Raw genomic sequence first — 115,343 nt, 5'->3', positions numbered from 1 at the left:
GACCTCTTCCTTCTCCTCTTGCGCGGGGACAGGCTGAGATTGCTGCGCTCTTCTCAAGATGGCTTTTACCCGAGCACCCACTTCTCTAGGACTGAATGGCTTTGTCATGTAATCATCGGCTCCAAGTTCAAGACCGAGCACCTTATCAAATTCATCGTCCTTTGCTGTCAGCATTAAAATAGGGAACATCATTTTTTGAATTCTCAGTTGTTTGCACACTTCAATGCCGTCCATTTTCGGAAGCATTAAATCTAATACAATGAGATCAGGCTGTTCACTTGCTGCTTTTTCAAGCGCTTCTTCCCCATCTCTTGCTGTGACGACATCATAGCCCGCCCTTTCAAGGTTATAGCTTAGAAGTGTTACAATCGATTCTTCATCATCCACAACTAATATTTTTTTATTCATGTTGTGCCTCCAATTAGTGATTTCCCCTGCATCCGTTTTTTTGTATCTTATGTGAAAAGCGAGAAGTCATGCTTTCTCTTTCATTTTAACGAAAGCTTAACAAGAGGACAATTTAAAATTTCGACAAGATTGGTTTTGTAAACAAAAAGAAGGCCCCTCATAAGAGAAGCCTTCTTTTTTTCATATTAAGACAATACTTTCATGACGTTCTTAACAGATTCAACAGAACGGTCAAGCTGACTTCTTTCTTCTTCTGTCAGCTCAAGCTCAATGATCTGCTCAAGGCCGTTTCCACCTACGATTGTTGGTACACCAAGGTAAATGCCTTCGTAGCCATATTCACCTTCAAGGTATGCAATCGTTGGGATCACGCGGCGCTGATCTTTTAGAATCGCCTCAACCATTTCTACGAGTGAAGCAGCAGGTGCATAATAGGCACTACCGTTACCTAATAGGTTTACGATTTCGCCGCCACCTTTTCTTGTTCTTTCAACAATCGCATCAATACGATCTTTTGGAATCAATGTTTCAAGCGGGATACCGCCTGCATAGGAGTAACGAACAAGCGGAACCATGTCATCGCCATGTCCACCAAGCACAAATCCCGTCACATCTTTGACAGATAGGTTTAATTCTTGAGCAACAAACGTACGGAAGCGTGCTGTATCAAGAATACCCGATTGTCCAATGACTTTTTCTTTTGGTAATCCTGATTCTTTATAAACGGCATATGTCATTGCATCAACAGGGTTTGTTAACACAACAATAATGGCTTCTGGAGAATATTTAACGATTTCGCGTGTCACGCTACGCATGATTTTTTCATTTGTTGACACGAGATCGTCACGGCTCATTCCCGGCTTTCTTGCAATTCCTGCCGTAATGACCACGACATCAGAACCGGCTGTATCTTCGTAGTTAGAAGTGCCTGTAATGTTCGCATCGAAGCCTTGAACAGGGCTTGCTTCCAGCATATCAAGAGCTTTCCCTTTTGTTGGGTTCTCAAGCTGCGGGATATCAACTAATACGACATCCGCTAATTCTTTTTGAGCCGTTAGAAATGCTGTAGTTGCTCCTGTAAAACCTGCTCCGATGACAGATACTTTTTTACGCTTGTTTGCCATTTCCTTTTTCCCCTTTAACTTTAAAGTTTAAGAATCAAGACAAGTTTTTGATGAGCTCGTCAGCAAACTCAGAACATTTCACTTCTGTTGCGCCATCCATTAATCTAGCAAAATCGTATGTGACGACTTTAGATGCAATTGTTTTTTCAACAGATTGAATCACTAGATCAGCTGCTTCCTGCCAGCCAAGGTGCTCAAGTAAAAGCACGCCTGATAGAAGAACAGAAGATGGATTCACTTTATCAAGACCAGCATATTTTGGTGCTGTTCCGTGAGTCGCTTCAAAAATAGCGTGTCCTGTTTCGTAGTTGATGTTCGCACCAGGTGCGATACCAATTCCACCAACTTGTGCTGCAAGTGCATCAGAGATGTAATCTCCATTTAAGTTCATTGTAGCCACAACATCGAACTCAGCTGGACGAGTTAGGATTTGTTGAAGGAAAATATCTGCAATGCTGTCTTTGACAATGATTTTGCCAGCAGCTTCTGCTTCACTTTGCGCTTTGTTTGCCGCATCTTTTCCATCTTGTTCTACAATACGATCATATTGTGCCCATGTAAAGACTTTGTCACCAAACTCTTTTTCAGCCACTTCGTAGCCCCAGTTTTTGAAGGCACCTTCTGTAAATTTCATGATGTTTCCTTTGTGAACAAGCGTCACAGATTTACGGCCTTGGTCAATTGCATATTGGATAGCCGCTCTGACAAGACGGGATGTTCCCTCTTCAGAAACTGGCTTGATTCCGATACCTGACGTTTCTGGGAAACGGATTTTATTTACACCTAATTCGTTTTTCAAGAAGTCAATTAATTTCTTCACTTCGTCTGAACCTTTTGCATACTCGATACCTGCATAGATATCTTCTGTGTTCTCACGGAAGATCACCATATCTGTGTCTTCTGGACGTTTCACAGGAGAAGGTACGCCTTTGAACCAGCGAACAGGACGTAAGCATGTGAATAAATCAAGCTCTTGTCTAAGTGCCACGTTTAATGAACGGATTCCTCCGCCAATTGGTGTTGTTAGTGGTCCTTTAATCGCAATTAAGTATTCACGAATGTCTTCAAGCGTTTGCTCAGGAAGCCACTCTCCAGTTTTATTGTAAGCTTTCTCACCTGCATATACTTCTTTCCAAGTGATTTGCTTTTCACCTTTATATGCTTTTTCTACAGCTGCTTCAAGTACTCTTGATGCTGCTTTCCAAATGTCAGGACCGATTCCGTCCCCTTCGATAAACGGGATAATTGGATTATTTGGTACATTCAATACGCCGCCAGTAACTGTAATTTTTTCGCCTTGTGACAATGATATTACCTCCCAGGTTATGTAGTGAATATTTGAAACTTCTTGGCTTGATGTCTGCAAACAAAGAAGTTTTTCACGTGATTCGTTTTTTGTTGATATGGAGGCTGATTGGCCTTTTGAAATCAGCCCCCGCTTATTCTATAAACATTAGTCTCTTTCACTGATCGGAACAAAGGTTTGAAGATCAGGTCCAATGTAGTCAGCTCTTGGACGGATAAGACGGTTGTTGTCATATTGCTCTAGAATGTGAGCAATCCATCCAGAGAATCGGCTGATCACGAAAATTGGTGTAAACAAGTCATGATCAATCCCAAGACTGTGATATACAGATGCAGAATAAAAATCAACATTTGGTGGAAGATTTTTCTCTGATGTCACGATTTCCTCTGCGCGAACAGACATTTCATACCATTTCGGCTCGCCAGTGAGGTTTGTTAAACGCTGGCTCATTTCTTTTAGATGCTTTGCACGCGGGTCACCTTGACGGTATACGCGGTGGCCAAAGCCCATAATTTTTTCTTTCTTCTCTAGCTTACCATGAATATAGGAATCTACGTTTTCAACTTCGCCAATTTCTGAAAGCATCTTCATCACGCCTTCATTAGCGCCGCCATGAAGCGGTCCCTTCAGCGCACCGATAGCCGCTGTTACACCAGAGTAGATATCTGATAGTGTAGCAACACATACACGTGCTGTAAATGTCGATGCGTTTAATTCATGATCCGCATGTAGAATAAGTGCCTTATCAATGGCTTCAATTTCTACTGGTGACGGCTCTTCGCCATTTAGCATATACAAGAAGTTTGCAGCATAGCTGTATTCTTCTTTTGGCTGTACAGGCTCAAGTCCTTTGCGAATGCGTGAAAACGCAGCGACTAGTCCAGAAATTTTCGCCTGTAAGCGAATCGCCTTTCTGTAATTCGCTTCTTTGTCCATAATCTCTGATTCGTCATCGAGTAAACCTAGTAAAGATACTGCTGTACGAATCGCAGACATTGGATGAACCCCATCGAGCGAATAAGATTTAAAATGCTCAATGATTTCTTGCGGAATCTGAGCATTTTCGTTGAGCTGCTGTTTTAATTCACTCAGCTCCTGCTCATTCGGCAGCTTTAAGTGCCATAACAGGTAGACAATTTCTTCGAATGTAGCTTTTTCAGTTAAATCATCGATATTGTACCCTACATAAGTAAGAGTATCATCAATAATTGAGCTTACGGATGAAGTTGTTGCCACGATACCTTCAAGACCTCTTGTTGCTGTCATGTTCAATCTCCCCTTTTTAAAAAGATTCCCCTTCGTTGCAGAATTCTCACTTTTTGAAAGCGCTATCCAATCCGAATAAGATAGCAGGCTCAGAAAAGAAAATGCTTACATTTACCTATACGGTTAGAGCGCTTTTAGCCTCATATCTCTTGTGTGATCAATGAGTTCAAAATTAAGCCTATTCCCATTATAAACAATAATCAGACATTTGTTAAATGTTTAACTATAATTTTTTTTGATATTTTTTTTTCCAGTCTCCCATATCAGGCATGGAATAAAGGGATTTTGCTTCTTTTAATATATTTAATTATGTTTTTTTGCAAAAGCTCACGCAAGAAAAAATTTAAAAAAGAAAGTGGCAGGAACCACTCTCTTTTCACCCGCTGAAAAATTTCACAGCCTGCATCGCCAAATAAGCAATTCCTGCCCCGATAAGCGGCCCAACAGCCACTCCTTTAAATAAGCTGACTGCCAAAATGGTACCGAACACAAGCGCTGCCGTAATATGCGGATCATTTTCGAGTAGCACAATCCCGTTTTTTGCAATTAATGCTACTAATATACCCGCTCCAAGAGCTATCCAAGCATAGGAAGATTTCATCGCTTCTCCAAGCTGCTTAAATCCAATGTCACCTGTTGCAATCGGGACCAGCACTGCAATGGTAATAACGGTGACTCCCCAATTAATGCCTTTAGATTGGAGAACCGGGAAAATTTTTTGATCCAGGCCAATCAGCTTAATCGCGATCAGCACAGAGACTGCTACAATTAACGAATTGTTTTTTGCAATAAGTGCAATAACGAGTAAAAGTACCAAAAATAAATTTGCTTGAGTAAACATACGCCGCTCCTTTCTTTCTTTTTATTGCGACCTTTTCATATTACTAATCTTTTTGAATAAAATGAAGTATCGGACATGCTTGTTTTTTGGAGGGGATTGTGTGAATCACGCCTATGTGGCCATTTTTTTGCGAAGTTTGATGATGATCAGCATTGCTGTTTTTGCTGTTGTCTTTTTATATCAGTCTTTTCCGTTTTTATATCCTTTTTGGATCGCCCTTATTGTGTCTTGTTTGATTCATCCTGCCGTATGCAAAATCGAAGAGATCACTGGAATGCCGAGAGGATTTGTTGTGGTCATTGTGCTCTTGCTCTTTTTAGTCGCAGCTGCCGGCTTAATGACGCTTTTAGTAGCAGAAATCATTTCAGGAAGTGCTTATTTGGCAAAGGTGCTGCCCCGCCATCTTGATCAAATGATTGGTATTGTGGAGCAATTTTTCACAGACAAGATTCTGCCTTTATATCATGATGTGACGGCCCAATTTAATACGCTTCAAGCAGGTCAAAAGGAATCAATTTTGGGACAAATTCAAGCACTCGGTGATGAAGCGGCCGCAAAAATCGGGACTTTTCTTTCTAAAACACTCGAGCTTATTCCGGCTTTTTTGGGTCTTTTGCCTGATGCAGCAGCCACTCTGTTATTTTCTGCTCTGGCAACTTTTTTTATCACGAAAGATTGGTTTACGTTAAAAACATATGGCTCACGTATCTTTCCCGCAAAATGGATGCAGCATACACGTGCCATTTTATCTGAAATCAAAAAAGCCATTACCGGCTTTATGAAAGCCCAGCTCCTGCTTGTGGCCATGACGATTGGTATTGTATTGATTGGACTCATCATTTTAAAAGTTGAGCATGCCCTTGTGATTGCTTTATGTATCGGGCTCGTCGATTTACTTCCATATATCGGGAGCGGCACTGTTTTTCTACCGTGGATCATTTATTCTGCTATGACAGGAAATCTTTCCCTCGCCATTGGACTGGGCATTTTGTATATTGTCGTCCTCATTCAAAGACAAATATCAGAGCCAAAAGTCTTAAGCAAATCCATCGGACTTAATCCTTTAGCAACGCTTGTTGCGCTATTTGTCGGGTTAAAATGGTTTGGTTTTCTTGGACTTGTGATTGGCCCTGCTTCCCTTGTCGTGTGGCAGGCGTTCCGTAATGCAGGAGTTTTCAGAGATATTTATGAGTACATTCGGTATGGCATGCAAAAATAAAAGAGACCTTCAGCCTGAAGGTCTCTTTAACGAATGATCGTGTAGCGGTTACGATTAGACATGTTTCTAAGCCAGCGTTCAAAGAGCGGCTTGATTCCCTTTCTCGTCACCGGAATGAGCAGCAAAGCCCCAATGAGATCCGATAAGAAGCCTGGAATGAGCAGCAGCAGACCGCCGATTAGAATGCAAAAACCATCGACAATCGCTCCCCCTGGCATCTTGCCATATTGTAAATCTCGCTGCACTTTTTGGAAGGCTTCTATACCTTGTTTTCTTGCAAAATAAGCACCTAAGGCACTTGTCAGCACGATGAGCAGCATGGTTGGCAAAATGCCAATGATTTTACTTGAGATTAAAAATAAACTAATTTCCACCGCAGGGAACAGAATTAATAATAGTAGAAAATATTTCTTCAACCATATCACCTCATGGGGTATCTTTCATCGAAAGCTGTTTACTTTTTTTAGTGTAACATAAAAAAAGAGAGGAGTCAGACAACTCCCCTCTTGGATGATTTAAAGGACACTCGCACGGCCTTTGTAGATCGCTCCGCGTGCTGGATCTACTGTAATCTCTTCGCCTTCTTTTAAAAGTGTCGTGGCGCTGTCAAGACCAACAATCACTGGAATGCCAAGGCTTAGTCCAACAACTGCTGCATGGCTTGTTAAACCGCCTTCTTCTGTGATAAGGGCAGATGCTTTTTCTAAAGCTCCCATCATATCACGATCTGTGCAGTTTGCGACTAGGATCGCACCATCGTACATTTTTTCTTCTGCTTCTTTTCCGCTTTGTGCAATGACAACCGGTCCAAATGCAGATTTACGGCCAATACCTTGACCTTTCGCAATGATGTCACCGACAACATATACTTTCATTAAGTTCGTCGTACCTGTTTCACCAACTGGCACACCTGCTGTAATCACGATTAAATCGCCGTGTCTTACATAGCCTGTTTCAATTGACTTTTCTACTGCATTCTCAAGCATTTCATCTGTAGACGTCGTTTTTGATCCGCTCTTTGCAAATACACCGAATACGAGTGAAAGCTTTCTTGCCACTGATTCGTTTGCAGTAACTGCTACGATTGGTGCTTTTGGTCTATATTTTGAAATCATTCTTGCTGTATGTCCGCTTTCCGTCGGTGTCACAATAGCTGCTACATCAAGCTTCATTGCCGTATGTGCAACAGATTGACCGATCGCGTCTGTAATGCTGACTTCTACTTCTTCACTTCTGCGAGAAAGAATTGCTTTATAATTTAGTGCTTCTTCTGAACGTGATGCAATGTTATGCATTGTTTGTACAGCTTCTACTGGATATGTTCCTGCTGCTGTTTCACCAGAAAGCATAATCGCATCTGTGCCGTCAAAAATAGCATTTGCCACGTCACTTGCTTCCGCACGGGTAGGACGTGGGTTACGCTGCATGCTGTCCAGCATTTGTGTCGCTGTGATGACAGGCTTGCCTAAACGATTGCATTTTTTAATCAGCATTTTTTGAACAAGCGGTACTTCTTCTGCCGGGATCTCTACACCAAGATCTCCACGCGCAACCATTAAACCGTCAGATACCTCAAGGATCTCGTCGATGTTATCAACACCCTCTTGGTTTTCAATCTTAGGGATGATTTGAATATCAGTCGCATTGTTCTTTTCAAGAAGCTCACGAATTTCAAGAACATCAGAAGCTCGTCTCACAAAAGAAGCTGCGATGAAATCGACACCTTGTTCAATTCCAAACAGAATATCATTGGCATCCTTTTCTGTAATACCTGGCAGGTTCACACTGACGCCAGGTATGTTGACGCCTTTTTTGTTTTTGAGCGTGCCTGTATTCATGACTTTAGTGACGATTTCTTTGCGGTCCTTGTTAATTTCTTTTACTTCTAAACCAATCAGACCATCATCTAATAGAATCGTTGAACCTACTTCTACATCATGAATTAAATCTTCGTATGTCACACTAATTTTTTCCGTATTTCCAACAATGTCTTCCATACTCACGATAAGATCAGCACCAGCGACTAGCTCAATTGAGCCGTTTTCAACTGTACGTGTACGGATCTCTGGACCTTTTGTATCTAGAAGGATCGCAATGTCCTTGCCTAATGTTTTACCTGCTTTACGTATGTTTTCAATGCGTGCACCATGCTCTTCAAAATCTCCATGGGAGAAGTTTAGTCTGGCTACATTCATTCCTGCTTCAATCAATTCAGTCAGCTTTTCAATGCTTTCACTTGCTGGACCGATTGTACAAACGATTTTTGTCTTTCTCATTACTGTTCCTCCTAAGGTCTTCTCGTTTTATATAGAGAGCTCTTGTGAAAGTCGGTACATATTTTTATCGACTGTATGTTTTTTATCTAAGATTTCTAAAATATCGTGATGAACGAGTTCATTACTTTGAATGCCTACACAGCGTCCGCCTTGTCCTTCGAGAAGAAGTTCGACTGCATATGCTCCTAAACGGCTTGCCAGCACTCGGTCAAACGCGCTCGGAGAACCTCCGCGCTGAATATGTCCTAAGACGGATACACGTGTTTCAAGGCTTGTCTCCTCTTCAATCCGCTTACCAAATTCAACACCGCTGCCTACGCCTTCTGCAACGATGATGATACTATGCTTCTTGCCGCGTTCGTGACCTCTTCTTAACCTAGCAATAATTTCGTCCATGTCATAGTCTGCTTCAGGAATCAAAATAGATTCGGCTCCACCCGCAAGACCTGACCAAAGAGCAATATCACCAGCATGTCTTCCCATTACTTCCACTACGTATGTACGTTCATGAGATGTGGCTGTATCACGAATTTTATCAATGGCATCAATGACAGTATTCAGTGCTGTATCAAAGCCAATAGTGAAATCAGTACCTGGAATATCGTTGTCAATCGTGCCAGGGACACCTACACATGGAAAACCGAGCTCTGTTAATTTCTTCGCTCCCATAAATGACCCGTCTCCACCAATGACTACAAGTCCTTCAATACCGAATTTTTTTAAGTTTTCAATTCCCTTTTCACGACCTTCAACTGTCTTGAATTCAGGACATCTTGCCGTGTAAAGTTTTGTTCCTCCACGATGAATGATATCGCCTACTGAACCTATTTCGAGTTTCTCAATTTTACCGTTAATTAGACCTGAGTATCCATTATAAATACCGTAAACTTCAACATTATGGTAAATTGCTTTCCTTACAACTGCGCGCACAGCTGCATTCATTCCTGGGGAATCCCCACCGCTTGTTAAAACTCCTATACGCTTCATCTTTTTCACCTCAGAGACCATATATGAATTAAACATACCATTTCCACTGCTTGAAAACAATCATGAGCAAATTTGGATGTTTTCAATACGAATTTCTAAAACCGTACTTATTATACAATTAAATAAACCGTTTTTAAACAAAAGTTAAGAACGTCATGAAAGCAAATCTCTCTGAAATCTGTAAAGGCAAGTGCTATAAACCTTGTCATATCAAGGTTTTCAGACGTTTCAAATTTTATGAAAACAAAAGAAAATTATTTTCAAATAGCGCTTACATGAAGATGGTTTTCATGAAAAAAGATGAAAAAAATAAACGCCAGCCAAAAAGGCTGTACGTTTATTTAGTTTACCCCAATATATTGATTTTCAATCGAGACTTTCCCGATTGCTTTGTATTTTTCATATCTTTGTTCGACTAGTTCTTCAGGCGTTAGTTTGAGCAAAGATGTAAGTGACTGTTTTAATGTTTTTTCCATGTAAGCTGCTTGTTGTTTCACGTCTCGATGTGCTCCACCTTGCACTTCTTTAATAACATCATCTATAATATCTAATTCTTTTAGGTCTGGAGCGGTAATTTTCATTGATTCTGCAGCTTTTTTCGCAAGTGATGAGTCCTTCCAGAGCAGTGCTGCTGCACCTTCAGGTGAAATCACTGAATACGTTGAGTTTTCTAGCATGAATAGGTGGTTTCCTACGCCTAAGCCTAGTGCGCCGCCGCTTCCGCCTTCTCCAATGACAATACAGACAACTGGTACACGAAGTCCTGCCATTTCGAATAGGTTTTTCGCAATTGCTTCACTTTGTCCGCGCTCTTCAGCCGCTTTACCAGGATAAGCTCCTTTTGTATCAATAAAGCAAATGATTGGACGATTAAATTTATCTGCTTGTTTCATCAAGCGCAGCGCTTTACGGTAGCCTTCTGGATGAGGCATTCCGAAATTACGGCGCAAGTTTTCTTTTGTATCTTTACCGCGCTGATGGCCAATAACCGTGACAGGAAGCCCTTTAAACGTGGCAATTCCTCCAACGATCGCTTCATCATCACCATAAAAACGGTCACCGTGACATTCGAAAAAGTTGTCAAACAGCTCTTGAATGTAATCGAGAGTTGTTGGGCGCATCGCATGCCGAGCAATCTGCACTCTGTCCCACGGCTTTAAATTTGTATAAATGTCTGCTTCAAGCTTGCTCAGACGTGTTTCAAGGCGCTCAATTTCTGCACTTAAATCCATTTCTGAGTTTTGTGTGAACTTTTTCAGTTCATCAATTTTCGCTCGAAGTTCAATGACAGGTTTTTCAAATTCTAGTTCTCCAGCCACTCTCGTTCACCTCCTGTGCTGTGTAGCGCTAAGATTCGGCCTAGTGTTTCTTTCATTTCTGCACGATGGATCACAGCATCAAGCTGTCCATGCTTCATTAAAAATTCAGCCGTCTGGAAGTCCTCCGGCAGGTCTTCACGAATCGTTTGTTCAATGATTCTGCGGCCTGCAAAACCAATTAAAGCACCAGGTTCTGCAAAATTGTAATCACCGAGAGACGCAAAACTAGCTGATACACCGCCAGTTGTTGGGTTCGTCATCACAGAGATAATCAAACCTTGATCCTCGCTGAACAGTTTTAATGCTGAACTTGTTTTTGCCATCTGCATGAGACTGAGAATTCCCTCTTGCATTCTCGCTCCGCCAGAAGCAGTAAAGATAATAAATGGCACCTTGTCCGCTTTTGCTTTCTCGATCGCCAGCGTGATCTTTTCACCAACAACCGATCCCATGCTGCCCATACGGAACGTGGCATCCATGACAGCAATCACAGCACTTTGGCCTTCAATTTCACCTTTACCTGTAACAATGGCTTCATTCAAAGATGTTTTTTCTCTGTCTTTCTCAAGCTTTTCTTCGTAGCCTGGGAAACCGAGCGGGTTTGATGAAATGAGGTGCCCGTTAAATTCTTCAAATGTGCCTTCATCTACAAGGCTTTCAATACGCTGTTTTGCATTCATTTGCAAATGTCTGCCGCAATTCATACAAACACGTAAATTTTTATCTAGTTCTTTGGTGAGCATTATTTTTTTACATTGCGGACATTTGGTCATGATGCCTTCAGGCACATCTTGACTTGCCTGTTCAGAGGGTACAGATGCATATTTTTTCTTTTTACTGAAAATATTCTTGATTGACAAATGACTACCTCCCTTTTTGAAGGGTTTTTTCTTTACACGCACATCCACTATTATAGGACATGTCATAACTGTACCGAAACTATTGTACTTTTTTTGTCAAACGCTGTCATCCTTCATTCAATTTTTTCAGTGGGGAATTGATGAGAAATGAGTATGTGTTTGGGGCGCTGAGCAGTTGATATGTTTGAATTGTGAACGTCTACAAAAAAATCTCATTCCGGATGAAAAAATTTTCGCGTAAGAGAGGAAATGGTGCACGTTTTTCTCCAGTTTCAGAAAGAACGTGCACACTTTTCCAGTTGATTATTCGCCGATAATCGTTAATTTTCTTGTTTTTTCAGCGACAGCTTCTGGGTCGACCTTGATTCTTGCAACGCCAGTTTCCATTGCTGCTTTTGCCACCGCTTTTGCTACCGCTGGTGCTACGCGTGCATCAAATGGTGCAGGGATGACATATTCAGCTGACAATTCTTCATCTGAAACAAGAGACGCAATGGCTTCAACAGCTGCGATTTTCATTTCTTCGTTAATGTGAGTTGCACGTACATCTAATGCTCCGCGGAAAATTCCTGGGAATGCCAGTACGTTATTCACTTGGTTCGGGAAGTCAGAACGGCCAGTTCCTACAACACTTGCTCCTGCTGCATGTGCATCTTCTGGCATGATCTCTGGATTTGGATTAGCCATAGCAAAGATGACAGGATCTTTTGCCATTTTTCCAACCATTTCTTTTGTTAAAGCGCCTGCTACAGAAACCCCGATAAAGACGTCTGCGCCTTCAATGACCTCTTCTAATGAACCTTCTTTGCGGTCTTGGTTCGTGAATTTAGCTACTTCGTTTTTCACTGCATTCATACCGTTCGGGCGGCCTTCGTAAATAGCACCTTTCGTATCACACATAATGATATCACGTACACCGAAATGATAAAGAAGTTTGATAATCGCAATTCCTGCTGCCCCGGCGCCGTTTGCCACTACTTTGATTGAAGACATGGATTTTCCAGATAGCTTCAATGCATTCACAAGTCCTGCTACTGTCACAATGGCTGTTCCGTGCTGATCATCGTGGAAAACTGGGATGTTTGTCTCTTTTTTCAAGCGCTCTTCGATGATAAAGCAGTTAGGCGCTGCAATATCTTCAAGGTTCACACCGCCAAAAGTCGGCTCAAGAAGCTTCACTGTTTCAACGATTTTGTCTACATCGTTCGTTGCAAGCGCGATTGGGAAGGCATCTACGCCTGCAAAACTTTTGAATAATACAGCTTTCCCTTCCATTACTGGAAGAGATGCTTCTGCACCAATATTTCCAAGTCCTAAAACAGCGCTTCCGTCTGTGACAACAGCGACCATATTGCCTTTCATTGTATAATCATACACTTTGCTTGTGTCGTCATAAATATCCTTACATGGTTCTGCAACACCAGGTGAATAAGCCAAGCTCAAGTCTTTCGCATTTTTCACTTGTACTTTTGATTTTGATTCGAGTTTGCCTTGATTCTCTTTGTGCATATGTAATGCTTCTTCTCTTAATGACATGTGATGAACACTCCTTCAAGTGGAAAATGATTTAATGATTTGCTAAGTTGATAAGCACATACTGGCAGTTTTAAATAAACAGAATCTTTAAAATGATAACACAATAGGTGAATTTGTAAAACATATTCAGGCGATTTGTCATCATTTAATCACAACGTTTTGTTCACCGAGCAGCTCTTTTAACTGGAAAATCACAGCATGATCTGCCTGAACTTTGTATGCATCTGGAAGTCTCATCGTCTTTTTTTGCTTCTCATAATACAAATAGACATCTGCTTCTCCGCTGTGCATTGAGATGACTCGTTTTACTTGCTCTAGCAGCTCCTGCGTATGATTCTCTTCTTTCACACGAATGTAGACAGACTCTTTTCTTTTTTCGTCCATCTCTTCCAGCAAAGCAGCTTCTTGCACGATGATTTGACTGCTGTCATTTCTGACTTCTACTCTGCCTTCAACATAAAGCATGTTGCCCTCCTCAAGTAAGGGGGACAGCTTTCTAAATTGCTCTGGAAAGACGACGCCTTCCATTTCTCCCGTTTCATCCCCAAATGTCACAAATGCCATCGATTGTCCATTTTTTGTCCGAATCGATTTCACTTTTGTCAAAAGACCACCCATTGAGATTTTACGCTTTATATAGGAAGAAAGCCTGATGATTTCCACTGCACCATTCTCTCTTAAGCGGTCTCGGTATGCTTGTACTGGGTGATTTGATAAATATAACCCGAGTGCCTCTTTTTCAAATTGCAGGAGATCAACAAGCGGCATTTCTTCTATCTCCGCATATTTTGGCTTAATGGAGAAGGTTGTATCCCCAAGAAAGTCCAGCTGATCCTCTGGATTTAAAAATGACACGTGATCTAACGCGATATCTATCGATGCTAATAACGAAGCACGATTGGGATAAAACTCATCCATCGCCCCTGAAAAAATGAGCGCTTCAATCGTTTTTCGGTTGACACTCTTTGGTGATACTCTTGCGCAAAAATCAAATAAATCTTCAAACGGCTTTTCCTGTCTTGCTCTGTATATATCCTTTACAGCTGACACTCCGACATTTTTGATCGCTCTTAAGCTGTAGCGGATCTCCCCTTTTTCAACCGTAAATGGAAACTCACTCTTATTAATAGAAGGCTTCAACACAGATATCCCTTTTTCCTTCGCCTCATAGAAATATTGAGCAACTTTGTCTTCATTTCCAATTACACTCGTTAAAAGACCGCACATAAAATATAACGGATAATGCGCTTTTAAATAAGCAAGCTGAAAGCCAATCATGCTATATGCAACAGCATGGCTTCTATTAAAACCATAGTTTGCAAATTTGACGATTAAGTCATAAACGTCATTTGCAATGTTAACAGGATACTCCTTTTTGAGGCATCCTTCAACAAAATGGCTTCGCTCTTCATCCAGGACCTTTTTATCCTTCTTTGAAACAGCTCTTCTTAATAGATCTGCCTCGCCCAGCTGAAAACCAGCCATCTTCGCTGCAATCAGCATGATTTGCTCCTGATAGACGATGACCCCATATGTATCCTTTAATATGTCATACAAATCAGGATGAGGATAGGAGACCTTGACTCTGCCATGCTTTCGGTCGATAAAAAGCGGGATATTTTCCATTGGACCTGGACGATAGAGAGCATTGACCGCCACGATGTCTTCTAAACTAGACGGCTTCAGGCGTCTCAGCACCTGACGCATTCCCTGTGATTCAAGCTGGAATATTCCAGTTGTATCTCCCGCGGATAACAATTCAAACGTTTTCTGATCCTCATATGAAATGTCACTAAAGTTAATGTGGACGTTTTCCTGTCTTTCAATCTGGTTTTTAATGGATTCAATTAATGTTAAGTTTCTGAGCCCTAAGAAATCCATCTTTAAAAGTCCAAGATCTTCTAAATAATTCATGGCGTACTGCGTTAAATACACACCTTCATGGCCGTCTTGAATCGGAACGACCTCTGTCAGCGGCTCTTCGCTCAGCACAACACCAGCTGCATGTGTCGAGGTGTGTCTTGGCAAGCCTTCTACTTTTAAAGCAGTTTGGAAGACCTTTCGAAGCTCTTCGGATTGCTGAAGCATCGTTTTTAATTCAGAAGATGCAGTCACCGCTTCTTTCAGCGTCGTTCCTGGCTTTGATGGAATCAGCTTGGCAAGACGGTCCGCTGCCTTTGAATCAATTCCCATCACACGTCCAACATCCCTTAAAGCAGCTTTTGCTGCAAGTGTTCCAAACGTGACAATTTGCGCCACATGCATGTCTCCGTATTTGTCTTTTACATAAGAAATGATTTCATCTCTTCTCGTGTCGGGGAAATCAATATCAATATCTGGCATGCTGATCCGCTCTGGATTTAAGAAACGCTCAAATAAAAGACCGTGACGGATCGGATCGACATCCGTAATAAACAGAACATACGCAACAAGTGAACCCGCTGCTGATCCCCTTCCAGGGCCTGTGACAATCCCTTTGTCATGCGCATACTTCATAAAATCCCACACAATGAGAAAATAATCACTGAAATTCATTTTTTGGATAATGCTCAGCTCATATTCAAGCCTTTTGACATACATGTCATTTGAAGCAATCTTTCTTTGCTTCATCCCTTCTGCACACACTCTGCGTAAAAACTGATCTGCTGTTGATTGATCAGGAGTCGGATAGGATGGAAGTTTTGTCTGCCCAAGATTTAAATCAACTTCACAGCGGTTTGCAATCTCCACCGTTCTTGTCAGCAGCTCTCGATCATCTCTATACCATTCCAACATTTCTTCAAAGGTTCTGAAATGCTTTTCTCCTCGGTCTTCCTCTATCTCTGAAAGCTGCTTACCTGCTTTAATCGCCTTTAAGCACGTATAAGCCATTTTGTCTTCTCGATTGATATAGTGAACATCACCCGTCGCAACAAGAGGAATGTCTGCACTTTGTGAGACGTCCCGCAGTTTGCCGGCGAGCGATTCGTCCTGCTGAAATGGCTGAAGTGCGATATACACATGTCCCTCGCCGAATATATGCTGCAATTGTTTGGCGGCTTCACGCGCTTCTTCTAACTGATCATGCTGCAAAAGCGTTTCAATATACCCAGATGCGCCTGGTGTGATGGCAATGAGCCCGCGGTGATAGCTTTTGAGCCATTTCTCTTTCAATCCGGCTTTTGATTTTGATTTCAGCACACTGCTGATTTTGATTAGGTTTTGATAGCCTTCATTGTTTTTTGCAAGGAGTACCAGGGGATAAGCCTCTGTCTCTTGTTCATCTATGAAGACAGAAGCTGTTAAACCGATAACCGGCTTGATGCCATGTTTTTTACATTCCTTATAAAATTCAACCGTGCCATACATCACATGGTCATCGGTAAGTGCGAGCGCCTTGCAGCCAAGTTCTTTTGCTTTCAGCACAAGCTCCTTTACTTTAGCTGCACTGCTTAACAAGCTGTATCCACTGTGGACCTGAAGATGAACATAAGACATGCTTAATCCACTCCTTTCGTCTAAAGTCATTCTTTCATTATAAAACGCGATGCGATGAGAAACAAATGTTCTTTCTTTTCTGTCCGTTCATACTTGTCCAGCACACGCCATATATTGAATAGAGTGAGGTGGACAAAATGGATGTGAAGGAAGCTTTTATTCCGAATTTTATCAGCTGTTATTTTATCGCCCTAGGGGTCATCTTGGGTGGTGCTATCATAGGCGGCGTTGGTGCGTATTTATCTGGTCAGCCGCCTTTATCCATTATTACTAGTCTTGCCAACCGTTTAAAGATTTGGGCGCTTGTCGCCGCTATCGGCGGAACATTTGATGCTGTATATAGCTTTGAACGAGGCATTTTTGAAGGAAACACGCGTGATATTTTCAAGCAGATTTTATTAATCATCTCTGCCATGGGCGGTGCACAAACGGGGTATCTCATAATTACGTGGCTCACCCAGGAGCATGTGTCATCATGAGGGTGCCGGAGCTGTATAAACGCCCAGGCTGGCAGCGTTTTTTTGCAGGAATGATGTTTGGTGCGATTGTAAGCTGGCTTATTTTTCTCTTTACTTACGGAACCTTTCAGGAAAAACAAGTGACACTGCTGAGAAGCCAGCAGCATCATATGGACAGTCTGAAAGAACAAATCACACTCTATCGGGAAGATTTGCATAAGTTAAATGAGGATAATAAGAAGCGGCTGCTGATCCAAAGCGTAGATGTTCATCTCGTGAATCGTGAGCAATATAAAATCCCAGAGCCAGATACGCTAAAGTTTGAAGATCAGGTCAAGGAGGATATCTCAGAAGTCATTACAAAAGATATTGAAAGTGTCTATAAAACAAAGGAATTACTAAAACGGACAGTGGAAAATAAAGAATATACCATTCGGGAAAAGGCATACCGCGCGAAAGTGACAGAGCTGACAATTTATACGAAGCTTTCACTTGAAGTACGTATTTCATTTGCTGAATAAAGAGGTTGTGGAATTTTTATGAATTTCTGCCCTCAATGATTTCTTTTCACGCTTCATTTTTATACACTAAAAGTAGAACGAGATCTTAAATAGAAAGAGGTGAGGACAATGGAGGTTTACAGCTATCGTCAAATGGCACGAGACAAAGCAAGCCGGATCAAAGACGGCATGTGTGCTTATGCTGAGACAGAAATGATGGCTCATTTAATTAAAAAAGAATTAAAGCATCAAAATCTCCAAGCCTATGAAGATTCAACAGACATCGGCTGCTGGTTTATCCCTGTATGCAAGTAACCCTTTTCTCCATGACAAAAAAGAGAGAAGGGACTTAAGTATCCCTCCTCTCTTATGATGATGATTTACATACTTCCTCTAAATCACGCAAAATCTCATCTGCTACTGCCCAATCATAAATGGACGCACCGGCTGCAAGCGGGTGGCCGCCGCCATGATATTTTTTCGCAATGGTATTAATGACGACGCCTTTAGAGCGGAATCTCACACGAATCTGATCGTTTTCTTCCACAAAAAAGACCCATGCCTTAATGCCTGCAATATTTCCTAGTGTCCCAACAAGTTGTGAGGCCTGCTGCGCTGTTGTTTGGAACGATTCCAAAATTTCACGCTTAATGAAAACAGATGCAACCCCGTTCTCTGACAAAGAAATATGTTGAAAAATATAGCCATTTAATTTCACGACATTCAAATCTGTCTCATACAATTGATTGAAAAGATCTGAAGATGAAAATGGATATTCGATCAGTTCCCCTGCATATTTGAGTGTCTTTTTCGTTGTGTTTGGGAAAAGGAAGCGGCCTGTGTCTCCTACAATGCCGGCATAGATCAATTCAGCTGCCTTTGTGTTCAGCTGATATCCTTCTTCTTTCCCCTCTAAGTACAATTCATAAATCATCTCGCTCACAGAGCTTGCCTCTGTATCCACCCAAAGCAAATCACCATAAGGATCTTCATTCGGGTGATGGTCGATTTTCATCAGCTTATCGCCCATTAAATAGCGCTGATCATCGATTCTTGCTTGATTGGCCGTATCACAGACAATGACAAGGGCCCCTTTATACACGTCGTCTGGTACCTCATCGAGTTCATATAAAAATGAAAGGGATGGCTCAGGCGTTCCTGTCGCATAAATATTTTTTTCTGGATAGGTGGCACGCAAGATTTCCGTAAGGCCGCACTGCGATCCATACGCATCAGGATCTGGTCTTACATGTCTATGGATGATGATGGTGTCATATAATGATATGGTTCTAATCAGTTCTTTTTTCATAAAAACTCCTTCTCATGCGATACTCTTTTTATTATTAAATCATAATCTATCGTGACGGAAAAGTGAGGAATAGACAATTTATTCTAGTAAGCAAGCCTATTTACGTTTAAAATAGGGTTGTAACCACTTACAATGGAGGCTTGGCACATGCTTGTTTTGATTGTGTTTATTATTTGTTCTGCCATGTTTTATTTATACTACAAAGCAAAAAATGTTCGTACGAACCGGCCAGTCGAGAAAAAATTCTGGTCGGCGAAATCCAGTATGGCACTTGGCTGCTTTGTCCTGCTCTTCGGTGTGAATCAATTATTTTTAAACCGCTCGTCACTTGCATTTGTCATCGGATTTATTTTTGTTGCTGTTGGTATCGGCAGTACATGGGCTGGGTATAAAGCCTACAAGCACTATCTTCCGCTCTTTTTAAAGGAAGGCGAAAAAGATCACGCGTAATAAGGAAAGGGGCGACATGAGTTCGCCCTTTTTATCATTATCCTCTTTCCATCAGCTGCACCATCAGCATCGCTTTTCCTACGATATTCGATTGATGGTACACCTCGACTTCCAGCTTTCCAAATTTGCGTCCTACTTCTAAAATATTCGGCTTAATCTGGATTGTGGATTCCATTTGGACTGGTTTTAAAAAGTAGACAGAAAGACTCTCAACGATCAGTTCGCCTTTTTTATGAGATTTTAAGAAGCGGTTGGCTGATTCGATTAAAATTTGTGTGAACACTCCATATGAAATGTTTCCAAGCTGGTTCGTCATTTGCGGGGTGACCTCGTATTGATAAACCGCATCTGCTTTTGGTTTCTCTGTATCGGCTTCTTTAAATCCTCTTGAGACAACATCATCCAGCTTTTCTCCGACCTGCGGCTGCTTTTGAATCATTTGGAGCGCCTTGAGCACATCCTGACGGCTGATCATACCAATCAGCTTCGCATGATCATCCACAACTGGCAGCACCTCAATGCCTTCCCACACCATCATTTGTGCAGCTGAGGCGACAGATGTTTTGCCAATGACCGTCAGCGGATTTTTCGTCATCACTTTTTCAATCGGTGTGGAGCGGTCATGCCCCGCAATATCCTTTGAGGTGAGGATTCCGTGAATCTTCATTTGATCATCTGCGACCGGGAAACGGCCGTGGCCAGTTTCATAATTCTTTTCATACCATTTTTCAAGCTTATCCTCTGGTGATAAATACACGGTGCGTTCAATCGGCGTTAAAATATCTTCTACAAGCACAATTTCTTTTTTAATTAATTGGTCATAAATGGCTCTGTTAATGAGAGCCGCTACGGTAAATGTATCGTAGCTTGTCGATAAAATCGGCAGCTCCAGCTCATCTGCGAGCTGAATGATTTCATCATCTGTTGAGAATCCGCCTGTGACCAGCACAGCCGCCCCTGCCTCTAATGCCTGTCTGTGGGCATTGATTCGGTTTCCGACGATGAGCAGGTTGCCAGCTGCTGTATAGCGCATCATTGCGTCCAGCTCCATCGCTCCGATAACAAATTTATTTAACGTTTTATGTAAGCCGGCGCGTCCTCCAAGGACCTGTCCATCAATGACATTGACCACTTCTGCATATGTCAGTTTTTCAATATTTTCTTTTTTCTTTTGTTCAATTCGAATGGTGCCGACTCGTTCAATGGTACTGACGAATCCTTTATTTTCAGCATCTTTGATGGCCCGGTAAGCGGTGCCTTCACTCACTTTCATTTCTTTCGCTATGCGCCGGACAGAAATTTTCTCTCCGACATCTAATGAATCAATATACGATAAAATTTGCTCATGCTTTGTCGCCAATCCCGTTCACCCTTTTTGTTTTCAGCGTTTTCATCTATGTTTCATTATAAGGGCAGGAGGCTTTTAATAGCAATTTGTCTTTTCTTTCGGCAGATGAAGGCAAATAAAAAAGCCGGCATTTGTGTGCCAGCTTCTTTCATATGAGGATTAAATCTCGATTGATTCCCCGCTGTTTAACACATGACCGACGCCGCCATGCAGGCTGTCTGCAAAGGCATGCGGATCCTGTTCAATTGGCGGGAATGTGCTGTAGTGAATCGGAACGACCTGCTTTGCACGCAGCCATTCTGCTGCGATTCTTGCATCTTCCGGTCCCATCGTGAAGTTATCCCCGATTGGAAGAAAGGCAAGGTCAATATGATTCAGTTCACCGATCAGCTTCATATCTGAAAAGAGCGCGGTGTCTCCAGCATGATAAATCGTTTTGCCCTCTGCCGTGAATAAAATACCTGATGGCATGCCTGTATACGTAATTGTTTTCGTTTCTTCATCAATGACAGCTGAACCATGAAACGCTTGCGTGAGCTTCACTTTACCAAATTCAAACTCACGTCCGCCGCCGATATGAAGCGGGTGCGTTTTCACCCCTTGCCAGCTTAAATAAACTGCAAGCTCATTTGGCGCAACGACGAGAGCGTCATTATTTTTAGCAATTTCAATCGTGTCACCAAGGTGATCTCCATGTCCATGTGTCAGTAAAATGACATCCGCTTTCACATCTTGCGGATTAATCTCTGTGTGCTTATTTCCATTTAAAAATGGGTCAATCCAAATATGGTATCCGTTTGTTTCAATGTGTACAACTGAATGTCCATGATATGTAGCTTTCATGTAAGTATATCCACCTTTCAAATTTTGATCTCATATCATTTATTCCCTCTATAAAAAGCTGAAAAACTTAATGCCTGTGAATCACGTTAAGACCACCTGTTGCCTCAATGACGGTGCCTGTAATGAGGTCTGAACGGTCATCACATAGAAATGAGATGATACGCCCTATATCCTCTCCAGTGCCAGACCTGCCTATCGGCGTTTCATCGTCTTTGATTTGACGGGCTTTCTCTATTGTCGATTCTTTCATGTCTCCAACGATTTTGCCTGGACAAACCATATTAGCAGTGATGCCATTTTCGGCTTCTTCAATCGCAATGGTTTTCGTCAATGACGCAAGACCCACTTTTGCCGCTCCAAAGGCTGATCTGTGCATCCAGCCTGGCGCATGGTCTGCACCTTGGAAGCCATAAGTGATAATGCGGCCAAAGCCTTGTTTTCTCATCATTGGGATGACCATTCGGAACAAATGGAATACTGCTGATAGGTTGCCTTCCATCATTTGATACCATTCATCTTCAGAGTAATCCGCCAATTTTTTTCGTTCAAAAATATAAGGACCGGCATTGTTAATCAAGGCATCAATCCGCCCAAATCGCTCTGCTGCCAGCTCTACCATGTTTTTTAAATCTTCTTTTTTTGTCACATCACCTTGGACAAATTGAAGCTTATCTTCGTACTGGTGTAATTCTTCTTTCATCTGCCGGACAGCTTCATCATCACTTCGATAATTCACTGTCACAGAATACCCCATATTCAGTAAAGACTCGGTGACTTTCCGGCCAAGTCCTTTAGAACCCGCTGTTATTAATGCGTGTCGCACACAATCTCCTCCTAAAGCAAAGGTTGCAAGTTCACGTGTTTCTTTTGTTATCTTTACTTTACTATAAACCGGCATCTGGCGCACTTATGAACCCTTTATCGATATGAGTCAAACAGTATAGGGTGATTCATCCATTTTTTCAAATCCCATGAGCCATGGATATCGAGCAGAAGAGAAACAAAACGATAGCACTCTCTCACCTCATGAAGATCACGAGGAAGCGGGCAAATCTCTTCATAGCCCAATTGAACATTGCGGGCAGCTTCTTTCGTCAAAAGGTATTCCAACGCAATAAAATCAAACGCAGCTGGTCCATATACGACATATTCTGTATCAACTAAACTCGTCACTTGCTCATCTTTTTCAATATATTGAGACGGATCTAAATCAATTAAAATGAGACTGGCTGAATCAGGAGGCTTTAGCTTTTCAATCTTTTGCAGCGCAATTTCTGCATAACAGTGAAATTCAGGCTGATCAGCGTAATAGCGGCCTATGAGTTTGGATACAGCCTTTTTTAACACAGCATGGAATTCTCGCAAATGCTTCTTTTCAGCTCCGTATACTGCACCAAAAAAGTCAGTACGATATGAATGAAGCTGTGCTAATTTCCTCCCATAATCCTTATAAAAGTCTGATGAACGTCCCTCAAAAGATGTGAAAGGTGTTCCTTCTACTTTTTCCATTACATAAAATTGTCTCCCTGCCTTCTTCACTTTACGAACAACTTCTGGAATATGAAAGGAATGCGTATGAGACAGCTTTTGATTGATTTGATCAATATGCTCTTGTACAGTACGGTCATCTACTCCATAGATCATTTTGATCCCAGACACAAATTCACTTTCTTCTCTTGCAGTTTTAGGAGATTTGACTACATATTCCGTTTTATCTTGTAAGGAGATCAGCCACACATCATTAGCCCGTCCATCATATTGTTCTCCTAACGCTTTCACTGATACGATTGGTTGATGAAACAAAGCCTCAAGCGTTTTCTTCATGATCTGCTGTCACTCCCTCTTCTGCTTGACGCAGGTATGCTTTCATTTCTCCAATGATCATCAATCTCCTTTTTCCATGACAAAAAAACCATCCGTATAAACGAATGGTTTTCATAAGTTACGCCAGGCATGCTTTTGCTTTTTCTAAAGCGAGCTGAATTTGTTTGAATCCAGTTCCGCCTGCACTTGTTCTTTTTTCAACAGCAACATATGGATCAAGAACAGTGTAAATGTCTTGTTCAAAAAGCTCGCTTGCTTCTGTGAATGATTCAAAAGATAGATCACTTAGATAGATGCCTTTTTGAATACATGTATACACAAGCTTGCCAACGATTTCGTGTGCTTCACGGAATGGCATGCCTTTTTTCGCAAGGTAGTCTGCCACTTCTGTCGCATTTGAGAAATCTTCTTTTGTTGCCTTTTTCATGACATCTTCGTTCACTGTCATCGTTTGAATCATACCTGTGAAAATTTGCAGGCTGCCAGCGATGGTTTTCACTGTATCAAACATGCCTTCCTTATCTTCTTGCAGGTCTTTGTTATACGTAAGCGGCAAGCCTTTCATAATCGTGAGAAGCCCCATCAGATTGCCATACACGCGGCCTGTTTTCCCGCGAATTAATTCAGCCATATCTGGGTTTTTCTTCTGCGGCATCATGCTGCTGCCTGTTGCATACGTGTCATCGAGTTCAATGAATTTGAATTCTTGCGAACACCATAAAATGATTTCCTCACAAAAACGTGAGAGGTGCATCATCACAAGACTGCTATTAGATAAAAACTCTAAAATGAAGTCCCGGTCACTCACACCATCGAGGCTATTTTCGTAAATGTGGTCAAAGCCAAGCTGCTCTGCTGTATATTCACGATCAATCGGGAATGTCGTTCCTGCTAACGCACCGCATCCAAGTGGAGACACGTTAATTCGCTTTAATGAATCTTGGAAACGCGCTTTGTCACGCTCAAACATCCAGAAATAGGCGAGCATATGATGGGCAAAGGAAATAGGCTGTGCACGCTGCAGGTGCGTATATCCTGGAAAAATCGTTTCAACGTGCTGTTCTGCCTTTTCTACAAGCACCGTTTGAAAGGAAGAGATCAGTTCAATAATATGCTCGACTTGGTTATTCAAATATAAATGCATATCGGTTGCAACTTGATCATTCCGGCTTCTCGCTGTGTGCAATTTGCCGCCAAGCGGACCAATCTCATCAATGAGCATTTTTTCAAGGTTTAAATGAATGTCCTCATAATCGACTGAGAATTCCAGTTCATTCGCCTCTGCCTTTTTCATGAGCGTATTTAGTCCATCTTTGATGGCAGCGGCCTCCTCATCGCCGAGGATACCGCATTTATTCAGCATACTTGCATGAGCAAGGGAGCCGGTCAGATCTTCTTTGACTAATTGTTTGTCGAAATGAATGGATGCGCCAAACTCATCGACCCATTTTTCTGGTGTTTTTTGAAATCGGCCTCCCCAAAGCTTTTTCATGCTTTAACCTGCTCCTTTTTATTCACGATGCTGTTTACTTTTGTCGGTAAGCCCCAAAGATTAATAAATCCTACAGCTGCATCATGATCGAATTCATCTGCTTTTGTATAAGTTGCTAGATTTTCATCATAAAGTGAATATGGTGATTTACGTCCTTCTACAATGGCATGACCTTTAAATAGTTTCACACGTACAACACCCGTTACGTTCTGTTGTGTTTCTTGTAAGAATGCATCTAGTGCTTCTTTCAGCGGTGAGAACCATAAGCCGTTGTATATTAATTCAGCCATTTTTTGTTCAACGATTGGTTTAAAGTGTGCGACTTCTTTGACAAGCGTTAAGTCTTCAAGCTCTTTATGCGCTTTTAGAAGTGTGACAGCACCTGGGCATTCGTACACTTCACGAGATTTGATGCCGACAAGACGGTTTTCAACGTGATCGATTCTGCCAACACCATGCTGTCCAGCGACTTCATTTAAATGAAGGATGAGATCAGATAATGAATACTGGATACCATCAATGGCTGTCGGTTTTCCTTTTTCAAACGTGATTTCAATGATTTCAGGTGTGTCAGGCGTTTTTTCAAGTGGATTTGTCAGATCATATGCACCCTCTGGCGGCGCAGCCCAAGGATCTTCTAAAATGCCACATTCGTTACTTCTGCCCCAAAGGTTTTGGTCGATTGAATATGGGCTGTCTAAGTTAATCGGAATTGGAATACCGTGTTTTTGTGCATAATCGATTTCTTCATCACGAGACCATTTCCATTCACGCACTGGTGCAAGAACTTCTAGGTCTGGATTCAATGCTTTAATGGATACTTCAAAACGAACTTGGTCGTTCCCTTTTCCAGTACATCCATGAGCAACTGCTACTGCATTTTCTTTTTCTGCCACTTCCACTAATTTTTTTGCAATAAGCGGACGGGATAGTGCAGATACTAGTGGATATTTTCCTTCATACATTGTGTGTGCTTGTAATGCAGTGAGTGCAAACTCTTCAGCAAATTCTTCTTTTGCGTCAATCATGTATGATTGAACAGCTCCGACTTGAAGTGCTTTTTGTTGAACGAATGCTAAATCTTTTCCTTCACCTACGTCTAGGCAGCAAGCAACGACTTCGTATCCTTGCTCTTGTAACCATTTAACTGCAACAGAGGTATCAAGACCTCCGGAATATGCTAATACGACTTTTTTATTTTGTGACATGATTGAAAAGCTCCTCTCGCTTGTTTTGATTCTGTGAATGTTTTTTTGCATAAAAATAAGTTTTAATTTATAAACATGCATTTAGTATGTATACACTGTAACAAGGAAAAATTGTTTTTTCAACCCCTTTATGAAAAAAACTCTGCCAAATTTTCTTGGCAGAGTCATTTTGGGCTATTTTTGATCCTTTTCAAGCTCTCGTAAGACATGAGGAACCTCTGGAATCACAAGTTTGGTCATGGCTAAACGAACGGCTCCGGTAGATCCCGGCGTGGCAAAGACAGCTTTTTGATTGACGACTCCTGCCGTTGCCCGGGACAAAATAGCGGCTGAACCTATGTCTTCTGTATAACTGAGCATGCGGAAGATTTCACCAAAACCAGGCAGTTCCTTGGAAAAAAGAGGGGTGATGGCTTCAATGGTCACATCCCTTGCGGCAATTCCTGTCCCGCCATTTAACAAGACCGCATCTATTTTCGCTTCGCTTGTTCCTTCCAGCACAGCGTCTTGAATGGCTCCAATATTATCTTTTACGATATCGTATGCAAGAACAAGATGTCCTTGTTCTTTGAGCAAATCGATCATCAGACGGCCGCTTTTGTCTGTTTCTTTCGTTCTTGTATCACTGACCGTAATGACTTTCACATAAAGCCTTTCTTTCGCCTCATGTTTATGTTCTGTCACGCTCATCTTTCGCACCGCTCCCTTTTGCTTCATATTGGACAACATTATAGCATGCTGCTTTTAACAGAAAAAAGCTCTTTTCCTTATTGGAAAAGAGCTTCTCAAACTTGATTACGCTAAACGCATAACGTCTCTTGCAATCATGACTTCTTCGTTTGTAGGGATGACGATCACTTTTACAGGAGAGTGCGGGTAGCTGATGAATGCTTCTTCGCCTCTCATGTTGTTTAGGGAAGGATCCCAGTAAACGCCCATGAATTCTAGACCACGAAGTACACGTGCTCTTACTTCTGAACTGTTTTCACCGATTCCAGCTGTGAAGATGATCGCATCTACGCCATTCATTCTTGCTGCATAAGAACCGATATATTTATGAATACGGCTCGCAAAAATATCAAGAGCAACTTCTGCACGGTCGTTTCCTTCTTCTGTTGCTTCTTCGATATCACGAAGATCACTTGACAGACCAGACACACCTAAAAGACCACTCTTCTTATTCAAAGTAGAAAGCACTTCTTCAGCAGTATGTCCTGTTTTTTCCATAATGAATGGAATAAGGGCAGGGTCAATGTTACCTGAACGTGTCCCCATTGCAACACCAGCAAGTGGTGTAAAGCCCATAGATGTATCGATTGATTTTCCGCCTTCAACTGCTGCGATACTCGCACCATTTCCAAGGTGGCAAGAAATCAGACGAAGCTCTTCTAGTGGACGGCCTAATAGCTCTGCTGCACGCTCTGTTACGAACTTGTGGCTTGTCCCGTGGAATCCGTATTTACGAATACCAAAGTTTTTGTAGTAGTCGTACGGAAGGCTGTATAGGTAAGACTGCTCTGGCATAGTTTGGTGGAATGCTGTATCGAACACAGCAACCGCTGGTACGTCAGGCAGAATTTGTTTGAAAGCTTTGATTCCTACAACGTTTGCAGGGTTGTGAAGTGGTGCAAGCTCTGAAAGCTGATCAATGTCATTGATCACTTCATCAGTTAAAAGAACAGAATCGCTGAATTTCTCTCCGCCGTGAACAACGCGGTGACCTACGCCATCAATTTCATTAAAGTCTTTGATGATGTGAAATTCAGTTAGTTTTTCAAGCAGCATTTTGACCGCTACTGCGTGATCTGGAATATCTGTCACTTCTGTTTTCTTTTCTCCATCTACAGAGATCGTGAAGATACTGTTGTCCATTCCGATTCTTTCAACAAGCCCTTTTGTTAAAACGGTTTCTTCTGGCATGTCGAACAATTGGAATTTAAGAGATGAGCTTCCTGCGTTGATTGCAATAATTTTGGACATTACTGTCGCTCCTTTTACTCAGTTGTTATATAAGGTTTCACGTTTTTTCCGGTGCTATATTCAACCTGTTTGACGGGTCTTTTATAGTTTAACGATAAGTCCGAAAAATATCTGACTTTTTCATTTAAACATTGAAAACTTTGCATTTCAAGTGCACCTTCAAACTGTTATCGCTTACATCAATAAGTCGTTATTTTCTGAATAGTAAAATAGCCAGAAATCACTCTGGCTATTCTTTCGTTTCTTTTTCTTCTATAAACCACTGGTCTAATTTTCTCATCACACCGACCATTGCTTCCTTCTGTGAGAAAGATGGAAGATTGGCAAACAGCATTCGTTTTGGTGCTTCCAGCCCTTCTTTTTTCTTTTGCATCACAAATAAGCTTTTGGCGTGTTTTTTATCCTTAAACATGGACACTGGCAGCTGAATTAACGCATTCATATACGCATGATCTTTGATGAAATCCTTTAATTGTACGCTCTCTTTTCCTTCAAACAAATCGTTTGGAATGATGAAGAATAAGAAGCCGCCTTCTTTTGTGTAGCGAAGGCTTTGTTCAATGAATAAATAATGGGCAAAGGCATGTCCTTCTTTTGCCTTTAATTCAAAGTCTTCTGCACGCTCATCATTTGGATAATAGCCGACTGGGAGACTGCATACAGTGACATCTGCTGGTGAGATCAGAAGCGGCTCAAGACTGTCCTGGTGGAAAAGCTCAACTTCTTTCTCCTCTAAATTCGCCTGGGCCCAAGCAATTTTAATGAGCACATCATCAATTTCAGACGCAAAGCCGCGTTTTGTTTCTGCAGTGAGATTATTTAAAACAGCAAGAAGTAAGTTTCCTGTTCCCGCTGCTGGATCAAAGACTACAAGCTCTTTTTGACCGTCTAAAAATTTGTTCACCAAATAACTGACAAACAGTCCAATCGTATCCGGTGTCATCTGGCGATTTGGATGAGAAATATCCTTTTGACCTTTCAATACGGCGAGCTGAAACGCTTTACGAATCTGCTCATGATCATAAGAAGCAAAATCTGCTTTCTCTATTAAATCCTTTAATAAACCGTTTCGATCATTTGCTTGGAAAAAGGCTTCTCCTGCTTCTGCCAATGCTTCAATATAGGAAATGCTCTGTTCCTTTTTTAATCGAATAGAAGCTGTATCGAGCAGTTCAAAAATAGTACTTACTTGATCTTTCTGCAATGCTTTTCTCTCCTCGCTTTGTTAAAAGCTATATGTTCTCATTGAAAAGAGCCCCAGGATGAAGCCGGAGCTCTTGTCGATGCTGCTTTTATAACAGTGATTTTGCAGCTTCAATGGCTTTTTCATAATTTGGGTGATTCGTTGCTTCACTTACGTATTCAGTGTAAACCACTTTTCCGTTAGGGTCTAATACGAAGACTGCGCGCGCCAATAAACGCAATTCTTTCATATACACTCCGAATGCTTCACCAAATGACATATCTCTGTGATCAGATAATGTTTCGACATTTTCAATTCCGTTTGCTCCGCACCAGCGTGCTTGTGCAAATGGAAGGTCTGCACTAATCGTATAAATATTGACCGGACCTAAATCCGATGCCTCTTCATTGAAACGTCTTGTTTGTGCGTCACACACACCTGTATCAATAGAAGGAATCACTGAGATGATCGTCACTTTTCCTGCTAAATCAGAAAGTGAAACTTCTCCAAGTGAGTTCGTTAATACCGTAAAATCAGGAGCCTGCTCGCCTACCTTTACTTCATTTCCTACAAGCGTGACAGGACTTCCTTTAAATGTGATCGATGCCAAAACAATTCCTCCCTTTTCAAATGTATGGTTCTATCATAGTAGAGAAAGCAAAAAACTGCAAAGCCTAATCGTCCATTTTGCAAAAAAAGTTAACTGCAGCGCAGCTAACTTTTTAAAGGTCTATGTCATCTAGTTTTCGTTCTTTGTGACGGTGCTCCCGCTCATCCTTCTTAAACATGTGCTGAAGACGTTCAATTGCTTGAGGAGCAGAATCCAATATTTTATCGAGCAGATGTGTGTGTTCATCCAAATGAAGCATTCGAACTCCGTTTGTTCCTACAATTAAGAAGGCGATTGGTGTAATCGACACCCCGCCGCCGCTTCCGCCGCCAAATGGGAGTCTCGGCTCTTTTCGTTCCTGTTCATCAGAACGCTTTTCTTTCTTTTGGTTCCCGTTAAATTCACTGCCGCCGGCTGCAAATCCAAAACCAACCTTTGACACAGTGAGAATGACACTGCCGTCAGGGGTTTCGACTGGATCGCCGATGATTGTATTCACATCTATCATTTCTTTTAAGTTTTCCATCGCTGTCTTCATGAGACCTTGGATTGGATGATCTGCCATTTTCGGGTTCCTCCTTAAACAGATGATTCATTCTTCGTTGCTTGAAGAGAGGCGCTTTTTCTCGCCTTTCTCCCTTTTAACCAATGGACAAGTAAACGAATGGCTGCAAGCATAGCATGTCCAATACGAAAATAAGCTATACATGTAAACTGAGTCTGTGACACATTGTGCTGAAAGGCCGGGATGACTTCATATAACGGTTTATGCTTAAAGGTGAGATGCTCCTGCATAAAGGCAAGCAGTGCTCCTTTAACTGACCACACACCGCCGGCTGCTACACCTGTTAAAGCGGCGTCTTGAAAGCCGATCCATGTCGACCAGTGAAACGAGACAATCTTTACGTGGATGAAGAACTTGCGCATGATCCGGTTTAAATCGACAATCTCTTTTGTGATGCGCTCCATTTGATGAAGGATCTGCTTCATATCACGTTTTCCTACTTTTTTATGCATCGATTCTTTTTCGTGATCAGGATTTTTAGCGCTCTTCATTTTCTTTTCACGAATATCAATCGTTTGGTCTTCTGGATTGACCCTCACCATCGGAATCTCTTTTTTGAGTCTGACCAATCCATATAAGGTGATGACCTTCAGTGCAATGTGGTCATTGTCGTTTGTATGCGAATAGTCCAGCGAAATGGTTACTTTCATGAAAATCAACAAGATCACAAGAAACAAAAACGCTGCGATCCAAACGTAAAGCACTGTGCTCACTTCCTCCATAACAAATGATGCTTCCCCTACGATTATGGCTCTCATTCTAGATTTTATACCCAATCAATAAAAAAGAGTTTGACCGGTACCCGGCCAAACTCCTCTGATTATACGTTTGATTCTGTTTTTTCATATAAATGTTCATGAACGACCACCGTATCGGCAAAGTAATCATGAACCCCTTGCTTTTTCGGTGAGAACCCAACGATAGCGTAGAGAATAAAGATCGTATTAATGTAGCGTCCCACAATCTCTCTAAAGAAAATAACATCCCATGCCAGCTTCTTCTCAGGCTGAAGTGAGACCACTTTAATCCCAAATACCATCTTGCCAAGTGTTTGTTGAAAGATTTTCGTCATGATGGCGAAATAAAGGAGGAATACAATCGTCGTTGTGACGGAAAACGGAGAAAACCATCCCCCTCCTTTGGACCAGCCAAACAGACTAAAGATTGGAGAAACCGTCAAATGGTTTACACCCCAGACGACGAGCCAATCAAGAATAAATGCCCAAAATCTAATCCAAAAACCTGCAAACGCCTGCGCTTCAATTGAAGCGCGCTTCACAAAGGCCGGCTTCGATTCTTCCTCTTGGCTGCGGCTTTCGCTTACTTCATCGAATGTAGAATCCATCTATGATCCCTCCTTTATTTTGAATAGAGATACATCGGTTTAGACCCATTTGAGCCAGCCAGTGTTTCTTTTAAATTCAGAAAATCAATTTCGCTTTTAAAGAGCTTGCTTGCACTCATGTTGAAAAGAGAGTTCCAGCCAAAGCTTTGAGAATAGCTGACCACTGTTGCTCCTTTTAAGCCTTTTTCATTTTTCTTCATTGCTTTTAATGCATCTTCATAATACCCAAGCTCATCGACTAATCCGTTCGATTTTGCTTGTGTCCCGTCATATACTCGGCCGTCCGCAATTTTCTTGACTTCCTGTTTTGACATGCCGCGTCCTTCAGAGATCACTTTGACAAATCCTTCATAAGAGTTATCGACCATGCTTTGCATGATGTTGCGCTCATCTTTTGTCATATCACGGTTAGGAGACATGATATCTTTGAATTTCCCGCTCTTAATCGTTTCATATTTAATACCCAAATTATCTGCCAGCTTTGAATAATTCAAGCTTTGCATGATGACACCTAACGATCCTGTTAATGTTTCAGGTGAAGCAAAGATTTTCTTCGCTGGAGTTGACACGTAGTAGCCGCCTGAAGCTGCCATTGAACCCATAGATACGTAAATCGGCTTCTTCGCTTTTTTCACTTCTTCTAATTTTTTATGTATTTCAGCACTTTCATAGACACCGCCGCCAGGAGAGTTTACGCGCAGAAGTACACCTTTTACAGAAGCATCCTCTTTCGCTTTATCTAGTTCCTTGAGGAATGCACGATGATCATAACCTTCTCCGCCTAATAGGCTCGATGCGCCGCCATTATCTTGAATGGTTCCATTAATCTCAAGTACAGCAATCTTGCCTGCACCGCTGCCATTCTCTAGTACCTTCTCTTCTATTTCATCCCCGAATTGATAGCTCATTTTATTGTCATTGAAGCTATCGAACAAGGCCATCGTGACACTAATCACAATTGAAAATCCGAAAACACCAAGTGCAATAATTAGTGCTACCCATCTTTTCGCATTCATCTTTTCTCCTCCTTTTTATCTCACTTCATTCATACGAATGCCCACACGAAATGTTTCACAGGAATTGTGGTTTTTTTACATTTCATGTAGGCATATGATAGCACCTCTCTTAAATAACGATCAACTTTACGTCGTCTACTTAGACATGCGCATGACGAAAAATTGGCTTTTTTATCCTCTCCCTGCACCTAATAGGCTAGATCTTCACCGCAACGAAACACCTAAACCATTCTTTCATGAGAAAACGGCTATTCAATTATGCTCAGGATTCAGCCATTTCAAATCACTCACATCGACTCATTTCTCATAAAGCAATCCGATCATCAGATGGTTCTTTCTAAAGTTTTTACTTTCATATGAAAAAAGTGTAAAATGTGAGCAAGGGTTTTCATGTAAGCCCTTTATCATTGAAAATTATTTTTGACAGCAAAGGGGAGAACGTCAATGACAGACAATCGTCGCAATGTATTTTTCTTTTACAAAAAAGATCATGAATTGGATGGACACATTTCTTCTCTCGAGAAGCTCGCTACCGATCAGGGTTTTCACGTCGTCAAGCGTGCAGAGGATGCCCACATTATTGCTTCAATTGGCGGGGATGGCACATTTCTTCAAGCAGTACGTAAAACAAAATTCCGGGATGACTGCTTGTATGTAGGGGTATCAAAATCAGAGAATACGCACCTATACTGCGATTTCTCGTTAGAACATTTTGATAAAATGATTGATGCCATGAATACTGAACAGCTTGAAGTGAGAAAATATCCGATCATCGATGTAAGCGTTGACAGCACAAACCAGTTCCATTGCTTAAATGAACTGTCAATCCGTTCCAGTATTATTAAAACATTTGTGATCGATGTGTATATAGATGATTTCCACTTTGAAACTTTTAGAGGCGACGGCATGATTATTTCCACTCCGACTGGCTCAACGGCCTACAATAAATCCGTGAGCGGCGCCGTGGTTGATCCGATGCTTCCTTGTATGCAAGTCACAGAGCTTGCATCGCTGAATAATAACTCGTACCGTACATTAGGCGCTCCTTTCATCTTGAGCAGTGACCGCAAGCTGACGCTGAAGGTAGTGCAGGATGGAAACGATCATCCAATTATCGGGCTTGATAACGAAGCGCTCGGCACAAAACACGTCAAACAAATTGACATTGGCCTTTCAGGAAAAGTCATTAAAACGGTGAAATTAAAAGACAACTCTTACTGGGAAAAAGTAAAACGCAGATTCCTTTGAGAATTTGTCCGCGTGCTGAAAGCTCCTTTATGGGGCTTTTTTTTATGGCTTTTCATTCACCCTTATGGTTATGGTATGATGTCACAAGTATGAATGTACGAAAAGGAGAACACGATGACATTACAACATTTTGATCAATATCCATTAAGTGATGAATTGAAACAAGCGTTAGAAGCGCTTCACTTCCATACACCTACACCCGTTCAGCACGAGACATTATCCGTTGCTTTTTCAAAGCAGGATTTAATCGTCAAATCTCAGACTGGCAGCGGCAAGACTGCAGCCTATGGTCTGCCGATTTGTGAAATGGTTGATTGGGCTGAAAATAAACCTCAAGCCCTCATCCTCGTTCCAACACGGGAGCTCGCCATGCAGGTCAAACAAGACCTCACAAGCCTTGGGCGATTCAAACGAATCAAAGCCGCAGCCATTTATGGAAAAGCCCCTTTTCAAGCGCAAAAAGTAGAGCTTTCACAGAAAAACCATATTGTGTGCGGGACACCAGGCCGCATTTTGGATCACCTTGAGAAAGGCACCCTTTCTTTAGAAAATCTCAAATTTTTCGTGTTAGATGAAGCGGATGAGATGCTGAACATGGGATTTATCGATCAAGTCTCTTCTATTATTCAGTATCTGCCGCCAAAGCGCATGTCGATGCTGTTTTCAGCGACAATGTCTGATGACATGAAGAAATTGAGCGAACAGTTTTTACAATCACCAAAAGTCATTGAGATTGCACGTGAAGAAACGTCTGTACAGCAAATCACCCACACCGTGATTGAAACGGAAGAAGAATCGAAATTCTCCCTTTTACAGCGTACGATCGTCATTGAAAATCCAGATAGCTGCATTATTTTCTGTAATACACAAGACCGGGTGAATGAACTCACGATGAAGCTGGACGAATGGGATGTGCCCTGTGACAAAATTCATGGCGGCATGAGACAGGAAGACCGCTTTGATGTGATGGATGAATTTAAAAAAGGTGAATTCCGTTATCTGATCGCAACAGATATAGCAGCCCGGGGAATTGATGTCAGTGATATGACACATGTCATTCATTATGATCTTCCTTATGAAAAAGAGCGCTATATTCACCGGACTGGCAGAACAGGTAGAGCGGGGAAAAGCGGGAAAACGATTGCGTTTATGACAAAGAATGCAAAGCCGCTCATTGATGAATTAAAGCAGGATGCCGGCATAGACTTTCAAACTCAGCCTTATCCAACGAAAGAAGAAGCAGAAAAGCATGTAGAAAGCTTTGAAGAAAAGATTGAAACGCCTGTTCAAAAGGAAAATAAACAGGCAGGCGTTGAGAAGGATATTATGAAGCTTTATTTTAACGGTGGGAAGAAAAAGAAGCTGAGGGCTGTTGATTTCGTTGGGACCATTGCCAAAATAGAAGGCGTTGCCTTTGATGACATTGGGATTATTACAATTCAAGATACAAAAACATATGTCGATATTTTAAACGGCAAAGGCCCTCTTGTGCTGAATGCCATGCGCCACACTACCATTAAAGGCAAGCAGTTAAAAGTACATGAAGCTCGTTCATAAAAAGTGAAGGCCCAGCGCCTTTACTTTTTTTTATTTATGATGAAATAAGCTCAAAAACCGTATCCCATCAGCCTTTTTGGTGACAAACATGACAAATGTCATATTGAATACATGATGGGTGCTACTATGAGCATGACACCTTTCCTTCTATACTTTGAAGTAGAAAGAAACGGAAAGGACTTGAACGTTCATGACGACTTCAACAAACACACAGCAGCAAGCCACTTTAAGAAAACAAGTTGGCCAATTCTCTGGTGCTAATTCGAAAAAAAGTATCATTCAACTCTTTAATACATTCATTCCATTTTTGGGGCTTTGGTTTCTTGCCTATTATAGCCTGAACATCTCCTACCTTTTAACCCTCTTCTTTGCGGTTATTGCAGCTGGTTTTTTAGTACGTGTCTTTATTATTTTTCACGACTGCTGCCATCAATCCTTTTTCAAACAGAAGCCGCTGAATCACCTGTTCGGTTTTTTAACGGGCGTACTCACCCTTTTCCCTTATCTTCAATGGCAAAGAGATCATTCAATTCACCATGCCACAAGTAGTAATTTAGACAAACGAGGTACTGGCGACATTTGGCTCCTGACAGTCAAAGAATATCAAGAAGCATCAGCATGGACGAAATTTCGCTACAGATTTTATCGTAACCCTTTTGTGATGTTTATTTTAGGTCCGATCTTTGTCTTTCTCTTAAAAAACCGTTTCAACGTCAAAAATGCTCGTAAAAAAGAGCGCTGGAACACGTATTTCACAAACGTGAGCATCATTGCGCTAGCAGCTGCAACGTGTCTTCTTTTTGGCTGGCAGGAGTTCCTGCTCGTCCAAGGTCCAATCTTCCTGATCTCAGGATCAATTGGTGTATGGCTGTTTTATGTTCAGCATACGTTTGAGGATTCTTACTTTGAAGCAGATGAACATTGGAATTATGTGCAGGCAGCGGTAGAAGGCAGTTCTTTTTACAAATTGCCAAAGCTTCTTCAGTGGTTAACAGGCAATATCGGTTATCACCATGTCCATCATTTAAGTCCGAGGGTACCGAATTATCACTTGGAGCATGCACATGATCATAGTGAGCCGCTTCAAAATGTTCCAACCATCACTTTAAAAACAAGTATTGAATCAATGAAATTTAGACTTTGGGATGAAGAAACGAAAGCATTCGTTACCTTTAAAGAAGCACGGCAATCTAAGAAGATGCCCGCACCTGTCATTAAAGGAGACATTCTAAAGAAAAATGCATAATTGGTGCAAGCTCTTTCTTACACTAGAAGGAGCTTGTTGTCATTTACAGGATGCAACCATAAGTTGAATTTGATAAAGTAAGGAAAAAGAACGAAAACGGAAAAGGTGGCACACGGATGAAAAAACAGTTTAAAATTCAAAAGTTGCATGGGATTTCTCCCTATATATGGGCCATTTTTTTCATCCTGCCCTTCTATTTTATCTTTAAGACACCTTCGACTTTAGGTATTGTGATCGGCATTATTTTGAACGTCGTCTTTTTCGCTGTGTATCGTTTTGCCTTTGTCGCAAAAGGCTGGTCTTTATATGTCTTCGGTCTTTTATTGATCGGTATTTCAACTGGTTATGTGATGCTCTACAGCTATATTTATTTCGCTTTTTGCATCGCCTATTTCAATGGGCATATTAAAAGAAAAGTACCTTTTTATATCTTATACTATATTCATCTAGGGAGCGCTGCTATAGCGGTGAACTTTAGTTTGATCTTAAAAAAGGGCTGGTTTCTCACACAAATTCCTCTTGTCGTGATCACCCTGATTAGTGCCATTCTTCTTCCTCTCAGCATTCGGAGCAGGAAGGAACGTGAACGGCTTGAGGAGAAATTAGAATATGCCAATGAGCGGATTGCTGATCTTGTGAAGCTTGAAGAAAGGCAGCGCATTGCACGCGACCTGCATGACACCCTTGGACAAAAGCTTTCTTTGATCGGGTTAAAAAGTGATCTTGCCCGTAAACTCGTATATAAAGACCCTGAACAGGCTCGTGCCGAACTCAAAAGCGTCCAGCAGACCGCCAGAACGTCTCTCAATGAAGTGCGGAAGATTGTTTCCTCCATGAAGGGCATCCGAATCAAAGAGGAAATGTCGAACATCGAGCAAATTCTCGATGCAGCTGGAATTGAATTGATCTATGATGAAAAGGAAGCACCGAAACACATCTCACTTCTGAACGAAAACATTGTGAGCATGTGCATCAAAGAGGCGGTGACAAATGTCGTCAAACATAGTGATGCAACGGTTTGCAAAATCACCATTCACCAAAAGTCAAAGGAAGCCATCATCACCGTTGAAGATGACGGAACATTTAAAGGTGACAATCCGCCCTCTCAAATGAAGGGTCACGGCCTTTTAGGAATAAGAGAAAGATTGGAATTTGCAAATGGACGCCTGCGTATTGAAACAAAAGACGGGACAAAGCTCATTATGAGCATTCCAAATGATTCAGCAGCAAAAGAAAAGGAGGGGATGAAATGATCAACATCTTTATCGCAGAAGATCAGCAAATGCTGCTTGGTGCACTCGGTTCACTTCTCGATTTAGAAGACGATATGACGGTTGTTGGAAAAGGGACGAATGGCCAAGATGCCATTGATTTTGCCAAAACACACCCTGTTGATATTTGCTTAATGGATATTGAAATGCCGGGAAAATCCGGACTTGATGCAGCGGAAGAGCTCAAAGGATCAGATGTGAAAATCATTATTTTAACGACCTTTGCCCGCTCCGGTTATTTCCAAAGGGCGCTAAAAGCGGGCGTCAGCGGCTACATGCTGAAAGACAGTCCAAGCGAGGAGCTGGCAAGTGCGATTCGCAGTGTGATGAAAGGGAAAAAGGTGTATGCCCCTGAATTGATGGAAGACTTATATAGTGATGAAAATCCTTTAACAGAGCGAGAGAAATCGGTCCTTGAACTCGTCGCAGACGGTAAAAACACAAAAGAAATTGCAAAAGAACTCAGCATTAAAAGCGGCACTGTCCGGAACTACATTTCCATTATTTTAGATAAGCTGGAAGTGAAAAACCGCATCGAGGCCATTACACGCTCAAAAGAAAAAGGCTGGTTTAAATAAGAAAAAAGATCAGGACACATGCTGCCTTGATCTTTTTTTATTGAAAATCCCCCCTTTATTTTTTATTACCAGCTATCAAAATGTCATTGACAACAGCCTACATTCCTATGATATGATATCCAAGTGATAATAATTATCATTATCACTAATACAACCAATATCCGGCTTATGTGCCGATTTCAAAGGAGTCTACATTCATGAAGAAAATATTGTTCCCTCTGATGCTCATCTTTGTACTTGCATTGAGCGCATGTGGCAATAGCAGCAGCTCTTCCTCAAATAAAGGAAATCAATCAGCATCATCAGACAAAATTACATATCAATCTGAAAATGGACCTGTGAAGCTGCCAGCGCATCCAAAACGTGTTGTTGTGCTCGGCTCTTACACAGGGAATGTCATGTCACTTGGTGTGAACCTTGTCGGCGTTGACTCTTGGTCCAAAAAGAATCCGCGTTTCCAAAAGGAATTGAAAAATGTGGAAGAAGTATCGGATACAAATGTAGAGAAAATCATGAAGCTAAAGCCTGATGTCATCATTGGCTTAAGCAATACTAAAAATGTAGAAAAACTCAAAAAAATCGCACCAACCGTTTTGTTTACGTATAACAAAGTTGATTACCTTCAGCAGCACATTGAAATTGGAAAAGTTTTAAACAAAGAAAAAGAAGCAAAAGCTTGGGTAAAAGATTTCAAAAAACGCGCAGCTGAAGCTGGAAAAGAAATCAAAGCAAAAATCGGTAAAGATGCAACAGTTTCTGTCTTTGAAAGTGGCACAAAAGATCTTTACGTTTTTGGAGATGCATGGGGCCGCGGAACAGAAATTCTCTATCAAGCAATGAAACTGAAAATGCCTGAGAAAGTGAAAGAAAAAGCATTAAAAGCCGGCTACTACGCGGTTTCACAGGAGGTCATTCCTGAATTTGCTGGAGACTATATGATCATTAGTAAAAACAGCGAAATGGACAATTCCTATCAAAACAGTGAAATTTACAAGTCCATCCCAGCTGTCAAAAAACATCGTGTGTATGAAGCCAATGCAGAGGAATTCTATTTTAATGACCCACTTACACTTGAATTCCAACTATCATTCTTTAAAAAGCACTTTTTAGGTAAATAAGCTGAAGCAAGGGACCTCTTCCCTTGCTTTTTTCTTGTCTGGTTCTAGCGGCAGGTCCTTTTTTCCGCTACAATGACAACAAGCGAATACAAAAAGTGTGGTGCTGATTTTGTTTAAGATTTTACTAATTGAAGATGATACAACCCTCTTCCAGGAAATCAAAGAACGTCTAGTTAACTGGTCCTATGATGTCTATGGGATTCAAGATTTCCATCAGGTGCTGCAGGAATTCACGTCTGTCCAGCCTGATCTCGTCATTATAGATATACAGCTGCCAAAATACGATGGCTTTCACTGGTGCCGGATGATTCGGCATCATTCAAATGTTCCAATCATCTTCCTCTCCTCAAGAGACCATCCAGCTGATATGGTCATGTCAATGCAGCTCGGTGCCGATGATTTTGTGCAAAAGCCCTTCCATTTTGACGTGCTCATTGCCAAAATAAGTGCTGTTCTTCGCCGCGTGCATGATTATAATGCAGAACCGGCCAGCCTAAAGGTATGGTGCGGCGCTGCGATTGACCTAGAAAAAAATACCGTAACAAATGATCATGGTGAGGTTGAATTAACAAAAAATGAGTTATTTATTCTCAAGGAATTGATTCAGCATAAAAATCATATCGTCAGCCGTGAATCACTCATTCAAGCATTGTGGGAGGATGAACGTTTTGTCAGTGACAACACACTGACTGTAAACGTCAACCGCCTCAGAAAAAAACTAGACGAGATCTCCCTTGGCGCCTTCATTGAGACAAAAGTGGGTCAAGGCTATCTTGCAAAGGAAAAGGATGATCAATGATGCTGCAAGCATTTTTAAAAGAACGAAGAAGCTGGATTCTTTTCTTTCTTAGTTTGCAGCTCCTCATTCTGTTTGTTGCTTATTTGGATACGACCATTCCAATCGCTTCTCTTTTTTATATTGTGCTATTATCTACGTTTCTCATGATTGTCTTTCTCTTTTTCCGATACCGAAAAGAAACGGCTTATTATGAGGGGCTCAAAGAATGGGATGATGACATTGAACATCAAATACGGCTAACCCCCTCTTCCCCATTTGAGCAGCTCATCCATGATGCAACGTCAGAGCAAATCGCACGCTACCGGCAGATGGCAGCAGAGCAGAAAATTGCTCTCGAAGAAGAAAAAGATGAATTGCTCACTTGGATACATGAGGTCAAAACACCGCTTACAGCGATGCGCTTAATGATTGACCGCTTAACAGATCAGCCGCTGAAATCAAATATGACGTATGAGTGGCTCAGAATACATTTATTACTTGATGCCCAGCTGCACCAAAGCAGAGTACGTCATATCGAAAATGATTTATTCATTGAAAAGCTAGACCTGCAAAGCATCATAGCGAAAGAAATCAAAGCGCTCCAATCCTGGTGTATGCAAAAAGGAATCGGCTTTGAGCTGACGCTGGAGGAACGCACCGTATTAAGTGATATAAAATGGTTATCCTTTATGATCAGACAGGTACTCACAAATGCTGTCAAATACAGCCATTCTTCCGATATTGTCATTGAAAGCAAGCAAATAAATGAACAAGTCATGCTGACGATCACAGATCAAGGCAGAGGAATTGATCCAAGAGACATCTCTCGTATTTTTGAAAAAGGCTTTACCTCAACTAGACATCACAATGACACCGCCTCAACAGGAATGGGGCTCTATTTAACGAAAAAAGGAGCAGACGCTCTTCATATGACGATCGAGGTCAACTCCACGATAGATCAAGGTACAACCTTCACCTTCATCTTTCCGAAAAAGAATGATTTTATTCATATTGCGAGCATGTGAAAAGCAATCACAATCTCTTCGCGGCCGTCAAAACTTGCGCGAAGAGATTGAGGTGGCTACTTAGGAAATACTCCCTGCTTCTTGGCGAAAAACATCTCCCATCTGTCTCCGTCTATAAATACTTAAGATCAGCCCAACAGCCATCATTTCTAGAAGAATATGTGAACCTCCATAGCTCATAAAAGGCATAGACACTCCAGGTAAAGGCAGAAAGCCAAAGTTTGTGAAAATGCTTGAGAGACATTTTGCTGCAAACACAGCGGCTAAACCTGTCATGACCATTTTGCCATAAGCCATTTTCACTCGTTTTGCTGTATGAAATACTCTGTGAATAAAGATGACAAACAACAGGAGCGCAATGAGCCCTGCCGACCAGCCAAATGAATAAATGATATATGTAAACATCCAATCCGTGTGTACTTCAGACATGGCATAAGGTGTGATCTGAAGCCCGTTAGAGCTGAATTCATGAATTCTATAAAAGAAAAGGTGCCCATCTGCTTGAAAAAGAGAAAATAATTCAACCATTAGATATAAAATGCCTACTGCTGACAGCATAATGATTTGCCATAGACTTGCGCTAGACACATACATCACGGTTAAGCACATGACCAGACAGATAACGGTCGCAGGAAGAAAACCAATCGTACTGATTAAAATAATCGGTAAAGCCATCATCCCTACTCCAAGCCAAGCTCTGTACGCATTCTCCCAACTCCAATTGTGAAAGATACCTGCTAAAGAAATAGCTAGAAGAAAAGGCATAATCTCAGTCAAATTTATAGATACATCACTTATTCTTAAAAAAAGAATACCGTTCACTCTTGACCCGAACATCATTGAAAAAATAAGCGTTCCGAGTGTCCCAATGTATAAATGCCAAGAGTATTTCAATAAGCGCCGATAATCGAATGAAAACAAACCAAACATAAGCACTAAACCAACTAGATAAAAGGCAAGGCTTTTATAAAAAATGTTCATGTTTTGAAAATTTGTAAAATCTGAATGAAACTGCAAAAAGTACATCACAAGCAGCCCGCAAGAACAAGTGGCTAACACAAGAAGAATCATTTTAAAATCAATTTGGGTTTTATGTGTTTCATGAAGCTGCGTTCCGAGAATTTCCGCATCACCAATTTGGTCCAACGCTTGATCTACCGCCTCTTCTTCAGACTTCCCAGCATTCATCGCTTCCTCTTTTAGTGTGTATAGATGATCCATCAGTTCAAGCTTTACACTCGAATGAACATCTTTATTCTTAATTCGTTTACATACACTTTTGACATAGTTCTCGAACTTTTTATCTAATCCCATGCGATTTTCTCTCCGTTCAAAACGCCATCGACTGCATGTTTGAATACGTTCCATTCTTCTTTCTTTTCCTGTATCAATGCTTTCCCTTGCTCATTGATTTTGTAATACTTTCTTTTCCGGTTGCCACTCCCTTCGCCCCAGTAAGAGATAATGAATTCTTTCGCCTCCAAATTGTGCAAAATAGGATAGATTGTCCCTTCTTTAAAACTGAAAATTCCCTCCGACTTCGCCTCCAATTCTTTAATCATTTCATATCCATACATCGGTCTTTCATTTAATAAGCTTAATATAAGGGTAGCTGTACTTCCCTTTAGAAGCTCTTTACTCACTTTCATTCTTCGTTACCTCCTATGCATAGATTTACTATGCATATATTTAATATGTATATCATACATGAATAAAATGACCATGTAAAGCTTCAAAACACCATCATGACATGAAAAATCAGAGAAGATTGATACATAAGAGTGAAAAACAGATAAAATAAATGGGGAAAGAAAACTCCCACTGATAAGAAACTGGTTTACATACAATTTGTTTAAAAAACAAGCATGTGACAACAATGTCACATGCTCGTCTGTTTTGTTCGCCAAATCGAAGGACGTCTGGCAGGCTTCTTTTTATACTAGAGTTATCAATTAAAAGAAAAAGGGGTTCAGCAAATGAACATTTTAGAAGCTCGTAAAATTTATAAAAGCTACGGAAATAAATTCAACAAACAAGAGGTACTGAGCGGGATTGATTTGACCATTGAAGCCGGGGAATTTGTCAGTATCATGGGGCCATCAGGCTCGGGGAAAACAACCCTTCTAAACGTATTGTCGTCTATCGATCATGTGTCCAGCGGATCCATTCGTATTGCAGATGCTGAGATGACGCAAATGAAGGATCAGCAGCTTGCGGAATTTAGAAAAAAGCAGCTTGGCTTTGTTTTTCAAGATTATAATTTACTTGATACACTCACGGTCAAAGAAAATATTCTTTTGCCTTTATCCATCTCCAAAACACCAAAAAAAGAAGCTTTTGAACGTTTTCAGCAGCTCGCAGAAGATATGGGGATTTATGAACTAAGAGACAAATACCCGAATGAGCTCTCTGGCGGACAAAAGCAGCGGACATCGGCGGTTCGTGCCTTCATTCATGAACCAAGTCTTATTTTCGCTGATGAACCTACTGGGGCACTTGATTCCAAATCGGCATCTGACCTGCTCAACAAGCTGCAAGATTTCAATCGCAAACGAAAAGCGACCATTGTGATGGTGACACATGATCCTGTCGCAGCCAGCTATTCAAGCCGCGTCATTTTTATCAAGGATGGTCAGATTTATACTCAGTTGAATAAAGGCGCTTTAGAAAGAAAAATGTTTTTCGAGGATATTATGAAAACGCAAGGTGTCTTAGGCGGTGTGAAGCATGAACATTAATCAGCTCATCTTCCGTAACTTGAAGAAAAATTTGAAGAATTACTATTTATATGTGTTTGCTCTCGTGTTTAGTGTCGCGCTCTATTTTTCCTTTGTCACCTTGCAGTACTCACCAGCACTTGATGGTGTAAAAGGCTCCATTAAAGGAGGCGCTTCAATTAAAGCCGCTTCGGTTCTGCTCATTGCGATCGTCGGTATTTTCCTGCTATATGCGAATAGCATTTTTATTAAGCGCAGAGGAAAAGAAATAGGTCTCTTACAGCTCATTGGTATGACGAAACAAAAAATTGCCAGACTGCTCAATGCAGAAAACTTTATCCTATACGTGACAGCCATGGTTATCGGCATCATTGCCGGCTTTATCGGTTCAAAGCTGATGCTGATGGTGTTATTTAAAGTGACTGGTGTTAATGCCATCGCCAATCTGCATTTTTCAGGCATGGCCCTTCTGCAAACACTTATTGTCTTTTTCATTATCTATGGATTGATTATGCTGAGAAATAGGCGTTTTATTAAAAAACAGACGATTTTATCTTTGTTTAGAACAACATCTTCGACAGAACAGCGTGTGAAAAAGATCTCTGTGTTTGAAATCATCATTGGGGTTTTCGGTATTGTCTTGATCAGCTCAGGCTATTATATTTCTTCTAAGCTTTTTACCGGCTCGTATACGTCGATGCTTGAGTTACTTTTAGCCATGATTTATATTCTAGCCTCTGTCATCATCGGTACCTTTCTTTTTTACAAAGGCTCTGTTTCTTTCATTGCCAATATCGTACGTAAAAGAAAAAATGGCTATCTCGCCATTCATGAAGTGTTATCTTTGTCATCCATTATGTTCCGGCTAAAATCAAATGCACTGCTTTTAACGATTATTACAACCGTATCTGCACTTGCCATCGGTTTGCTGGCTCTTAGCTACATTTCTTATTACTCAGCAGAAAAAACCGCTGAGCAGCAAATTCCAGCTCATTTCGTCATGGGCTCAGAAAAAGAAGCAGCAACCTTCACTCGTGCACTCTCTAACAAACATATTGCTTATGATCAAAAGCAGGTCAAAGTGATTCAAGCGAAATTTGATGCGAAAAAAATCATGGATTCAGAGTTGAAAAATATGAATAATGATCCAGGCGTATTGACACTGCCTGTGATCAGTGAGAAAAACGCACCAAATATTCATGTGGAGAAAAGCGAAGTGATTTTAAGCGGCTACAGCGATCTCTTAAAGAAATTCATGCCAATTCAAAGCTCAGGCGATGTGAAGCTTCTCATCAAGAAGCCTATTGATTTGAAAGTCATGGATATGAAGAAAGATTATCTCATTTCTTACAACTTCACTTTTGGCGGTCTGCCTGTTGCCGTCGTGAGTCAACATGTTTTTGAGCAGCTCGACAAGCAGAAAGATCCAAAGCTGCAGCTTGAGAATAGCCAATATAACGCAGTCAATATAAAAGATGATAAAAATCTTGAACAAGCAAATCGCGTGTTTACATCTTTAAAACTAAGTGACAACAGCATGTCTCAATTAGCTTCAGCTCAGCAGCAAAAGCAGACAATAGGACTAATGATGTTTGTGGTCGGATTTTTAGGTCTCAGCTTCCTTGTCACATCAGGCTGTATTTTATACTTTAAACAAATGAATGAAAGTGAAGAGGAACAAAGCTCCTACACAATCTTGCGTAAGCTTGGTTTTACTGAGAAGGATCTATTAAAAGGCATCCGGCTTAAACAGCTGTTTAACTTTGGGATTCCGCTCATCATCGGATTGCTGCACAGCTACTTTGCTGTACAATCAGGCTGGTTTTTGTTCGGCGGAGAATTGTGGACTCCAATGCTTATCGTCATGTCGATTTACACTGCCCTCTATTCTGTCTTCGGATTCCTGTCTGTCCAATATTATAAAAAGGTCATCAAAGAATCCTTGTAAACAATTCCCCATAGGCATCGCCTATGGGGTTATTTTATTTACGAAGGTGTCGATTCAAACTTGTGTGATAAAATATGGTCTCTTGCTGCATAAGCTTTTCGTTTGACCTCTTCTAGGTTCACACCGACAAGCTTTCCGTTCTGTTTCACTGCTTTTCCAGCCACATAAACAGAATCAACATTTGAAGGATGTGCCGTTTGGACAACCGCTCCAGCCAGATCTGTCATCGGAAGAAGATTCATGCTTGTCCGATCGATCAAAATGAAATCAGCTTCTTTCCCAGGTGTAAGTGACCCAATTTTATGATCGAGCTGTAATGCACGAGCGCCATTGATCGTCGCAGCTTCAAGCATTTGATAAGCAGACAGCCCAAGTTCAGGCCCCGGCATGATCCCATCCATTAACAACGATTGATTTTGGATCGCGCGCTCTGCCTGAAGTCCGAATTTCATTTGGGCAAATAAATCTCCTCCTGTCGCTGTCACTACGTCAACACCGAGCGTTGGAAGAACACCTTGTTCAATCGCAAGTCCTGTGACAGGATAACCGTGACCCATCATCATTTCAATTTCAGGGGTAATGGATATGGAGCTTCCGCTGTCTGCCAGCATCTTCATTTGATCCGCATCGATTGCATTAATATGCACCATGTTCAAATCCGGCCCAAGTAACCCTGCTTTGTGAAGCCGCTCAATCGATCGATCCTCCGCTCCCCAATTCCCAAAGCCAATGTGCATACTGCATAGAGCATCTAGAGACCGAGCTGTTTCAATTTCAAATACCGACGTCTCCCATGAAGAAAACTCTGGACCACGAATCGCAAGTCCCATTGTTAAAAGCTGATCTGATGATTGAAAATGCGCTTTTTTCACACGTGCTGCGTCCTCCATATTAGTGAGCGTACTCTCTCTATCCCAATATTCAGCATCTCCAGAGGAACCAAAAGCAAAAACAGCTCGAATACCCGCATCTTTTAATCCTTCAATGAGCTCTTCTGTATGATCCATTGAATTGATCATCGTCCAGTCTAAAAATGTGGTCACGCCTGCATCTAAAGCCTCTAATGCCCCTAAATAATTGGCGATTCGATCGTCGGATGGGCGTCTCATCGCTCCATAGTTGCCATAATAGATTTTGCTCAAATATGTCTGCAAAGACCAATCCGTCCCTATGCCCCGGATGACAGACTGCCACACATGCCGATGTGTATCTACAAGACCTGGCATGATGACCATATCAGTTGCATCAACGATGTCTGCATCGCTTACTTCAATTGAAGGTCCAACTTCTAAAATATGTTTCCCTTCAATTAATAAATCTCCCTTTTCAAAAAAACCTAAAGATGGATCCAGTGTTAAGAGAGCTGCATCTTTAAACAATGTTTTCTTCATCCATATCCCCCTTTTCAAATGACGAGGAAGAGTGACCCCGCTTCAATGTTATTTTAAAACATAAAAGGATCAAATTAGAAGAAAAGTGACTTGCTCCAATATGTTAAGAGCTGATGTTTCTGAAATAGTTGTATGTGCGTTTTAATTTGATGTCATGCTTCCCTTTTGGACTTTCCATCATCCCAAACTCAAAGAACTTCACAGGTTTGATTCCGACATATTGTAAGAGAGCTCGTTTGATTAACATCTTGTGCGCATTTTGTAAAAAGAACAAAGGGTAGTTGGTTGGTCCTTGCATTGTTGATACACAAACGGCGCTTTTCCCTTTTAATAATCCTTCTGGTAGCAGACCGCCTGTTTGGCGATAGGCGAAATTCGCAGCAAACATGCGGTCAATAAAGCCAAGGAGCATAGCTGGCGGCCGCCCCCACCAAATGGGATAAACGAACACGATTTTGTCTGCCCACTTGATCTTATCCTGATACACCTGAATATCAGGGTCCTTATGCATATCTCGTCTTTTTTTCTCTTCATTAAAAACAAGCACAGGATCAAATTTTTCTTGATATAAATCGATGATTTTCACTTCTTGAACGATTGGATTTTCTTCACTGCCTCTTACAATTTCTTTTAAAAAAGCACCATTTAAACTATTGTGATGAGGATGAGTATAGATAATGAGTACATTCATATTTTTCTCCTTTAGTTATCATTTGATAACAAAATAATACACCCCACCCAACTAGTTGTCAAATGATAATTGTTTTTCGATAATAAATTTGGTATGTTACGGAGGAGGTGATCATCATGCAACATCCACATTTCTTCAAGGAATTCGTCGCATTTGCTTCTACTTTTTCAGAGTTAAAACATGACTTGATGAGCAAAGTCAAACCACCAGAATTAACACCCTTACAATATTTGATTTTAGAGCAGCTAGCGGTCAGCGAACCGCTTACCCCTAGTGAAATCGCAGACTGCCAGCATATGTCTCTTCCAAATGTCAGCAGAGAACTGAAAAAGCTGCACGAAAAACAATTCATTGTTAGAGAAGAAGACCGTAATGACAAACGAAAGCATGTCATTATGCTTTCTGACAAAGGCCGTGCCTGTATGAACGAAGCCTTCCAGCATATCGAAAGGGTGCTAATAGACAGCCTATCTTCCTCAGATATAGAACAAATGGATGATATCGTACAAGCTCTCCGTCTATTAAATCAAACGATATTCAAAAAATGACCCAATGAAAAAAGCATGAGCGCTACTACGCTCATGCAGGATTGGGCTGCCGACCTTCCAACTTGACAAAAAAAGCGCAGGATCATTACATCCAAACGCTTCTTTGTTCGATTCTCTATGTATCTTACACAATCAATTGATACGCAATGTATAACGCTACCAGCCAGATCATGACCGCCGAAGCCTTATTGATACGGTTCATCCATTTGCCGTTTGTATCTAACTTTCCTAACATCTTCCCTAAAAGGGCGAGCCCCATAAACCATAACCAGGACACGATGATACAGGCAAGTGTAAACGCCAGCTTTTCTGCCCCGCTATATTGCAGCGAATTTGTACCAATGACACCAATTGTATCGAGAATCGCATGGGGATTTAAAAGAGAAACTGAACAGGCAAATACAATTTGTTTTCTTGCAGGCATTAATTTCTGCTTCTCTTGATCACCTGATGATGAGCTTGTGTTCCATACAGACCATCCCATATAAACTAAAAAACAAAAACCAATGATATAAAGACCAATTTGCAGCACTGGAATGGTAAACACCACAACAGAAACACCTATGACAGCTAAAGCAATTAAAAGTGTGTCACAAAGAGCAGCCGTGATGACAACAGGCATAGCCCGATATAATCGAGGCTGCAGCGCTCCTTGTTGAAATACAAATACATTTTGAGCGCCCAAAGGTAAAATAAGACCAAAGGCAAGCACAATTCCATGAATGATCGCAATGGACATCTACTAACATTCTCCTTTTTCAGAAATTCCTACATATTTTAACACAAAGCACCCTGCCTGCTTTCAACAAATTTAATTTTCCGTACAAAAAAAGCGCCGAATGCTTCCATCCGAACGCTTCTCGCTTCTTTATGATTGACCTTTTCGTGCAAGCTCTCTTTCTCTCAGCTCTACACGGCGGATTTTCGCTGACGGTGTTTTTGGCAGTTCGTCAATGAATTCGATTTCTCTTGGGTATTTGTACGGTGCTGTTGTGTTTTTCACATGTGTTTGCAGCTCTTTGATCAGTTCATCACTTTGATCAGTTCCATCACGAAGGACGACGTATGCTTTCACGATTGATCCTCTGATTTCATCTGGGCTCGCCACAACTGCACATTCCTTCACTGCTGGATGCTTGATCAGCGCATCTTCTACTTCAAACGGTCCAATCGTATAGCCTGAGCTGACAATGATGTCATCTCTGCGACTTTCAAACCAGAAGTACCCATCTTCGTCTTTTTTCGCGCGGTCACCCGTAATAAAGTAATTGCCGCGGCGCTGCGCCTTTGTACGCTCTTCGTCTTTGTAGTATTCCTTAAATAAAGCCGGCGTTTCAAGATGGACCGCAATGTCACCAATTTCTCCAGGTGCGCAGACGTTTCCATCCTCATCAATGATGTCTACTTCGTTGCCAGGGGTTGGTTTTCCCATACTGCCTGGCTTGATGTCCATTCCTTTTAGCACCCCTACGAGCAGTGTGCTTTCAGTTTGGCCATAGCCGTCTCGTACTTCTATATCGAAATGCTTTTTGAATGTATCAATGACTTCACGGTTCAGCGGCTCTCCCGCAGAAACAGCACTATGCAGATTTGGCAGCTTGTACTGACTTAAATCATCTACTTTTGCCATAAAGCGGTATTCTGTCGGTGTACAGCATAGGACATTGATTTCATTATTTTGAAGCAGCTCTAAGTATGTATTTGGGTTGAATTTTCCTCCATATACAAAGCCTTCTGCTCCACTTCCTAACACAGATAAGAGAGGGCTCCACACCCATTTTTGCCAGCCTGGTCCTGCTGTTGCCCATACTTTATCTCCTTCATTAATGGAGAGCCATGCTTTTGCAGCTGTGCGTAAATGTGCATACGCCCATCCGTGTGTATGAACAACCCCTTTTGGGTTCCCTGTTGTACCTGATGTATAGGATAAAAACGCCATGTCTGTGCGCTTTGTATCTGCCAACTCAAGCTCGTTTGATTGCTCTTCCTTTTGCGCTAGAATGTTTCTCCAGCCATGATCGTTTTCACCGATTGAGAATGTTTTAAAATCGTTTGGCTGTTTGGTTCCGTCGAACGATTGAATGAATGAAGAGTAAACGATCGCTCCCTTTGCTTCTGCATGTTCAATTCGGTAATCTATATCTTTCGCACGCAGCATTTCAGAACAAGGAATCACAACCATTCCTGTTTTCAAAATTGCTAAATAAATGCTGTATGCCTCGAGCATGCGCGGCACCATCACAATGATTTTATCACCTTTTTTGAAGCCTGCTTTTAATAAAACATGTCCAATTTTATTTGCCTCTTCCACTAATGCTGCATACGTCACATGCGCTTCGTGGCCATTGCCGTCCTGCCAGTGCAGGGCCATTTTCTCCTTGTCATGACTGAACGCTTCAATCTCGCTGACTAAGTTATATTGTTCTGGTGCAATTAAGTCTTCTCTTTTCATGGTACAGCTCCTTTTAGCCTCTTTCTTATGAAACGAAACATGTTTCAATTTACCTATTCTAACACTCATAACTGAAAAATGCTTGAATTAGGACCTACTCCTAGTATTATGCCATAATTTTTTTCATCCGTCTTCTTTTTTTAAAATATTCTAACTATTTATATGTACAAAAAGAAAAGAGCGGGAAGGATCCCGCTCATAAGCCATAGCTTTTAAATTGTGTGTCTTAGAAAGATCCGCCACCCATATGTTGTTGAGCGTAAGATACAAGACGCTTAGTGATTTCTCCACCAACTGATCCGTTAGCGCGAGATGTAGTTTCTGCACCAAGGTTTACACCAAATTCAGAAGCGATTTCGTACTTCATTTGGTCGATAGCTTGTGCAGCGCCTGGTACTAGTAATTGGTTAGAACTGCTTTGTCTGTTTTGTTGAGCCATGTGTTCTCACCTCCTTGTGAATATAGAATGTGTAGAAACACATGACTTCATGCGATTGATTTTATGGTAATTATTATGAAATTTTCGTTTTAGAATAAATCAGCGAATTCGTCTGCCGCTTTCTTTTCATTTGTCACAATAATTGTTTCAATTTGCTCTACTGCCTCGTCCAGCATCGGCTCGAAATCAGCAAAGCTTTCGTAGCGTTCTACCTTCTCAAGCTTTGGTTTTGTTTTAGGAGACGGCGGCGTAAAGATCGTGCAGCAATCCTCGAAAGGCTGAATACTTGTATCGTATGTGCCAATTCGTCTCGCTTCATCAATAATGTCATTTTTATCGACAGCAATAAGCGGGCGGATGATTGGTGTATTGGACACATGGTTAATAGCATACATGCTTTCAAGTGTCTGACTTGCCACTTGACCAAGGCTTTCTCCGGTAATAATCGCAAGGGCATCGCGCTTTTCTCTTATTTTGTCAGCTATTTTCAGCATCATTCTTCTTGTTGATGTCATCGTATAGTTTTCAGGTACTTGTTTATGGATCAGCTCTTGAATTTTTGTAAAAGGTACGATGTGAAGCTTCACTTCGCCTCCATATGCTGCCAGGCATTCTGCAAGATCAATGACCTTTTGTTTGGCACGTTCACTTGTATACGGCGGGCTAAAGAAATGCACAGCTTCAATTTCAATTCCGCGTTTCATTGCTTGATAGCCGGCAACTGGGCTGTCAAAGCCGCCTGAAAGCATGAGCATCGCTCTTCCGCTAGAACCGACCGGCAGTCCGCCTGCACCTTTGACATCTTTAAATGTAATGTACGTGGCTTGCTCTCTGATTTCAATGCGTAAATGCACATCCGGCTGTTTCACATTGACCGTTAAATTTTCCGTATTACTTAGAACATGTCCGCCAATTTCTCGGTTCATTTCATTTGAATCAAGTTCAAATTGTTTATAAGAGCGTTTCGTTGAGACTTTAAATGTATTTCCTTGTTCATACACTTCCTGTACCGCTGTTAGTGCTGCTTCTTTAATCGCATCTAGATTCGTCTCACATTTAACCGCAAGACTAAAGCTCTGAATACCAAATACACTTTTGAGCTGTTCTGAAATCGGTTCAGGGTCTTCTCCGTTTAGCATAATCGTGATGCGGTCTCTATCAGATGCAAACTTTAATGCTTCAAAATCCTTTAAGACGAACCGAATGTGCTTTCTTAGTTTTTCAATAAATTTCTTTCTATTCTTCCCTTTTGTTGAGATTTCACCAAAACGGACTAAAATATGATCATATTTCATGCTGTTATCTCATTCCTTTTAATTTTTTCACACTTTGTGCGATCGATGTGATGATTTGCGTTGCAAGCTCTGGTCCTTGTCCATACGTCAAGCTGATTCTCATACTGCTTTTGGCTACTTCCTCTGGTTTTCCCATTGCCAGCAGTACACGGCTTGGCTCTTTTTTCTTGGCTGAGCAGGCAGAGGTTGTAGAAACATATATACCTTCTTTTTCAAGCATATGGAGGAGGACTTCAATTTGAATACCCGGCACTGAAAAATTCACAATGTGCGGCGCACTTTGTGCCCTCGGTGTATTCATCACAATACCTTCTATCTCTCCAAGCTGTTTTTGCAGCTGCGTTTTTAAGTTCAGCATCTCATCATGATGCTTGTCAAGCTGTTCAAATGATTGTTTCATGGCTTTTGCTAAGCTGACAGCTCCAGCAGGGTTTTCAGTACCTGAACGAAGCCCTAATTCCTGCTCTCCTCCAGTAATGAAAGGGGCGAGAGTGACATCTTTCTTTAAAAAGAGAGCTCCTGTGCCTTTTAATCCATGAATTTTATGGCCTGACATCGTCAAAAGGTCTACATCCAGCTGTTTATTGAGTGCTATCTTGCACATTCCCTGCACCCCGTCGACATGAAAAAGTGCGTTTTCGGCATGTTCTCGAATGATACCAGCAGCCTCTTCAATCGGCTGGATGGCACCGGTTTCGTTATTGACGTGCATCATGCTGACAAGCACTGTATCAGGGCGAAGCACTTCTTTTAAATGAGTCATATCTGCATGGCCATGCTCATTTACTTGAATATAGGAGATGTCAAAGCCAAATAACGCCTTCAGCTGTTCAAACGATTCAATAACAGAAGGATGCTCTATTTCTGTTGTCACAATATGCTTGCCCCGGTTCATTTTGGCAAGTGCTGCCCCTTTAATGGCAATGTTATTCGCTTCTGTTGCACCAGAAGTAAAAATAATCTCATAATGTTTCAAGCCCGTGTAGTGAAGCATTTGTTTTCTCGTTTCATTTAACAGCCGGCTTGCATCTATTCCGAGCTGATGAAGCGAAGATGGATTTCCAAAATAACGCTCACTCACTTGCTGATATACTTGTAAAACCTCAGGGTACGGTTTTGTGGTTGCACTATTATCAAGATAGATCATAAATGTAACTCCTTACAAAAAGCTTAAAAAATAAATGCAATTATATGTTACCATAATGAAGTCAGACAGAGAATTTTCTGAAAATGGCAGTTGACAACTTTTCATTTTCACTATATCATCCATAGTGCAATTGTCACATAAACATTTAAATTGTCAGAATATTTTAATTTGGCACACTACACTGATTGAGATTGAGGAGGGACTATTTTGAAAAATAGTTTAAGTATAAAAGAGACGCTAGCCATTGGTCTAATGCTTTTTGCATTATTCTTTGGCGCTGGAAATATGATTTTCCCACCTGTTCTTGGACAATATGCTGGTGAGAATGTATGGCTCGCCATCGGTGGATTTTTACTCACAGGAGTAGGTCTTCCGCTTCTAGGGGTAATTGCAGTCGCACTGACAGGTACCGGTGCAAAAGGCCTTGCTGATAAAGCTCATCCTAAATTCGGCACCATTTTCACCGTCATTCTGTATTTGTCCATTGGACCATTTTTCGCTATTCCGAGAACAGGTACGGTTTCGTATGAGATAGGATTAGCTCCTTTCTTGTCAAGTGCCCAATCTACTTCATGGGTACCGCTATTCATCTTTACCGTTGTGTTTTTCGCCATTTCATATCTGCTCGCTTTAAATCCTTCAAAGCTGGTTGATCGAATTGGTAAAATTTTAACACCGATCTTATTAACAGTTATTGCTATTATTGTCATTAAAGCCATTGCTACGCCAATGGGAATGATCGGTGCTCCTGATGCAACATATAAAGCAAACCCGCTCTTCACTGGCTTTTTAGAAGGCTATAAAACAATGGATGCTCTTGCTTCTATCGTTTTTGGGATCGTCGTGGTAACAGCTGTTAAAGACAGAGGCATTACGGAGCGTAAATCTCTTGCAGCAGCTTGTATTAAAGCAGGATTCGTGGCTGCTATTGGACTGGCACTCGTGTACATTTCACTTGCTTATGTGGGTGCTTCAAGCCCTGATGCGACGGGCATTGTTGGAGCCAATGAAGGTGGAAAGCTCCTTTCACTCTCTGCCAACTTTTTATTCGGTTCTGCTGGTAACATTGTTCTTGGCGCAGCCATTTTATTTGCTTGTTTAACGACGAGTGTTGGACTTATTTCATCTTGCGGGGAATATTTTTCAAAGCTTTTCCCTAGCTTTTCTTATCGTACAGTCGTTCTAATTGTTTCTTTATTTAGTACACTGGTTGCAAACCTTGGGCTGGCACAAATTATTTCTCTATCTGTTCCTGTTCTTGTAACCATCTATCCATTGGCCATTGTCATTATTTTATTGTCATTCCTTGACCGCTGGATTAACGGCAGAAGACTCATTTATATCGTATCTCTCATCTTTACTGGTTTCTTTGCCATTATTGATGGATTATTAGCAGCCGAAGTCAATCTAGGCGGCTTGCCTAAGATCTTAGGTTCAATCGTTCCGTTTTACGATTTAGGGATTGGCTGGATCGTACCAGCTATTCTCGGTGCTGTGATTGGTTTACTTATTTCGATGTTTACCAATCCGCCGAAACAGCTCGCCTCCTAGTTATCGTGAACCAAAACATCCTCTTCTTCTGTGGAAGGGGATGTTTTTTTATTGTTCTTCATATACTAAAATAGAAAAATTCATGACTTTTGTACGAAAACACATGTTGACATCAGGCGTACATCCTTTATAATTAGTGAATGTTAATGAAGAACCGTTTTAGCAACTAATTAACAGAATATTTCAACATAATATTGGAGGCTTTATATTCAATGAAGGCAACATTGTCGACGAAAGATACGATTATTATAGGTTTTATGTTATTTGCTTTATTCTTCGGCGCCGGAAATATGATTTATCCACCAGAGCTTGGGCAATATGCCGGAACAAATGTATGGAAAGCAATGGGCGGATTTTTATTAACAGGTGTCGGTTTACCTCTACTGGGGATTATTGCGATTGCTTTAACAGGGCGTGATGCAAAAGGACTTGCAGATAAGGCTCACCCAGTGTTTGGAACAGCATTCACCGTCATTTTATATTTATCCATTGGGCCGCTTTTCGCTATTCCGCGTACAGGAACAGTTTCGTATGAGATTGGGGCATTACCATTTTTATCAAGTGTGCCAGCTTGGCTGTCTCTTCTTTTATTTACACTCGTCTTTTTCGGTATTACGTATTACCTTGCTTTAAATCCAACGAAAATCGTGGATCGTGTAGGGAAAATATTAACACCGATTAAATTTACGATCATTTTTATTATCATTGTCAAAGCCATTTTGACACCGATGGGCGTCATTGGTACACCAGATGTATCTTATAGCAACGGATCGTTTTTCAAAGGGTTTTTAGAGGGTTATAAAACGATGGATGCTCTTGCTTCTATTGTATTTGGAATTGTTGTCATCAACGCAATTAAAGGACGCGGTGTGACAAGTAAAAAGGCACTGGCTTCTGCTTGTATCAAAGCAGGTTTGATTGCAGCTGCTGGATTAGCCTTCGTTTACCTGTCACTTGCGTATCTAGGTGCTTCTAGTACACATGCCATTGGATTCGTTGGAGATGGAAGCAAAATCTTAGCACAGTCTTCTCAGTTCCTTTTCGGCAGTCTAGGAAATATTGTATTAGGTGCTGCCATCACAGTCGCTTGTTTAACAACAAGTATCGGTCTTGTCACATCATGTGGAGAGTATTTCTCGAAGTTACTTCCAAAGCTTTCATATAAAATGGTCGTGACACTTGTTACATTATTTAGTTTCATCATTTCTAACTTTGGACTTGCTCATATTGTTGCTTTCTCTGTTCCAGTCTTAACAGCGATTTATCCGCTTGCGATTGTGATCATCGTTCTATCACTTGCTGATAAATGGCTTGGACATAGAAGACCTGTATATGTCCTCTCGTTAATTTTAACAGGGTGCGTCAGCTTATTTGACGGCTTAGCAGCAGCAAAGCTTCCAATCGGTCCAGTAAAAGACATTTTCCAAACAGTGCTGCCTTTTTATGACCATGGCATTGGCTGGCTTGTCCCTGCGATACTTGGAGTCGCCATTGGGTTCGTGATCTCACTTTTCACTTCTTCTGCTTCAGAAGAACGCCAGAAACAGGCATCATAATACAAAAAAGCTGAAGTCCTATTAATGGACTTCAGCTTTTTTATTGATGCTGATATTCTTTTTCGTGCTGAGCTAATAACTTCTGAACGGCTCCAGGTGATGCTTTTTCAACAGCTGCTGCTGCTACATCAAATGAACCGTTATAATCATACGCATAAAATCTTCGCTCTGCCTCTTTTAATTGTTCTGAAAGAATATGATTTTGGCTTCTAAAACGATTGCCATATTGAATGATTCGTTCAATTTGATCCACTTTAGTGAGCATTTCTTCCGTCTCATTCACAACATGTCTCACTGTGTTGGAGGCTTCTTTTAATTGCCCATTCACAGCTGGCATGTTGAGCGGCAGATTCTCCAGCTGCTCGTGCACTTGCTGAATCATCTCCTGCGCTTTTTCAGCCTGCTCTTTCATATCAGCAGGTACACCTGGAATATTGCTTTTTTGCAGCTGACGCACTGTATCTGTCAGCATCGTTTTGAGCTCAGCCAGTGTTTCTCTCGCTTGCAGCTCTTCTTTTCTTAATGATTGAAGATGATCCTTAAATGTATCATGCAATGCTTTTGCATCATCGATAAAGGTCTCAAGCTGATTGATTTCATTCATTAATAATGAATATGCGACATGGTCACGATCAAGCTTCTCGCGAATTTGTTTCATGAGCTTTTCAATTTCTTCTAAGCGTTTTTCGAACGCCTTCTGTTGATCAAGCTCTCCGGCTGTCAGTTTGTAGCTTTCTTTTACAAGAGCTGTTTCTGCCTTTGTTTGGGTGTGATCCTGCTCGAGCTTTTCAAATGCTTCCGTCAGCTCAGGCATTTTGCTTTTGATTTCCTGACCTGCTTCTACTTCCGCTTCCAGCTGATCATACAGCGTCTGAATGGCATCATCAATCATTTGCAAAATGCTTGATGCTTCATCCAGATTGAGTTCATCAATCAGTAGTTTTTCCGCACGGGTCAGCTGTTTGTTTAAGTTCTCAAGCTCTTTAGTGATCTGGATGTGCTCGAGCTTGTAGCCTTTGTCTGTCATTTCTTTATATCCGTCTTTCAGCTTCGTCAGCTGGCCTGGTACGGTTTGTTTACAGTCTGCAATGAGCTTCGGTACATCATTGATATACAGCTGAAGCTGATCGAGTCTGCGGTCTTGCTCAAGCAAAATCTTTCTTGCTTTCATATAGTTGCCGTTTTCTGTCTCTTCTTCGTACTGCTTGATCCCTTCCCAGGCTTCATCTAAGTCCTGCTCCATTTTGTCATAAAGGGTACCGTATAAATGGCTGTACGCAAGCAGATTTTTTCGAACTGTTTGATATTGTTCTTTGACCTTTTCAATGTCCTTGCGATTTTGCTCCTCGCTTGTGACAAGGTCTGCAATCTCTTTTAAAATGTCTTCAATGTTCGAATCAGCAGCACTCAGCAAGTCCTCAATGTGCGTAAGGACCTGCTTGGCTTTGGAGAATCGATATTTATCAGAATACTCTTCTGCATCATATAATAGCTCCTCTACCTTTGGAAGATGGGCTGTGACGATATCGTCCCACTCTGCACGCCATCTTTCAAAAAATTGCTCTGTTTCTCCGGTCATTTTTAAATGTTTGATCTTTGAAATTTCTTCTACAATTGATCTGTTTAAAATTTCAATTTTCCATGCTTCCAATCGGTCAATCTCTTTATATATATTTTTTCGCAGGAAATAACCGACTGAAAACAAAGCAAGCAAAATGACAATTAAACCGATGATTAACTCCATAATGAGCCCCCTTGTTGTGATCTAAGTGATGTCAGGGTAAAAGTGTCCCGAGTAGACCTGAGAACCCTTTCGTGTCCGCTTTGCATTTGTTTTTTATAAGCAGGATCGTATGTTTTCCAATACCATCCATTCACGGTTTTATGTATGTTTTTTCAAGAAAGTATTTGTGCGCTTTCTATCATTTGATCACACGTATCAATGTGACCTGCTTTTATGTATGCGGAAGCTGTCGTTTTCATTGTTATTATGATACCATGTAACCAGCATTTTTGGTCATGATTTTTCATTATTTTCGCTGATAAACATCACGTTTTTCAAAATATCGACAAGAGGTGACGACATGCTGAAACAAGATGCACATCTACATACACCGTTTTGCCCGCACGGTTCGCTTGATTCTTTTCATTCTTATATTGAAAAAGCCATTAAAAAGGGATTTGATTCCATAACCTTTACCGAGCATGCCCCGCTGCCTCCATCGTTTCAAGATCCAACACCTGAGCAGGATAGTGCCATGAAGCTCCAAGACCTTGAAGCGTATATAACGAAACTGGCTCAGCTGAAACAAGAATACAAAGGACAATTAATAGTAAAAACTGGGCTTGAGGTTGACTTTATCAAAGAGTATGAAGAGGAAACAAGAACCTTTTTAGACTGCTATGGTCCAGAACTAGACGACGCCATTTTATCTGTTCACTTTCTTCCTGCTGGCGATGATTATATTTGCCTTGATTTTGACGAGCATGCCTTCCAGCAGCTAATAAGCATCTATGGCAGCATCGAACAGGTCTATCAAAGCTACTATGACCAAATTCATTCTTCTATTCTATCATCTTTAGGCCAATATAAGCCAAAGAGAATCGGTCATATCACCCTTGTCCAGAAATTCAAACAGCTTTTTCCATATGAAATGTCACCTGAACTTTGTCAAAAGGTCACCCTTTGCCTTGAAGAAACGGCAAAAAAAGGCATGTCCTTAGATTTTAATACATCAGGTCTTCGTAAAACATATGCCAGAAGTATCTATTTAGATCAATGGATGATTGAGCTTGCAAAAAAGAAAAAAATTCCGCTCATATTCGGCTCTGATGCCCATCAAGCGGAAGATCTCGGATATGCGTATGATCAATTCGAGGACATCATGAGGTTCAGATGAGAATCTAGTGCCGGCTCTTTTGGTTCTAACAGATAATGAAGCGAGCGGCTCAGCTCCTTAAAGTACATTTGATAGAAATACGGCTCACTTGGGTTCAAATAAAGCACCTCTGTTAAATATTGCGGCTGTAAATATGGCATCATGAGAAGTGATTTTAGCTGAAGCATAAAGGATGCGAGTGAAAGCTGCTCACAAATGACATGGGTGCTTTTTCCTTTTTCAATGATGAGCTGAAACAAATATTTTTCTTTTGTTAAATATGTCGACATGATTTCTCTGATGAGTGTCGAATCAATCGTCACCTCCCGATAAACGAAACGGGTTAATTGACGGTGCTTGTGCTGATAAGATAAAATATCAAAAACCACATGTAGTAAGCATTCTTTTGCATGACGGGTTTCCATGTGATGGAGATGTGATTCAATCATGTGAATGTAGCCTTCATAAAAATCGGATACGAGCTGCTCAAGCAGCCCTCCTTTTCCTTGAAAGTAATAAGAAATGTGGGCAACGTTGACGTTTGCTTCCTTCGCAATCTCACGGACAGAGGTTCCAGAAAATCCTTTTTGGTTAAAAAGTCTGATGGCAGCATCCATAATACGATCTTTTGTTTGCACGGTTGTTGATGTTTTCATCCGCTCACCCCTCTTCATGTGTACATACTTCAAGATGAAGGCGGAAGTTCCTTTTACAATTGCTCGACAAATCCCACATGCGAGACGCAAGTTATGTATTTTTAAGATAGAAAGTAGGAGATTTTCATGTTTCATGTCGAAAAACAGTCTGGCGATCCTTCAAAAGACTATCAATTGCTTGTCAAACAGGTAGAAGCCATTACAAATGGTGAACCTGATCTGATTGCCAACTTGGCAAATGCAGCTGCGCTACTCTATCACTCACTTCCTGAAGTCAATTGGGCCGGGTTTTATTTAGCAAAGGGCGGCGAGCTTGTGCTTGGACCATTTAACGGACTGCCTGCATGTGTGCGCATCCCTTCTGGAAAAGGCGTTTGCGGTACAGCCTTTGCGACAGGTGAAGTGCAGCGTATCGCTGATGTCCATGCATTCCCTGGACATATTGCCTGTGATGCCGCATCGCAATCTGAAATAGTCATTCCGCTCAAGGTCAATGGACAGATCATTGGGGTACTCGATATTGACAGCCCTGTGAAAGACCGCTTCAGTGAAGTAGATGAGACCTACCTTATTCAATTTACAGAAATTCTCCAACAGGCGTTATCCGTCTCTACGGATGCGTAATCATGCAGAAAAAGCAGGCACATTGTCTGCTTTTTTATGTTTCTTTATATAATGAAGAACGTCACCTTTGCCTCTAAATAGGTTGACTTCTCCTACCCAGCGTCATATAATAGAGTTTGTGTGAAATATGGCAGCCTTTTTGTTCGGCTTTTTTGTATCATTTTGTTCCTTCTATATTATGAAGGTGTATCTTGTAACTCCCTGCTGCTGGAGCGAGGATGCATGAAAACATAATGACGAAAAAGAGGAAGAACAGACGGTTTTTATTTTTCACAAATAAAAACAATAAGGAGGAGTCACATTATGGCTCGCTATACAGGTCCAAGTTGGAAGATTTCCCGCCGTTTAGGCATTTCATTAAGCGGAACAGGTAAGGAACTTGAAAAACGCCCTTACGCTCCAGGCCCACATGGTCCAGGACAACGCAAAAAACTTTCTGAATATGGTTTACAATTACAAGAGAAGCAAAAGCTTCGTCACATGTACGGTGTCAACGAACGTCAATTCCGTACACTATATGACAAAGCTGCTAAACTTCCTGGTAAACAAGGTGAAAACTTCATGATCCTTCTTGAAACTCGCCTTGACAACCTAGTATACCGTCTTGGCCTTGCTCGCACTCGCCGCCAAGCTCGTCAGCTAGTAAACCATGGTCACATCCTTGTTGATGGAAGCCGTGTAGACATCCCATCTTTCTCTGTGAAACCAGGTCAAACGATTGCTCTTCGTGAGAAATCTCAAAACCTTGCAGTAGTGAAAGAATCAGTTGAAGTAAACAACTTCGTTCCTGAATACCTTTCTTTCGATGCTGAAAAGCTTGAAGGAACTTTCACTCGTCTTCCAGAGCGTTCTGAATTAGCGCCTGAAATCAGCGAACAACTAATCGTTGAGTTCTACTCTCGTTAATTTCATTACTTCTCTAAGACAGAGCAAACAAACCCTAGATCCCTTGATTGTTCAAGGATTTCTAGGGTTTTTTGTTTCGGGTCAAACATATAAAGTAAAAGCAAATGTATGACAGTGTTTAACCGCATCCTTTTTATGTTATAATACAAATAGACTTAGCGTAAAATAAAAGAAGCCAGGATGCTGTCACATCCCGGCAATGCACAAATGCTTGGCTCAAAGTGAGCTGGCTAGAAGGTACGCAATAAATGGACCTACCCTACAAGTTGTCTAGGCTCAAAGGGTGGTCTATTTCTTTTTGTCTATATACGTCAACAAAGCAAGTATAAACATCCCAAATAAAAACATAAGGGATAATGCTTGAAAAGTTGACATAGGCGTCACCCCCTTTCAAGGGGATTTAGCCAAGACCACCTTTGAGTAAGCCGTACATTTGTACATTCTCTATTATACATGAGATTATTGGAAGAAACCTCCCATTTTCAAAAACCACTTTTCCTCGACCATCCCCTCCATTTCTACTTCAATCAAACCTGTCTCTATTTTTATATACAAATATAGGAAATATTTCATTGAAGTTCCTTTTTTCTATTGGTACAATCATGATAGATGACATATCAGTCGTATGGTCTTCTATAGTACTTAGATGGAGGAGTTCCATGTATAGTATCACGATTATTCTATTCTTACTTTTAACCTTATCAGTGATTGCCTATTCTCTTCTAAGAAAAAAACAGATTATAGATGAGCCACCCAATAGATTTGCTGCAAGTCTGTTTATCTTCCTGCTCTTTTTTTCTATCTGCTTTGTGATCGCGGTTTCAAGTGTATTGCTATACATCACCGTTCTAGGCGTGAATTTTCTTTTTGGAGAAACCATCACGTATGATTCGTTTTTTTCTTTGATCTCTTTCTCTTTGTTCGTGAGTGTTATCGTCGTTTTTTGGTCACCTGTCCTTCTATTCATAGGAAAAGGACTGGCTTATCTCCTTAAACTTCCTGTATGGCTCACTTATGCTTTGGAATGGGTGAGTTCTTGGATCGTTTTATATCTCTCTATCAAGTATGTCCTTTACTTAAACTTAATGAATGTATCGATAGGGGATGACGGCGTATTGATTTTATCATTCTTTGTCAGTTTTTTATTTATTGAGATTGATCTCGTTTACTCACGTAAGAAACAACGAAAACAATCGCTGGACACATATACTTAGCATAAAAAAAGCTCCTAGATTTCTTCCTAGGAGCTTTCAAACGTTCATTCTGGACTTGTCCATTTTGCGATGAGCTGCTCTGTTGTCATGACAGTCGCAAATTCATCATGCAGGGTTGCAAGTGAGAGCCGGTGGATCGTTTCTGGGTCAAAATATGTACCGTTTTGATCTGTTAGTCCAAATGCGGCTGTTGCATCTGAGATCAAGTACGTATCAAAGCCAAGATTTCCGCTCATTCTTGTGGTCGTTGATACGCAGTGAGGGGTTGTTAATCCTGCAATTACGACCGTGTCAATCTGATTTGACCTTAGTTGTTCCTCCAAGCTTGTACCTATAAAGCTGCTGTTGACTTTCTTTTGTATCACTGTTTCTTCCTCTAGCGGTTTAGCCATATCTTTGAAAAGGTGCCCTTCATTTGCTGGATGAAATACAGAGTCCGGATTGTCGGATGTATGCTGAATATGAATCACTTTCCAGCCTTTCTCTCGCCAAAACGCCAATAGCCTGCTGATATTTCCCTCTGCCCCTAGGTTATTGCGTTCTCCCCATTTTTCATGCTCGAACGCTTTTTGTACATCTACAATGATAAAAGCCTTTTGATTCGTTTTCACAAACGCCCACCTCCGAATATTCACATTCACTACATGTAGTGTAAGGAATGAGGATCGTTTTGTACATGTTTTTATTTGGCTATGTACGATGTTTTGTCTGTTTTTGCATCATCGTTTTGCCTCCTTTATCAATATCTCTTTTACCTAGCAGCCGCCATGTGCCAACTGACATAAAAAAAGACAGCATATGCCGCTGTCTTTTTTTGTTTTTTAATTCGTATTCTGTCCTCCGCCGTTCAGTCCTTCTTTAATATACCCTTTCACTTGGCTTGAGGTTAATAGACCGATATGGCCAACGCCATGGATCAGGATGTTTCTTGCGCCAATTAAACGAGAGAGGCTGTTGACGACAATAAGATCTGCTGAGCTATAGACGGATGTGTAAAGAATTTTTTGATTTGGATCTGTGCCTGGTAATGCTCTGCTTGAAACGAGTCCGTTTGCTCCACCAATTGTGACAACGTTCTCAATTTTATCGCCGCCATCTAGATTCTTAATATAATATAGCGTGTTCGCCCCGCCCATACTATGAGCCACAATATCTACTTTTTTGGCACCCGTTTTGTCTAACACATCTTTGACGAATCTCGATAGACGCGGACCATTGTTGCGGTTATTTCCTGTTTTGTCTATGAAATCAATAGCATATAATTGGTTTCGATCCCAGCCTTGTCCAATCAAGTAATTTTTAATAGAAAAAAAGTTATAAGAGGCACCACCAATGCCGTGCACCATCACAACTGGATTATGCTCAGCCGCCTTCACCTCTTTCGGCTGGATAAAAGCCATTGAACCAATCACCAATGCAAGCGCAATGAGAATTTGCAAACTCCTTTTCTTAACGAACATCACTTTCATTCCCCCTTATTCATCTTATACGACTCTATTTTATACAAGAAAAATATGTCAGAAAAGTGAACAAGGTAATGTTTATGAGATGATTTTACAAAAATATAAATAATCAAAAAGCACCTTGGACTTTTTTAAATTAAAACAAAAAGACTACGAGACCCTCTTTCTTTCATATATAATGTCAAATAGACAAAAGGAGGTTCTACTAAATGCTATTTACTCAAACACCTTCACCACCCTATTATGCCGTGATTTTCACATCAAAACGAACAAATGTCGAACAGAAACAATACGATGCGGCTGCTCAAAAATTGGAAGAATTAGCGAAAGATCTAAATGAGTTTCTTGGAATAGAAAGTGTACGAGATGAACATGGTGTTGGAATCACTGTCTCTTATTGGGATTCATTAGAAGCCATCAAAGAATGGAAAGCACACACAGCACATCAACGTGTTCAAAAAAAGGGGAAAAAAGATTGGTATGAATCCTATACAACTCGAATTTGTAAGGTAGAACATGCTTATACAAACAAAGATTCACTCCTTGAACAAGAAGCAGACGAATAAGCTACTTCTACATAAAAAAGAAAAGCACCTCAATGTACACGAACATTTGAGGGGCTTTTCCATGATGCTTACTGTTTCATACTTTATTTATACGTCACGAGGAAGTATTTCTTTTTCCCTCTTCTTAAAACAGTAAATTGGTTTTCAATTCGGTCGTCAGCTGAAAGAACATAATCTTTATCTGTTTGTCTCTCTCCGTTGATGGAGACAGCACCATTTGTGATATCTTCACGTGCTTGACGCTTTGATGGAGACAGCTTTGATTCCACAAGGATATCGACTAGTGTTAATTCTTCTGTGCTGCTTTTCTCCATTGATGGAACATCCTTAAAGCCTACTTTCACTTCTTCAGCTGTAAGAGATTTGATCTCACCTTTAAATAGCGCATTTGAGATGTTAACAGCCTGTTCTAGTGATTCACGGCCATGTACAAGTGTTGTCACTTCCTCTGCTAGACGGCGCTGCGCTTCACGCTTTTCAGGTGCTGTTTGCACTTTTTCTTCGTACGATGCGATCTCTTCTTTTGATAAGAACGTAAAGTATTTTAAGTATTTCACGACATCACGGTCATCTGTGTTGATCCAGAATTGGTAGAACTCGTATGGAGACGTTTTTTCTTTATCTAACCAGATGGCGCCGCCTTCTGTTTTACCAAACTTTGTGCCATCTGCTTTTGTGACAAGCGGCATCGTCAGACCGAATGCTTTTGCCCCTTCTGCTTCAGACTTACGGATCAGCTCAAGTCCAGATGTGATATTTCCCCACTGGTCACTTCCGCCGATTTGCAGCTTACAATTTTCATTTCTGTAAAGGTTTAAGAAATCTAAAGACTGCAGGATGACGTAGCTGAATTCTGTGTAAGAAATCCCTGTTTCGATACGTGAGCTCACGATATCTTTTGCCAGCATGAAGTTTACACCGAAGTTCTTTCCAATATCACGAAGGAACGTGATGACATTCATTTGGCTGATCCAGTCGTAGTTATTCACGATGACAGCTGGATTCTCGCCTGCTTCAAAATCAAGAAATTGAGACAGCTGTCCTTTGATTTTTTCTGACCACTGCTCTACGATTTCTGCTGGATTGAGTGAACGTTCTGCTTTTTTGAAGCTAGGGTCACCAATGAGTCCAGTTGCGCCGCCAACAAGAGCAATCGGATGATGACCTGCTTCTTGGAATCTGCGTAATGTTAAAATTGGCAATAGATGACCAATGTGTAAGCTGTCAGCTGTCGGATCAAAACCGGAGTATAGTTTGATTTTCTCTTCTGCTAACAATTTTGTTAAACCTTCTTCATCAGTTTGCTGCTGAATTAATCCTCTGAACGATAGCTCTTCCATCAATTGACTCATTTCCAAATCTCCTTTTTTTACAATTCAACATAAAAAACGCCCCTTCGAATGAACGAAGGGACGATATATATCGCGGTACCACCCTGCTTAAAAGACAAAAAATCTCGTCTTTTCACTTACACTGATAACGGACAGATCCGTTCTTTCACTAATCAGGGCATGCTCCTTTTCGTAAAAGCGGTTCGTGAGGGTAATTCGAATATCTCTTTGTACTGACTTGCACCAGCCGTCAGCTCTCTTCAACAGGGAAAGATCATTCTACTGAATCTCAGTCAAAACCTTTTCATATTCAACTAATGTCATTTTTAACACACTTTTGATATCAAGTCAACTGATGAAAAATTTAATCTTCCATTGTCGAAAGGTCGCCAGCAGGTAAATTCAGCTCCCACGCCTTTAGCACACGTCTCATAATTTTTCCGCTTCTCGTTTTCGGCAGTTTGTCTTTAAACTCAATTTCCCGCGGTGCCGCATGTGCTGCGAGTCCTTTTTTCACAAACGTACGAATCTCTTCTTTCAGCTCATCTGTCGGCTCATATCCACTTCTAAGCGCTATAAATGCTTTAATAATTTCACCGCGGACCGGATCTGGCTTTCCAATGACACCAGCCTCCGCAATAGCTGGATGTTCGACCAGTTTACTTTCCACCTCAAATGGACCGACCCGCTCTCCTGACGTCATGATGACATCATCGACACGTCCCTGGAACCAAAAGTATCCGTCTTCGTCCATATAAGCTGAATCTCCTGAAACATACCAATCTCCCGGCATAAAGTAAGATTCATATTTTTCAGGATTGTTCCAGATCGTATGCATCATAGAAGGCCATCCTTTTTTAATCGCAAGGTTGCCCATCCGGTATGGCGGAAGTTCATTTCCTGCATTATCGACAATCGCCGCTTCTACGCCTGGAATCGGTTTTCCCATCGAGCCTGGCTTGATGTCCATGCATGGATAATTACAAATCAGCTGTGCTCCGGTTTCTGTCATCCACCAAGTGTCGTGAATCCGTTTGCCAAAAACAGCATCTCCCCAGCGGATGACTTCTGGATTAAGTGGCTCTCCCACACTTAAGACATGGCGGAGCGAGCTGAGGTCATATTTTTGAATAAGATCATCCCCTGCCCCCATGAGCATTCTAAAGGCGGTCGGGGCACTGTACCAAACGGTTACACCGAGTGATTCAATGGTTTCATACCACGTATCAGGATTAAACCGGCCGCCTAAAATCACATTCGTCGCCCCATTTAACCACGGTGAAAAAATACCGTACACTGTGCCTGTAACCCAGCCTGGATCAGCTGTACACCAGTAAACGTCATCTTCTTTCAAGTCAAGCACCCATTTACCAGTCTGACCTTGCTGGACCATTGCACCATGGACATGAAGCACACCTTTTGGCGTACCAGTAGATCCTGATGTGTAATGAAGCAGGAAGCCGTCTTTTTCATCCATCCATTCAATCTCAAGCTCCTTTGCTGCCTCCTCAAACGCCTTTTCATAGTGAATTGTCCGCACGCCATCGACGTCTTCGTTTTCACCGCCGACAATGATGACAGATTCAAGCTTCGGAAGCTCTGCAAATGGAATTCGCTCAAGCAAATCCGGTGTTGTCACGATCACCTTAGCCTCACTATTTTCTAAACGGTCTTTGACGGCACCTTCCATAAATGCCTCAAATAATGGGCCAACGATCGCTCCAATTTTAACTGCACCAAGCAGAAGAAAATAGAGCTCAGGTGATCTTGGCATAAAGATAAACACGCGATCCCCTTTTTCCACATGTGCCTTTTCTCTGAATAGATTCCCCGCTTTGTTTGTGTTGATTTTCATATCCCTGAACGTATACTTTTCATCCCGCTGTGAATCTTTGTAGTGAAGCGCCACCTTGTTCTGACGAAACGAGTCCGCATGTCTGTCAATCGCTTCATAGGCTGCATTTATTTTTCCTGTTTCATACCAGGAGAAGTTTTTTCTAGCTTCCTCCCATGAAAAATCTTTGTATGCCTGCTCATAATCATTTAAATGATAATCCCCTTTTACTGATGGTAGCGTTTCCAATTTCATCAAACAGTCCCCCTTTGCATACGTTTACAATGACCATTATAGTATAGATGACTTTTTTTCTCAATTTTTAAAAAACTTCTGATGAAACCGTTTTAATTATTGCAAGATTTAAGATAGAATAGAGACGACTCACTAGAATTAGGGGCGGTGGATACGTGGAGCATCCTAAAACTTATTATTCAAAAACCATTGAGCGAGAAACAGGTTCCATCCTGATTGAAGGACCGGTACCTGCATCAGAGCTTGCGAACTATACGTTTCATGAAGGACTAACGGCATTTCGCACGCCTGAGGAACAGAAACAAGCACTTGTTGAAATAGCAGATCTTCCAGAAGGACGTATTATCATTGCAAGAGCGAATGAGCTCGTCGTAGGCTATGTCACGTATTTGTATCCTGATCCACTTGAGCGCTGGTCAGAGGGCAAAATGGACAATTTAATTGAGCTTGGCGCGATTGAGGTCGCTCCTCCATTTAGAGGATGCTCACTTGGCAAGCATTTGCTTGATGTGAGCATGATGGATGAACAAATGGAGAATTACATCATCATTACAACTGAATATTACTGGCATTGGGATTTAAAGGGGACAAAGAAAAACGTTTGGGAGTACCGCAAAATGATGGAGAAAATGATGAACGCAGGCGGTCTTGTCTGGTTTGCAACAGACGAGCCAGAAATCAGCTCACATCCAGCCAATTGTTTAATGGCCAGAATTGGGAAACATGTGAGTCCTGATTCGATCGAGCGTTTCGATCGTCTTCGCTTCCATCAGCGCTTTATGTATTAACGTTCAATTCGTTTTTTTGGCAAAGGGGATTGGTAAACAATGATGATTGAACAAATTATGGAGCGTGATGTGATCACGCTGCGAAAAACCGATACGATTGAAGAGGCCATTCAAAAAATGAGTGCACACCACATCCGGCATATTCCGATCGTATCTGATCAAGGATCTGTCATTGGGATGGTGACAGACCGGGATATTAAAAATGCCAGTCCAAGTATTTTTGAAACAGAGAAAAGGAAGCTCTTTATTCAGCGGCCGGTAGAAGAGATCATGGTATTAGAGACAATCACTGCTCACCCGCTTGATTTCGTTGAGGAGATATCAAGTGTCTTTTTTGAGCACGGAATTGGCTGTCTTCCAGTGGTGAGACGCGGCAAGCTTGTAGGCATTATCACAAAAACAGATCTGCTTCGTACGTTTGTAAGACTGACAGGTGCAGATCAGCCTGGGTCGCACTTAGAGGTTGAAGTGGAGCAGATGACAGAAGGCCTCGCAGACATTACAGCCATTTTAAAGGAGCAGCATATTCAATTGCTGAGTGTGCTTGTGTACCCGCATGCCAATGAGGCATCTAAAGTGCTCGTCTTCCGCCTTCAAACCATTCATGCAGATCATGTGACGAAGCTGATTCGCGCAAAAGGCTATAAGGTGCTCTGGCCTATGGAGCAGACGATCAAATGAAGGAAGCGACCTTTGTTTTTTCACCATCTTTTCAAACGTACCAATTTAACCAAGATCATCCCTTCAATCAGCTTCGGGTCTACTTAACTTATGATCTTCTTCAAAAAATGAAGGCGTTAACAGAGGATGAAATCATCGCACCGCGTATGGCTACTCTGGAGGAATTAAAGCTCGTCCATACAGCAGATTATATCCAGGCTGTGCAGCTGGCAAGTGAAGGAAAGCTGTCTACAGCAGAGGGTGAACGCTACGGTCTTGGCACTGAAGATACACCGATGTTCGCAGGCATGCATGAGGCGGCATCTCTCCTTGTTGGCGGAACATTAACAGCGGTTGATCAAGTGATGCTCGGTCATTCGCAGCATGCCCTCAATCTTGGAGGCGGGCTTCACCACGGATTCAAAGGGCGTGCATCTGGCTTTTGTATTTATAATGACAGCTCTGTGGCGATTCAATATATTCAAAAGACTTATGGCGCTAGAATTTTATATATTGATACGGATGCTCATCACGGCGATGGTGTCCAGTTCAGCTTCTATGACGACCCAGAGGTATGTACAGTCTCCATTCATGAAACGGGACGCTACTTGTTCCCTGGAACCGGACAAGTACAGGAAAGAGGCCACGATAAAGGCTATGGCTACGCCTATAATATTCCGCTAGATGCATTTACTGAAGATGAATCGTTCCTCGAAGCATACCAAACAGCAGTGACTGAAATTGCTGCTTTTTTTAAACCAGATGTGATTTTGACGCAAAACGGGGCAGATGCTCACTACTATGATCCGTTAACTCATTTATCTGCCACGATGAAAATATATGAAGAAATTCCTAGACTTGCCCATGAACTTGCTCATCAATATTGTGACGGCAAGTGGATCGCTGTTGGCGGAGGGGGATATGATATTTGGCGCGTCGTTCCAAGAGCGTGGAGCCGCATTTGGCTTGAGATGAAAGGCATTACACCGCCAGATGAGCTCCCTCAGGACTGGATTCAGGCATGGAATAAGCAATCGCCTGTTACCCTTCCATCCACGTGGAGAGACCCTAACGATTTATATCCACCGATCCCAAGAAAAGCAGAAATCACAGAAAAAAATGCTCAAACAGTAGAAAAAGCACTCATGCCTGTTAGAAGAGAAAAGAAAAAGGCATAAGAAAAGCAGGCTTTCCCTCATAAGGTAAGCCTGCTTTTTTTGTTTTATTTTGTTGATTGTCTTTCTTCAATTCTGTGCGGAAGCTCAACAATTTGATCGTCCACTTGTTCTTTGTTCATCAGTTTTGTGAGCAGTCTCATGGCAACAGCACCAATATCATATGTTGGCTGAACAACTGTTGTCAGCTGAGGACGCACCATGAGAGAAAGTCTTGTATTATCAAAGCCAATCACTTCTAAATCTTCAGGAATGGAGACCCCTCTGTCTTGTGCTCCGTGAATGACACCTAGTGCCATTTCATCTGTAGCTGCGATAACAGCTGTCGGTTTGTCAGACTGCTCAAGCAGATGAGCAAGTGCTTCAATTCCAGAGTCATAAGAGTAATCGCCTTCAGCGACAAGTGCATCGTCAAACGCGATACCCGCTTCTTCAAGCGCACGCTTATAACCTGCTAGCTTTCTCACGGAATTAATTGGTTCTGACATCGGACCAGAAACAAACGCAATTCGTTTATGTCCTTTTTCAACTAACAGCTGAACGGAATCATAAATCGCCTGCTCATAGTTGATGTTAACAGATGGTGTTTGAGCCTGTTCTTCAACAGATGCTGCAAGCACAATCGGTACAGGAGAGCGCTTAAATTCTTCCACATGCACATCTGTGATGTTTCCGCCCATAAAGACAATTCCGTCTACTTGTTTGCCAAGCATCGTATTTAACAAATGAAGCTCTTTATCCGTATTTTGATCTGAGTTGCTTAAAATGATGTTGTATTTATACATCGTGGCGATATCTTCAATACCGCGTGCTAATTCCGAATAGAAGATACTAGAAATATCAGGGATGATGACCCCAACTGTCGTTGTTTTTTTACTTGCAAGGCCTCGTGCCACTGCATTCGGACGATAGCCAAGGCGATCAATCGCTTCAAGCACCTTTTTTCTTGTTGTTGGTTTTACGTTTGGATTACCATTTACTACGCGTGATACCGTTGCCATACTTACATTTGCTTCTCTTGCTACATCATATATTGTAACATTATTCACATAAATCACTCCTTCAAATACACTTCATATCTATAGCATTCACCAATTGGATAGAGACATGTCAGATACGAGGAAAATAATATCCTATTTGTCATTAAAACGATGAAAAGAGACACATAATTTTTCAATCTACATCAAAATGACATTCTTTTATGAAATTATACACGTTTTTTTGTCATATGAAAACGTTCCCTTTCTTTTTATAACTAAATTAAACAAACTTTAATCAGCTTGTTACCTGTAATTTGAATCATATTTCATAAAAAATCATCGAGAACGCCAGCTATGACAATGATCTTAGCAGATTCTATCGAATTTTAAAAATGAAAACATTGTGAACAAGCACTTTTTGGGCTTGCAATGTGCTTTCTTCCTTTCATTCCCAAACCTCATGGTATTTTTTCCATAAAAAAAACCGCCGGGCAGTCATCCGGCGGCTATTTCTATCTATGATTACGCGTGAATATTGACAAGTGGTCTTAACGCATCTAACCATTTTTCGAATTGTGGAATGTCCATTTGCTGCGCTGAATCAGATAGAGCAACAGATGGATCTGGATGTACTTCTGCCATGACACCGTCTGCTCCAATCGCAAGAGCTGCTTTTGCTGTTGGAAGGAGAAGATCTCTACGTCCAGTTGAATGCGTCACATCAACGAAGACTGGTAAATGTGTCTCTTGTTTCAAGATTGGCACTGCAGAGATATCTAGTGTATTTCTTGTCGCTGTTTCGTATGTGCGGATACCGCGCTCGCAAAGGATGATTTGATCATTTCCTTGGGCGATGATGTATTCAGCTGCATTGATGAATTCTGAAATGGTCGCTGCAAGACCGCGTTTTAAAAGAACTGGTTTCTTCACGGAACCGGCTTCTTTTAACAGTTCGAAGTTTTGCATGTTACGTGCCCCAATTTGGATGACATCGATATGCTCAATCGCTTCTTCAATATGAGCAGGATTGACAATTTCACTAATGACAGCAAGACCGTATTCATCCGCTACACGCTTTAGAATCTTTAGACCATCTACACCAAGTCCTTGGAAGTCATATGGACTTGTGCGAGGTTTAAATGCGCCACCGCGAAGTAGTTTTAATCCCTGCTGTTTCGCTGCTGCCGCTACTTCTGCGACTTGCTCGTAGCTTTCAACGGCACATGGTCCAACGATGAAACGCTGCTTTCCATCACCGATCGCTTCCCCATTGATGTTCACGATTGTGTTTTCTGGTTTTTTCTTACGAGAAACAAGAAGTGCTTTGCTGTGGTCATCTTCTTGAAGCTCTAGACCTGCTTTGAAAATCTCTTTGAAAATATGTTGAATCGTTGAGTTTTCAAATGGCCCATCATTTTCTTCAAGAATTTGGTTCAGCATTGTGCGCTCTCTGACAGGATCATAACGGTTGACACCTTGCGCTTCTTTTGCTTTTCCAATTTCTTTGACAATGTTTCCTCTTTCATTGATCAGTTTTAGAATTTGAAGATTTAGTTCATCTGCTTGCTGCCTCAATTTTTCTAGTTCATTGTTGCTCATTTTTGTCATCCTTTCCTCTGCCTGCTCTCGCTTTTTATTTTTTCATTCTTGCATGATAGGGTTTATTATAAACAAAGATTTCGGAATTGTCACGAAAATTTTCTTTATTACCCAAACGCTTTTAAGCGATAAAGTATTGTATGTAAGATTATAGCATACTTTTCGTTCAAGTAAACCTTTTTTATAAAAAAAACGTCAGCCGCTGCTGACGTTTCTTTCTTTTACAGATTATGTTCAAGCGCTTCTTTTGTAATGCTTGAGTGAGAAGCATGCCATTTTACTTTTCCACCGCTAAAAACGAGTGCCTGCGGACTTTCGTGCTTTACACCCGATTTTTCAGCCACGTAGGATGAAAGCTCTCTCGTGTTTTGAATTTGCAAGAAATAAGTTGGCACGTCTTCATGTGCAGACGCAAATGCTTCAAACTCTTGAAAAGCCGCTTGGCTGATCGGACATGTCAAACTGTGCTTAAAAAAGACAAAGGTCCCATCTTGATTCGTTAGTTGATCAAACTGTTCTTCTGTTTCAATGAGTTGTTTTGACATGATGTTCTCCTTCTTCACTTCGAGCAGTGAGAGTTAGCCTTTAGTAGATTGTTCTACTTTTTCTTTAACATCTTTGATGCCGTCTTCAATTTCTGATTTTGCTTCTTGTGCTCTTACTTTTGCTTCATCTGCTACATCAGATGCTTCGCTTGCCAAATCCGCTGCCCCATCTTCTGCTTCATTTTTCACGTGATTAGCTTTTCCAGCCGCACGCTCTTTTATGTCTTTCACTTTGTCTAAAATCTGGTTTGACTGCTCTGCTACAAGCTGAGACAATTCAGACGTTTTATCTTTCGCAATCGTCACATATTCAGTGCCTCTTTCTTTTGCATCTGTTGTGAGCCGGTCTGTTTTTTCTTTTAACGCATTCGCTTGGGTGTTCAAATCATCGCGAAGCTCTTTCCCTGACTTCGGTGCTAAAAATAATGCTGTTGTTGCACCAACAATTCCACCAATAAGTGTTCCGATCAAAAAGTCTTTGCTATTGATTCCGTCTTTGCTCATGATTATTCCTCCTATGCGAATATGGTTTATTTTTGGTGTTTACGCTGTTTCCATTTTTTATAAATTTCAAGTGCTGCGTTACTCCAGCTTACCACATCCGTCACTTTTTCTTGATTTCTTTCAACGGATGAAGAAACCGCACCAGCTGCCTGCTTTATGCTTGTATTAAATTGGTTGATCGAGCCGCCAATTCCCTGCACCGCATCCACAACTGTGTTAAGTTTTGCTGATTTGTCTTGAATATCTTCAGCAAGCTGATTCGTCTTATGTAGCAACTGTGCTGTCTCTGTGGTGATCCCTTGCATCTGACCTTCAAGACCTTCTAAAGTTGATGCAACATTCTTTAAAGTCAGCTGTAAGGATTTTAATGTTTTGGACAAATAGATGACAAGAATGAGGAAAGCAATTGCGATCAGTGCAACGCTTAGATATAGAATAATAATCATCTGATACCTCCTTTGCTGCGGGCATATTCAATTCATTACCCTCTCGTTGTATCATTCAAACATCGCCTAGAATGACCGATTGAATAATAATTCTACACTTATTCGCTAATTCCTGTCCACAGCGAACGAAAAAAAGCGCCACATGTTGACACATTTAGCCCTTTTGTCACATTTTATTCAAAATAAAAAAAGTGCCGTGTGAAACGGCACTTTTTTAAAGCATTTATACAGCGACTTTTTCATAAGCACGCAAATACTTCTGAATGTCTCCTGCTCCCATAAAGATCAGAATCGCATCTTCGTGCGTTTTCAGCACAGATGTATCTTCTTCCTCAATCAATTGGGCCTGCGGGATTTTTTCTCGTAAATCTTCAATGCTCAGCTTCCCAATGTTTTCACGGGCTGAACCGAAAATATCACAAAGGTAGACATAGTCGGCTTTCTTTAGACTGTCAGCAAATTCACTTAAGAATTGCTGTGTACGTGTGAACGTATGCGGCTGGAAGACAGCCACAATATCACGGTCCGGATATTTTTGGCGAGCTGCTTCAATCGTGACTTCAATTTCAGTTGGGTGATGTGCATAATCGTCAATTAAGACCTGCTCACCAACCACTTTTTCATTAAAGCGTCGTTTCACACCGCCAAATGTCGTTAATGCGCCTTTGATAAGCTCTACATCAATGGACTCATAGTGACATAATGCAATGACAGCTAACGAGTTGAGGACATTATGATTTCCGTAGGCAGGAATGTAGAAGGTATCATAAAACGTATTGCGTACAAATACATCAAATGTGGTACCTTCCGTATTTTTCACAACATTGCGTGCTTGGAAATCATTTTCTTCGTTGAAACCGTAGTACACAACAGGTACCTTCGCTTGAATCTTTGGCAGATGCTCATCATCACCGCAGGCAATAATGGCTTTTTTCACTTGAAGCGCCATGTTTTGAAACGCATCAAACACGTCATCAATATCCGAGAAATAATCAGGGTGATCAAAATCAATATTGGTCATGATCGCATAATCTGGATGATAGCTGAGGAAGTGTCTGCGGTATTCGCATGCTTCAAAGACAAAATACTCGCTGTTTTCTTTCCCCATTCCAGATCCATCACCGATTAAGTACGAAGTAGGTTTGGCTGCCTGCATGACGTGAGCAAGCAGTCCTGTTGTCGATGTTTTGCCATGAGCACCAGTAATCGCAACGTTTGTGAATGAATCCATGTATTCTCCAAGGAATTTATGGTAACGAATGACAGGAATCCCTTCAGAAAGGGCACGTTCAATCTCAGGGTGTGTATCAGGGAATGCATTTCCTGCGATGACCGTCATCCCTGGCTGAATATTATCTGGGTCAAATGGTAGAATTTTAATATTTCGTTCTTCTAATGCTTTTTGTGTAAAGATATGTTTTTCGATATCCGATCCTTGGACAGTATACCCAGTATCATGAAGAATTTGGGCCAGTGGACTCATACCTGTCCCTTTTATTCCAACAAAATGATAAACAGTCATAATTGTACCTCCAACAAACGTCTATCTGACTTACAGTATATGACGCTCATTTCAATTTGCAACTTGTGATTTTTGCCTCTAGCTGATCACAGATCGCAGCTCCAAATAAAGATTTTTTCCGATCTTCCTATTCTAATCAATATTAACTATGATTAGTATCCGACAACTTTCCCATTTCTAACACCTGTTTCCGCTTATTTTACATAAAAAAGCGTTCTGGCAGACATGCGAAAAGCGTCCAATTACAAAATTGCACCTATGTGCTATCATACCATGTTTATGAAAAAAATGAAGTGGTTTGTTTAGATCAACTGTTCTAAGTCACTCAGTGTCATGAGCACTTCTCTAGGCTTACTGCCTTTCGCACCAGAGATCATGCCCTCGCGCTCCATCATGTCAATCAATCTGGCTGCACGGTTGTAGCCAATCCTAAATCTTCGCTGCAAACTTGATGTACTAGCGCTATTCTGCTCGATGGCAAAACGGCAGGCATCCATAAACAATTCATCTTCGTCTGTAATCGCAGAGCCCTGCAGCATTAGTTCCTCCTGTTCAAAAAGGAACACGGGCTTGCGCTGCTTTCTCACATGTGCCACCACTTGATCAATCTCACGGTCTGATACAAAGTTCCCTTGCAGCCTTGTTGGCTTGCCGGAGCCATTTTCTAAGAAGAGCATGTCTCCTTTTCCGAGAAGCTTTTCTGCACCTGCCATGTCAATGATCGTTCTTGAATCAACCTGACTTGAAACAGAAAACGCAATTCTTGTTGGGATATTGGCTTTAATGAGACCTGTAATGACATCAACAGACGGTCTTTGTGTCGCAATCAATAAGTGAATGCCGCATGCTCTTGCTTTTTGTGCAATTCGGCAGATGCTTTCTTCGACTTCATTTGGTGCGACCATCATTAAATCAGCCAGCTCATCGATCACCACGACGAGATAAGGCAGTTTTTCACCCATTTGTTTTTCTTTCACAAGCTCATTGAATCGTTTAATTTCTCTCACGCCAGAGTGTGCAAATAGTTCATAGCGTCTTTCCATTTCATCCACTACCCATTTCAAAGCAGCAGTTGCTGTCTTGGCATCCGTAATAACAGGACTCACAAGATGCGGAATGTGATTATACGGCGCTAACTCAACCATTTTAGGGTCAATTAAGAGCATTTTCACTTCATCTGGTGATGCTTTAAACATTAAGCTCACTAAAATCGTATTAATGCAGACACTTTTTCCTGAACCAGTTGCTCCGGCAATTAAGCCATGCGGCATTTTTTGCAGATCAACCACGACAGGCTGGCCTGAAATATCTAATCCGAGTGCCGCTGTTAAAGGAGATGGATTGTCTCTAAACGCACTGCTTCTGATCATTTCTCTTAAGAACACCATTTTACTGTGCAGGTTTGGCACTTCGATCCCGATTGTGTTCTTTCCTGGAATCGGGGCTTCAATTCGAATATCCTTTGCGGACAAACTAAGTTTAATATCATCTGACAGGTTCGTGATTTTGTTCACTTTGACACCTGGTTCTGGATGTACTTCAAACCTTGTCACAGAAGGTCCCTGTGTGACATGAACCACACTTGCTCTTACGTTGAAATTTTTAAGTGTCGCATTGAGCAGCTCAGCCCGCTCTTTCACCCATGTGCCGTCCTCTTCTTTTTGAGCTGGCGGTACGTCTAAAAGGGCAAGGCTTGGAAAAACATACCCTTGTGTATCGGCTGCTTTCTTTTGCCCTTGCACGCGCTGATCGCTTTTTAACATCATGACATTAAACGGAACCGTAGAGGTTTGACCGCTTGCGCGTTGTGGCTGCGGAGATGTCTGTTTTGGTTCTTCTTTCTTGACTTCATGCGTTTGTTCTTGCTGCTCTGTCTGCTCTATAACCGTTTCTGCCGGTTCAGATGCAGTTTGTTCCTCTGTTACTTGTTCTACTGGCATCACTTGATCTTCTTCAATTTCAGCTTCTTGAACCAGCTGATCTTCCTGCAGGTCATGTTTGACTGGCTCAGCTTCTTCAAATGCTGCCGCTGGCGCTTCTTCTAGTTTGTCTTCTATTGGATTAGCTTCTACTTCTTCTTCCACCGGTTCTGCTGAAATGTTTTCTGTTAACGCCGCTTCTTCTGCTGGAATGTCTACTTCCATTTCAATTGCTGGCTGCGAAGGTTCCGGTGTTTCGAAGGTCAACATGTCTATTTCCTCAGTATGATCTTCAAACTGATAGACAGGCTCGTCCTTTATTTCTTCTTCATCACCGGAGACAGTCTGTTCCGGCTCAGACTCAATCGGCTGCTTCTGATAGACTTCTGCTTGCTGCTTATGTAAATCAGCTTCATGATGATCTTCTGGCTGGATGAACGGCTCGTCAGTTAAACGTTCCATCGTCGATTGAACATGATCTTGATAAGCGAGTTCCTCTTGCAATGTATGCGGGGTTACTGCTGGCTCCTTATCTGCTCTCTCTTCTGCTGACGCTGAAACCATTTCCTCGATACGTTTTTCTTTCTGTATAGATGGGATGTTCATTTGCTGTCTGACATTCCGTTCACGCTCTGCCTCTTCTGATAACAGTGTGACACGCTGCGCCGTTTCTTCTGCTGCTTTCCTTTGAACTGAAGCTGTTTCTTCTTTTGCATCTGCCCGTTTTGGACGCATATCCTGATGATAGCCATAGATCGGTGATGGAATTTGCTCTGGCTTGAATGGCTTTTTATTCATATCAGGCTGAAGCGTTTGTTTAGGCTGATAGGTTGTCTGCTTGGTCTTTGGCTGACTTGGTTTCACGCGTCTTCTCTCCGGCTTCACTCCATCACGCTGAGGTTCATCAGGAACGAGCGGAAAGCGAAAGTTGCCTTTTGGATATTCATAATACACTTTCGTATCTTCGATTTTTTTATATTCTTTATGCTGTTCAAAAGCTGGCTGCTTTGGTGCAGCTAGATCTTCTTCAGGTCTTGCAGCTTTTTCTTCTTTTTTTTCTTCTCCTAAAAATACACTAAAAAATTTATCTAACCAACTCATCATTTATCACTCACTTTAACTCCCCTTACGTTTTCTTGGGCGATTTTTAGTATACCATTGCTTTTTCATGCAGAAAAGCGAGAAAAGTGCCGCTTTATGCTGTTCATGCTATTGTAGATGAAAAAAAGTCACTAAGTACGTACTTAGTGACTTTTGGTTTAACACATTCTTCGCTTCTATGTGCCCGTTTATGGGAGGTTACGCTTTAAAGGGTTCACCAGCTTGATGGCTTCCATCTAAAACAAGAATCCCTTTTTCAGCAGGTGCGTCTGGAAGATCTAACTCTTTCGCTGAACAGATCATGCCGCTTGATGGAACGCCTCTTAGCTCAGCATCTTTGATGACCATACCGCTTGGCATCACTGCACCGACCTTCGCAACCACGACATATTGGCCTTGGTCAACGTTTGGTGCACCGCACACGATTTGTAAGGTTTCATCGCCCACATCAACTTGGCAAATGTTTAATTTATCTGCATTCGGATGCTTTTCTTTTTCCTTTACATAACCGACAACAAATTTTGGTGATAGATCCACAGTCAACGTTTCACTGACACCGTTACGGTTTAAAATTTCATTGATATCTTGAACAATGGTTTCAGAAAGCGGAACAGATCCGTTTTCTTCAATTTTCATGTAAGTGGATGCATTGAAGATATTAAAGCCTGTTGTTTCTTTTGTTTCTTGATTGAAGATTCGTACAACATCTCCAAACGTCTCATGACCTACTTCTTCTCTCGTTACATCTTTCAATGAGATAAGGAGTGTGTCGCCTACACCTTCTGCATTATAAAAAACGTTCATTCTTCAAAATTCCCTTCTACTGCTGTTTTGGTCTGCTTTTTGCAAGTATAAAGATCGGTTCAAGCTTACCCTCATCATATAAAAATGACAATGCGGTAATCGGAACCGTACCGCTGGCGAAGAAGCTCATCGACATCTGTCCTAAAATATCATAGCCTGAATCATTGCGAACATCTGCAATGATGAATACATCTTGATGGGGAACAGAAATCGCCATCTGCCCTTCTATTTTTTGCGCGTATTCTTGTAATAACGACTCATTTAAAAGTCTGCTGGCGTCATACCCGTCATTTGCACGGAAGAAATAAAACCGGTTGCCTGCCACTTCATCCATTTTCACTACAGTTTTAAGCGAACGGACGTTGAAGCTGGCGGTTTCTCTGATTCGCTCTTTTGTCCAGTTTTCCTTTTGAAGCATCTTTACATCAATTAATCGGTAGGTGCTTCCAAGATCAAGTGCATAGTAGATTCTCGTTTCTGCTGTATGCTCATCAAACACGAGCGGAATCCCATCACTGGATGCCTCAGGAAAGGAAGTGGAACGAATGACTGGATAGATCTGCTTTTCTTTTCCTGAAATGTGCTGCGCTTCGCCTTTCATGGCACTCAGCGCTTCTTTCACATAATAAACGATCTCATCGATGGTTTCATCAGGCTTTACTTCCCACTTTGCAATAATTGGCGGGAGCTCTAGTGTGATGCCTTTGCCTGTTTGTTTATCTTCAATACGAAGCGTATCTTTTTCCCGGTCAAACTGGTGTGACCAGCTGTCGTTCGTCAGACGGCTTTTGAGTTCATTCGCAAGCTGCCTTGATGTCATTTTTGCCATCGTTTTAGACTCTCCTTTCGTTATTTAGAAAGAGAATCTGTTAAAAATGCTTCAATCTCTTCCTTTGTCTTACGATCTTTGCTGACAAAGCGGTTAATCTCTTGTCCGTTTTTAAAGACTAAAAAGCTTGGAATACCGTAAATTTCCCACTCTGCACAAGTGTCAATGAACTTGTCTCTATCGACATAGAAGTACTCAAATTCTGGGTAGTTTGCTTCAAGCTCTGGCAAGAATGGCTCAATAAATGTGCAGTCCGGGCACCAGTCAGCTGAAAATAGCAATACCGTTAAGTCTTCTTGAATCACTTTTTGTAATTCTTCGTTTGATTCAATTTTTTTCATGTTTCATTCCTCCAGTTTGTATGGTTAAATCTCCGAATTGTATATAGCCTTTCTTTCTCATCCATTCTGATACTACCAAACTAATCACTGCCGGGCCAACGATATGCAAGAGAGCGATCGCCAGAAATACAGATGGATGAAACCCCATGACGGTCAGCGTCATGAGCTGTCCAACAAGGCCGCTCGTTCCCATTCCCGCTCCTGCCGCATTATTGACCATCCCAAAGCCAATAATACCAATTGGCGCGAGAATCAGACCAGCAACCGTCGGCGGAATCAGGATGAGGGGATTTTTCACAATGTTCGAAAGCTGCAATTTTGACGTCCCAATGCCGACAGCCGCAAGACCGCCAAAACGATTTTCTCTAAAGCCTGCAGCGGCAAAGCCGACCATTTGAGCACAGCAGCCAATCGTTGCAGCACCAGCAGCTGTCCCGCTTAAGTCAAGCATAAGCGCAAGTGCAGCACTTGAGATCGGAGAACTGAGAGCAAGTCCAACAATGGTCGCTACCAGCATGCCCATGATCAGCGGGCTTTGATCTGTCCCCCACATGATGAGCCTGCCGAGCCCTGTCATCATGGCTTCAATCCCAGGTCCGATTAGAGCAGCGGTGAAAAAGCCAGTGATAATGGTGACAAGCGGCGTTAAAATAATATCAATTCTTGTCTCACCACTGACCAGCTTGCCAAGTTCCACACCAATTAATGCTGCGGCAAAGCTTCCAGCAGGCCCCCCAAGCTCTGCTCCTGCAGCGCCTGAGACAACACTTGCAAAAATGATCAAAGGAGATGCATGTAAACGGTACGCAACCGCTACACCGATCGCCGGTCCCATGAGCCCCATGGCGAGGGTTCCCATTTTAATGATGAGTGGAAGTGATAACAGACCGCCTGCTGTTTTTAAAATCAGACCTACCACTAATGTAGCAAATAGACCTAAAGCCATATAAGAAAGTGCATCAATGAAATACACCTTTGGCGAAAGGGAGATCCCCTTTCTTTTTAAATAAGTCATCAACGTCGTCTTCCTGCTTTCTCATAGGAAAGACGAAGAGGCCTGTCCTTCCCATTATATGTAGTATTCTTGCGATGAAAAATAGTCTCTACCATGAATATCATAATCATATTTTTTTTGCTTTATCAAGCACTTCTTGTGTAACATGAAAAGAAACAGGACAAACCTTTACTAAGTTTGTACAAAAGGAGGAGATCGTTATGCAATTAACTGTCTATTTAGCTGGAGAAATTCATAGCCAGTGGCGTGATGAAATCAAGGAGAAAAGCCAATCTTTGAAGCTGCCAGTGACATTTGTCGGTCCAATGGAAAATCATGACCGCTCAGATAACATCGGTGAGGATATTTTAGGTGAGCAGCCGAATGCCATTTTCAAAGATGATGCAGCTTCTGATTTGAACAATTTTCGTACTGAAATTTTATTAAACAAAGCAGATGTCGTCATTGCGCGCTTTGGTGAGAAATATAAGCAGTGGAACACAGCCATGGATGCATCTACTGCGATTGCAAAAGGTAAACCTCTTATTTTAATCCGTCCAAAAGAGCTGCACCATCCATTAAAAGAACTCTCAAACAAAGCAAATATCACTGTGGAAACCGTAAACCAAGCGATCAAGGCGTTATCTTATGTGTTTGAACAGCAATAAGAAAAAAGGCTGCTCTCATTGAAGAAGCAGCCTCAGATTGTTGACGAAGGGCTAAAATGATGTTTATTTTAGCCCTTTGTCTTCTTTTCAGCGTGATAGAAAACCTTTGCAGTCTAGGAAGGACGAGTACCGGAGCGGAGCGAATTGTACATTCGTGAGCACCGGCACGCAGGACTGACAACGAATGCGAGGGTTTGTCTACACGCTGAAGCTGCTCTCATTGAAGAAGCAGCCTTTTTCTATTCTATTTATACTTGTTGGTAAATAGTATCCACTGTACTTTGATCACAATTTTTGACAAGGCGGACAATTAACTCTTTAGCCGCTGCGTAATCATCCACATGCAAAACAGAATGACTTGTATGAATGTAGCGTGCGCAAACCCCAATGACAGCAGAAGGCACACCTTGGTTTGAAATATGAACACGTCCAGCGTCCGTACCACCCGGTGATACGAAATATTGATATGGAATGTTGTTTGTCTCAGCAGTATCAAGCACAAAGTCTCTCATTCCGCGGTGCGTAATCATTGTCCGATCAAAAATACGCAGAAGTGCACCTTTTCCAAGCTGGCCGAACTGTGTTTTGTCACCTGTCACATCGTTTGCAGGACTCGCATCTAAAGCGAAGAAAAGATCTGGCTGAATCATATTCGCAGCTACCTCAGCCCCTCTAAGCCCTACTTCCTCTTGAACAGTTGCTCCTGAGTACAGCTGACATGAAAGTGTTTCGTCTTTTAATTCTTTTAATAATTCAATTGCAAGGCCGCAGCCATAGCGGTTATCCCAAGCCTTCGCTAAAATCTTTTTTGGATTCGCCATTGGGGTAAAAACCGTTGCAGGAACGATTTGCTGTCCTGGACGAACGCCAAGCTCTTTTGCCTCTTCTTCACTGTCTGCACCAATATCAATAAGCATATCTGACGGCTTCACAGGTTTGCTTTTTTGTTCTGGCGTCAGAAGGTGAGGAGGTGTACTAGAGACGACACCAGGAATTGGCCCGTGATCGGTATGGACGTCCACACGCTGCGCCAGCATGACTTGACTCCACCAGCCGCCAAGTGTTTGAAAACGAATCATCCCGTTTTTTGTAATGGATGAGACCATGAATCCGACTTCATCCATATGACCCGCTACCATAATTTTCGGTGCGTTTTCCTGCCCCTTGCGTACGCCAAACACTCCGCCAAGACGGTCTTGAATGAGTTCATCAGAATATTTCTCAAGTTCCTTTTTCATAAAAGCACGCACATGGTGCTCATTTCCTGGAGTTCCCTGTAATTCTGTTAAATTTCGGAAAAGCGACAATGTTTCTTCGTTCATTCTACAGTTTACCTCGTTTCTATGTAATGACCATATATATTCCTATAAAATTAACACTCACTTTATACTATAAGAATTCTTTCGGTTTTCCAAGTATCTCTCCAGAAATTTTGAATATGCTTTCAAGTATTCGGATTCCTTAACATCGTTGGACAAGTTTTGTATAATGGAAAAAACAGCAATACGGAGGTGCAGCACGTTGAAGTTAAAACATGTTCTGATTGGTGCGAGTATTGGCGTAGCCGCTGCAATTGTTGCAAAGAAAGTATTTTTCCCTACGTATATCTCGTCTGAAAAAGCATTAAAAATTGTGAAATCTGCTTTTAAACAGCGCGGCCCGATTGATGGCTCTTGGATTTATACTGTACCAGAACCGTATACCGTAAATGGCGAAACGATTGATGTATACAAATCTGGCATTACCCGCTCTGCCTTTGGCGAGCTTGAACAGTATGAAGTGATGATTGATGCCAAAACTGGCATGATCGTGGATGTAATTGATTCTGTTGCTTGATCAAGAAAGCTTCGCAAAGACGTGTCCTTGCGAAGCTTTTTTTATATGGCTTTGATTTTTTTGTACACAGGATGCCACATAGCGTCCTGCACAGCCTGAATAAGATCATCAGGCGTTTCTTCTGCTATTCCTTCATCAATTGCTGCCTGCGCCACACGGACGGCCACTGTCGCTGAAACGGTTCGAAGCTGATCGACACTTGGCAGCATCGCTGCACCCGGCTTCCCAACATTGACCATGCTTGCAATGGCTTCAGCACTCGCAACAAACATACTGTCTGTCATGAGGCGTGCTTTTGACACAATTGTGCCTAGACCAAGGCCTGGGAAGACAAGGGCATTATTCGCTTGTCCAATTTCATAAGTGACGCCGCCATATTCGACAGGATCAAATGGACTTCCTGTTGTCACAAGGGCACGTCCTTCAGTCCACTCGATCAGATCTTGCGGCTTTGCTTCTGAAAGAGGTGTCGGATTCGACATCGGTAAAATCGCAGGGCGCTCCACGTGTGACGCCATTTCTTTTACAATTTCCTCTGTAAAAGCGCCTCCGACAGTCGAGGTGCCAATTAAGATCGTTGGTTTCGCCTGCTTGACGACCTCTAATAGATCAATCGAATGCTTTGGACCATTACGGGCATACTCCTTTACTTCGTCAGAACGTCTTGCATACGGCTTTTGAAATGGCTGAATGTCAGGTGAATCATCTGTGAGCAGCCCCGTTTTATCAATACACCAGAAATGATCGTAGGACTCCTCTTCTTTGACTCCGTCTCTGACGATTGCATCACGGATTTGCTCGGCTATGCCAATACCTGCCGTACCCGCTCCAAAAATGACGATACGGTGATCTTTCAGCGGAACTTTCGAAGCCTTTGCACATGCCATAACTGCAGCAAGTGAAACGGCGCCAGTCCCTTGAATGTCATCGTTAAATGTACAAATACGGTCCTTATATTTTTCCAATATCGCACGGGCATTCTTTGTGCCAAAGTCTTCCCAGTGAAGGAGTGCATTTGGGAAAGTAGCACGGGCAAGCTCGACATATTGATCAATGAACTGATCATAGCGCTCTCCTCGAACGCGGGAGTGCTGATTTCCAACATAAAGCGGATCATTCAAGAGACTTTCCTGGTTCGTGCCGGCATCAAGCACTACTGCCAGAACGCGGCTGGGATCAATGCCTGCTGCAGCTGTATAAACAGCAAGTTTCCCGACTGAAATGGCAATCCCGCCAACGCCCCAGTCTCCAATGCCTAAAATGCCTTCTGCATCAGTTGCAACGATTAAGTCGATTGATTCATCGACACCATAAGAAGCAAAAATCTCTTCCATGCCTTCCAGATCATCAATCGATAAATAGAGCCCTCTCGGCTTTCGATACTCATGGCTATAACGCTGAATAGCCGTTCCTACAGTCGGCGTGTAGACAATCGGAAGCATTTCCGCCAAGTGCTCATTAAGTAATTTGTAAAAAAGCACTTCGTTTCTATCATGAAGTGATGTTAAATACACATTTTTCCCTAGCTCATCAGGCTGTGCCCTGAACTGCTCATATGCACGCTTTGCCTGATCCTCTAAGGTTAAGACCTTAGGCGGAAGAAATCCCTTTAACCCGAGCTCCTCCCGCTCTTCCTTTGTAAATGCAACCCCTTTGTTTAAATAAGGGACTGACATGACTTCCATCCCTCTTAATGGTGTTTCGATCACATCACCATGTACACGATAAAATTGGTTCACCTGCACTCTTCCTTTCACAAGTTCATTTTGTCGTTATTTTGTGTGAAAGGCGAAAAAAACATACAGATGATCTTTTATCTTCCTGTTTCTCTTTTGATTTCGTGTGTAATCTGCCCATCTTCGTCCCATTTTACAGCACGATAAATGGCATCATGATAAAACAAGTACCACGCATTTTTTTCTTCAGCAAATGCCTGCCACTTTTGCTTGGCTGGAATCGAAGTCATTGGGTAATCATCATATGCCAGAACCCAGAGTGGATTTTTATGAGCGTGTGTTGGCATGATATCAGCTAAATGAATCGCTGTTTCGCCCTCACTTGTGAGCGTTAAAATACTATGACCATTGCTGTGTCCGCCTGTATGATGCAGCTCGATTCCTTCTGTCACTTCGATGCTTTCTTCGAATGTCACGACTTGATCTGCCACAGGTTCCCAGTTTTCTTTCCAATATGTATTTCTTGAGCGAATGTTTGGCGCTCTCATTTCATCCCATTCGATTTTCGATGTGATGATTTTTGCGTGCTGAAAAACAGACACGAGCTTATCGCCTTCACGTTTTGTTAATCCGCTGGCATGATCAAAGTGCAGATGTGTCATTAATACGTAATCAATATTTGATGGGCGCAGACCAAGCGCCGCTAGAGATTCTTCCAATTTGGTTTCCTCTGTCACGCCATAATTGCGTTTTTGTTTATCTGTCAGCTTCCCTGATCCGATGCCGGAATCCACTAACAGATGAAGACCCTTCCACCGAATGAGAATTGGATCACACCGTAATTCAATTTGATTGCGGTCATTTACCGGGTATTTTTTTGACCATAATGGCTTTGGCACGACACCGAACATCGCTCCGCCGTCCATGTGCGTATCTCCCCCGTTTAACCAAAACAGTTCCATTTCACCTATTTTCATTGTCTCCATTGCTGTCATCCCTCCTTTTTCTATCGTAGCAAATACAGCCAAAAATCGCATGCACCAATCTTTTCATAAGAAAAGCTGACTGCCATTTTTCTTTGCAGCCAGCTTGATGTCACTTGTTATTCTGGGAATTTGACTTCTGATCGATAGATCGGTTGTCCCATAGACGAGAATTTCTCTTCATATTCAGTCATCACGTTTCCTTCTAAGCCGTCCTCATGTAAATCTAGGCTGACATACGTTAAAAGAAGGCCATATGCAGAAAAACTTTTTAAGGAATATTCAAATAACCCGCGGTTATCTGTTTTGAAATGTAACTCACCGCCTGGACGGAGAATATGTTCATATCGCTCTAAAAAGGTTTTAAACGTCAATCTGCGCTTTTCGTGTCTTGCTTTTGGCCACGGATCAGAGAAATTCAAATACACCCGGTCAATCTCATTTTCCGCAAACACATCTGTCAGCGTCTCAGCATTAATGTTCAAAAGCTTTACATTTTCAACATCTGTCTCTTTGATTTTATCTACTGCCGTCACAATAACACTTTTAAATAATTCAATGCCAATATAGTTGATATCAGGATGAAGTTTGCCCATTCCAGCAATAAAGCTCCCTTTTCCTGTCCCAACTTCGATATGGATTGGATGATCATTTCCAAATAGCTCATGCCATTTCCCTTTATATTGCTCGGGACTTGCTAAAGCAATATGAGCATTCTCAGCTAAGTAATCATCCGCCCATGGTTTATGTCGCATTCTCAATTTGATACACCTCTATTTTCTATACATTTTATCAAGATACCATGAAACATAAAGACCCGCAAGACAGCATCTTCTATGTCCATATAAAAAGACCAGCCCTTCGCTTGAGCTGGTCTGCCACATGTATAAATTGGACGCTGAATGCACAGTTTAACCTCATAAATGACACGCAGGAAAGGAGCATTCGTATGGGTTTAAACCGTCAACATCAGCTTCAATTAATCAAAGATATATTAACCGATCACCAGCTGGATTGCTGCGGGACTGTTGCAGAATATGAACAGGTGGGACGCGTGATTCAATTAATGCTGGCAAAAGAAGATCTGGATGCCGACATTCGTCAGCTATTAACAGATATTTATGATTACAGCCAAAAGGGCACCTCTGTCAGTTCAATTGATGCACATATCGAGGAGCATCAATCACATCTGTCCGAGTGGGTCGAAAACATTCCACTGTCTTAATGAATGTTTAACCGTTTTAAAAGTGCATTTAGCTCCGCTTGCACTTCTTTTTGCGCCTTTTCATTCCCTTTTCGTTTATGCCAAACGACAAACGATACGGTTTCAGCGAGCACGTACCACGCCATGCGCTTTCGCAAATTGTCCGTCAGCGGGGCGCCGTACATAGAGAGCCAGCTTTCCCAGTTTTCTTCCTCAACATAATGGTATAAAAGCGGTCCAAGATCAATCGCTGGGTCTGCAATCATCGCCCCATCCCAATCAATTAAATAGAGCTGGTTTTCATCTGTCAGCAGCCAATTATTATGATTGAGATCGCAATGACAGACGACCTTGTCCTCAAAATGGACAGCCTCCACATGCTTCTCTAAATACTGGATGGCACGCGAAATGTCTTGTGAATCAATTTGCTCGTTTAATATGGACTGTTTCAGATGCATCAGAATGGATTCTGGGTCTAGAGAGTGCTTCTCTAATCGTTTCAGCATATCGAGCAATTCTTTTGATGTATGAATTTTTCTTAGCTGCTCTGCTACAGGACGATCATTCATGTCCTTTGGCTTCAGCTCTCTGCCGCTCAGCCAGTGCTGTGCAGTAATCACATCTCCATTTTCCATCCGTTTTGTCCAGACAAGCTTCGGCACAATGCCTTCAGCTGACAAAACCGCAAGAAACGGTGACGTATTGCGTTTTAAAAATAGCTTTTGGTCATTGTGTGTTGCGAAGTACGCATCTCCCGTAGCGCCTCCAGCTGGAGAGATGTGCCATTCGCTACCTAATATTTGTCCCAACCAGTTCATATCAATTTTCAACCCATCATTTCTTAAAATATTTTAAATCTTGCTTTTTTAGTCGACAAAATTCAGCCGATTGAGGATCAATTGGCTGTTTCTTTTTTTATTTATATGATCATAAAAACAAAAAGGACAGCTATTGAGAATGAGATGCTAAACAATAGCCGTCCTATAGATTTTATCGTTACCTTCTTATACTCGTCAAGCAAAACTAAAAAATCAGGACAAGAACCTTACGAAAAAGAAGGCTTTTTTCACGGTTCTTTGACTAAGGATATACCGCAAGTTATTTAAGCACGTAATTTTAAGGATCGTTCACTTGACTTTACAAAGACAGGCGTTGCGCCAATCACTTCTCCATCTGCGTGAAATAAGATTTTTTCATCTGCTTCTAAAAACGCTTCCTCATGCTGAAACAGGGTAACTCCCTTCATCCCAAGATGCTTTCGGAACACCATCGCGCTTAGAAACAAGAGGACTTTGAATGGATTCAAATCTGTGACAACCATCGTTTGAAAACCTGGCTGCCTCGCACTCACTTCCGGTGCCGCTTCCAGCCCTCCCCCGTAATACGGGTGATTGCAGACGATCACAAACCACACTTGGCGAAAGACTTTCTTCTCATTTTCAATAAATAACGCAAGATCAAACGGCTTAAACGACCATAAAGAATGGAGAAATGACAGCGGATAGATGATAAAGCCAAGCCCCAGCCGTTTCAGCCACTTTTTCCCTCTAAAATGCACCGTTCTCCTCAGTACATGTGCGTCAAACCCCGCACCGATATGATTGAGAAAGAGAACAGATTGCGGACTTTCGGCATGATCTTGAAAGGAGCCGAGAGAAAATGTTTTGGTGAGCATTCTCTTTTGCTTTCTCACTTCTTTTAGGACATCATGACGATGGATGCCGAGACCCTTGGCAGCATCATTCCAATGACCAGCAGGGACAAAACTAAGCTGCACATGATCGATTTCCTTTAAGCCATTCAGTACTTCATGAATGGTGCCGTCACCGCCAATAACAATCAAGCGCTTCAGCCTGTCATCCTGCATGGCACTGATTTGTCTTGCCAAAACTTCTGCATGGCCTTCATGCTGGGTGAGAAATGATCGATAAGAGACCTCCACCTTTTGTAATTCTTTCTCTATGCTCCTCCATGTGCGGAGTCCTTTTCCATGTCCTGCTTCTGGATTAACGATAAAGTACCATTCATTCATATATTAGCTCCACTCAGGTCTCATTTTTCGTGACCTTCCATCATGCCTTTAATCGAGCCATTCCTGTCTTCTTTTGCTGTCTGATTCACCATAAGCAAGCAATGCCTTTGTCGCCTTAAATTGCTGATGCTTTGTCGGCGCCGTATTTTTCCGCTGCTTTTCAAACCACTCTTCTGCCTTCTTCTTATCGATAACCTCCATCCCATATGGAACTTCAGGTAAATCAATATAAGAGGTTCGGCTGATGAGGATTTTTTTCACAGGAAGGTCTACACCACTTTGCTGTAAGATCTTTGACACGACGGTGCCAGAACGCAAAAGGATTGCACAAGGATTCAAGACGGACTGAACAGCTTTCCCAGTCGCCCGTTTTTCCCAAAAACGTTCCTTTGTTCCAATATAGACGCTGTCTGGTTCGGCCTCTAAGAAGGATAAACAGATCACTTCGAGCGGCGTGATGAGTATCGGACATAATTCCATCTCAGCTTTTTGAATGAGCAGCACGGGCTTGTACATCACAAAATAAGAATCCGGAAGCTGCCTTGCAAGCATCCGCAGCTTTTCATCATACCGAATATGATGGGAAACGGTTGAAATATGTGATATCGTCGAACTCGCCCATTTTAATTGCACTTCAAAGAGATGATCCTTAAAAAAGTGAATCAGCTTCGTTTCATCGGTAGGGACGTTTCTGAAAACCCCTTGCTCTATATCTGTCGGCTCGTTAAAAAGACTCAGGTCCCGTTCCTTTTTCATATCGGCTTCTTTTTGCTTTCTCTTTAAGGAGAATTTCTTTCTCTTTTCTTCCTCTTGTTCAGGCGCTTGTTGAGGAATTTGGTCAACCGGTTGCTGCGCCTCCTCTTTTGAAGCCTTTTTTAACTCGTCCCATCTTTGTTTTTTCAACCGATTGAATTGATTGATATAGTGATGCGGGTCTTGTTCATATCGTGATATATAATCTTGAATTTTGATAATTTGCGCCATCTGCTGCTCACTCCAACTTCTAGAATCATTTATGTAGTGTAAATTGTTTGATTGCGTGATAACGAGGGGTTTCCTTCGGACGTATTTCAAATAAAGTGATACGAGAAACCTCCATCACATATGGCTCTTTGCGTAAAGGTGCTTGCTTTTCATAAGGGTCATCCGCATTCCATTTGCGCGCAATCGTCATATGCGGATGAAACGGTCTCTTTTCAACAGGGTGTCCTGCTGACAAGACGGCTTCCTTTACCTTTTCTCTTACATGCATGAGCGGCTCACTTTCATGAGGCTTTGCAAAAAAGACTCTTGGGCGTTCCTTCGCACCAAACTGCCCTACCTCATTCAGCTCTAGTGAAAATGCAGACGCTTCATCTGAAAGGATGTCAAGCAGCTGGATGATCTTTTTTAAACGTTCTTCTGGAATGGCGCCTAAAAAGACAAGGGTCACATGATAATCATGTGGTGCTGTCCATTTTTGAAAGAACAGTCCGCTCCTTTGATCAATGTCTTGTTTGATTTGATGCGCAAGTTGTTCAGGGATGTGAATCCCTATAAAATAATGACGGTTTTCTGACACAATATCACCTGTCCTTTTTTAACAAACTTTACGAATCCCCATTGATGATAGTATAACTAAAGAAATGCGGAATGAGAAGAAAGGGTGTCATCTGATGAAAGTTGCACAAAATATAGCTGAGCTGATTGGCGATACACCGCTTGTCAAATTACAGCGGCTCCAGCCAGAAAATGCGGCGGCTGTTTACTTAAAGCTGGAATCATTTAATCCCAGCGGAAGTGTAAAAGACCGCGCGGCTTACAATATGATCGTCGAAGCAGAAAAACAAGGGAAACTCACAAAAGGAGCAACCATTATTGAGCCTACAAGCGGGAATACAGGGATTGGTTTAGCCATGAATGCCGCCGCAAGAGGCTACAAAGCCATCCTTGTCATGCCTGATACGATGACAAAGGAAAGAATCAATATTTTGAAGGCATACGGGGCGCAGGTCGTCTTAACCCCAGGAGAAGAAAAAATGCCAGGCTGCATCCGCAAGGCTGAGGAACTGGCTGCTCAAATTCCTCATAGCTTTATTCCCATGCAGTTTGACAATAGAGCGAACCCAGATGCACATAGAGGAACAACAGCAGTCGAAATTATGGAAGCTGTGAAACAACTTGGACAGCCACTTGGAGCCTTTGTCGCAACAGCTGGAACAGGCGGTACTATTACAGGAACTGGAGAGGAATTAAAAAAAGCATTCCCTCATTTAACCATCCGTGTGGCAGAGCCTAAGGGTTCCCCTGTCTTATCTGGCGGGAAACCTGGGAAGCATAAACTTGTTGGCACAAGCCCAGGGTTTATCCCCCATATTTTAAACGAACACGTCTATGATGACATCGTGCAAGTAAGTGACGAAGATGCTTATCACATCACACGGCAGCTCGCTAAGCTTGAAGGAATTTTAGTAGGCCCATCCTCTGGGGCGGCTTGCTATGCAGCCATTGAAACAGCCAAACAATTGCCGGCAGATCAAATTGTGATCTGTATGACAGCAGATACAGGCGAACGATACTTATCAAGTGATGTTTTTCAAGATTAAAAAAGGAACAGGGCGATGAATCCCTGTTCCTTTTTCTTCATTTCACGGTTAAGATGTTTTGACAGATTTCACCTCAGCCTGTTCCCCTCTGATAAGTAAAGCCTGTTCATCAGTAAGCGGACATAAATCGAGCGTCTGCTGATGCTTCTCTGTGATTTGCTGCGCAGCCTCGCCTAAATAGGCATTGTGCATATGCGGTACTGGATAGCAGCTTATTTCATTGACACCTTGAAATGATGAAAGCTCCGGCGCTTTCTTTTGATCATCCATCAGGGAGATATATTCAATGCTTGGCGCCATGATGATACTCCCCGCAGACTCTCCGATGTACAGCTTGCCGTTGTTGATTTCTTCTTTCAACACGTCATCGAGACGATGCTTTCTTAACTCCTGCAATAAATAAAACGTGTTGCCTCCTGAAACGTAGATCACATCATTTTGTTTGATCATCTGTGTGATCTCTTCAGCGGACTGTTCATCTATCTGCACAGTCTCAAGCTGCATCCCTAATTCCTGAAAGGCTTCCTTCGCTGCCTCCACATAGTGCGTGACTTCTTCTACAGCACTTGCCGTTGGAAAGAAAGTCACGCGCTTCCCTTTTAAAGATTCACCGGCAAAGTCAGATAAGAGAGAATAGCTGTCTTTGAATGAAGAGCATAAGAACATTTTTTTCACTGTGAATCCCCTCTTCTCTTTTCCAATTTCTATTTTGCTAATTCATACATGGCTTGTGCATAAAGAGCTGTTGCTCTCAGTAAGTCATCAATTTCAATATATTCATCCTTTTGATGGGCGCAGTCTGGTCTGCCAGGAAATAAAGGTCCGAAGGCAACGCCTGCTTCTAAAGATCTCGCATACGTTCCTCCCCCAATGGCAATAAGAGTTGCAGGATCTCCCGTTTGTTCCTCATATACCCGCTGCAAGGTTTTCACAAGCGGATGATCTTTTGAGACGTGATGCGGAGGACTGTCTTCGAATTTTAGAAGAGCCGCCCCTTTGATGCTTTCAATTCCTTTTTTGACGTCCTTGCCGTCTGCTGTCACTGGATAGCGGACATTTAACCCTAGCTTTGCTTCCTCATTCTGTTTATAGCGGATTGTCCCAACATTCAACGTCAAATCTCCACTAATCTCATCTTTGCAAGCAATTCCCAGCTTTTGTCCTCTTGTATCCTGATCAAATAAAGCGTTGATTTGGGAAGTAAAGGCAAGTCCCTGCTCATCTAATTCGTGTCCGCATAAGAAATTCGCCATATGAATGCCCGCATTTGTCCCATGCGCCGGCTCCATGGCATGAACAGATACCCCTTTTAATGTAAAATGCAGTCCATCCGCTGCGCTTTTTACCTCACCAGATAATTGATGATCAGCAAGATAGGCTTTGAAAGCTGTTTTTATTAATTCAGCATCGTGTTCCTGTGCAGCAGTCACAGTAGCAGCTGCCTCATCTGGCACCATATTGAGCCTCATACCCGATGTAAATTGCTTCAGCGTATAGCGCTGATGATTCGCTGTTTGTTGATATGTAAATGACAGGGTGGCATCAATAATCCCTTTTTCCGCATGAATAATTGGAAAATCGGCGTCTGGTGCAAATCCGATTTGCGGCATCGCCTCATGCTTGAAATAATGATCCACACAGCGCCAATCGCTTTCTTCATCTGTTCCAATGATCATTCGAATTTTTTTCGACAGCTGCAGGCCAGTATCTTTTAAGATTTTCAGCGCATAAAATGCCGCCATGGTTGGGCCTTTGTCATCAATAGCCCCGCGTGCAAAGATTTTATTTTCTCTGATGTCAGCTGAAAATGGCGGGGTTGTCCAGCCGTCGCCAGCAGGAACCACGTCCACATGACACAGCACACCTACAATGTCTTCGCCTTCCCCGTATTCAATATGACCTGCATAGCCGTCGACATTCTTGACTGTGAAGCCTTCGTCTTCCCCTTTTTTCAGCATATACTGCAGGGCATCATCGACTTTTTCACCAAATGGCTTTCCTTCTTTACCGCCTTCTTCATCAAGGACACTTTCAATTTGTAAAAAAGATTGTGTGTCCTGAATCAAGTCGTCTTTTTTTCGTATTACTTCAGCTTCCCAATTCATTTTTCCATTCCTCCTTGAAAAAAGGTTGCAATCCACCCTTAAAACGAATATTATATTAATTGTTTTGTAATAATGTTCGTAAATGGAGGATTTTATGTTTCAGTTAAAAGAAAATCAAACCAACATAAAGAGAGAAATAATCGCTGGTATGACGACATTCTTTACTATGGTCTATATTGTTGCCGTCAACCCGGGAATTCTTTCAAAAGCAGGTATTCCTTTTGACCAAGTCTTTACTGCAACAATCATCGCTGCTGTTGTCGGTACGCTCTGGATGGCACTATTTGCAAATTATCCGATTGCCATTGCACCAGGCATGGGGCTGAATGTCTATTTCACCTTTACCGTTGTCGGCGGTGGCGGCATCAGCTATCAAACAGCGTTTAGTGCGGTATTTGTTGCTGGTCTACTCTTTATTATTTTATCGTTAACATCCCTTAGAAAACAACTGATTCAAGCCATTCCAGATAATTTAAAGTACGGTATTACAGCAGGAATCGGGCTTTTCATTGCATTTATCGGCCTCCGTCAGTCTGGAATCATCGCTGCTGATCCAGAAAACCTTGTGAAGCTTGGCAATTTAAGCTCGCCAGTTGTCATTTTAACGCTTGTCGGCTTAATGATTTCGGTTATTTTAATGGTTCTGCAAATAAATGGTGCACTGTTTATCGGCATGTTAGCGACCACATTGATTGCGCTCGCAACCGGCCAGCTTCATTTCCCTAAAACACTGATGGACATCCCTGCACTGCCTGAAGGCATGCTGATTACAAATCCAATCGCTGCCTTTGGTGACGTGTTCTCTCATCATTTGTATGCTGTCGTATTCTCCTTCTTACTGGTGACGATTTTTGATACAACAGGCACTATGATCGGCGTTGCCGAACAAGCAGGATTAATGAAAAATGGCCAGCTGCCAAAAGTGCGCAGAGCCCTGCTCGCTGACTCGGCTGCAACAACGGTTGGTTCTATGTTTGGTACAAGCCCAACCACTGCTTATATTGAATCATCATCAGGAGTAGCTGCTGGCGGAAGAACTGGGCTGACGTCTTTAACGGTCGCTGCACTGTTTATTGTGGCACTATTTTTTGGCCCGCTCGTTCAAGCTATTTCCTCTTTACCATCGATCACATCACCTGTTTTAATCATTGTTGGCTGCTTGATGATGAACTCGGTGTCACGCATTCGCTGGAACGAACTAGACGAGGCATTCCCTGCTTTCCTTGTTATTCTTTCGATGCCGCTGACTTCTAGTATCTCTACAGGAATTTCACTTGGATTTATTTCATATCCGCTTGTGAAATTGGCGAAAGGGAAATGGAGAGAAGTACATGTGCTTGTTCTCATCTTTGCGGTCTTATTTTTCATTCAGCTCTTTTTCTTAGAAGGATAACAGAAACAAAAAAGGCACATCCTCACATGGAATGTGCCTTTTCGCCTTCACTGAATTTTTTATTTTGTAAATTTTCTGTGTTTATTTTTCGGAATTTGAAAATGTCAGCTTCCATCGCATCCCTTATCATTATTGGGTTGTAACCGGATTCAAATCATGATATATACCATATTTCATTTCATGAAGACAAGTTTAAAAACACGTAAAGTTGACTTTTTGGTGGAACTAGATGCATAATAACGTGTATAATAGAATAAAACATTAAGAAACACGAACATTTACCATTGTTGCTTGTCCTTATTTCGCAGTTTTAGTGTAGTAAGTTGTGGTTAGTCAAGTCCATCCGATCTTATTGATAGGGAGTGGTTTTTTGAAACCTTCAACAAACCGTATGATGACTCGAATCAAATCAGTCTATATGTTCATTCAAGAGAAAGGTCTTGTGACGACACAAGAGCTGGTTGATGAATTCGGGATCACACCTAGAACCATTCAAAGAGACTTAAACGTGCTTGCCTATAACGATCTTGTTCATAGTCCAAGCAGAGGCAAATGGGAAACAACGAGAAAAAAAGTAAAAATATCATCTTAAGCGTATAATGAATTGTCCATATAACAAAAAGAACCGGCGATATGCCGGTTCTTTTCTTTTGTTCTTACGTTATTCACGATTCATTAAGCTGTCTAATTCTTCATCCGTCAATTCACGGTACTCTCCCGGTGCTAGATCTTCATCTAAAGGGACAGCCCCCATCGAGAGCCTTTTTAAAAAGATCACTTCATTTCCCACCGCTTGGGCCATCAGCTTCACTTGATGGTACTTCCCTTCAGTAATCGTCAAACGGATGCGTGTATCTTCCTCTTCATTTGCATCTACTTCCACCTTCGCCGGCTTCGTGTGATAATCATCTAAGATGACAACGCCCTCTTCAAGACGCTTAATGTCTTGATCTCCTAAAGGATATTTCAAATGAACCTCATACGTTTTTGGCACATGCTTTTTTGGAGAAAGTAATTGATGAGCAAGCTGTCCATCATTTGTGAGGAGAAGGAGACCGACCGTATCCTTATCAAGTCTCCCCACAGGGAATGGCTCCCTTGCGATATCCTCCGGCTCGAGTAAATCGACAACCGTTTCATCCCGCAGATCTTCAGTTGCTGAGATCACTCCGTCCGGCTTGTTCATCATTAAGTAAATGAATTCTTTATATTCTACACGCTCTCCGTGTACGAGCACTTCATCATTTGATGGATCAACATGATCTTTCACCTGCTTTGCCACTTCTCCATTCACTGTGACCGCCCGGGCCTTGACAAGCTTTTTCACATCTTTTCTTGAACCAAAGCCGCTGTTAGCAAGTAATTTATCAAGCCTCATGAATATCTACCTCTTCTTTAACTCTTTTTTCTTAAAAATTTCGGCATACGGCTGCCCATTACACGCTCTAGTAATCCCACCTTATAAGACAAGTACATATACACACCGCCGCCAGTGATCATGGAAATCAAAATGACGATACCCGCTTGTAAAATTCCGCCTTCATAAGAAATCACTTGGTTCACAAGCTGACTTGTCAAATATGCCACGACAGCCATGATCGCCGTTAAAATACCAATGAGAATAAAACGTTTGAAAATTCTGCGGAACGAATAGCCGGCATGGCGTTTAATCATGATAAACATATACAAGATGGACGCACTGTAGCCTAATGCTGTTGCCAATACAGAACCATTTCCTTGCAGCCAGCTGATCAGCGGGATGTTCAGAACCGTTTTAATAATGATCCCTAACAAAAGACTGACGATGGCAAATTTTTGTTTGTTGATCCCTTGCAGAATCGCTGCATTAATGGTGAATAAAGAAAACAATAATGCAACAGGTGCATACCAGAACAAAATGGAGATCCCAATTTCAGGATGAACAGACGGATAGAAAAACCAATAAGCCGGTCCAGCCAATGCCGAGATACCAAATGAAGCAGGCAGCACGAAAAATAAAATGACTTGCATCGTCTGATCAATTTGTCTATTGAGCAGCTTGTAATTACGTGCTGTAAATAATTCCGTAATTGTCGGAATCAATGTTAAGCCAAACGCTGTGGCAAGTGACACAGGAATCATCACGACCTTCGGTAAATATAACGTCACAATGGACAATACCGCTGTACTAATATCCTGATGTCCGGATGCAATCATGGCTCTGTTAATTGTGTTTGTATCGATATAAGAATAAATTGGAATCGCAAGTCCAACAAATACATACGGCGCCGCATAGCTAAACAGCTCTGTAAACATTTGCTTATAAGATAAATCAGAGTGAGCGCCTGTATTCGGCTGCATGGCTAAGAGCCGGTCCTTCCGCTTCAGCCAATATAAATAAAGCGTGAATAAACCGCCAAATGCACCGATCAGTGCCGCAAATGTTGCATATCCGACAGCAATGACAAGCCCGCCGTCAAGCACCTTTAGAATAATAAACGTCGCCGTTAATAGGAAGATGATTCTGACAAGCTGTTCAATCACTTGGGAAACAGCTGTCGGTCCCATCATGGAGTGTCCTTGGAAGAATCCGCGTACAAGACTCATAATCGGTACAACCAAAAGACCTAAGCTGACCATCCGAATCACATATACTACTTGATCGACAGTCAAACCGCCTGTTTCATTTGATCCGCCAAGCTGAATCTTGGCAAAAATCGGTGCGGACAAATATAAAATAGAAAAGGCGATCATCCCGGTGACAAGCATGACCGACATACCCGCCCTGAACATTTTTCTTGTTGTCTCATAATCGCCGATCGCATTATATTTGGAAACAAATTTTGATACCGCTGTTGGAAAACCAAGCGTAGCAATACTTAAAAAGATCGTATACTGATTGTATCCATATTGGAATAGCGCACCACCAGTAGCTCCAACCATTGCGCTAAATGGAATTAAATAAATCATACCAAGAATACGAGAGAGATACGTCCCTATCGTTAAAACCAACGTACCACGAAGCAGTTTATTAGACATGCGCTTAACCACCATTTTTCTAATGAATATTCAACTTAACTATTTTACCACATCAATTCAACACACAGGTAACAAATCCAATACGGAAGTCACAAAACCAATCAATTCATATTTCAGCCTTCCCTAATCTTCGTTATAATAGAAAAATGACTGAAAGTAGAAAGAGGAATGTAACATGAAACATTATGATGTCATTGTCATTGGCGGCGGACCTTCTGGACTGATGGCCGCGATTGCATCAGCAGAGCACGGTGCGACTGTTCTGTTAATTGACAAAGGAAACAAACTTGGCAGAAAGCTGGCCATTTCTGGCGGCGGACGCTGTAACGTCACCAATCGCCTTCCAGTAGAAGAAATCATCAAACATATTCCCGGAAACGGCCGTTTTCTATATAGTGCATTTTCTGAGTTCAACAACGAGGATATTATTTCGTTTTTTGAAAACCTTGGCATTGAACTAAAAGAAGAAGACCATGGACGTATGTTCCCTGTATCAAACAAAGCACAATCTGTTGTGGATGCCCTTCTAGACAGGCTCCGCGCCCTCAATGTCACCATTCGAACGAACGAAAAAATTAAAACAGTTCTGTATCAAGACGGACAAGCAGTTGGAATTGTTACAAATAATGATGAAAAAATTTCAAGTAAGTCTGTCGTCATTGCTGTCGGCGGAAAAAGTGTGCCGCATACCGGCTCTACTGGTGACGGCTATGCATGGGCAGAAGCAGCCGGTCATACCATTACAGAGCTCTTCCCAACAGAGGTACCGGTCACATCCGATGAACGATTTATTAAAGAAAAAGTGCTTCAAGGTCTTTCTTTAAGAAGTGTGGCTGTCAGTGTTTTAAATAAAAAAGGGAAACCCGTCGTCACACATGTCATGGATATGATTTTTACTCACTTTGGTTTATCAGGTCCAGCTGTTCTTAGATGCAGCGGATTTGTTGTGAAGGAATTGAAAAAGCAGCCGGTCGTCCGTCTTCAAATTGACTTATATCCGAAGCTGAATGACGAGGAGCTGTTCCAGAAGCTTCATCGTGACCTTAAAGATGAACCGAAGAAAGCCATTAAAAATGTCCTCAAGTCTTGGATGCAAGAACGCTATTTATTGTTTCTGTTAGAACGGAACGGGATTGATCCACAAGACACATTCTCTGGTCTAGCCAAGGATAAACTGCGTGCATTTGCCCATGATTGCAAACATTTTATTGTGCATGCAAATGGTACGCTATCCTTGGACAAAGCGTTTGTGACAGGAGGCGGCGTTTCTGTCAAGGAAATTGAACCGAAGAAAATGGCGTCTAAAAAAATGCCCGGTCTTTATTTCTGCGGAGAAATTTTAGACATCCATGGCTACACAGGCGGATACAATATCACGTCAGCACTTGTGACAGGCAGGCTTGCCGGGATGAATGCTGCACTAGAAGCAAAGGAGAGAGATCAATGATCAGACGTGCATTACCGATTGTTCTTGCGGTCGTTATCAGTTTGACAGCCGCTGTTTTCTTGAAGCTGTCCATTACCCCGTTAAAAATCGCCATTGTTTTGGCGTTTACCATTTTCGCAGTATGTTTAAAAGAATATGTCTACCGTCTTCGCAAACGAATTGAGGAAAAATCGTCTTCCCATATCGATAGTTGATAAATGGAAGCAAAACATGTTACGGTAATGTAGAGGTCGAGTGAGAAGCTCGCCTCTTTTTGTTTGAAATAAGTTGAGTTAGGGGATATTAAGCAAAAGTCCTCTGCTTAAACGTGTAGAACAACAGGAGAGTGAGATGGTGTGAAAAACGTATCAAGTGTATTTTGGATTGTGATTGCGATCACATTTGTTGCCGTGATGTGGGGAGCGTTTTCTCCAGACACATTGCAAAATGTCACAGATCAAATTCAAACATACATTACAAATGACTTTGGCTGGTATTACTTGTTAGTGGTATCACTGCTTGTCGGCTTTTGTCTATTCTTTATTTTTAGCCCAATCGGTAAGATTACGCTAGGAAAGCCGGGGGAAGAGCCTGAATTTGGTTTATTTTCTTGGTTTGCTATGCTATTTAGTGCCGGTATGGGAATTGGTCTTGTTTTTTACGGAGCAGCTGAACCAATCAGCCACTATGCTATTCAGTCACCAACAGGGGAGACTGAAACTGCGCAGGCCTTCCGCGATTCCCTTCGCTATACATTTTTCCACTGGGGGCTTCATGCATGGGCTATTTATGCCATTGTTGCACTTTGCATTGCTTACTTTAAATTTAGAAAAGACGCACCTGGCTTAATCAGTGCAACGCTGCAGCCCGTTTTAGGAAATAAAATTCACGGATGGATCGGTAAAACCATCGATTGTATTGCGGTATTTGCAACCGTGGTTGGTGTTGCGACAAGCCTAGGATTAGGCGCGGCACAAATAAATGGTGGATTGAATTACCTTTTTCATATTCCAAATACCTTTAGCACACAATTGATCATTATTATCATTGTGACGGTGCTTTTCCTTGCATCTGCTTTAAGAGGGATTGGAAAAGGCATTAAATACTTAAGTAATATCAATATGGTATTAGCAGCTGTTCTGATGTTTTTCTTACTTTTGGTAGGTCCAACTGTTTTTATCTTAAATTCATTTACTGACTCGATTGGACAATACTTATCCAATATTGTTCAAATGAGCTTCCGTCTATCTCCCAATGATCCTGAAAAGAGAGAATGGATTAATGGATGGACGATCTTTTATTGGGCATGGTGGATTTCTTGGGCACCATTTGTCGGGATCTTTATCGCTAGAGTGTCACGCGGGCGAACAATTCGCGAATTTTTAGTGGGTGTCTTAGTCGCTCCTTCCATCCTAGTATTCCTATGGTTCTCGATTTTCGGTGTATCTGCAATGGACTTACAGCAAAAGAATATTGTCGATGTTGCAGGCCTTTCAACTGAAACGATGCTCTTCGGTGTACTGAATGAATATCCGCTGGCGATGATTACATCGATACTAGCACTCATTTTAATCGCCGTATTCTTTATTACATCGGCAGATTCAGCTACATTTGTGCTTGGAATGCAGACAACCTACGGATCATTAAACCCTCCTGGCAGTGTCAAAGTCAGCTGGGGCATTATCCAATCGGCTGTTGCTGCTGTGCTTTTATTTTCAGGGGGACTTGAAGCCTTGCAAAATACAGCCAAGCTCGCAGCCTTGCCGTTCTCCGTTGTCATTATATTGATGATTGTCTCACTGTATAAATCACTAAATGATGAACGAAGAATCATCAAACAAGCCAATAAAGTCAATAAACCAAGAAGTCCAAGAGTAAAAAAAGCATAATCGCAAGCGAGAAAAAAGCCGTTCCTCATCCGAACGGCTTTTTTCTATATAAACAATTTAAGATTGTCGTAAGCTTGAGGATTCCTTTAAAATAGTGATGAATCATCACTTTCTACATAATGGAGGTTTATATGACGTTACCTACGTTCAAGTACAACCCAGATCCAGTTTCGTTAAATGTGATCAAAAAAGAGCATACAACATGTCCTGTTTGTGAGAAAGAAAGAGATTATGTGTACCATGGTCCTTTTTATACTGTGGAAAATGTGGAGGGAATTTGTCCTTGGTGCATTAAAGATGGATCAGCGGCTAAAAAATATAATGGAACCTTTCAAGACGATGCAAGCTGTGATGACGTCGATCAAGAGGAATATATCGATGAGCTGATCTTCAGAACGCCAGGCTATCGCGGGTGGCAGCAAGAATATTGGTTAAGTCATTGCGGAGATTTTTGCGCAATCGTCCAGTATGTCGGCTGGAAGGAGATTGAACATCTAGAGGAAGAACTCGCCGAGGATATCGAAGACATTTGCAGTGGCGAAGGATTAACAAAAGAGAACCTAAAGCAATGGCTCGTCAACGGAGGAGACTTACAAGGCTACCTCTTTCAATGTGTTCACTGCAACAAGCATCGGTTATATATTGACGCCAGCTAACCAAAGTAAAAGGACCCTTCAAGCAGGTCCTTTTTTTGATGCCGTCTATTTTTTATATAAAATGAGTGCAGAAAAACAGTAGAGCTGTTCCCCTCCCTGCTCACAGATCACCGCTACATTGTACTTGATGTCAATGATTTGGTCGTCATCCATTCCTTTTAAAAAATGATTGATTTCACTCTGCAAATCTTTCTCATGCTCTTCATCAAATACAGCTACCTTTAGCACCTATGCCACTCTCCCTTCTCTCGCTACTCTATCTTTATGCACATAGAGAGAGGCATATGAACAAAAAAACCTTTCATCGTTAAGATGAAAGGCCTTCTATTTACAGCTTCGGTTTTGTTTCTCCTGTCCAAGCAAGCATCCCGCCAACGACATTGGTCGCTTGGTAGCCTTGATCTTCTAGATAATAGCAGACATTTTCACTACGTTTACCAGAGCGGCAAATAATATAATATTCCTGCGTTTGATCGAATGCATCCAGCTTCTCAGGGATATCGCCCATTCGAATGTGGATGGCTTCCGGGATCATGCCTTCTGCTACCTCTTCGTCCTCACGTACATCGACAAGCTGAATGGCATCTTCCTGCTCCAGCTTTTGTTTTAATTCTTCTATTGAAATTTCTTTCACTGACACGACTCTCATCTCTCCTTTTCATTACGGTGACACCATTATAGCAAATGATTCACTTCACTGCGTATTCACCCGCTTCGATTGAAGGAAAGACGGCAGCCGCTTCTTCACTTCGGCTGTCTCGTGCTCACTTTCAAACTCTACCTTTTTAAAGACTTGATAGGCCAGCCACATATGACCGTAGGCGAGTATGCTCACACTAAAAAACGGCACGATTCCCGGTAAATAAGCAAACAGAACAAACAGCACAGCCGAAAAAACAAGCATAGAGAGTGTATATTGCAAGTATGAGATACCGAGCAGAAGAGAGAATTTCAGATAGAGACGTTTTTTCCAATCATAATGAGCAAGCAGCGGAAAAATATAAAATAAGCTCACAATAAATAGAAAACCGAAAATATATATAGCAAAGCGAAGCACATGTAAGGACCAGCTCGTCGGATAAATATAAGCAAGGTCGACATAAATAATCGTTCCAATGATGAATAGCACCACTCCAATGACGTTAGAGCGTACAAACTCCTCCCTGAATACCTTCCAAAAAGTGCGGAATACATTGACTTGCTCATGACCTTGAATCCACTTTCTCATCACGGAAAATAACGCAGTGGTCGCGGGCATCAAGCCAAAAACGCCAAGCCCTAGAATGGTGAACAAAAGCCATAACAAATTCGTATAGGCGAGTCTCATCACCCACTCACACATCCTCAGCATTCTGCTCATTGAACCATCATGATCCATCTCTTTCTCCTCCTCTCTTTCTCTTTACACCTTCTCTTTATGTAACAATGCATCAATTTCAATTGGGCGCTTTTCTTTGACAGAGCGCCACATGCCTTCTCCAAGTGCAATCGAATAAGCACCAGCCTCTGCTCCTGCTAAGATGTCATAGTGAATCAAGGGATCTTTTCCTATAAATAAATCAGCCAAAAGCAGAGGATCTCCGCCGCCATGTCCGCCTGGCTGCTTTACGACTTCAATCGTCTCCTTTGATCCAAACATCGGGTAATAAGAAATTGTTTGTTCTGGGAATTGAAAAGGAATTCTTGATGGCACATGAAACTCATTTGTTTCAATACGCCCCTTCGTCCCATTAATAGCCAGACGGTAGCCTTCATATGGGGCTGAGAATTGAATCGAATAGCTGAGCAGAGCCCCTTGATCATAAGCGACTGACGCCACATATGTATCCTCAATATCTATTTCCTGATCAAAAATGCACGCATCCGGGCGATAGTTTGAGTACTGCTGCGTTTGCTCCTGACCGGATTCAATATGGTCGTCCTCCACCTTCGAGCGCTCAACCCGCGGATTCCACCTTGCTTCATAGTGACATATATCCTTCACATGACATGTTCCGCAAAATCTATTTTCCTCCCCCTGCAAGGGATTCCAAGGGCTTTCGCTGCCGTAATAGTTCAGCGCCCCGTAAGCAAATACTTGTTTCGGCTTTTGATCAATCCACCAGTTGACCAGATCAAAATGATGCGTCGACTTATGAATGGACAGTCCGCCAGAGAATTGACGTGTGCGGTTCCACCTTTTGAAATAACTAGCACCATGATATGTATCAATGAGCCAGCTCAGTTCAACAGATGTGACCCTTCCAATTTTCCCGTCTAGAATCAGTTCTTTTACCTTTCGATGGAAAGGATTGTAGCGATAATTAAAGGTGACCGTGACCTTCCCTTTACTTTCCGCCTCTTTTTCCATCACTTTTTTGGCGTCTTTTGCTGTTGTCACCATCGGCTTTTCAGTGATGACATCTAGATCATGGTCAAGTGCCTGCATGATATATGTGACATGTGTGTCATCCCTGCCTGCCACAATGACGATATCTGGTTTTGTTTCTTTGACCATCTGATCAAATGCATCTTCATGAAAAAACGAAACGCCCCGGAGTGACGGAAAACGCTCCTGACAAAGTGTATACCGCTGATGATCTATATCTAGGAGCCCTGTAATCCGATAATGCTCATTGAAATCCTCTATGAGCGGTTGAATAAACATATTGAACGCACGATGACTCAGCCCGCAAATCACGACCCGTTTCACATTCCCCACCCCATTTTCTATTGGTTTTCACGAAGCTGTTTCATGAGAGACAGCGCCTCTTCCGTCTTATCAGCATACACGGGAATGAAAGCGACCATATCTCGATGTAATTGAAAGGTATAGCCGTTGAGTTTTTTCTTTCCTTTATTGATTTGAACTGCATAATCGACCGTTTTCCCTGTCTTTTTGTCCTCGACCGTATATGGTCCTGCTGCTTGATCGCCTATTTCCATCTCTTCCAGCAGCTGAAAGCTTTCAGGATCATCATACGTTCTAAACATTTCTTCCGGAACAAGCATCACGTCCCCCTCTTTTGAGGTAATTTCAACAAGAAGCTTTTCAGGAATCGCCGGAAAGATGTGGACGCTATAAGTCTCTTGTTTCGGCTGAAAAGCCTTCTCCACTAATTGATCCTTCATTCCCTTTGACATATCAGAAAAAATCAGGACATCGATCCCGTTTGTTTTCCCATGACAGGCAGATAAACAAATGGCAGCGATGAAACTGATGAGCCATACGGCGGCTCTTTTTTGCCTCCTCATGCCTTTTGAAAAACAGACAGTTTTTCTAGCTCAGTTAACGCCATAATAAAAGCGCCTGCCCCGTGCAAGTCATTTGTGCTCCGCTCTCTTCCAACGTAGTAATCATAAAATCCCGCAGATGTTCCAATACAAATATCATTGATGGTAAAATCACCATTTTCTTTCTCAGCCGTCTTATGCTGAATCAAGCCTTGATATGCTTTGACCACATGATCAACATAACGGAGGCTCACATACCCTTCATTCATGGCCTTTGCCATGGCGTACATGAATAAACACGACCCCGAGCTTTCAAGCCAATTGTCACTGTGATTTCCTTTATCAATGATTTGATGCCAGAGACCTGTCTTTTGATCCTGGTACTTTGCCACACTTTCCAGCATGTCTGTCAGCGTTTCTTTCCACACCTTCCGCCTTTCATGATGCTCGGGCAGGTCCTCGATCATATCTGCTAATGCAAGGACATACCAGCCAAACGATCTTGCCCAAAACTCTGGGGAACAGCCGGTCTTTTGATCAGCCCATGGCATCGTTTTTCGTTCATCCCACGCATGATAATACAAACCTGTTTGTTCATCTTTCGTATGCTTTCTCATGAGATGCTCTTGATGAATGACCATATCCACTAGTGACTCTTCACCTTTAAGCTGAGCATACTTTAAGGCAAAAGGACCGCCCATGTAGAGACCATCGAGCCACATTTGATAAGCATAATTGTCTTTATGCCAAAATCCGCCCTCAGACGTGCGGTTTAGCGTACGATAAAGTCCGCGGAGCTTCTCCGCCGCCAGCACATACCGTTTCTCTCTCGTTCGTTCGTAAAGAGGGAATAAAATGAGTCCTGCTTGAATGGCATCAAGCTCATCCCTGCGAAATAATAAATTTCCGTACTCATCAATGAGGGAGTCCGCATAGTTTTTCACATAATCGAAATACGCCTCGTTCCCTGTTGCCTCATATAGCTTCATGACACCGCAAAGGAAAACCCCTTGATGATAATGCCATCTTCCAGCTGGCGGCAGCTCAATCGGTGTATACGCTTTCATAATGGTTTGTGCTAATTTCTCTGCATGCTCAAGTGGTGATCCCTTTTTAATCGATAATGTCATTCTTCCTCATCTCCCTTTTTAATAAATACCTTCTTCCCCGAATTTCTTCGCTAAACGGTTTGCCAGCATGACCAAAATAAGTCCAACGGCTGCTTTAAATAAACCAACAGCGGTACTATAGCTGAATTGTCCTTGCTTAAGACCTGCTGTATAAACGTACGTATCAAAAATCTCTGCTACTTCCCGGTTCGTTGCGTTCAGTAATAGATAGACATGCTCAAAGCCAAGCTCAAGCGTATCACCGATTTTTAAAATAAGCAGAACCACAATGACACTTTTAATGGCAGGAAGTGTGATGTGCCACATTTGTCTCAGTCTCCCGGCCCCATCCATTTTTGCTGCTTCATATAGCTGCGGATCTACCGCTGTAATCGCCGCAAGGTAAATGATTGTTGACCATCCTGCTTCCCGCCAGATTACCTGTAAAATGTACATCGGTCTAAACCATTCCTGACTAAGAAGGAAGTTAATCTTTTCTCCTCCAAAGAAAGCAATCAATTCATTAATTAACCCGCCATCTACTGTTAACAAAACAAAAGATAAGGACACGACAATTACCCATGACATGAAGTGAGGGATATAAATCATCGTCTGTACAAATTTCTTAAACAATGCCAATCTCACTTCATTTAAAAGAAGGGCTAATAAGATCGGAATTGGAAAGAAAATCACGACATTCATGGCAAATAAAATCAGCGTATTTTTTAATAAGATGAAAAAGGTTGGTTCTGTAAACAATCGAATAAAGTGTTTGAAGCCAACCCACTCACTGCCAAGAATGCCGAGAAACGGCTGGTAATCTTGAAAGGCAATAATGAGCCCCCACATTGGCACATATTTAAAAACAATAAAATAAATGAGCCCCGGCAAAATCATTAAATACAAAAACTTTTGACTAAGCAATTGATTAAGTAAGCGCTTTCTTTTTTCGCTTTTCAAAGCTGCCGCAGGCACACCCTTGGCAGTGACATCCTCTGTTTTCATTGATAAAGCCTCCCCTCATGCTAATGCATGTGTTAACTGTATCTTAAGGATGAAAAATCCGTCTACAATCATATCAACAGATCATATTTTCATAGGTGATGCTACTCAAAACGTTACATAAAACATAAGAAAATGATCCTGATCTCAGAAAATGATTATTGACAAACCTACCAGATTTTTGGATTAATAAATTAAGGGGAAAAGATTGTTTCGTTTGAAATGGGGGGTTTTATGAAAAGAAGGCAGTACAAATTTTATTACAAGCTAGTGACGTTTTTTTTCATACTTAGTACGATTCCTGTTATCATTGTCGGCATTTTTTCTTATCAGCATTCGCAAAAAACAGCACTTGAAAATATCTCAAATGAAAAGCTCGACAGCGTTAAACAAACGCAATCCAATATTGAGCATATTTTAAAAACTGTTGATCATTCTCTCACTCACTATGTCAGTTCGCCGCCTCTCCTTCAAACACTGGCAGAACCTTTAAATCCAGACCAATTCCAGCTTTATAATCAAGTACAGCAGGAACTGAACTACCTGCAAACCTTTGACACCGACCTTTCCAATATTACACTCGTCAGTAAAATGGAAGACTGGTACATGAACAATTCGGGGCTTTATCATGTCACAAGCGAAGACCAAGAAAAAGCGCTGACCTCTTACCTCAATATACCAAGTCACTCCAGCTGGGCACTTGAAGAGAATAATCCACTTGTTGCAACCAAAGAAGGAAAAGCATCCTTTTGCAAGTACAATGTGAATTTAATCAAACAACTGCCTATGAACAGCGTTCAAAAAAAGGGAATCGCTGTCGCCAGCATTCCAAGCTGCGTAATTGCTGATAACATGCCTGACTTCTCTCAATCGGATAGTATGTTTGTAATCGATACAAACGGAAAAGTGCTGCTACATAATCGCAAAGAACAAATTGGTGAATCGCTGAAACATCAAGATATCGTCAAACATGTGCTCTCACTTGAAAAACGATCAGGCCAATTTGATATGAAGGTCGACGAACTCAACTATCAAATCACATTTCAAAAATCAGATTATAATGAATGGACGTACCTATCCTTTGTTTCTATTCCAGAACTTAAACAGCAAACGAAATCAATTGGGTGGATTACCTTTATTATCTGCACTATTTTGTTAGCGCTTTCATTACTATTTTCATGGTTTGGTTCTAGACATTTTTATAAACCAATCCGCTTATTATACGAGTCATTTGCACGCAATGAATCATTTTTGCAAAAACAGCCTTTTCAAAATGAATTTGAGTTGATTGAATCGAGTATTAAACAAATGAAAGATCAAAACAATGATTTAGAGGAACGGATTGAGCAACAAGTGACACACTTACAGCAATACTTTATGGTACGGCTGCTGCTTGGAAAGCTGACAGATGAAGAAGTAAACAACCGGTTCCAAAGCTTAGGCTTTCCTCAGGGCTGGTCTCATTTGTCCATGCTTGTGACCCAAATCGATACATTAAAAGGAACACCTTATGAAAAAAAAGATGCTGACTTGCTTTTATTTGCGATCAATGGACTGATCGAGCAGATTATTCCGCAAGAAGAGCACCTTCAGCCAACCGTTGTCAATCAGCATCAAACAACGATTATCCTCAACCACTCAAAGTCAGATGAAGAGTTTACTGAATATTTAAATCAATTAGCAGAAAGCATTCAGCAGCGTATTGAAGAAGAGCTCGGTTTATCGATCAGCATTGGGATCAGCCGCCAGTTTAAGGAACTCACGATGGCAAAACATGCTTACATTGAAGGAAAAGAAGCCTTAAAATACAGACTCAAAGCAGAGAAAAAGTCCATTATCTTATATGAGCATATCCAGCAAGGAAAGACGTTCAAAACCCATTTTCCAAAGCAGCTGCAGCATGATTTATTTGATGCGATGAAAGCTGGCGATCAAGGCAAAGCGGATCACTATTTACATGTTCTCCTCCAATCCATTTTCTCTAAAAATGCAGGACCGCACGAATACCATATCGCCCTCGCTCGTTTTTTAAACAATTTAATTGAGCTGATGCATTTGCTGGGCATTGAATTATTTGAGGTCGAAGATAACAAAATGCTCTATGATACGATTTTTGAATTTAAAACCTTTGAAGATACGGAAGCATGGCTCAAACATGAGATCATCCGGCCAATTATTGACCAGCTTGCTGCACGTGAAGACTCACAATACAAAAACATCTCAGAAAAAATCATTCATATTATTCATCAAGAATTCGACTCAGATCTCACATTGGATGAAATCGCCACACGTCTGCATTACAATCCCAATTATTTAAGCAGCATTTTCAGAAAGGAAATGGATATCTCCTTTAGTGAGTATCTCTCTTCCTACAGACACCATGTCGCTAAAAACTGGCTAGTAGAAACCGATATGTCCGTCAAAGAAATTTCGGAAAAACTGAAATATAAAAACCCTCAAAATTTCATCCGGTCCTTCAAAAAGCTGGAAGGTACTACTCCTGGGAAATACCGCGACCAGAAAAAAGGCATGTAAGACAAAGAGTCCCGCTCTCACAAGAAAGCGGGACTCTTTTATTTAAACTGTTCATTTAAGATGCTGTCTTCCAGCACGGAAAGCGGCTCTCCATACACACGTTCAATATGAGCTGCCCCCCAATCGCATAGCGCATTGAGAATTCTTTCGAGCGACTGTCCGTATTCACTTAATTCATATTCCACTTTAGGCGGCACCTGTTCATAGACAATTCGATTAATGACCCCATCACTTTCAAGCTCTCTCAGCTGCTGCGTGAGCATTTTTTGTGTGATGTTTGGCATGAGCCGCTTCAATTCGCTCGTCCGTTTTTTCCCGTGTGTCAAATGACATAAAATCACACACTTCCACTTCCCGCCTATGACCTCAAGCGTTGCTTCCACAGAGATATTATATTTTTTCTTTTCCATCGAATGTTCACTCCTCTTTGTACGAACAGGCACTTTTTAGTACCTATATTACAAAAAAGTACGTACTTTTTTTTTCGTCATCTATGTTAGATAATAACTCTTGCCGATCGGCTTCGTCTATCAAAATGTCACCACAGAAGGATGTGAACTTACTTATGAAGAAAAAGCAAAACCATTTTGCTCTTCTCGCACTAGCGATTAGTGCTTTTGCTATAGGAACAACTGAGTTCATTAGTGTCGGTCTTTTGCCAATGATCTCAGAAGACTTTGGAGTGAGCGTCAGTCAGGCGGGCTGGACTGTCTCTTTATATGCACTTGGTGTGACATTTGGTGCGCCTATTTTGACTTCCCTTACTTCCACGATGAAAAGAAAGACATTGCTTTTGCTCATTATGCTCGTCTTTTTGATTGGTAATACACTTGCCACCGTTGCCCCGACTTTTTCAGTGCTGTTAATCGGCCGGGTGATTTCAGCCTTGTCCCATGGAATCTTCATGTCCATCGGTTCTACGATTGCTGCAAGCCTTGTCGTGAAAGAAAAACGAGCAAGCGCGATTGCCTTTATGTTCACTGGTTTAACAGTAGCAACTGTGACAGGTGTGCCATTCGGGACATTTCTTGGTCACGAGTTCGGCTGGCGGACATCATTTGGTGTGATTGTGATCATTGGTCTAATTGCACTGATTTCCAACTATTTTCTTGTTCCGTCTGAATTAAAGCAGGGTGTGAAAACATCTTTTAAAGATCAAGCTGTCCTATTAAAAACAAAAAGAATATTGCTTTTATTTGTCATTACAGCCACAGGGTATGGAGGAACCTTTGTCGTCTTCACGTATTTATCTCCTCTCTTGCAGCATGTGACAGGTCTTGCGCCTGGGGCTGTGGCCTTGATCCTGCTTTTATACGGAATCACGATCGCAGCTGGAAATGTCATTGGCGGAAAAGCTGCTAATGAACAGCCAATGAAAGCACTGATCTATATGTTTATTATCCAAAGCATCATCTTGTTTATCCTTAGCTTCACTGCAGGATTCACAGTATTAGGCATTGGAACCGTCATGCTAATGGGACTGTTTGCTTTCATGAATGTGCCTGGGCTGCAAGTAGCCGTCGTTGATTTTGCAGAAAGATACACACCTGGAGCGGTCGACGTCGCATCTGCAATGAATATCGCTGCCTTTAATGCCGGTATTGCCATTGGCTCATTTTTAGGCGGCATCGTGACAGATACACTTGGGCTTGTGCATACAGGCTGGGTCGGCGGCATCATGGTCCTCATCGCAGCGATTCTTACGATGATCAGTTATCAAATGGAACAAAAAGAACAAACACACACCATTTAAAGGAGTTTTTATGATGGAACATTTACAAAGTACAAAAACATTAAACAATGGGGTTCTCATGCCAGGCTTTGGCCTTGGTGTATTCAAGGTAGAAGATGGAGCAGAATTAGTTGATGCTGTCAAAACAGCCATTCAATTAGGCTATCGCAGTATTGATACAGCGGCTATTTACGGAAATGAAGAAGGTGTTGGACGAGGCATACAGCTTGGTTTAGCAGAAACAGGACTGCGCCGTGAGGACATCTTTGTCACCTCAAAAGTGTGGAATGCCGATTTAGGATATGAATCTACTCTAAATGCATACGAAGAAAGCTTAAAAAAGCTTCAGCTTGACTACCTTGACCTGTATTTAATCCATTGGCCGGTTGAAGGAAAATACAAAGAAGCTTGGCGTGCACTGGAAACCTTGTATCGTGAAGGAAAGGTCAGAGCCATCGGAGTGAGCAACTTCCAGCCGCATCACCTAGACGAGCTATTAAAAGATGCAGACATCAAACCAGCGATCAACCAAGTAGAATTTCATCCAAAACTAACGCAGGAAACACTCTCTACGTATTTGAACTCTCGCGGCATTCAAATGGAAGCTTGGTCACCGCTGATGCAGGGTGAACTGCTGCATCACCCGCTGATCACAGAGCTCGCAGACACATACGGTAAAACACCTGCTCAAATTATTTTGCGCTGGGATGTACAAAAAGGTGTCATCACTATCCCAAAATCAACGAAAGCACATCGTTTAAAGGAAAACGCTGATATATTTGATTTTGTCTTATCTGATGAAGATATGAAACGTCTTTCTGACTTAAATGAAAACAAACGTATCGGTCCAGATCCAGATAACTTCGACTTTTAATGAAAACACCCCCGCTTTTTTGCTTTGCGGGGGTGTTCCTATTGGTCATTTTGATTTTTTAAAGGCAGCTTCATATTCTTCTATGATTTTATTCCCACCATTGGATTTCCACTTCTCTACATCCTTCTGAAATTGATCTTCACTGATGTCTCCAAGAATGAACTTA

General features: G+C 41.7%; 114 protein-coding genes and 1 other annotated feature (2 of these 115 cut by a window edge). Of the genes, 39 read left to right on the top strand and 75 right to left on the bottom strand.

Features of this window, described 5'->3' with window-relative positions; translation table 11 throughout:
• From AAZR19_RS04125 to AAZR19_RS04105, 5 genes are all read right to left on the bottom strand, one after another.
• A protein-coding gene (locus tag AAZR19_RS04125; protein WP_024426141.1) for a response regulator transcription factor crosses the window boundary here: on the bottom strand, positions 1 to 408 show its 5' portion. 321 nt of this gene lie to the left of the window's left edge; only the first 408 of its 729 coding nucleotides appear in the window; its start codon is at positions 406 to 408; its stop codon lies beyond the left edge, outside the window.
• A 185-nt stretch (positions 409 to 593) separates the two neighbouring features.
• Positions 594 to 1,532, bottom strand: a complete 939-nt coding sequence (gene mdh, locus AAZR19_RS04120) for a malate dehydrogenase (RefSeq protein ID WP_008356047.1) — start codon at positions 1,530 to 1,532, stop codon at positions 594 to 596.
• Positions 1,533 to 1,566: 34 nt separating this feature from the next.
• On the bottom strand, positions 1,567 to 2,838 hold the full coding sequence (icd, locus tag AAZR19_RS04115; RefSeq protein WP_024424789.1) for an NADP-dependent isocitrate dehydrogenase: 1,272 nt from the start codon (positions 2,836 to 2,838) through the stop codon (positions 1,567 to 1,569).
• Between the two features lie 147 nt (positions 2,839 to 2,985).
• The gene (gene citZ, locus AAZR19_RS04110) at positions 2,986 to 4,104 is read right to left on the bottom strand and encodes a citrate synthase (RefSeq protein WP_024424790.1); all 1,119 of its coding nucleotides are present in this window, start codon (positions 4,102 to 4,104) and stop codon (positions 2,986 to 2,988) included.
• A gap of 376 nt (positions 4,105 to 4,480) precedes the next feature.
• A complete protein-coding gene (locus tag AAZR19_RS04105) occupies positions 4,481 to 4,945 on the bottom strand; it encodes a DUF441 domain-containing protein (RefSeq protein WP_024424791.1) in 465 nt (154 codons plus the stop codon).
• A 100-nt stretch (positions 4,946 to 5,045) separates the two neighbouring features.
• Here AAZR19_RS04105 and ytvI point away from each other — a divergent pair, with 100 nt between their 5' ends.
• A complete protein-coding gene (gene ytvI, locus AAZR19_RS04100) occupies positions 5,046 to 6,164 on the top strand; it encodes a sporulation integral membrane protein YtvI (protein WP_076840305.1) in 1,119 nt (372 codons plus the stop codon).
• Between the two features lie 26 nt (positions 6,165 to 6,190).
• Here the strand turns inward: ytvI and AAZR19_RS04095 are convergent, their stop codons facing one another.
• The 7 genes from AAZR19_RS04095 to dnaE all read right to left on the bottom strand — a co-directional run bounded on the left by AAZR19_RS04095 (position 6,191) and on the right by dnaE (position 16,619).
• Complete coding sequence (locus AAZR19_RS04095) at positions 6,191 to 6,580, bottom strand: FxsA family protein (RefSeq protein WP_024424793.1); 390 nt, start codon at positions 6,578 to 6,580, stop codon at positions 6,191 to 6,193.
• Between the two features lie 99 nt (positions 6,581 to 6,679).
• Complete coding sequence (gene pyk / locus AAZR19_RS04090) at positions 6,680 to 8,440, bottom strand: pyruvate kinase (RefSeq protein WP_024426143.1); 1,761 nt, start codon at positions 8,438 to 8,440, stop codon at positions 6,680 to 6,682.
• A gap of 27 nt (positions 8,441 to 8,467) precedes the next feature.
• A complete protein-coding gene (gene pfkA / locus AAZR19_RS04085) occupies positions 8,468 to 9,427 on the bottom strand; it encodes a 6-phosphofructokinase (protein ID WP_024424794.1) in 960 nt (319 codons plus the stop codon).
• A 341-nt stretch (positions 9,428 to 9,768) separates the two neighbouring features.
• Complete coding sequence (gene accA, locus AAZR19_RS04080) at positions 9,769 to 10,746, bottom strand: acetyl-CoA carboxylase carboxyl transferase subunit alpha (protein ID WP_024424795.1); 978 nt, start codon at positions 10,744 to 10,746, stop codon at positions 9,769 to 9,771.
• Positions 10,731 to 11,606: an acetyl-CoA carboxylase, carboxyltransferase subunit beta gene (accD, locus tag AAZR19_RS04075; RefSeq protein ID WP_024424796.1), complete on the bottom strand. Its 876-nt coding sequence runs from the start codon at positions 11,604 to 11,606 to the stop codon at positions 10,731 to 10,733. Before accD ends, accA begins: the two co-directional genes overlap by 16 nt.
• A 303-nt stretch (positions 11,607 to 11,909) precedes the next feature.
• On the bottom strand, positions 11,910 to 13,142 hold the full coding sequence (locus AAZR19_RS04070; RefSeq protein ID WP_025092260.1) for an NAD(P)-dependent malic enzyme: 1,233 nt from the start codon (positions 13,140 to 13,142) through the stop codon (positions 11,910 to 11,912).
• Positions 13,143 to 13,283: 141 nt separating this feature from the next.
• A complete protein-coding gene (gene dnaE, locus AAZR19_RS04065; protein ID WP_434702381.1) occupies positions 13,284 to 16,619 on the bottom strand; it encodes a DNA polymerase III subunit alpha in 3,336 nt (1,111 codons plus the stop codon).
• A 137-nt stretch (positions 16,620 to 16,756) separates the two neighbouring features.
• Here dnaE and AAZR19_RS04060 point away from each other — a divergent pair, with 137 nt between their 5' ends.
• The 3 genes from AAZR19_RS04060 to AAZR19_RS04050 all read left to right on the top strand — a co-directional run bounded on the left by AAZR19_RS04060 (position 16,757) and on the right by AAZR19_RS04050 (position 17,892).
• A complete protein-coding gene (locus tag AAZR19_RS04060) occupies positions 16,757 to 17,098 on the top strand; it encodes a YtrH family sporulation protein (RefSeq protein WP_024424798.1) in 342 nt (113 codons plus the stop codon).
• On the top strand, positions 17,095 to 17,598 hold the full coding sequence (gene ytrI, locus AAZR19_RS04055; protein ID WP_003216226.1) for a sporulation membrane protein YtrI: 504 nt from the start codon (positions 17,095 to 17,097) through the stop codon (positions 17,596 to 17,598). The genes AAZR19_RS04060 and ytrI overlap by 4 nt, the downstream gene beginning before the upstream one ends.
• A 108-nt stretch (positions 17,599 to 17,706) precedes the next feature.
• Positions 17,707 to 17,892 carry a hypothetical protein gene (locus tag AAZR19_RS04050; protein WP_003216400.1) on the top strand — a complete coding sequence of 62 codons (186 nt, stop codon included), beginning with the start codon at positions 17,707 to 17,709 and terminating at the stop codon, positions 17,890 to 17,892.
• Positions 17,893 to 17,944: 52 nt separating this feature from the next.
• On the opposite strand, the gene AAZR19_RS04045 is transcribed toward AAZR19_RS04050, so the two are convergent.
• Complete coding sequence (locus AAZR19_RS04045) at positions 17,945 to 18,886, bottom strand: DHH family phosphoesterase (RefSeq protein ID WP_024424800.1); 942 nt, start codon at positions 18,884 to 18,886, stop codon at positions 17,945 to 17,947.
• A 147-nt stretch (positions 18,887 to 19,033) separates the two neighbouring features.
• Between AAZR19_RS04045 and AAZR19_RS04040 the strand changes: the two genes are divergently transcribed.
• The gene (locus tag AAZR19_RS04040) at positions 19,034 to 19,336 is read left to right on the top strand and encodes a YtpI family protein (protein WP_003216665.1); all 303 of its coding nucleotides are present in this window, start codon (positions 19,034 to 19,036) and stop codon (positions 19,334 to 19,336) included.
• Between the two features lie 37 nt (positions 19,337 to 19,373).
• Here AAZR19_RS04040 and AAZR19_RS04035 read toward each other — a convergent pair whose 3' ends face one another.
• The 14 genes from AAZR19_RS04035 to sppA all read right to left on the bottom strand — a co-directional run bounded on the left by AAZR19_RS04035 (position 19,374) and on the right by sppA (position 32,750).
• On the bottom strand, positions 19,374 to 20,696 hold the full coding sequence (locus AAZR19_RS04035) for a CBS domain-containing protein (RefSeq protein WP_024424801.1): 1,323 nt from the start codon (positions 20,694 to 20,696) through the stop codon (positions 19,374 to 19,376).
• A gap of 147 nt (positions 20,697 to 20,843) precedes the next feature.
• Positions 20,844 to 21,527 carry a metal-dependent hydrolase gene (locus AAZR19_RS04030; protein ID WP_218677102.1) on the bottom strand — a complete coding sequence of 228 codons (684 nt, stop codon included), beginning with the start codon at positions 21,525 to 21,527 and terminating at the stop codon, positions 20,844 to 20,846.
• A gap of 67 nt (positions 21,528 to 21,594) precedes the next feature.
• On the bottom strand, positions 21,595 to 22,350 hold the full coding sequence (locus AAZR19_RS04025; RefSeq protein WP_218677101.1) for an SDR family oxidoreductase: 756 nt from the start codon (positions 22,348 to 22,350) through the stop codon (positions 21,595 to 21,597).
• A 95-nt stretch (positions 22,351 to 22,445) separates the two neighbouring features.
• A complete protein-coding gene (locus tag AAZR19_RS04020) occupies positions 22,446 to 23,351 on the bottom strand; it encodes an aminoglycoside phosphotransferase family protein (RefSeq protein ID WP_218677100.1) in 906 nt (301 codons plus the stop codon).
• A 118-nt stretch (positions 23,352 to 23,469) separates the two neighbouring features.
• Positions 23,470 to 24,843, bottom strand: coding sequence for an argininosuccinate lyase (gene argH / locus AAZR19_RS04015; RefSeq protein ID WP_218677099.1), 1,374 nt, complete (start codon positions 24,841 to 24,843; stop codon positions 23,470 to 23,472).
• Positions 24,840 to 26,051, bottom strand: coding sequence for an argininosuccinate synthase (locus AAZR19_RS04010; RefSeq protein ID WP_024424806.1), 1,212 nt, complete (start codon positions 26,049 to 26,051; stop codon positions 24,840 to 24,842). Before AAZR19_RS04010 ends, argH begins: the two co-directional genes overlap by 4 nt.
• Positions 26,052 to 26,225: 174 nt before the next feature.
• Complete coding sequence (locus AAZR19_RS04005; RefSeq protein WP_218677098.1) at positions 26,226 to 26,741, bottom strand: MogA/MoaB family molybdenum cofactor biosynthesis protein; 516 nt, start codon at positions 26,739 to 26,741, stop codon at positions 26,226 to 26,228.
• A 105-nt stretch (positions 26,742 to 26,846) separates the two neighbouring features.
• Positions 26,847 to 28,031, bottom strand: a complete 1,185-nt coding sequence (locus AAZR19_RS04000; protein ID WP_024424808.1) for an acetate kinase — start codon at positions 28,029 to 28,031, stop codon at positions 26,847 to 26,849.
• A gap of 229 nt (positions 28,032 to 28,260) precedes the next feature.
• Positions 28,261 to 29,235, bottom strand: a complete 975-nt coding sequence (locus AAZR19_RS03995) for a class I SAM-dependent methyltransferase (protein ID WP_041107229.1) — start codon at positions 29,233 to 29,235, stop codon at positions 28,261 to 28,263.
• Positions 29,236 to 29,323: 88 nt separating this feature from the next.
• Positions 29,324 to 29,824: a thiol peroxidase gene (gene tpx, locus AAZR19_RS03990; RefSeq protein ID WP_041107231.1), complete on the bottom strand. Its 501-nt coding sequence runs from the start codon at positions 29,822 to 29,824 to the stop codon at positions 29,324 to 29,326.
• 112 nt (positions 29,825 to 29,936) lie between these two features.
• On the bottom strand, positions 29,937 to 30,389 hold the full coding sequence (gene ytfJ, locus AAZR19_RS03985; protein WP_007501733.1) for a GerW family sporulation protein: 453 nt from the start codon (positions 30,387 to 30,389) through the stop codon (positions 29,937 to 29,939).
• Positions 30,390 to 30,403: 14 nt separating this feature from the next.
• On the bottom strand, positions 30,404 to 31,111 hold the full coding sequence (locus tag AAZR19_RS03980) for a DUF2953 domain-containing protein (protein ID WP_076840298.1): 708 nt from the start codon (positions 31,109 to 31,111) through the stop codon (positions 30,404 to 30,406).
• A gap of 98 nt (positions 31,112 to 31,209) precedes the next feature.
• Entirely contained in the window at positions 31,210 to 31,734 is a 525-nt protein-coding gene (locus AAZR19_RS03975) for an RDD family protein (protein ID WP_024424812.1), read from the bottom strand.
• Between the two features lie 14 nt (positions 31,735 to 31,748).
• Positions 31,749 to 32,750, bottom strand: coding sequence for a signal peptide peptidase SppA (gene sppA / locus AAZR19_RS03970; protein WP_024424813.1), 1,002 nt, complete (start codon positions 32,748 to 32,750; stop codon positions 31,749 to 31,751).
• A 444-nt stretch (positions 32,751 to 33,194) separates the two neighbouring features.
• Between sppA and AAZR19_RS03965 the strand changes: the two genes are divergently transcribed.
• The 8 genes from AAZR19_RS03965 (at position 33,195) to AAZR19_RS03930 (ending at position 41,571) form a co-directional block, all read left to right on the top strand.
• Positions 33,195 to 33,998 (top strand): NAD kinase, encoded by an 804-nt coding sequence (locus AAZR19_RS03965; RefSeq protein ID WP_034279604.1) that lies wholly within the window; start codon positions 33,195 to 33,197, stop codon positions 33,996 to 33,998.
• Positions 33,999 to 34,112: 114 nt separating this feature from the next.
• On the top strand, positions 34,113 to 35,555 hold the full coding sequence (locus AAZR19_RS03960; protein WP_041107236.1) for a DEAD/DEAH box helicase: 1,443 nt from the start codon (positions 34,113 to 34,115) through the stop codon (positions 35,553 to 35,555).
• A 190-nt stretch (positions 35,556 to 35,745) separates the two neighbouring features.
• Positions 35,746 to 36,801, top strand: coding sequence for a fatty acid desaturase (locus AAZR19_RS03955; RefSeq protein WP_041107238.1), 1,056 nt, complete (start codon positions 35,746 to 35,748; stop codon positions 36,799 to 36,801).
• A gap of 116 nt (positions 36,802 to 36,917) precedes the next feature.
• Positions 36,918 to 38,054 (top strand): sensor histidine kinase, encoded by a 1,137-nt coding sequence (locus AAZR19_RS03950; RefSeq protein ID WP_075622032.1) that lies wholly within the window; start codon positions 36,918 to 36,920, stop codon positions 38,052 to 38,054.
• Positions 38,051 to 38,650 (top strand): response regulator transcription factor, encoded by a 600-nt coding sequence (locus AAZR19_RS03945; protein WP_024424818.1) that lies wholly within the window; start codon positions 38,051 to 38,053, stop codon positions 38,648 to 38,650. The genes AAZR19_RS03950 and AAZR19_RS03945 overlap by 4 nt, the downstream gene beginning before the upstream one ends.
• 197 nt (positions 38,651 to 38,847) lie before the next feature.
• Positions 38,848 to 39,768 (top strand): iron-hydroxamate ABC transporter substrate-binding protein, encoded by a 921-nt coding sequence (locus AAZR19_RS03940; RefSeq protein WP_041107242.1) that lies wholly within the window; start codon positions 38,848 to 38,850, stop codon positions 39,766 to 39,768.
• 109 nt (positions 39,769 to 39,877) lie between these two features.
• Entirely contained in the window at positions 39,878 to 40,567 is a 690-nt protein-coding gene (locus AAZR19_RS03935) for a response regulator transcription factor (RefSeq protein WP_025092270.1), read from the top strand.
• Positions 40,567 to 41,571, top strand: a complete 1,005-nt coding sequence (locus AAZR19_RS03930; protein WP_434702370.1) for a sensor histidine kinase — start codon at positions 40,567 to 40,569, stop codon at positions 41,569 to 41,571. Before AAZR19_RS03935 ends, AAZR19_RS03930 begins: the two co-directional genes overlap by 1 nt.
• A gap of 60 nt (positions 41,572 to 41,631) precedes the next feature.
• On the opposite strand, the gene AAZR19_RS03925 is transcribed toward AAZR19_RS03930, so the two are convergent.
• Together AAZR19_RS03925 and AAZR19_RS03920 are read right to left on the bottom strand one after the other, a co-directional pair.
• The gene (locus AAZR19_RS03925; protein ID WP_041107246.1) at positions 41,632 to 42,885 is read right to left on the bottom strand and encodes an FtsW/RodA/SpoVE family cell cycle protein; all 1,254 of its coding nucleotides are present in this window, start codon (positions 42,883 to 42,885) and stop codon (positions 41,632 to 41,634) included.
• Positions 42,876 to 43,220 carry a PadR family transcriptional regulator gene (locus AAZR19_RS03920; protein WP_041107248.1) on the bottom strand — a complete coding sequence of 115 codons (345 nt, stop codon included), beginning with the start codon at positions 43,218 to 43,220 and terminating at the stop codon, positions 42,876 to 42,878. Before AAZR19_RS03920 ends, AAZR19_RS03925 begins: the two co-directional genes overlap by 10 nt.
• A 327-nt stretch (positions 43,221 to 43,547) precedes the next feature.
• On the opposite strand from AAZR19_RS03920, the gene AAZR19_RS03915 reads away from it, so the two are divergent.
• A complete protein-coding gene (locus AAZR19_RS03915; protein ID WP_024426158.1) occupies positions 43,548 to 44,309 on the top strand; it encodes an ABC transporter ATP-binding protein in 762 nt (253 codons plus the stop codon).
• Positions 44,299 to 46,236 carry an ABC transporter permease gene (locus AAZR19_RS03910; RefSeq protein ID WP_041107250.1) on the top strand — a complete coding sequence of 646 codons (1,938 nt, stop codon included), beginning with the start codon at positions 44,299 to 44,301 and terminating at the stop codon, positions 46,234 to 46,236. Before AAZR19_RS03915 ends, AAZR19_RS03910 begins: the two co-directional genes overlap by 11 nt.
• A gap of 38 nt (positions 46,237 to 46,274) precedes the next feature.
• On the opposite strand, the gene AAZR19_RS03905 is transcribed toward AAZR19_RS03910, so the two are convergent.
• On the bottom strand, positions 46,275 to 47,627 hold the full coding sequence (locus tag AAZR19_RS03905) for an amidohydrolase family protein (protein WP_041107252.1): 1,353 nt from the start codon (positions 47,625 to 47,627) through the stop codon (positions 46,275 to 46,277).
• A gap of 103 nt (positions 47,628 to 47,730) precedes the next feature.
• Entirely contained in the window at positions 47,731 to 48,318 is a 588-nt protein-coding gene (locus AAZR19_RS03900) for an NAD(P)H-dependent oxidoreductase (protein WP_041107254.1), read from the bottom strand.
• A gap of 116 nt (positions 48,319 to 48,434) precedes the next feature.
• Here AAZR19_RS03900 and AAZR19_RS03895 point away from each other — a divergent pair, with 116 nt between their 5' ends.
• Positions 48,435 to 48,866 carry a MarR family winged helix-turn-helix transcriptional regulator gene (locus tag AAZR19_RS03895; protein ID WP_041107256.1) on the top strand — a complete coding sequence of 144 codons (432 nt, stop codon included), beginning with the start codon at positions 48,435 to 48,437 and terminating at the stop codon, positions 48,864 to 48,866.
• Between the two features lie 124 nt (positions 48,867 to 48,990).
• Here the strand turns inward: AAZR19_RS03895 and AAZR19_RS03890 are convergent, their stop codons facing one another.
• The 5 genes from AAZR19_RS03890 to AAZR19_RS03870 form a co-directional block, all read right to left on the bottom strand.
• Positions 48,991 to 49,605 (bottom strand): LysE/ArgO family amino acid transporter, encoded by a 615-nt coding sequence (locus AAZR19_RS03890; protein ID WP_034624225.1) that lies wholly within the window; start codon positions 49,603 to 49,605, stop codon positions 48,991 to 48,993.
• 129 nt (positions 49,606 to 49,734) lie between these two features.
• Positions 49,735 to 51,318: an acyl-CoA synthetase MbcS gene (gene mbcS / locus AAZR19_RS03885; RefSeq protein ID WP_041107259.1), complete on the bottom strand. Its 1,584-nt coding sequence runs from the start codon at positions 51,316 to 51,318 to the stop codon at positions 49,735 to 49,737.
• Between the two features lie 226 nt (positions 51,319 to 51,544).
• Positions 51,545 to 51,757 carry an alpha/beta-type small acid-soluble spore protein gene (locus AAZR19_RS03880; RefSeq protein WP_024424829.1) on the bottom strand — a complete coding sequence of 71 codons (213 nt, stop codon included), beginning with the start codon at positions 51,755 to 51,757 and terminating at the stop codon, positions 51,545 to 51,547.
• 89 nt (positions 51,758 to 51,846) lie between these two features.
• On the bottom strand, positions 51,847 to 53,052 hold the full coding sequence (thiI, locus tag AAZR19_RS03875; protein ID WP_218677096.1) for a tRNA uracil 4-sulfurtransferase ThiI: 1,206 nt from the start codon (positions 53,050 to 53,052) through the stop codon (positions 51,847 to 51,849).
• Between the two features lie 4 nt (positions 53,053 to 53,056).
• Entirely contained in the window at positions 53,057 to 54,199 is a 1,143-nt protein-coding gene (locus AAZR19_RS03870) for a cysteine desulfurase family protein (protein WP_218677095.1), read from the bottom strand.
• 207 nt (positions 54,200 to 54,406) lie between these two features.
• On the opposite strand from AAZR19_RS03870, the gene brnQ (AAZR19_RS03865) reads away from it, so the two are divergent.
• A complete protein-coding gene (brnQ, locus tag AAZR19_RS03865) occupies positions 54,407 to 55,750 on the top strand; it encodes a branched-chain amino acid transport system II carrier protein (protein WP_041107265.1) in 1,344 nt (447 codons plus the stop codon).
• Between the two features lie 212 nt (positions 55,751 to 55,962).
• A complete protein-coding gene (gene brnQ, locus AAZR19_RS03860) occupies positions 55,963 to 57,306 on the top strand; it encodes a branched-chain amino acid transport system II carrier protein (RefSeq protein WP_041107267.1) in 1,344 nt (447 codons plus the stop codon).
• Positions 57,307 to 57,346: 40 nt separating this feature from the next.
• Here brnQ (AAZR19_RS03860) and ezrA read toward each other — a convergent pair whose 3' ends face one another.
• Positions 57,347 to 59,050: a septation ring formation regulator EzrA gene (ezrA, locus tag AAZR19_RS03855; RefSeq protein WP_041107269.1), complete on the bottom strand. Its 1,704-nt coding sequence runs from the start codon at positions 59,048 to 59,050 to the stop codon at positions 57,347 to 57,349.
• A 340-nt stretch (positions 59,051 to 59,390) separates the two neighbouring features.
• Between ezrA and hisJ the strand changes: the two genes are divergently transcribed.
• Positions 59,391 to 60,206 (top strand): histidinol-phosphatase HisJ, encoded by an 816-nt coding sequence (gene hisJ / locus AAZR19_RS03850; protein ID WP_034624242.1) that lies wholly within the window; start codon positions 59,391 to 59,393, stop codon positions 60,204 to 60,206.
• Here hisJ and refZ read toward each other — a convergent pair.
• Complete coding sequence (gene refZ / locus AAZR19_RS03845) at positions 60,176 to 60,841, bottom strand: forespore capture DNA-binding protein RefZ (RefSeq protein WP_434702362.1); 666 nt, start codon at positions 60,839 to 60,841, stop codon at positions 60,176 to 60,178. The two genes, hisJ and refZ, sit on opposite strands and share 31 nt — an antisense overlap.
• Before the next feature lie 126 nt (positions 60,842 to 60,967).
• On the opposite strand from refZ, the gene AAZR19_RS03840 reads away from it, so the two are divergent.
• Positions 60,968 to 61,465 (top strand): GAF domain-containing protein, encoded by a 498-nt coding sequence (locus tag AAZR19_RS03840; protein WP_046312074.1) that lies wholly within the window; start codon positions 60,968 to 60,970, stop codon positions 61,463 to 61,465.
• Between the two features lie 303 nt (positions 61,466 to 61,768).
• The gene (gene rpsD / locus AAZR19_RS03835) at positions 61,769 to 62,371 is read left to right on the top strand and encodes a 30S ribosomal protein S4 (protein ID WP_024424838.1); all 603 of its coding nucleotides are present in this window, start codon (positions 61,769 to 61,771) and stop codon (positions 62,369 to 62,371) included.
• A gap of 288 nt (positions 62,372 to 62,659) precedes the next feature.
• Here the strand turns inward: rpsD and AAZR19_RS03830 are convergent, their stop codons facing one another.
• Entirely contained in the window at positions 62,660 to 62,746 is an 87-nt protein-coding gene (locus AAZR19_RS03830; RefSeq protein WP_017358303.1) for a putative holin-like toxin, read from the bottom strand.
• A 284-nt stretch (positions 62,747 to 63,030) separates the two neighbouring features.
• Between AAZR19_RS03830 and AAZR19_RS03825 the strand changes: the two genes are divergently transcribed.
• Positions 63,031 to 63,585 (top strand): hypothetical protein, encoded by a 555-nt coding sequence (locus AAZR19_RS03825; protein WP_041107273.1) that lies wholly within the window; start codon positions 63,031 to 63,033, stop codon positions 63,583 to 63,585.
• A 44-nt stretch (positions 63,586 to 63,629) separates the two neighbouring features.
• Here AAZR19_RS03825 and AAZR19_RS03820 read toward each other — a convergent pair whose 3' ends face one another.
• Together AAZR19_RS03820 and AAZR19_RS03815 are read right to left on the bottom strand one after the other, a co-directional pair.
• Entirely contained in the window at positions 63,630 to 64,196 is a 567-nt protein-coding gene (locus AAZR19_RS03820) for a cysteine hydrolase family protein (RefSeq protein WP_076840284.1), read from the bottom strand.
• A gap of 210 nt (positions 64,197 to 64,406) precedes the next feature.
• Positions 64,407 to 65,048, bottom strand: a complete 642-nt coding sequence (locus AAZR19_RS03815; RefSeq protein ID WP_163114906.1) for an esterase/lipase family protein — start codon at positions 65,046 to 65,048, stop codon at positions 64,407 to 64,409.
• 209 nt (positions 65,049 to 65,257) lie between these two features.
• Here AAZR19_RS03815 and AAZR19_RS03810 point away from each other — a divergent pair, with 209 nt between their 5' ends.
• Positions 65,258 to 65,614, top strand: coding sequence for an antibiotic biosynthesis monooxygenase family protein (locus AAZR19_RS03810; RefSeq protein ID WP_076840282.1), 357 nt, complete (start codon positions 65,258 to 65,260; stop codon positions 65,612 to 65,614).
• A gap of 83 nt (positions 65,615 to 65,697) precedes the next feature.
• On the opposite strand, the gene tyrS is transcribed toward AAZR19_RS03810, so the two are convergent.
• Together tyrS and acsA are read right to left on the bottom strand one after the other, a co-directional pair.
• A complete protein-coding gene (gene tyrS / locus AAZR19_RS03805) occupies positions 65,698 to 66,966 on the bottom strand; it encodes a tyrosine--tRNA ligase (protein WP_024424846.1) in 1,269 nt (422 codons plus the stop codon).
• A gap of 53 nt (positions 66,967 to 67,019) precedes the next feature.
• Positions 67,020 to 67,251 (bottom strand) — a binding site (T-box leader).
• Positions 67,252 to 67,309: 58 nt separating this feature from the next.
• Positions 67,310 to 69,034 (bottom strand): acetate--CoA ligase, encoded by a 1,725-nt coding sequence (gene acsA, locus AAZR19_RS03800; protein WP_025092287.1) that lies wholly within the window; start codon positions 69,032 to 69,034, stop codon positions 67,310 to 67,312.
• Positions 69,035 to 69,189: 155 nt separating this feature from the next.
• Between acsA and AAZR19_RS03795 the strand changes: the two genes are divergently transcribed.
• Genes AAZR19_RS03795 through AAZR19_RS03785 form a run of 3 tightly spaced genes read left to right on the top strand, consistent with a single transcriptional unit; the run spans position 69,190 to position 71,660 of the window.
• On the top strand, positions 69,190 to 69,822 hold the full coding sequence (locus AAZR19_RS03795) for a GNAT family N-acetyltransferase (protein WP_024424848.1): 633 nt from the start codon (positions 69,190 to 69,192) through the stop codon (positions 69,820 to 69,822).
• 39 nt (positions 69,823 to 69,861) lie between these two features.
• Positions 69,862 to 70,503 (top strand): CBS and ACT domain-containing protein, encoded by a 642-nt coding sequence (locus AAZR19_RS03790; protein WP_024424849.1) that lies wholly within the window; start codon positions 69,862 to 69,864, stop codon positions 70,501 to 70,503.
• Positions 70,500 to 71,660, top strand: coding sequence for an acetoin utilization protein AcuC (locus tag AAZR19_RS03785; RefSeq protein WP_144471399.1), 1,161 nt, complete (start codon positions 70,500 to 70,502; stop codon positions 71,658 to 71,660). The genes AAZR19_RS03790 and AAZR19_RS03785 overlap by 4 nt, the downstream gene beginning before the upstream one ends.
• A gap of 44 nt (positions 71,661 to 71,704) precedes the next feature.
• Here AAZR19_RS03785 and ccpA read toward each other — a convergent pair whose 3' ends face one another.
• The 11 genes from ccpA to AAZR19_RS03730 form a co-directional block, all read right to left on the bottom strand.
• Entirely contained in the window at positions 71,705 to 72,706 is a 1,002-nt protein-coding gene (gene ccpA, locus AAZR19_RS03780; RefSeq protein ID WP_024424851.1) for a catabolite control protein A, read from the bottom strand.
• Between the two features lie 453 nt (positions 72,707 to 73,159).
• Entirely contained in the window at positions 73,160 to 74,236 is a 1,077-nt protein-coding gene (locus AAZR19_RS03775) for a bifunctional 3-deoxy-7-phosphoheptulonate synthase/chorismate mutase (RefSeq protein WP_034279528.1), read from the bottom strand.
• Positions 74,237 to 74,457: 221 nt separating this feature from the next.
• The gene (gene ytxJ, locus AAZR19_RS03770; protein ID WP_046312088.1) at positions 74,458 to 74,781 is read right to left on the bottom strand and encodes a bacillithiol system redox-active protein YtxJ; all 324 of its coding nucleotides are present in this window, start codon (positions 74,779 to 74,781) and stop codon (positions 74,458 to 74,460) included.
• A gap of 33 nt (positions 74,782 to 74,814) precedes the next feature.
• Positions 74,815 to 75,285, bottom strand: a complete 471-nt coding sequence (locus tag AAZR19_RS03765) for a YtxH domain-containing protein (protein ID WP_076840279.1) — start codon at positions 75,283 to 75,285, stop codon at positions 74,815 to 74,817.
• Positions 75,286 to 75,311: 26 nt separating this feature from the next.
• The gene (locus AAZR19_RS03760) at positions 75,312 to 75,731 is read right to left on the bottom strand and encodes a DUF948 domain-containing protein (RefSeq protein ID WP_024424855.1); all 420 of its coding nucleotides are present in this window, start codon (positions 75,729 to 75,731) and stop codon (positions 75,312 to 75,314) included.
• Positions 75,732 to 75,954: 223 nt separating this feature from the next.
• Positions 75,955 to 77,253 carry a UDP-N-acetylmuramate--L-alanine ligase gene (gene murC / locus AAZR19_RS03755; protein ID WP_025092288.1) on the bottom strand — a complete coding sequence of 433 codons (1,299 nt, stop codon included), beginning with the start codon at positions 77,251 to 77,253 and terminating at the stop codon, positions 75,955 to 75,957.
• A 302-nt stretch (positions 77,254 to 77,555) separates the two neighbouring features.
• Positions 77,556 to 80,276, bottom strand: a complete 2,721-nt coding sequence (locus AAZR19_RS03750) for a DNA translocase FtsK (protein ID WP_434702354.1) — start codon at positions 80,274 to 80,276, stop codon at positions 77,556 to 77,558.
• A gap of 195 nt (positions 80,277 to 80,471) precedes the next feature.
• Positions 80,472 to 81,077, bottom strand: a complete 606-nt coding sequence (gene ytpR / locus AAZR19_RS03745; protein ID WP_024424858.1) for a YtpR family tRNA-binding protein — start codon at positions 81,075 to 81,077, stop codon at positions 80,472 to 80,474.
• Between the two features lie 16 nt (positions 81,078 to 81,093).
• Positions 81,094 to 81,906: a DUF1444 domain-containing protein gene (locus AAZR19_RS03740; RefSeq protein ID WP_434702352.1), complete on the bottom strand. Its 813-nt coding sequence runs from the start codon at positions 81,904 to 81,906 to the stop codon at positions 81,094 to 81,096.
• A gap of 20 nt (positions 81,907 to 81,926) precedes the next feature.
• Positions 81,927 to 82,247 (bottom strand): thioredoxin family protein, encoded by a 321-nt coding sequence (locus AAZR19_RS03735; RefSeq protein WP_024424860.1) that lies wholly within the window; start codon positions 82,245 to 82,247, stop codon positions 81,927 to 81,929.
• Positions 82,234 to 83,262 carry a PTS transporter subunit IIC gene (locus AAZR19_RS03730; RefSeq protein ID WP_041107289.1) on the bottom strand — a complete coding sequence of 343 codons (1,029 nt, stop codon included), beginning with the start codon at positions 83,260 to 83,262 and terminating at the stop codon, positions 82,234 to 82,236. Before AAZR19_RS03730 ends, AAZR19_RS03735 begins: the two co-directional genes overlap by 14 nt.
• Positions 83,263 to 83,462: 200 nt before the next feature.
• On the opposite strand from AAZR19_RS03730, the gene AAZR19_RS03725 reads away from it, so the two are divergent.
• Positions 83,463 to 83,909, top strand: a complete 447-nt coding sequence (locus AAZR19_RS03725) for a YtoQ family protein (RefSeq protein ID WP_434702349.1) — start codon at positions 83,463 to 83,465, stop codon at positions 83,907 to 83,909.
• A gap of 248 nt (positions 83,910 to 84,157) precedes the next feature.
• Here the strand turns inward: AAZR19_RS03725 and AAZR19_RS03720 are convergent, their stop codons facing one another.
• Complete coding sequence (locus tag AAZR19_RS03720; protein WP_024426183.1) at positions 84,158 to 85,231, bottom strand: M42 family metallopeptidase; 1,074 nt, start codon at positions 85,229 to 85,231, stop codon at positions 84,158 to 84,160.
• Between the two features lie 199 nt (positions 85,232 to 85,430).
• Between AAZR19_RS03720 and AAZR19_RS03715 the strand changes: the two genes are divergently transcribed.
• Positions 85,431 to 85,745 carry a PepSY domain-containing protein gene (locus AAZR19_RS03715; protein ID WP_003217759.1) on the top strand — a complete coding sequence of 105 codons (315 nt, stop codon included), beginning with the start codon at positions 85,431 to 85,433 and terminating at the stop codon, positions 85,743 to 85,745.
• A gap of 41 nt (positions 85,746 to 85,786) precedes the next feature.
• Here AAZR19_RS03715 and AAZR19_RS03710 read toward each other — a convergent pair whose 3' ends face one another.
• The 3 genes from AAZR19_RS03710 to trmB form a co-directional block, all read right to left on the bottom strand.
• Positions 85,787 to 87,484, bottom strand: coding sequence for an NAD-dependent malic enzyme (locus AAZR19_RS03710; RefSeq protein WP_434702346.1), 1,698 nt, complete (start codon positions 87,482 to 87,484; stop codon positions 85,787 to 85,789).
• Between the two features lie 74 nt (positions 87,485 to 87,558).
• Positions 87,559 to 88,407: a YtnP family quorum-quenching lactonase gene (locus tag AAZR19_RS03705; protein WP_226015470.1), complete on the bottom strand. Its 849-nt coding sequence runs from the start codon at positions 88,405 to 88,407 to the stop codon at positions 87,559 to 87,561.
• A gap of 116 nt (positions 88,408 to 88,523) precedes the next feature.
• A complete protein-coding gene (trmB, locus tag AAZR19_RS03700) occupies positions 88,524 to 89,165 on the bottom strand; it encodes a tRNA (guanosine(46)-N7)-methyltransferase TrmB (RefSeq protein WP_024424866.1) in 642 nt (213 codons plus the stop codon).
• Between the two features lie 188 nt (positions 89,166 to 89,353).
• On the opposite strand from trmB, the gene AAZR19_RS03695 reads away from it, so the two are divergent.
• A complete protein-coding gene (locus tag AAZR19_RS03695; RefSeq protein ID WP_024424867.1) occupies positions 89,354 to 89,629 on the top strand; it encodes a YtzH-like family protein in 276 nt (91 codons plus the stop codon).
• On the opposite strand, the gene AAZR19_RS03690 is transcribed toward AAZR19_RS03695, so the two are convergent.
• The 4 genes from AAZR19_RS03690 to thpR form a co-directional block, all read right to left on the bottom strand.
• Positions 89,626 to 90,426, bottom strand: a complete 801-nt coding sequence (locus AAZR19_RS03690; protein WP_024424868.1) for a phosphotransferase family protein — start codon at positions 90,424 to 90,426, stop codon at positions 89,626 to 89,628. The genes AAZR19_RS03695 and AAZR19_RS03690 overlap by 4 nt on opposite strands.
• A gap of 284 nt (positions 90,427 to 90,710) precedes the next feature.
• Complete coding sequence (locus AAZR19_RS03685) at positions 90,711 to 91,640, bottom strand: YegS/Rv2252/BmrU family lipid kinase (RefSeq protein WP_075622006.1); 930 nt, start codon at positions 91,638 to 91,640, stop codon at positions 90,711 to 90,713.
• Positions 91,641 to 91,688: 48 nt separating this feature from the next.
• Positions 91,689 to 92,624, bottom strand: coding sequence for a hypothetical protein (locus tag AAZR19_RS03680; protein ID WP_434702342.1), 936 nt, complete (start codon positions 92,622 to 92,624; stop codon positions 91,689 to 91,691).
• Between the two features lie 25 nt (positions 92,625 to 92,649).
• Positions 92,650 to 93,201: an RNA 2',3'-cyclic phosphodiesterase gene (gene thpR, locus AAZR19_RS03675; RefSeq protein ID WP_434702340.1), complete on the bottom strand. Its 552-nt coding sequence runs from the start codon at positions 93,199 to 93,201 to the stop codon at positions 92,650 to 92,652.
• A gap of 94 nt (positions 93,202 to 93,295) precedes the next feature.
• Between thpR and cysK the strand changes: the two genes are divergently transcribed.
• Positions 93,296 to 94,225 (top strand): cysteine synthase A, encoded by a 930-nt coding sequence (cysK, locus tag AAZR19_RS03670; RefSeq protein WP_041107304.1) that lies wholly within the window; start codon positions 93,296 to 93,298, stop codon positions 94,223 to 94,225.
• Between the two features lie 48 nt (positions 94,226 to 94,273).
• On the opposite strand, the gene AAZR19_RS03665 is transcribed toward cysK, so the two are convergent.
• Positions 94,274 to 94,900, bottom strand: a complete 627-nt coding sequence (locus AAZR19_RS03665) for a Type 1 glutamine amidotransferase-like domain-containing protein (protein WP_041107306.1) — start codon at positions 94,898 to 94,900, stop codon at positions 94,274 to 94,276.
• Between the two features lie 29 nt (positions 94,901 to 94,929).
• Positions 94,930 to 96,330: a dipeptidase PepV gene (pepV, locus tag AAZR19_RS03660; protein WP_076840267.1), complete on the bottom strand. Its 1,401-nt coding sequence runs from the start codon at positions 96,328 to 96,330 to the stop codon at positions 94,930 to 94,932.
• A 94-nt stretch (positions 96,331 to 96,424) separates the two neighbouring features.
• On the opposite strand from pepV, the gene AAZR19_RS03655 reads away from it, so the two are divergent.
• On the top strand, positions 96,425 to 97,723 hold the full coding sequence (locus tag AAZR19_RS03655) for an NCS2 family permease (protein ID WP_087976504.1): 1,299 nt from the start codon (positions 96,425 to 96,427) through the stop codon (positions 97,721 to 97,723).
• Between the two features lie 370 nt (positions 97,724 to 98,093).
• A complete protein-coding gene (locus AAZR19_RS03650) occupies positions 98,094 to 98,315 on the top strand; it encodes a DeoR family transcriptional regulator (RefSeq protein WP_008356419.1) in 222 nt (73 codons plus the stop codon).
• 69 nt (positions 98,316 to 98,384) lie between these two features.
• On the opposite strand, the gene AAZR19_RS03645 is transcribed toward AAZR19_RS03650, so the two are convergent.
• On the bottom strand, positions 98,385 to 99,101 hold the full coding sequence (locus AAZR19_RS03645; protein WP_087976503.1) for a pseudouridine synthase: 717 nt from the start codon (positions 99,099 to 99,101) through the stop codon (positions 98,385 to 98,387).
• A 17-nt stretch (positions 99,102 to 99,118) separates the two neighbouring features.
• Entirely contained in the window at positions 99,119 to 100,741 is a 1,623-nt protein-coding gene (locus tag AAZR19_RS03640) for a putative polysaccharide biosynthesis protein (protein WP_076840264.1), read from the bottom strand.
• Between the two features lie 175 nt (positions 100,742 to 100,916).
• Between AAZR19_RS03640 and AAZR19_RS03635 the strand changes: the two genes are divergently transcribed.
• The 4 genes from AAZR19_RS03635 (at position 100,917) to AAZR19_RS03620 (ending at position 104,712) form a co-directional block, all read left to right on the top strand.
• Complete coding sequence (locus AAZR19_RS03635) at positions 100,917 to 102,188, top strand: NAD(P)/FAD-dependent oxidoreductase (protein WP_434702335.1); 1,272 nt, start codon at positions 100,917 to 100,919, stop codon at positions 102,186 to 102,188.
• On the top strand, positions 102,185 to 102,382 hold the full coding sequence (locus AAZR19_RS03630) for a hypothetical protein (RefSeq protein WP_076840262.1): 198 nt from the start codon (positions 102,185 to 102,187) through the stop codon (positions 102,380 to 102,382). The genes AAZR19_RS03635 and AAZR19_RS03630 overlap by 4 nt, the downstream gene beginning before the upstream one ends.
• A 141-nt stretch (positions 102,383 to 102,523) precedes the next feature.
• On the top strand, positions 102,524 to 104,056 hold the full coding sequence (gene opuD / locus AAZR19_RS03625) for a glycine betaine transporter OpuD (protein ID WP_076840260.1): 1,533 nt from the start codon (positions 102,524 to 102,526) through the stop codon (positions 104,054 to 104,056).
• Between the two features lie 131 nt (positions 104,057 to 104,187).
• Positions 104,188 to 104,712: a CbrC family protein gene (locus AAZR19_RS03620; protein ID WP_076839299.1), complete on the top strand. Its 525-nt coding sequence runs from the start codon at positions 104,188 to 104,190 to the stop codon at positions 104,710 to 104,712.
• Between the two features lie 45 nt (positions 104,713 to 104,757).
• On the opposite strand, the gene AAZR19_RS03615 is transcribed toward AAZR19_RS03620, so the two are convergent.
• The 7 genes from AAZR19_RS03615 to AAZR19_RS03585 all read right to left on the bottom strand — a co-directional run bounded on the left by AAZR19_RS03615 (position 104,758) and on the right by AAZR19_RS03585 (position 110,039).
• The gene (locus tag AAZR19_RS03615) at positions 104,758 to 104,940 is read right to left on the bottom strand and encodes a sporulation protein Cse60 (protein WP_024424881.1); all 183 of its coding nucleotides are present in this window, start codon (positions 104,938 to 104,940) and stop codon (positions 104,758 to 104,760) included.
• A 100-nt stretch (positions 104,941 to 105,040) separates the two neighbouring features.
• Entirely contained in the window at positions 105,041 to 105,352 is a 312-nt protein-coding gene (locus AAZR19_RS03610; protein WP_024424882.1) for a rhodanese-like domain-containing protein, read from the bottom strand.
• Between the two features lie 54 nt (positions 105,353 to 105,406).
• Entirely contained in the window at positions 105,407 to 106,090 is a 684-nt protein-coding gene (locus AAZR19_RS03605) for a YesL family protein (protein ID WP_434702333.1), read from the bottom strand.
• A gap of 24 nt (positions 106,091 to 106,114) precedes the next feature.
• On the bottom strand, positions 106,115 to 107,404 hold the full coding sequence (locus AAZR19_RS03600) for a Gfo/Idh/MocA family protein (protein WP_434702332.1): 1,290 nt from the start codon (positions 107,402 to 107,404) through the stop codon (positions 106,115 to 106,117).
• Between the two features lie 17 nt (positions 107,405 to 107,421).
• Positions 107,422 to 107,946, bottom strand: a complete 525-nt coding sequence (locus AAZR19_RS03595) for a lipoprotein YteS (RefSeq protein WP_202738716.1) — start codon at positions 107,944 to 107,946, stop codon at positions 107,422 to 107,424.
• On the bottom strand, positions 107,943 to 109,055 hold the full coding sequence (locus AAZR19_RS03590; RefSeq protein ID WP_202738715.1) for a glycoside hydrolase family 88/105 protein: 1,113 nt from the start codon (positions 109,053 to 109,055) through the stop codon (positions 107,943 to 107,945). Before AAZR19_RS03590 ends, AAZR19_RS03595 begins: the two co-directional genes overlap by 4 nt.
• An 18-nt stretch (positions 109,056 to 109,073) precedes the next feature.
• Positions 109,074 to 110,039: an ABC transporter permease gene (locus AAZR19_RS03585; RefSeq protein ID WP_041107330.1), complete on the bottom strand. Its 966-nt coding sequence runs from the start codon at positions 110,037 to 110,039 to the stop codon at positions 109,074 to 109,076.
• A gap of 231 nt (positions 110,040 to 110,270) precedes the next feature.
• On the opposite strand from AAZR19_RS03585, the gene AAZR19_RS03580 reads away from it, so the two are divergent.
• The gene (locus tag AAZR19_RS03580; RefSeq protein ID WP_202738714.1) at positions 110,271 to 112,571 is read left to right on the top strand and encodes a helix-turn-helix domain-containing protein; all 2,301 of its coding nucleotides are present in this window, start codon (positions 110,271 to 110,273) and stop codon (positions 112,569 to 112,571) included.
• Between the two features lie 38 nt (positions 112,572 to 112,609).
• Here the strand turns inward: AAZR19_RS03580 and AAZR19_RS03575 are convergent, their stop codons facing one another.
• Complete coding sequence (locus AAZR19_RS03575) at positions 112,610 to 112,981, bottom strand: winged helix-turn-helix transcriptional regulator (protein ID WP_003217763.1); 372 nt, start codon at positions 112,979 to 112,981, stop codon at positions 112,610 to 112,612.
• A gap of 155 nt (positions 112,982 to 113,136) precedes the next feature.
• Here AAZR19_RS03575 and AAZR19_RS03570 point away from each other — a divergent pair, with 155 nt between their 5' ends.
• A complete protein-coding gene (locus AAZR19_RS03570) occupies positions 113,137 to 114,324 on the top strand; it encodes an MFS transporter (protein WP_434702329.1) in 1,188 nt (395 codons plus the stop codon).
• Between the two features lie 10 nt (positions 114,325 to 114,334).
• Entirely contained in the window at positions 114,335 to 115,177 is an 843-nt protein-coding gene (locus tag AAZR19_RS03565) for an aldo/keto reductase (RefSeq protein ID WP_075621990.1), read from the top strand.
• Between the two features lie 45 nt (positions 115,178 to 115,222).
• Here the strand turns inward: AAZR19_RS03565 and AAZR19_RS03560 are convergent, their stop codons facing one another.
• Positions 115,223 to 115,343 carry the final stretch of an extracellular solute-binding protein gene (locus tag AAZR19_RS03560; protein ID WP_434702326.1) on the bottom strand. 1,379 nt of this gene lie beyond the right edge of the window, so the window shows 121 of its 1,500 coding nt (coding positions 1,380-1,500); its start codon lies beyond the right edge, outside the window; the stop codon is at positions 115,223 to 115,225.

The organism is Bacillus sp. Je.9.29.b (assembly GCF_051129925.1).
GTDB lineage: Bacteria > Bacillota > Bacilli > Bacillales > Bacillaceae > Bacillus > Bacillus safensis.
Note: the sequence above shows the minus strand (reverse complement) of the source record. Positions and strands in the feature narration are given on the sequence as shown.

What these genes read in the sequence shown, in the direction of transcription:
- mdh (WP_008356047.1), bottom strand. Translation starts at nt 1,532, where the DNA reads ATGGCAAACAAGCGTAAAAAAGTATCTGTCATCGGAGCAGGTTTTACA.
- citZ (WP_024424790.1), bottom strand. Translation starts at nt 4,104, where the DNA reads ATGACAGCAACAAGAGGTCTTGAAGGTATCGTGGCAACAACTTCATCC.
- AAZR19_RS04105 (WP_024424791.1), bottom strand. Translation starts at nt 4,945, where the DNA reads ATGTTTACTCAAGCAAATTTATTTTTGGTACTTTTACTCGTTATTGCA.
- pyk (WP_024426143.1), bottom strand. Translation starts at nt 8,440, where the DNA reads ATGAGAAAGACAAAAATCGTTTGTACAATCGGTCCAGCAAGTGAAAGC.
- pfkA (WP_024424794.1), bottom strand. Translation starts at nt 9,427, where the DNA reads ATGAAGCGTATAGGAGTTTTAACAAGCGGTGGGGATTCCCCAGGAATG.
- AAZR19_RS04070 (WP_025092260.1), bottom strand. Translation starts at nt 13,142, where the DNA reads ATGTCATTAAGAGAAGAAGCATTACATATGCACAAAGAGAATCAAGGC.
- dnaE (WP_434702381.1), bottom strand. Translation starts at nt 16,619, where the DNA reads ATGTCTTATGTTCATCTTCAGGTCCACAGTGGATACAGCTTGTTAAGC.
- AAZR19_RS04060 (WP_024424798.1), top strand. Translation starts at nt 16,757, where the DNA reads ATGGATGTGAAGGAAGCTTTTATTCCGAATTTTATCAGCTGTTATTTT.
- ytrI (WP_003216226.1), top strand. Translation starts at nt 17,095, where the DNA reads ATGAGGGTGCCGGAGCTGTATAAACGCCCAGGCTGGCAGCGTTTTTTT.
- AAZR19_RS04050 (WP_003216400.1), top strand. Translation starts at nt 17,707, where the DNA reads ATGGAGGTTTACAGCTATCGTCAAATGGCACGAGACAAAGCAAGCCGG.
- AAZR19_RS04045 (WP_024424800.1), bottom strand. Translation starts at nt 18,886, where the DNA reads ATGAAAAAAGAACTGATTAGAACCATATCATTATATGACACCATCATC.
- AAZR19_RS04040 (WP_003216665.1), top strand. Translation starts at nt 19,034, where the DNA reads ATGCTTGTTTTGATTGTGTTTATTATTTGTTCTGCCATGTTTTATTTA.
- AAZR19_RS04030 (WP_218677102.1), bottom strand. Translation starts at nt 21,527, where the DNA reads ATGAAAGCTACATATCATGGACATTCAGTTGTACACATTGAAACAAAC.
- AAZR19_RS04020 (WP_218677100.1), bottom strand. Translation starts at nt 23,351, where the DNA reads ATGAAGAAAACGCTTGAGGCTTTGTTTCATCAACCAATCGTATCAGTG.
- argH (WP_218677099.1), bottom strand. Translation starts at nt 24,843, where the DNA reads ATGAAAAAGCTTTGGGGAGGCCGATTTCAAAAAACACCAGAAAAATGG.
- AAZR19_RS04010 (WP_024424806.1), bottom strand. Translation starts at nt 26,051, where the DNA reads ATGTCACAAAATAAAAAAGTCGTATTAGCATATTCCGGAGGTCTTGAT.
- AAZR19_RS04005 (WP_218677098.1), bottom strand. Translation starts at nt 26,741, where the DNA reads ATGAGCGTGACAGAACATAAACATGAGGCGAAAGAAAGGCTTTATGTG.
- AAZR19_RS04000 (WP_024424808.1), bottom strand. Translation starts at nt 28,031, where the DNA reads ATGTCCAAAATTATTGCAATCAACGCAGGAAGCTCATCTCTTAAATTC.
- ytfJ (WP_007501733.1), bottom strand. Translation starts at nt 30,389, where the DNA reads ATGGCAGATCATCCAATCCAAGGTCTCATGAAGACAGCGATGGAAAAC.
- AAZR19_RS03980 (WP_076840298.1), bottom strand. Translation starts at nt 31,111, where the DNA reads ATGGAGGAAGTGAGCACAGTGCTTTACGTTTGGATCGCAGCGTTTTTG.
- AAZR19_RS03975 (WP_024424812.1), bottom strand. Translation starts at nt 31,734, where the DNA reads ATGGATTCTACATTCGATGAAGTAAGCGAAAGCCGCAGCCAAGAGGAA.
- sppA (WP_024424813.1), bottom strand. Translation starts at nt 32,750, where the DNA reads ATGAATGCGAAAAGATGGGTAGCACTAATTATTGCACTTGGTGTTTTC.
- AAZR19_RS03965 (WP_034279604.1), top strand. Translation starts at nt 33,195, where the DNA reads ATGACAGACAATCGTCGCAATGTATTTTTCTTTTACAAAAAAGATCAT.
- AAZR19_RS03960 (WP_041107236.1), top strand. Translation starts at nt 34,113, where the DNA reads ATGACATTACAACATTTTGATCAATATCCATTAAGTGATGAATTGAAA.
- AAZR19_RS03955 (WP_041107238.1), top strand. Translation starts at nt 35,746, where the DNA reads ATGACGACTTCAACAAACACACAGCAGCAAGCCACTTTAAGAAAACAA.
- AAZR19_RS03950 (WP_075622032.1), top strand. Translation starts at nt 36,918, where the DNA reads ATGAAAAAACAGTTTAAAATTCAAAAGTTGCATGGGATTTCTCCCTAT.
- AAZR19_RS03945 (WP_024424818.1), top strand. Translation starts at nt 38,051, where the DNA reads ATGATCAACATCTTTATCGCAGAAGATCAGCAAATGCTGCTTGGTGCA.
- AAZR19_RS03940 (WP_041107242.1), top strand. Translation starts at nt 38,848, where the DNA reads ATGAAGAAAATATTGTTCCCTCTGATGCTCATCTTTGTACTTGCATTG.
- AAZR19_RS03930 (WP_434702370.1), top strand. Translation starts at nt 40,567, where the DNA reads ATGCTGCAAGCATTTTTAAAAGAACGAAGAAGCTGGATTCTTTTCTTT.
- AAZR19_RS03925 (WP_041107246.1), bottom strand. Translation starts at nt 42,885, where the DNA reads ATGGGATTAGATAAAAAGTTCGAGAACTATGTCAAAAGTGTATGTAAA.
- AAZR19_RS03920 (WP_041107248.1), bottom strand. Translation starts at nt 43,220, where the DNA reads ATGAAAGTGAGTAAAGAGCTTCTAAAGGGAAGTACAGCTACCCTTATA.
- AAZR19_RS03915 (WP_024426158.1), top strand. Translation starts at nt 43,548, where the DNA reads ATGAACATTTTAGAAGCTCGTAAAATTTATAAAAGCTACGGAAATAAA.
- AAZR19_RS03910 (WP_041107250.1), top strand. Translation starts at nt 44,299, where the DNA reads ATGAACATTAATCAGCTCATCTTCCGTAACTTGAAGAAAAATTTGAAG.
- AAZR19_RS03905 (WP_041107252.1), bottom strand. Translation starts at nt 47,627, where the DNA reads ATGAAGAAAACATTGTTTAAAGATGCAGCTCTCTTAACACTGGATCCA.
- AAZR19_RS03900 (WP_041107254.1), bottom strand. Translation starts at nt 48,318, where the DNA reads ATGAATGTACTCATTATCTATACTCATCCTCATCACAATAGTTTAAAT.
- AAZR19_RS03895 (WP_041107256.1), top strand. Translation starts at nt 48,435, where the DNA reads ATGCAACATCCACATTTCTTCAAGGAATTCGTCGCATTTGCTTCTACT.
- AAZR19_RS03890 (WP_034624225.1), bottom strand. Translation starts at nt 49,605, where the DNA reads ATGTCCATTGCGATCATTCATGGAATTGTGCTTGCCTTTGGTCTTATT.
- mbcS (WP_041107259.1), bottom strand. Translation starts at nt 51,318, where the DNA reads ATGAAAAGAGAAGACTTAATTGCACCAGAACAATATAACTTAGTCAGC.
- AAZR19_RS03880 (WP_024424829.1), bottom strand. Translation starts at nt 51,757, where the DNA reads ATGGCTCAACAAAACAGACAAAGCAGTTCTAACCAATTACTAGTACCA.
- thiI (WP_218677096.1), bottom strand. Translation starts at nt 53,052, where the DNA reads ATGAAATATGATCATATTTTAGTCCGTTTTGGTGAAATCTCAACAAAA.
- AAZR19_RS03870 (WP_218677095.1), bottom strand. Translation starts at nt 54,199, where the DNA reads ATGATCTATCTTGATAATAGTGCAACCACAAAACCGTACCCTGAGGTT.
- brnQ (WP_041107267.1), top strand. Translation starts at nt 55,963, where the DNA reads ATGAAGGCAACATTGTCGACGAAAGATACGATTATTATAGGTTTTATG.
- ezrA (WP_041107269.1), bottom strand. Translation starts at nt 59,050, where the DNA reads ATGGAGTTAATCATCGGTTTAATTGTCATTTTGCTTGCTTTGTTTTCA.
- hisJ (WP_034624242.1), top strand. Translation starts at nt 59,391, where the DNA reads ATGCTGAAACAAGATGCACATCTACATACACCGTTTTGCCCGCACGGT.
- refZ (WP_434702362.1), bottom strand. Translation starts at nt 60,841, where the DNA reads ATGAAAACATCAACAACCGTGCAAACAAAAGATCGTATTATGGATGCT.
- AAZR19_RS03840 (WP_046312074.1), top strand. Translation starts at nt 60,968, where the DNA reads ATGTTTCATGTCGAAAAACAGTCTGGCGATCCTTCAAAAGACTATCAA.
- rpsD (WP_024424838.1), top strand. Translation starts at nt 61,769, where the DNA reads ATGGCTCGCTATACAGGTCCAAGTTGGAAGATTTCCCGCCGTTTAGGC.
- AAZR19_RS03830 (WP_017358303.1), bottom strand. Translation starts at nt 62,746, where the DNA reads ATGTCAACTTTTCAAGCATTATCCCTTATGTTTTTATTTGGGATGTTT.
- AAZR19_RS03825 (WP_041107273.1), top strand. Translation starts at nt 63,031, where the DNA reads ATGTATAGTATCACGATTATTCTATTCTTACTTTTAACCTTATCAGTG.
- AAZR19_RS03810 (WP_076840282.1), top strand. Translation starts at nt 65,258, where the DNA reads ATGCTATTTACTCAAACACCTTCACCACCCTATTATGCCGTGATTTTC.
- tyrS (WP_024424846.1), bottom strand. Translation starts at nt 66,966, where the DNA reads ATGAGTCAATTGATGGAAGAGCTATCGTTCAGAGGATTAATTCAGCAG.
- acsA (WP_025092287.1), bottom strand. Translation starts at nt 69,034, where the DNA reads ATGAAATTGGAAACGCTACCATCAGTAAAAGGGGATTATCATTTAAAT.
- AAZR19_RS03790 (WP_024424849.1), top strand. Translation starts at nt 69,862, where the DNA reads ATGATGATTGAACAAATTATGGAGCGTGATGTGATCACGCTGCGAAAA.
- AAZR19_RS03785 (WP_144471399.1), top strand. Translation starts at nt 70,500, where the DNA reads ATGAAGGAAGCGACCTTTGTTTTTTCACCATCTTTTCAAACGTACCAA.
- AAZR19_RS03775 (WP_034279528.1), bottom strand. Translation starts at nt 74,236, where the DNA reads ATGAGCAACAATGAACTAGAAAAATTGAGGCAGCAAGCAGATGAACTA.
- ytxJ (WP_046312088.1), bottom strand. Translation starts at nt 74,781, where the DNA reads ATGTCAAAACAACTCATTGAAACAGAAGAACAGTTTGATCAACTAACG.
- AAZR19_RS03765 (WP_076840279.1), bottom strand. Translation starts at nt 75,285, where the DNA reads ATGAGCAAAGACGGAATCAATAGCAAAGACTTTTTGATCGGAACACTT.
- AAZR19_RS03760 (WP_024424855.1), bottom strand. Translation starts at nt 75,731, where the DNA reads ATGATTATTATTCTATATCTAAGCGTTGCACTGATCGCAATTGCTTTC.
- murC (WP_025092288.1), bottom strand. Translation starts at nt 77,253, where the DNA reads ATGACTGTTTATCATTTTGTTGGAATAAAAGGGACAGGTATGAGTCCA.
- AAZR19_RS03750 (WP_434702354.1), bottom strand. Translation starts at nt 80,276, where the DNA reads ATGATGAGTTGGTTAGATAAATTTTTTAGTGTATTTTTAGGAGAAGAA.
- ytpR (WP_024424858.1), bottom strand. Translation starts at nt 81,077, where the DNA reads ATGAACGTTTTTTATAATGCAGAAGGTGTAGGCGACACACTCCTTATC.
- AAZR19_RS03740 (WP_434702352.1), bottom strand. Translation starts at nt 81,906, where the DNA reads ATGGCAAAAATGACATCAAGGCAGCTTGCGAATGAACTCAAAAGCCGT.
- AAZR19_RS03735 (WP_024424860.1), bottom strand. Translation starts at nt 82,247, where the DNA reads ATGAAAAAAATTGAATCAAACGAAGAATTACAAAAAGTGATTCAAGAA.
- AAZR19_RS03730 (WP_041107289.1), bottom strand. Translation starts at nt 83,262, where the DNA reads ATGACTTATTTAAAAAGAAAGGGGATCTCCCTTTCGCCAAAGGTGTAT.
- AAZR19_RS03725 (WP_434702349.1), top strand. Translation starts at nt 83,463, where the DNA reads ATGCAATTAACTGTCTATTTAGCTGGAGAAATTCATAGCCAGTGGCGT.
- AAZR19_RS03720 (WP_024426183.1), bottom strand. Translation starts at nt 85,231, where the DNA reads ATGAACGAAGAAACATTGTCGCTTTTCCGAAATTTAACAGAATTACAG.
- AAZR19_RS03705 (WP_226015470.1), bottom strand. Translation starts at nt 88,407, where the DNA reads ATGGAGACAATGAAAATAGGTGAAATGGAACTGTTTTGGTTAAACGGG.
- AAZR19_RS03695 (WP_024424867.1), top strand. Translation starts at nt 89,354, where the DNA reads ATGGGTTTAAACCGTCAACATCAGCTTCAATTAATCAAAGATATATTA.
- AAZR19_RS03690 (WP_024424868.1), bottom strand. Translation starts at nt 90,426, where the DNA reads ATGAACTGGTTGGGACAAATATTAGGTAGCGAATGGCACATCTCTCCA.
- AAZR19_RS03685 (WP_075622006.1), bottom strand. Translation starts at nt 91,640, where the DNA reads ATGAATGAATGGTACTTTATCGTTAATCCAGAAGCAGGACATGGAAAA.
- AAZR19_RS03680 (WP_434702342.1), bottom strand. Translation starts at nt 92,624, where the DNA reads ATGGCGCAAATTATCAAAATTCAAGATTATATATCACGATATGAACAA.
- cysK (WP_041107304.1), top strand. Translation starts at nt 93,296, where the DNA reads ATGAAAGTTGCACAAAATATAGCTGAGCTGATTGGCGATACACCGCTT.
- pepV (WP_076840267.1), bottom strand. Translation starts at nt 96,330, where the DNA reads ATGAATTGGGAAGCTGAAGTAATACGAAAAAAAGACGACTTGATTCAG.
- AAZR19_RS03655 (WP_087976504.1), top strand. Translation starts at nt 96,425, where the DNA reads ATGTTTCAGTTAAAAGAAAATCAAACCAACATAAAGAGAGAAATAATC.
- AAZR19_RS03645 (WP_087976503.1), bottom strand. Translation starts at nt 99,101, where the DNA reads ATGAGGCTTGATAAATTACTTGCTAACAGCGGCTTTGGTTCAAGAAAA.
- AAZR19_RS03640 (WP_076840264.1), bottom strand. Translation starts at nt 100,741, where the DNA reads ATGTCTAATAAACTGCTTCGTGGTACGTTGGTTTTAACGATAGGGACG.
- AAZR19_RS03635 (WP_434702335.1), top strand. Translation starts at nt 100,917, where the DNA reads ATGAAACATTATGATGTCATTGTCATTGGCGGCGGACCTTCTGGACTG.
- AAZR19_RS03630 (WP_076840262.1), top strand. Translation starts at nt 102,185, where the DNA reads ATGATCAGACGTGCATTACCGATTGTTCTTGCGGTCGTTATCAGTTTG.
- AAZR19_RS03620 (WP_076839299.1), top strand. Translation starts at nt 104,188, where the DNA reads ATGACGTTACCTACGTTCAAGTACAACCCAGATCCAGTTTCGTTAAAT.
- AAZR19_RS03605 (WP_434702333.1), bottom strand. Translation starts at nt 106,090, where the DNA reads ATGGATCATGATGGTTCAATGAGCAGAATGCTGAGGATGTGTGAGTGG.
- AAZR19_RS03595 (WP_202738716.1), bottom strand. Translation starts at nt 107,946, where the DNA reads ATGAGGAGGCAAAAAAGAGCCGCCGTATGGCTCATCAGTTTCATCGCT.
- AAZR19_RS03590 (WP_202738715.1), bottom strand. Translation starts at nt 109,055, where the DNA reads ATGACATTATCGATTAAAAAGGGATCACCACTTGAGCATGCAGAGAAA.
- AAZR19_RS03585 (WP_041107330.1), bottom strand. Translation starts at nt 110,039, where the DNA reads ATGAAAACAGAGGATGTCACTGCCAAGGGTGTGCCTGCGGCAGCTTTG.
- AAZR19_RS03580 (WP_202738714.1), top strand. Translation starts at nt 110,271, where the DNA reads ATGAAAAGAAGGCAGTACAAATTTTATTACAAGCTAGTGACGTTTTTT.
- AAZR19_RS03575 (WP_003217763.1), bottom strand. Translation starts at nt 112,981, where the DNA reads ATGGAAAAGAAAAAATATAATATCTCTGTGGAAGCAACGCTTGAGGTC.
- AAZR19_RS03570 (WP_434702329.1), top strand. Translation starts at nt 113,137, where the DNA reads ATGAAGAAAAAGCAAAACCATTTTGCTCTTCTCGCACTAGCGATTAGT.
- AAZR19_RS03565 (WP_075621990.1), top strand. Translation starts at nt 114,335, where the DNA reads ATGATGGAACATTTACAAAGTACAAAAACATTAAACAATGGGGTTCTC.